Below are 114536 nucleotides of genomic sequence, written 5' to 3'. Positions count from 1 at the left end.
CAGGTGCACCAGGGTGCCGTCCGTGCGTACGAGGCCGAGGTCGCCGGTGCGGTACGCGCGTCGGCCGTCGCGGTACACGAAGCGTTCGGCGGTGGTGTCCGGCAGGTTGAGGTAGCCGAGGCTCACGCCCGGTCCCGAGACCATGAGTTCGCCGGGCACGCAGGGCGGGCAGTGGTGCCCGTCCTCGTCGACGACCGCGACCGAGAGGTCGGAGAGCGGGCGGCCGATCAGCGAGGCCCGCTCCATGAGGACGTCGGCAGGGGTGATGGCGTGGTGGGTGACGTGCACGGTGGTTTCGGTGATCCCGTACATGTTCACCAGGCGGGCCTGCTCGCCCATCGTCTCGTACCAGGGCCGCAGCGCGGCGTAGCGCACCGCTTCGCCGCCCAGGACGACGTACCGCACGGCGAGCGAGACGGCGTCGGCGGGACGCAGCACCTTGAGCAGCTGGCCGAAGGCGGACGGCGTCTGGTTGAGGACGGTGACCCGGTGGTCGGTGAGGAAGTCACGGAACTGCTCGGGCGAGCGGGCGACGTCGGCGGGCACCACGGCGAGCCGGCCGCCGTACAGCAGCGCCCCGAACATCTCCCACACCGCGAAGTCGAAGGCGTACGAGTGGAAGAGGCTCCATACGTCGTCGGGGCCGAAGTCGAAGTGCTCCTCGGTGGAGCGCAGCAGCCGGATGACGTTCTGGTGGGTGACGGTGACGCCCTTGGGGCGGCCGGTGGATCCCGAGGTGAAGATGGTGTACGCGCTGGTCTCCGGGTCCTTGACGGGTTCCGGCGCGGGGCCCGACGGGCGGGGGGCCAGCAGCCGCTCGGCGCTCAGGCGCGGGGCGGCCAGCTCGGGCCAGCGGGGTTCGTCGCAGACCAGGGGCAGTCCGTCGGGCACGGAGTCGAGGATCAGGCCGATCCTGGCCGCCGGGGAGCCGGGGTCCAGCGGGACGTACGCCTTGCCCGCCTTGAGCACGCCCAGGATCACCGCGATCAGGTCGGCGCCGCGCCGCATCGCGACGCCGACCCGGTCGCCGGGGACGGAGCACAGCAGTTCGAGGGCCACCCGGTCGGAGCGGTCGGCCAGTTCGGCGTAGGTGACCTGCTCCTCGGTGTCCTGGACGGCCACCCGGTCCGGGTGGGCCCGCGCCACTTCGTCGAACCAGCAGGTGAGGGAGGGCTGGGCGGCGTGGTCGACCGTCTCGGGCGTGCCGTTGACCAGCTGGGAGAGGGCCTTCTCGCGCTCCGGGGAGAGGCCGGGTATGTCCCGCAGCGGGATGTCCTCGTTGCGGGCGGAGACCGTCTCCAGGACGTGCTCCATGACCGCGCGCGGATCGGTCTGCCACTGCTCCTCGGAGCATTCGATGTTGACGTTGAACCGGTTGCCGAAGTCCTCGACGGTCATCATCAGCGGGTACTTGGCCAGCTTGCGGGGCAGCTCCAGCGATTCGACGTGGCAGCCGGGGATGCGGATCTCCAGCGGCATCTTGTAGTAGGTGAAGGCGCTGCTGAGGGAGAGCGAGCCGCCGACCGCACCGGGGCACACCTCGGCCAGGTGCGCGGTCAGGTCGAAGGACTGGTGGCGGAGCATGCTGTGGGTGGTCTCCTGCATGGCCAGACACAGGTCGCCGAAGGTCTCGTACTCGGTGAGGTCCACGGCCAGCGGGAGGGTGTTGACGAAGTAGCCGGACGCCCGGCGCTGCCGGATGCCTCGCCGGTTGGCCAGCGGCAGGGCGGTGACGACCTGGCGGCGGCCGGTGACGCGGGCGAGGCTGACCAGGTAGGCGCTGAGGAAGAAGGCGAACGCGCCGCAGTCCAGAGCCTCGATCCGGTCGGTGACCCTGGCGCCCTGCTCGTCGGTGAGGACGATGTGCAGCTGGTGGCCGGGCAGCGCTCCGGACGGGGTGCGCCGGCCGAGCAGCCGGTCGTCGGTGAAGGTGGTGAGGTGGCCGAGCCGGCCGCGGTAGAACTCCAGGGCCGCGGCCGAGGCGGGCGGCGGTCCCTGCACCAGGGCGCCGGGGTCGTCCAGCGCGGCGGGGGTGAGGTCGGCGTCGGGGTCGGCGTAGAGCCGCTCGAGTTCCGCGACGAACATGTAGAAGGTGTAGGCGTCGCAGACCAGGTGCGAGTAGGACAGCACGAGGAAGACGCCGTCGTCCGCGCGGAATATCTCGAACCCGTACTGGCGGTCCGCCTCCGGCGGGATCGGGCGGTCGGCCCGGGCGGCGAACGCGCGGGTGACCACGTCCTTGCCCTCGCCGTCGATCGTGGTCACCCGCACCAGGTCGGCCGGGTCGGTGACGGTGGGCGGCCGGTGCACCGCGTACACCGTGCCCCCCCGCCGCTCGAACGAGGTGTTGAGTGCCCGGATCCCCAGGCCCAGGCGGCCGATGGCCCGGCGCAGCCGGGGGATGTCGACGTCTCCCTCTATGTGGAAGGTGCCGCCGAGGTTGAACGAGGCGTCCCCGGGAAACACCCGCGCGTGCGTGTAGAGCTTCAGCTGCGCAGGCGTGGCCGGCACGCCCCTCTCCTGACTTCCCATGGTTCCCCCAGTGAATGGTGTGTCCGGCTGCACGTCCTGGGCCCGCCTCAGGGCCGGGCGTCGGCGCTGATGTCCCAGGCGCCCTGCCGGGTGAGTCCGCTCGGCAGGTGACGCAGTGCCCAGGCCGCCGCCTTGTAGCGGAGGCTGGGGACGCTGACGATCCGGCCGCGGCGAAGGTCGGCGAGTCCGGTGCGGACCACGTCGGCCGCGTTCAGCCAGAGGTACGGCGGCGGGAACGTGGTCGGGATCCCGGCCCGCTGGTGGAATTCGGTGCGGGTGTAGCCGGGCAGCAGTACGGTCATCCGCACGCCAGCGTCGCGGACCTGCCGGGAGTAGGCCAGCGACTCGGTGAACGAGATGACCCAGGCCTTGCTCGCCGGGTAGGTGGAGCTGAGCCACGAGGGGCCGAGTCCGGCGACGCTGGCCACGTTGAGGATCGAGCCGTGCCTCCGCGCTGTCATCGTCTCGAGCGCCGCGTCGGTGAGCCTCAGTACGGCCCGCACGTTGAGGTCGAGGAGACGCTCCTCGGCGGCGATCCCGTTGGCCAGGAAGGGGCGTTCGTGGCCGATCCCGGCGTTGTTGACCAGCAGGTCCACCGGTGGCGGGCCGGTGCGGTCCGTCGTGGGAGCGACGGCCAGCCGGGCGGCGACCGCCGCGCAGCCGTCGTCGGTGGACAGGTCCGCCGGGAGCTCCTCCACGGCGATGCCGTGGGCCTCGCGCAGGGTCCCGGCCAGATCCTTCAGATCGCGATCGGACCGGGCGACCAGGACGAGGCCGGTGCCTTCCGCGGCCAGGCTCTGAGCGAACGCCTTGCCGAGTCCGGCGGTCGCTCCGGTGATGAGTGCGGTGGGCATGTTTCCCTCACTGGATATCACTGGGTGGTACGAGGTGCGGGTGGTGCCGGCGCCGGAAGGCGCACCGCTCGTCGCGTCCCGGTCACGCGCCGCGGGTGAGGACCGGCCCGAGGACGTCCCTGGCGAGGGCGAACCCCGCCAGCGCGCGCTCCAGCTGTTCGTCGGTCTGCACGGCCGTGTAGCTGCTGCGCAGCCTCGGGGAGGCGGCCGGGGGCAGTACCGCGTTGACGTAGACGCCCGCGTCCATCAGCCGTCGCCAGCCGATCAGGGTGTGCAGTTCGTCCTGGGTGTCCAGGGACACCACGGGGGTGCCGGGCTCACCGGTCCGGTAGCCGAGGGCCAGCAGCTCGCTGCGCATGTGGTCGGCCTTCTTCAGCACCGCCTCGCAGCGCCAGGGCTCATCGCGCACGATGCGCAGGGAGGCGAGCGCGGCCGCGGTGTTGGCGGGGCTGGCGCTGGCGGAGAACAGCAGGCTGCGCGAGTGGTGCCGCAGGTACTCGATGACGTCCTCGTCGCCGAGTACCACGCCGCCGATGGAGCCGAACGCCTTGGAGAAGGTGAGGGTGATCAGCGGCACCCGGTCGGTGAGCCCGAAGTGCTCGGCGGTGCCGCGGCCGGCCGCCAGCACGCCGGCCCCGTGCGCGTCGTCCAGCAGCAGGGTCGCGTCGAACCGGTCGCAGACGTCGAGGAGTTCGGGCAGCGGGCAGAGGTCGCCCTCCATGCTGTAGACGCCGTCCACGGCCACCAGCCGGCCGCCGGGGCCGGTGTGCTGGGCCAGCTTCGCCGCGAGGTCCTCGGTGTCGTTGTGGTGGAACCACTGGAGCTTGGCGCGGCTGAGCCGGGCGGCGTCGATGAGGGAGGCGTGCGCCTCCTTGTCGACGTACACGGTGTCGGCGGGACCGCAGAGGCCGCCGATGGCGCCGAGGTTGGCCTGGTAGCCGGTGGTGAGCAGGAGGGCGGACTCCTTGCCGAAGAACTCGGCGAGTTCCCGCTCCAGCTGCTCGTGCAGGTCGAGGTTGCCGTTGAGCAGGCGGGAGCCGGTGCAGCCCGCGCCGTACTCCGCGGCGGCCTCCGCGGCCGCGGCGGTGACCCGGGGGTCGGTGCTCAGGCCGAGATAGTCGTTGGACCCGCACATGATGACTTCGGTGCCGTCGGCGAGGCGCGCGGCACCGTCACTCCGGCCGCCGAAATTCACGAAGTACGGGTAGTAGCCCGCCTCCTTGCCTTCCCTGGACCGGGTATAGGTCGAGCACTTCCTGACCACGCTCATAATTCATCCTTCAAGAAGTTCACTGGGACACGGAACGAGAGAAATCCAGGGCGCCAGAATGAGGCCGACCCGCAATGAGCACAAGAAGAGATAAGGAAGCTTGCTGCAAATGGAAGCAGACGAAAAGAGCGCGGGGAAATCCGTGGCCCCCGACCGGCCCAGCGTTTGCACTCACCGCCGACGAGGTGCAGATCCCGCCACGAGGCGCAGGCCATCGAGTGGTCAAACTGCACCAAACAGCACGAAAAGGCTCCCCCTTCACACCTAACTCGCGCCAGAACGATCCGACTCGTTCAATCTAGGACGGGCGGCTGCTGTGAGTCAAGCAATCCCCAAGGGACTTCCGAACCGAACCAAACCCCTACCTGAGAATCTCGCCGGCGCTCCGGCAGAGCGGCCGGACAAACGGAACTGATCAATCCGAGGGACCGGAACCAATCCGTCCGTTGCGGGCCGTTTGACACGCTCCCCCGGGCTCCGCTTTGCTGACCCTCGAATTGCCTACGCCCCGCCTTTTCCGCCACGCTCTTCGGTGCACCCCTTTCGCTTTCCCGTCAGCCGTGAGAAACGGCCCGTTCACCTCGTACGACGCACCGCCCGGCCACGGTCGCCACGACGGACCGGCTCGCAGCGTCTGCCTTCTGTTCAGCAACTCGGAGGTCTGATTCGCCATGTCTGGACGCACCACTCTCGTGAGCGGCGGAAACCGGGGCATCGGTCTCGCGGTGGCCACGGCGCTCGCCGACGCCGGCAATCCGGTCGCCGTGACCTGTCGCGGTTCCGCGCCGCCCGACGACCGGCTGCTGGCGGTGAAGTGCGACGTCACCTCGACCGAGGAGGTGGACCGCGCCGTCGGCGAGGTGGAGGAGGCTCTGGGCCCGGTCGAGATCCTCGTCGCCAACGCGGGGATCACCCGTGACGCCCTGCTGGTGCAGATGGCGGAGCCGGACTTCCTGGACGTCGTCGACACCAATCTGATCGGGGCGGTCCGGCTGGTACGCCGCACGCTGCGCGGCATGATCCGGCGGCGGCACGGACGCATCGTCCTCATCTCCTCCAGCTCGGCCCTGTCCGGCTCGCCCGGCCAGACCAACTACGCCTCGGCGAAGGCCGGAATGATCGGCTTCGCCCGCTCGCTGACCAGGGAACTCGGCAAGCGCGACATCACCGTGAACGTGGTCGCCCCCGGCTGGGTGGACACCGACATGATGGGCCTCCTCACCGAGGAGATGCGCACGGAAGCGCTGCGGGCGGTGCCGCTGGGCCGGTTCGGCACCCCCGAGGACATCGCCCACACGGTCCGGTTCCTGACCGGCCGGGACGCGGGCTACATCACGGGAGCCGTCATACCCGTCGACGGCGGTATAGGAATGGGGAACTGATGGGACTGCTCACCGGCAAGACCCTGCTGATCACCGGGGTCATCACCGACTCCTCGATCGCCTTCCACGCGGCCCGCCTGGCCCAGGAGCACGGCGCGCGGGTCATTCTCACCGGGTACGGAAGGCTCAGCCTGGTCCAGCGCATCGCCCGGCGGCTCCCCGAGACCCCGGTCGTCATCGAGCTCGACGTCACGAACGAGGAACAACTCGCCTCGCTGGCCGATCGGCTGGCCGAGCACACCGATCGCATCGACGGCGTGCTGCACTCGGTCGCCTTCGCCCCGCCCGGCGCGCTCGACGGCAACTTCCTCGCCACCAGCTGGCAGGAGGCCGCCACCACCTTCCAGGTCTCGGCGTACTCCCTGCAGGCCCTCACCGTCGCCGCTCTCCCGCTGATGGGCCGGGGCGGCTCGGTCGTCGGGCTCGACTTCGACGCCACCTCCGCCTGGTCCGGGTACGACTGGATGGGCGTCGCCAAGGCCGGCCTCGAATCCTGCACCCGCTACCTGGCCTCGCACCTGGGGGCGCGCGGCATCCGGGTCAACCTGGTGGCGGCCGGTCCGCTGCTGACGCTGGCCGCCCGGAACATCTCGCCCGACCTGGAGGCCGACGGCGGCGCGCCGTTCGGCGCGGAGTGGGCGGAGCGTGCGCCGCTGGGCTGGGACCCGGCCGACTTCGAGCCGGTGGCCCGCGCCTGTGTGACGCTGCTGTCCGACCTCCTGCCGGCGACCACCGGGGAGATCCTGCACGTCGACGGCGGCGCGCACGCCATCGGCGACCGGCCCGCGCGCACCGCCGCACCGACGCAGTCCGTGCCGGCGGGAGCCGCCCTGTGATCGCGACCGTGCGCGAGATCACCGCGGCCCAACTGGAGGGCCTCACCGGCCATGTGCTCGGCCACAGTTCCTGGCACACCGTCCACCAGGACCGCATCGACCTGTTCGCCGAGGCCACCGGCGACCACCAGTGGATCCACACCGACCCGGCCGCCGCGGCCGAGGGACCGTTCGGCACGACCGTGGCGCACGGATTCCTCACGCTGGCGCTGCTGCCGCTGCTGACCTCCGAGGTCTACGAGGTCACCGGGATGTCGACGGCGGTCAACCACCGCGTCGACAAGGTGCGGTTCCGCTCGCCGGTGCCCGTCGGGTCGCGCATCCGCGCCAACGTGCTGCTCGTCTCGTCACGTCTGCGGCCGCGCGGCTTCGTGGAGGTGACCGTGAAGGTCACCTTCGAGCTCGGTGACGGCGTGATCGCCTGCACCTGCGAGCAGACCACCCTGTACCAGACCTGAGCCACCGTATGCCGGATCCGGCGCCCGCCGGTCCGACGACACATCAGTCAACACGCACGCCAGAAAGGTTCATCACCATGGCTGTCACCCTGAACGACGCGCTCACCGGGATCGCCGAGATAGTCAACGAGGTCACCGGCACCCCGCTGGAGGACATCCAGCCGGAGAAGTCCTTCGTCGACGAACTGGACGTGGACTCGCTGTCCATGGTCGAGGTCATCGTCTCCGTCGAGGAGCGGTTCGACATCCGCATCCCCGAGGCCGAGGCCAAGACCTTCAAGTCGGTACAGGACGCCGCCGACTTCATCGTGCTGCACACGGCCTGAGCACCGCAGGGCCGCGGCAGCACGGCACCGCCGCGGCCCCCACCTCAGCCGACCAGTTCCCGGTAGGCCCTGCGCAGCACTTCGGTGAAGCCGTCCGGATCGGTCAGGGCCAGCAGGTGGGAGCCCGGCAGATGCTCGAGCCGGGCCCGCGGGTCGGCCGTTCGGGCGGCGGCCAGGAACGCGTCCTCGTCGGAGCGGAACAGCCAGTCGCCCCGCCCGTTGGAGATCAGCAGCGGCAGGGTCAGCTTCCGGGCCATGGCCAGGTAGTCGTGCCGGGGCACGTCCTGGGCCGCGTCGAAGAAGCCGGGCATCGACAACCCGCCGGAGATCGCCGCCTCGGCGCTCTCCGCCGGCAGCGCCCTGCGCAGCGCCGCGGCGCCGATCCGGTCCGACCACTCCTTCCCCGCCCACCGGCCCAGCCGCCCAGCCGCCCGGTACAGGACGACCGCGGTGCCGCGCGGTTGGGCGGTGCAGTTGTTCAGCAGCAACCCGCCGAGAGTCCGGGGGTGTTGGGCGGCGTACGCGAGTGAGGGGAAGCCACCGAGAGACATCCCCGCGAGAACGACGGGCCGACCGCCCGACGCCGCGTGCGCGACCGCGGCACCGATCTGGTCGACCGCGCCGGCCAGAGTGAAGCGCCGGTCGCTCAGGGATCCGTGCCCCGGCAGGTCGCAGGCGACGATCCGGTAGCCCGGCCCGATACGGCGGGCGTGCGGCAGCCACATGCTGGCGGAGAGCCGGATTCCGTGCACCAGGACCAAAGGTTTTCCGTCCTTTTCCCCGGAAGCCCAAATTCCGCGACCTTCGGCCGACCCGAGTTCACGCAATTCTCCGGAACCGGCTCGCGCGCCCCCTTCTTCCTTGCCCTTCAATCCATCTTCACGACGGTCTCCGCCGGGCTCTTCCATGGCCCCACCATCCCTCATTCTTTGATTCTTTGCGATTACCGGTACGGCACCGATGAATTTCTTGACAGTTACCACACCGCACTCTACTCTGAACGAGTCGCATCGTTCTACACCGTCCCTAGCTGCGACTTTACCGACAGTGAGACCCCGGGGGATGAGATGACCAAGATCATCACCCTGTTCCTCGGCGTCGTGAGCGACCTTGTCTGGATCAGCCGGTCGCTGTGGAACTCCTGGGACCGCCGGTAACACCGCCCCACCACCCTCCACGCATCTCCCAGCACCCCGTGCGACCGTTTTCGCCCACTCGAAAAGTTGGAATGCCGTGATGCCAAAAATCTTCACGTCACATTCAGAAGAAACCTACGAAGACGTCGAACTCCGGGCACTGGGCGTCGCGGCGGAACTCCGCCGGCGCGGCCTGGTCACCGGCGACCGGGTCACGTTCAAGGCGGCCAACTCGGCCGGCTACGTCACCGTGCTGCTCGCACTCATGCACGCCGGTGCCTCGATCGTGCTCCTCGACCACCAGCAGCAGGAGTCGGTGAGTCGGCGCATCGCCGGCCGGTGCCGCTCCCGTCTGGAGATCACCGACGCCGAGACCACGGGCTCCGCCGGCACGCAGGAACTCGGCAGCGTCGCCGTCGAGGAGCTGACCGCGGCGGCCGAGACCGCCGCGACCACCGAGAAGGCCCTGTCCTTCACCGCCTGGCGCGCACTGCCGGACGCCCTGATCACGTGGTCCTCCGGGTCGACCGGAGAGCCCAAGGGCATAGCGAAGTCCGGCGAGGCCATGCTGCGCAACCTGGACCGCTCCATCGAGCGCATGGGACACCGTCCCGAGGACGTGCTGCTCCCGCTTCTCCCCTTCTCGCACCAGTACGGGCTGTCGATGGTGCTCTCCGCCTGGCTCGCGCGGGCCTCGCTGCTCGTCGCGCCGTACTGGCGGCTCGACCTCGCGGTGCGGATGGCCGGCGAGTTCGGGGCCACCGTCCTCGACGCCACCCCGGCCGTCCACCTCAGCATCCTCAACCTCGTGGAACGCCGCCCCGACATGGTCTCCGACCTGCGCAAGGTCCGGATGTACTGCACGGGCGGCGCCCCCTGGACTCGTCCGCCGCCCAGCGCTTCACCCAGGTGCTCGGACTTCCGCTGCTCGACGGCTACGGCAGTACGGAACTGGGGAACGTGGCCTTCGCCACCCCCGACAACCCGGTGGGCTGCGGACCCGTACTCCCGGGCCTGGACCTGGAGTTCACCATCGACGAGGGCACGGGGTCCGGCGAGAGCGGGGGCGCGCCGGGCTCCGGAATCGGTGAGGTCCAGGTGCGCACGCCCGACCTCTTCTCCGGCTATCTCGCCGAGGACGGCACCGTCACGCCGGTGACCGACGAGTGGTACCGCACCGGCGACCTCGGCCGCCTCGACGAGCACGGCAACCTGTTCGTCCTCGGCCGCAAGCTCGCGGTGCACCGCATGGGCTACACGCTCTACCCGGAGGTCATCGAGCGGACGGCCGGCGCCTGCGGGGCGCCGGTGAAGATCGTCGCGCTGCCCGACGACCGGCTCGGCAGCCGGCTGGTCTTCGTCGTCGCGGACCCGGAGCTGCGGCCCCCGCTGTTCTGGCGGGAGCGCATCTGCGCCGAACTCTCGCCCTTCGAGTATCCCAACCGCGTACTCGTTTGCGCACACTTCCCGCTCAACCGCAACGGAAAGCCGGACGCCCGCCAGCTCAAGCAGCTCGCGCTGAACGGCAACGAAGCCCTCGAAGATCGGAGTTCACTCTAGTGCGCGCTCACACACCCCGGCCGTTGCGACGAGTGGTCGTCACCGGAACCGGAGTCATCACGCCGGTCGGCAACACCGTGGAGGAGTTCTGGGCCTCCCTGATGGCGGGCCGCAGCGGAATCTCCACCATCGACTCATGGGACGCCTCCGACCTGCCGGTCCGCATCGGCGCCGAGGTCAAGGGGTTCGTGGCGGCCGACTACATGCCGCACAAGGTCAGCCGCCGGATGGACCTCAGCGCCCAGTACGGCCTGGCCGCCGCCATGCAGGCGGTCCGCGAGGCCAAGCTGGAGATGGACGAGGAGACCGCGCCCAGGACCGGCGTCTACGTCGGCTCGTCCGCGGGCGCCGCCCAGCTGACCTACGACACCACCATCAAACTGCACGAGCGCGGCGCACGGGCGGTCAGCCCGTTCTTCTTCGCCACCAGCGGATCGGAGAGCACGGCCGGCGAGGTCGCGATGTGGCTGGGCGCCCGCGGTCCGTCCTCCAGCCTGAGCACCGCCTGCGCCTCCGGCGCCACCTGCATCGGGGAGGCCGCCAGGCTGATCCAGTTCGGGGTCGCCGACGTGATGGTGGCGGGCGGGACCGAAGCCCCGGTCACCCCGCTGAACATCGCCGCCGCCGCGGCCTGCCAGGCGCTCTCCACCAACAACGACGACCCGGACCACGCGTGCCGGCCCTTCGACCGGGCCCGGGACGGCTTCGTGATGGGCGCCGGCGCCGGCGTCGTCGTACTGGAGGAGTACGAGCACGCGCTGGCCCGCGGTGCGCAGATCCTGGGCGAGCTCGCGGGCTACGGGGCGACCACCGACGCGTACCACCTCACCGCTCCGCACCCCGACGCGCTCGGGACCAAGACGGCCATCCGCATCGCCCTGGAGTCGGCCGGCCTCCAGCCGGAGGACGTCGACTACATCAACGCGCACGGGACCAGCACCCAGCTCAACGACGTCACCGAAGTCGCCGCCATCCGCGGCGTGTTCGGCGACCATGCCACCCGTATCCCGGTCAGCTCCACCAAGTCGATGACCGGCCACCTGATCTCGGGCACCGGCGCGGTCGAACTCATCGCCTGCCTCCAGGCGATCCGCCACGGCATCGTGCCGCCCACGCTGAACTGCGACGACCCGGAGGACCCCGACATGAACTTCGTGCCGGGCGTCGCCCAGGAGTGGCAGACCGACGTGGCCATGAGCAACTCCTTCGGGTTCGGCGGCCACAACGCCGTGCTCATCGTTCGCAAACTCCAGGAAGAGGAAGCCGCAGATGTCGCGTAAGGAACTGATGGACGTCATCCTCACGGCCTCGGGCGAGAAGGGCTACGCCGCCGCCGAGGCCCTCCCCGCGGGAGCGATCATCGCCTCCTGGGAGGAGACCGCCGTCGTCTCCGAGGCCACCAAGTTCACCATCCAGGTGGGCCGGGACCGGCACGTCGACGCGGACGCGGTCCGCTACCTCAACCACTCGTGCGTGCCGAGCGTCTTCGTCGACGCGAGCACCGGCGACGTCGTGGCGCTGCGCCCGCTCGCCGCCGGTGAGGACCTGGTCTTCTTCTACCCGTCCACGGAGTGGGAGATGACCACCCCGTTCGACTGCGCGTGCGGCCACGACGGCTGCATAGGCAAGATCAGCGGAGCCTCCGTCGTCTCCGCCGACGTGCTGCGCAGGTATGCCGTCAACGAGCACATCCGGGCGCTGGCCGCCGAGCGCGACAGCCGTCTGGTGACGTCGGCGACCTGACGTGCCGGGGCGTCGGCGGCCTAGCCGGCCGGCGCCCCGCAGGTCCGGCGCCCCGAGGGCTCCTTGGCGCATCACCGCAGCGGCACACAGAAGAGGAACCACGCAATGCCATCCGTTGGAGAGCTCCTGGTCTCCGCCCTGCGCGCGCACGCCGTCGAGGTGGTGTTCGGCATCCCGGGAACGCACAACCTGGGGATCTACGCCCACCTGGACGACCACGGACTGCGGCACGTCACCCCCCGGCACGAGCAGGGCGCGGGCTACGCCGCCGACGGCTACGCACGGGTGTCGGGCCGCCCCGGCGTGGTGATCACCACGAGCGGCCCCGGTCTCCTCAACGCGGCGGCCGCCGCGGGCCAGGCCTACTCGGACTCCGTCCCGCTGCTGCTGATCTCTCCCGGCATGCCGCACGCGCACCGGCCGGGCGCGGGCCTGCTGCACGAGACCCGGGACCAGTCGGCGGCGCTCGCCGCGGTGTGCGCCGCCTCGCACCGGGTGACCGACCCGGCCGCGCTCCCGGCCCTGGTGGCGGAGATCTTCGCCTCCTTCGCCGCCGGGCGGCCGCGTCCCGTACACCTGGAGATCCCCTACGACCTGCTGGACCTGACGGTCGACGCCCCGCCGGTCGCCCCCCTGCGGACCGGACCGCGTCCGCCCGACCCCGACGCCGTCGGCCGGGCCGCCGTGGTGCTCGCCGCGGCGAGCCGTCCGGTGATCGTCGCGGGCGGCGGCGCCCGCCGCGCGAGCGCCGAGGTCGAAGCCCTCGCGACACGGCTCGGAGCGCCGGTGGTGACCACCGCCAACGGCAAGGGAGTGCTGGCCGAGAGCCATCCGCTCGCGCTGGGAGCCACCCTGCACGTGCCCGCCGTGCAGGAGCTGCTGGCCGCCGCCGACGCGGTGCTCGCGGTCGGCACCGAACTCTCCGAGACCGACACCTGGAACGGTCCGCTCCGGCTCAGCGGCGCACTGGTACGGGTGGACATCGACCCCGGTCAGCTGCACCGCAACTCACCCGCCGCGCATCCGCTCGCCGGCGACGGCGCGGAGGTCCTCTCCGCGCTCCTCATTCGTCTCCGCCCCTCTGACGGTTCCCCCGTGCCGCACAGGGGGGCGGAGATGCCCGTGGGCCCGTCCGCCGAGGCGACGGACGCGCGCGCTCCCGGCGGCCCGCGCGCCCTCCGGGCGGCCCGCGCGGGCGTCCGGAGCTACGGGCGGCGGTGGCACGGCATCGTACGGGCGCTGCGCGAGGCGCTGCCCGACGACGCCGTGCTCACCAACGACAGCGCGATGGCCTGCTACTTCGGGGCCATCGCCGGATTCCCCGTGGAACGCCCCGGCCGTTTCCTCTATCCCACCGGGTTCGGCACCCTCGGCTACGCGCTGCCCGCCGCGATCGGCGCGGCGGTGGCCAGGCCGGGTCGCCCGGTGGCGGCGCTCAGCGGCGACGGAGGGCTCCAGTTCAGCGTGAACGAGCTGGCGACCGCGGTCGAGCTGGGCGTGCCGCTGCCGGTGGTCGTGGTCTCCAACGGCGGGTACGGAATGATCCGCCGGGAGATGACCGAGCGCGGCCAGAAGCCCCTCGGTGTCGACCTGGCCCCGCCCGACTTCGTCGCCCTGAGCCGTGCCTACGGTGGGCACGGCGTCCACGTGGGGTCGCCGGACGAACTGCGGGACGCCGTACGGCAGGCCCTCACCGTGCCCGGGCCCACCCTCGTGGTCGTCCCCGAGCCACCCCTGCCGGACGGGGCGCCGGACGCCGCCGAGGGATGACCCCCGAGGCGTACCGCTCCATCCGCACCCCACCCGCCCGACAAGCCTCCTGGGAGCTCCCGTGGAACCCGAGCCGTTTCTTCAAGTGACCTGGAACGACGAGCAGACCGGTGCCACCGGCCATCTGGTGATCGACCGGCTGCTGCGCGGCGCGGCCAGTGGCGGGCTGCGGATGCGCCCCGGCTGCACGGTCGAGGAGGTCGCCGACCTCGCCCGCGCGATGACCCTCAAGGAGTCACTGGTCTACCGCCCGGAGGATCAGTACGCGCCGTTCGGCGGCGCCAAGGGCGGCATCGACTTCGACCCCGCGCACCCGGAGGCGCCGGCGGTGCTGGAGCGTTTCCTGCGGGCGGTGCGGCCGCTGCTGGAGACCTACTGGTCGGTGGGCGAGGACCTCGGCACCCGCCAGTCCGACATCGACCGCGCCTTCGAGAACATAGGCCTGCGCTCGTGCGTGCACGCCGCGCTGCCCTTCGTGGCGGACGGCGCGGAAGCCGGTCTGGAGCGGATCTCCCGGGCCTTCGCCGTCGAGGTGGACGGGCTCGGTCTCGGTGACACCGTGGGCGGCTACGGCGTCGCCCAGTCGGTGCTGGCCGTGCTGGCCGAGCACCACGAGTCCCCGTTCGAGCAGACCGCCGTGCTGCAGGGCTTCGGCTCGATGGGCGGCGCGACCGCCCGCCATCTGGCCCGCGCGGGCATCCGGATGGTCGCCGTCGCCGACCGGGAGGGAGTGCTGGCCAATCCGGCCGGGCTGGACATCGAGCGGCTGCTGGCCGGACGGAGCGACTCGGGGATCATGGACCGCCGGGCGCCGGCCGACGGCGATGTCCTGCTGCCCTCCGAGGAGTGGCTGTCCGTGGAGAGCGACATCCTGGTCACCGCGGCGGCCTCGTACGCGGTGCACGACGGCAATCACGAGCAGGTCCGCAGCCGGTACGTCGTGGAGGGCGCGAACGTGTCGGTGCTGCCCGAGGCCGAGTCCGCGCTGGCCGCTCGGGGCGTGGTCGTCGTACCCGATTTCGCGGCGAACTTCGCGGCGAACAGCTGGTGGTGGTGGACCCTCTTCGGCGACATCGGACCGGAGGCCGGCCAGGCGTTCGCGAAGATCGAGAAGACCATGCGCGACGTCACCGGCGAGATCTTCGACAAGGTGCGGTCCACCGGCGTCACGCCGCGGGTCGCCGGTACCGCGATCTCCCAGCAGAAGCTCGCCCTCGCGCTGAGCCACCAGGAGGAATCGTCCTCGTCCACGCCCCGCTGACTTCCGGGCGGACGGTCGACGGTCTTTCGTACCGGACTTCTGTACCGGTCTTCCGTAACGGTCCTTCGTGACGGGCGGGCCGAGTGCGGTCGGCCGGCTTCCGTCTGCGGGCGGCTGTACGTCCCGCTGTGCCGACGGTGCCGTCGGCGGCCGTGGTCACTCCTCCCGAGCGGGACGGCCCCCCGTGAGCCGCTTCCACCGCCGGGTCCCGTGAGCGGACCCTTCCGTCAGGAGGGGTCCGCCCGCCGCGCCTCGCCGTCCGTCACCGCGGCCGCCCTGCGCGGCGGCGAGACGATCGTGGCGTCGATCAGCCGCACCACTTCCTCCTCGGACACCGCCTCGGCGCCGAACAGACTCCGGAACAGCATCGTCCCGGCCCACATGTCCAGCACCAGCGAGAGGTCGGTGTCCTCGGGCAGCACCCCGCGGGCCACCGCCCGCTCCAGCACCACGGTGGACTGCCGCTTGCGGGTCTCCAGGATCTCCACCCGCATCACCTCGCGCAGCGTCTCGTCGTCGAACAGGTCCCCGACCAGCGACGGCAGCACGGCACGCAGCCGCCCCGAGCCGTAGAACCGGAGCATCGCCTTGTTCGCCAGCGTGAGCATCTCCTGCCGGCTGTCGTCGAGGTCGTCCGTGGGCACGTCGTGCAGTTGGCTGCGGATCACGTCCAGCACCAGCGCGGCCTTGTTGGACCAGGACCGGTAGAGCGTGGCCTTTCCCACCCCCGCGTCGGCGGCCACGCCGCCCACGGTGAGCTTCGAGTAGCCCAGTTCGGCCAGGTTCTTCCAAGCCGCTTCCAGAATGCGCTCACGAGCGTCCAGATCCCGCCGGTGCACCCCGGTGGAGTCCTCGACCACTCCGAGAGTTCGCTTCTGTCCCATGTCTTTCCTCCTCATACCGCACGTTTCAGGCCGGACGGCTCCGCTCATCGACGTGAGTTCGGAACGATACGACTCGTTTAATCTTGTCTCAAGTTGCGGCGTTCTCGCTGGCCCTGGCGCCTCCTTCCGCAGACGGCCCGTCCGCGGAAGGCACCGGCACTCCCTCGTCGGACACCGGCACCACGCCGTCCGTGCCGCGCAGCGCCTGCCAGACCACCGCGGCGATCACCGCGGCGAGCGCCGCACAGACTCCCACCGCGAGGTGGAAACCGTCCATGAAGGCCCCTCTGGCCGACGCCGCGAGTGCCCGTCCCCCTTCGCCGGGGAGCTGCGCCGCCACCTGCACCGCGACCGCCAACGATTCGCGGGCCGCCTGTGCGACGTCCCCGACCACGCCGGCCGGCAGGTCGAGGCTGTTGCGGTAGGCCCGGCCCAGCACACTGCCGAGGACCGCGATGCCCAGGGCTCCGCCCAGCTCGTACGCGGTCTCGGCGATCGCGGAGGCCGCTCCGGCCCGCTCCTTGGGCACCGACGCCATCACGCTGTCGGCGCTCACCGTGAAGCTCATCGACACACCCGCGCCGGTGATGACCAGGGCCGCCAGCACCGCCGGGTAGAAGACGTCGGTCGACAGCCACAGGTACTGGAGCATCCCGACGGCCACCAGCACGAGGCCGAGACCCACCGTGCGCGAGCGTCCCCATCCCGCGGCCAGCCTGGGCGCCAGCACCGCGCCGGCCACCGCGCCGAGCACCCCGGGGAGCTGCGCGAGCGCCGAGTGCAGCGCGGACCAGCCCAGCACCACCTGGAAGTACTGGGCCCCGACGAAACCCACTCCGGCCAGCGCGAACATCGCCATCATCGTGGCGCCGACCGACGCGCCGAACGCCCGGTGCTTGAAGAGCCGTACGTCGATCAGCGGCGTGGCCAGCCGGCGCTGCCGCCGGGCGAACAGGTACAGCGCCGCCACGGCCACCAGCGCGGCGACGCCCACGTCGGTCTGGAGCAGGCCGTCGTGCGCGGTTTCCTTGATGGTGTAGATCAGCGCCGCCAGACCGAGCACCGACAGCAGCACGCTCAAAAGGTCCAGCTTGCCCGGCTCGGGGTTCTTCGACTCGGGCAGGACCAGGAAGCCGAGCACGAAGATGAACACCATCACCGGAACGTTGATCAGGAAGACCGAGCCCCACCAGAAGTGTTCGAGCAGCACTCCGCCGACCAGCGGCCCGACCGCGAACCCGGCCGAACTGACACTGGACCAGATGCCGATCGCCTTGGCCCGCTCCACCGGGTCGGTGAAGGTGTTGCGGACGATCGACAGCGTCGAGGGCATGATCGTCGAACCGGCGACGCCGAGCAACGCCCGTGCGCCGACGAGCTGTTCGGGGGTCCCCGCGTAGGCGGTGAGTACGGACGCGGCGCCGAAGGCGATCGTTCCCACGAGCAGCAGCCTGCGGCGGCCGATGCGGTCGCCGATCGAGCCCATCGTGATGAGCAGCGAGCCGAGCGCGAAGCCGTACACGTCGGCGATCCACAGCAGTTCCGTGGAAGAGGGCCGCAGGTCGGCCGTCAGCTGGGGCACCGCGAGGCTGAGCACGGTGAGATCGACGGACAGCAACAGCATGGCGAGGCACGCTGTCACCAGCGTGGCCGTCTTCTGGCCCTTGCCGATCCGGCGGTGTTTCCTCATGTCGTCACGTTCTCCGATTCCGCTCACGCTTCACTGACGTACCGCTGACAGCGCCTCACCGAGCAGGCGAAAGGCGTCGTTCCGGCTCATCCCGGCGCCCTCCGCACGGGCCCGCCGGTAGGCGTCGGCACCGATGAGACCCAGGGCCTCGGCGCCGACCCGCGCCACGTCGCTGTCGGTGCCCACCGCGGTGCCGCGCAGCGTGGTGGCCGCGCCCAGCACGGTGGCGGCCAGCGCCGGACTCCCCGGCAGCAGCGCCCCGGCCAGCCCCTCCGCGGTGTCGGCCACGGTCGGCAGCTCCCAGCCGGTGAGCACCGCCTCCATCGCCTCCGTGTGCCGGGCACGCGCGCCGGCCGCGTCGCCCTCGGCCTCGGCGATGCGGCCGAGCGCGGTGAGCGCCCTGATCCGGACCTCCTCGCCGACCCAGGTGCCGGAGCACAGGTCGAGCGCCGACAGATGGAGCCGGCGGGCGGCCGGCAGGTCCCCGCGCAGCCGGGCGTTCTCGCCCGCGGTGTGCCGGGCGGCGGCGAGCGCGCCCGTCGCGCCGGCCCGCCGGGCGAGCCGTTCGCCGCGCGCGCAGTCCGCCTCCGCGCCCGGCAGGTCGCCGGAGCGTCTGCGCTCGTCGGCCCTGCGGCAGAGGAGATACGCCTCGTTGGTGGCCGAGGCCAGCGGGGCGGCCAGCGCGATGCCCTGGTCCATGAGGGCCAGCGCCCGGTCGTGGTCGCCGCGCCAGCGGGCCAGACGGGCCAGCTCGGGGAGCACCTGGATCGCGCCGAGCCGTTCGCCGGAAGCCCGGAAGCCCTCCAGGGCGAGGGTGAACTGCCGCTCGGCGCGGTCCGGTTCACCCCGCCCGGCGTACAGCATGCCGAGTACCTGACACGTGCCCAGGCGCAGCGAAGGATTCTCCTCGGAGAGCACGACGGGCGGCGTCGGCAGCGGTGCGTCGTGGTCCCCGGTGACCAGGGCGATGACCGGCCGGGCGAGCGCGATCAGCGGATGCGCGCCCTCCGTGTCGAGCCCCCGGGCGAGGGCCCCGGCCGCCGCCAGGTGGGCCCGCAGCTCCGCGTCCGGGGCCATGCCGAGCGCGGTGCCGACCACGCAGGTCACGTACTCGGCGGCCAGTTCGGGCGGCGGTACGGTGCCGAGCGCGCACAGCACCTCGTACATCCGCTCCGCACCCTCCCCCGCCGGGCTGCGCAGCCACCAGTACGGCCACAGCTGGGCCCCCAGCCGCAGGGCGAGACCGGGCGCGTGGCGGGTCGCCCAGCGCAGGGCCGCCGTCACATCGTCGTGGGCCTCGGTGAGCCGGGACAGCCAGGGCAGGTCGTCGGGGTCGCGCAGGTGCGGGGCGGCGGCCTCGACCAGCCCGGTGACGTACGCGGCGTGCGCGCGGTGCACCTGGCCGGCCTCCCCGGCCTCCGCCAACCGCCGTGCGCAGTAGGCGCGTACGGTCTCCAGCATCCGGAAGCGGGCGGGCCCGGGACCGGGGACGGGCGTGAGCAGCGACTTGTCGGCGAGCGAGGTGAGCAGGTCCAGGACGCGGACGTCGACACCGGCGGCGCGCGAGGGCAGGGCGGTGGCCGGCCCTTCGGCGGACGGGACGGACGCGGTGGGCAGGCCGCAGACCCGCTCCACCGCGCGGGGCTCCGCCGCTCCGGGGAAGACCGCGAACCGGCGGGCCAGCACCCGCTCCTCCTCGTCGAGCAGGTCCCAGCTCCACTCCACCACGGCGGTGAGCGTGCGGTGCCGGGCGGCGGCGGTGCGGCTGCCCCGGGAGAGCAGCGCGAACCGGTCGCCGAGCCGGGCCGCCAGTTCGCCGACCGGCAGCGAGCGCAGCCGGGCCGCGGCGAGTTCCAGGGCGAGCGGCAGCCCGTCCAGCGCCCGGCAGATCCGCAGCACGTGCTGGGTGGTCCCGGCGTCCAGGGCGAAGCCGGGGCTCACCGCCACGGCACGGTCCACGAAGAGCCGGACCGCCGGGTAGTGGACCGCGTCCCCGGCGGCGGGCGGGGGCCCCGGCGGCGGCAGCGCCAGCGGGGGCACGGGGAACAGCGACTCGCCCGTGATGCCCAGCGGCTCCCGGCTGGTGGCCAGGACCACCAGGTCGGGGCAGCTGCCGAGCAACCGGCCGGCCAGCTCGGCGACGTCGGCGACCAGGTGCTCGCAGTTGTCCAGGACCAGCAGCAGGCGGCGTCCGGAGAGCGTGTGGGCCAGCACCCCCATCGAGTCGTCGGGCAGCCTGCCGTGCCGTCCGGGCGGAGCCGGGGAACGCACCGCGAAGCCCTGCGGGCCGAGGGCGTCGAGCACGGTCCGCACGACGTCCGCCCCGCTGCTGTGCGGGGCCAGCTCGACCAGGCACACGTGCTGTTCCCGACGGGCGGCGGCCTCGATCGCCAGCCGGGTCTTCCCGGCGCCGCCGGGCCCGGTGAGCGTGACCAGCCGCACCCGGTCGAGCAGCACGTCCAGTTGGCCGAGCTCGTCCTGGCGCCCGACGAAGCTGGTGAGCTGGGCGGTCAGCCCGCGCCGGACCCCCGTCCGGCGGCCGGACTCCGCGTAGTCCTCGCCCGGGGCCTCCGCCGGAGTCTCCGGCGGAGCGGCGGGGGCGGCCCGCAGCACCGCCAGGTGCACGGCGCGCAGTTCGACGCCCGGCTCGGTGCCCAGCTCCTCCGCCAGCACCCGGCGGGTCGCGTCGTACAGGGCGAGCGCCTCGGCGGTGCGGCCGCAGGCGTGCAGGGCACGCATCAGCTGCCCGCGCGGGCGCTCCCGCAACGGGTGGGCGGACACCAGTGTCCTGAGCTCCGCCACCAGGGGGCCGGGCCGGCCCCGCAGCAGCTCGGTCTCGACGAGGTCCTCCGCGGTGGCGGCCCGCAGTTCCTCCAGCCGGGTCGCCCAGGCGGTGGTGGCCGGTGTCTGGGAAGTGCCGCACAGCGCGGCCCCCCGCCAGAGCTCGAGCGCCTCGCGCAGCACCGTCGCGGCCGTTTCGAGCGCCCCGGCCGCCAACTGCGCGCGCCCCTCGGCGGCGAGTGCGGCGAACCGGTGGGCGTCCACGGCGTCCGGCTCCACGGCCAGCCGGTAGCCGCCCTGCTGGAACTCCAGCAGGGCGCCGTGCTCGCCCAGCACCTGGCGGAGCCGGGAGACCTGCGACTGGAGGGCGCGGGCCGCGCCGTCCGGGGGGCGGCTTCCGTACACCCCGTCGATCAGCCGTTCCGCGGAGAGGACCCGGCCGGGGTCGGTCAGGAGCAGGGTGAGCAGACTGCGCACCCTGGGACCGCCCGCCGGACGCGGCGCACCGTCGGCGGACCGGATTTCCAATGGACCCAGCACAGAGAAAAGCATTTCAGAATCATTGCGCACACAGAGGTTCATCAATCGCTTCTTGCCGAGGAAGGCCGAATCCGACCCTCGCCACCTCCTCCTGGGTGCCGCAAAATATTCCGGCCACTATCTCGAACATGCAAGGAATATCGAGGAGCGTACTTTCCGGCGGGACGGCAGGGCTGTTCGACACGGCTTCCCCTCACTCCGTCCACCCACTGGGTGCGTCAAACGTGCAGCTCAGGGCCGCTTTGGCAAGATGGAACGATCCGTTTCGTTCTAAGTTAGCGCCAGGAGCCGCCCTCGTCAAGAGAAGGGCCGAAAACAACCCGCCGCAGGCCGGTCCGGCATTGTCGAGAGAATCACCCAGGGAATCATTGCCCTTTACTTCACCGACTGATTAGCATCTGCTGCCAGCCTCGTCCGGCTCCTCTCAATTACCGGGAGAATCCATGTCACGCCGTCTCTTCACTTCCGAATCCGTGACCGAAGGTCACCCCGACAAGATCGCCGATCAGATCAGCGACACGATCCTCGACGCCCTGCTGCGCCAGGACCCGACGTCCCGGGTCGCCGTGGAGACCCTGATCACGACGGGGCTCGTGCACATCGCGGGCGAGGTCACCACGAAGGCCTACGCGCCGATCGCGCAGCTCGTGCGCGAGAAGATCCTCGACATCGGTTACGACTCCTCGGCCAAGGGCTTCGACGGCGCCTCCTGCGGCGTCTCCCTCTCGATAGGCGCGCAGTCCGCGGACATCGCGCAGGGCGTGGACAACGCGTACGAGAAGCGCGTCGAGGGCTCCGCCGAAGGCGTCGGGGAGGACGACCTCGGCGCGCAGGGCGCGGGCGACCAGGGCCTGATGTTCGGCTACGCCTGCGACGAGACCCCGGAGCTGATGCCGCTCCCGATCCACCTCGCGCACCGTCTGTCGCGCCGGCTGTCCGAGGTGCGCAAGGACGGGACCGTCCCGTACCTGCGCCCCGACGGCAAGACCCAGGTCACCATCGAGTACGCGGGCAGCAGGCCGGCCCGGCTGGACACCGTCGTGGTGTCCTCGCAGCACGCGGCCGGCGTGGACCTGGACAACCTGCTGACCCCCGACATCCGCACCCACGTGGTCGAGCCCGTCCTGGCCTCCCTGCACGAGGACGGCATCAAGCTGGACACCGAGGGCTACCGCCTGCTGGTGAACCCGACCGGACGCTTCGAGATCGGCGGCCCGATGGGCGACGCCGGCCTGACCGGCCGCAAGATCATCATCGACACCTACGGCGGCATGGCCCGACACGGCGGCGGCGCGTTCTCGGGCAAGGACCCGTCCAAGGTCGACCGCTCCGCCGCGTACGCGATGCGCTGGGTCGCCAAGAACGTCGTGGCCGCCGGTCTCGCCGCGCGCTGCGAGGTCCAGGTCGCCTACGCGATCGGCAAGGCCGAGCCCGTCGGCCTCTTCGTCGAGACCTTCGGCACCGGACGGGTCGCCCAGCACCTGATCGAGGGAGCCGTCTCCCAGGTCTTCGACCTCCGCCCGGCCGCGATCATCCGCGACCTGGACCTGCTCCGCCCGATCTACGCGCAGACCGCCGCCTACGGCCACTTCGGCCGCGAACTCCCCGACTTCACCTGGGAGCGCACCGACCGGGTCGAGGCCCTGCGCGCGGCCGCCGGGCTCCGGTCGGACGACACCGCTCACCCGGCGGGCGCTGCGGGATGAGTGTCCGCGAGACGTCCGGCCGCCCGGCCCGGCCGCTGGTCGAGGCCGTGGCCGGTCCGCACCCCTCCTTCTCCTTCGAGTTCTTCCCGCCGAGGACACCGGCGGGCGACCTGGCGCTGTGGGACACCATTCGCCGCATCGAGGCGCTGAATCCCACGTTCGTCTCCGTGACGTACGGCGCGGGCGGCTCCTCCCGTGGCCGCACGATCGCGGTGACCCGGGCGATCGCCGCCGAGACGACGCTCCGCCCCGTGGCCCATCTGACCGCCGTCGGCCACTCGGTGGCGGAACTGCGGTCCATCGTCGGCCAGTACGCCGACGCGGGCATCCGGGACATCCTGGTCCTGCGCGGCGACATGCCCGGCAACCCCCGGGGCGCCTGGACGCCCCATCCGCAGGGCCTGCGGTACGCCTACGAACTGGTCGAACTGGTCTGCGGTCTGGGGGACTTCAGCGTCGGCGTCGCCGCGTTCCCCGAGGGCCGCGCGCACCCCGCCGGAGGGCCGGCCGACCACGACGAGGAGATCCGCCACTTCGTGGCCAAGTGCCGGGCGGGCGCGGACTACGCGATCACCCAGATGTTCTTCGACGCCGAGCACTACCTGCGCTTCCGGGACCGCGTGGCGGCGGCGGGCTGCGACACCCCCGTCATCCCGGAGATCATGCCCGCCACCGACATCCGGCAGATCCGCCGGTTCGCCGAACTGAGCGACGCCGCCTTCCCGGAGGACCTCGCCCAACGGCTGGAGGCGGCCCGCGCCGACACCGGCGCCGCACACCGGATCGGAGTCGAGCACGCCACCGAACTGGGGCTGCGGCTGCTCGACGAAGGTGCGCCGGGGCTGCACTACATCACTCTCAACCGTTCGTCGGCTGCCATCGACATCCACGGCAACATCCAGAGAGCGAGGAGCGCCCATGCGGCCGCACCACTCGTCCCGCAGCACTGACGGCTCCACTCCACGGGCGTCCGGTGCCGAAGCCGGTCCGCCCCGTCTGGTCGTCACGGGCTCCGTCGCCACGGACCACCTGACCACCTTCCCCGGCCTGTTCACCGAACAGCTCGTCCCCGACCGCCTGGACAAGGTGTCCCTGTCCTTCCTCGTGGACGAGATGGAGATCCGCCGGGGCGGGGTCGCCGCGAACATCGCGTACGGACTGGGCGGGCTCGGGCTGCGTCCGGTGCTGGTCGGGGCGGTGGGCGCGGACTTCGCCGAGTACGAGGTGTGGCTCAAGGAGCACGGCGTCGACACCGGCTCGGTGCACGTCTCCGCACGGCGGGAGACCGCCCGCTTCATGTGCATGACCGACCGTGCGCAGAACCAGATCGCCTCCTTCTACGCGGGGGCGATGGCCGAGGCCGCCGACATCGACCTGGCGGACGTCTTCGCCCGCACCGGCGCCCCGGACCTCGTCCTGGTCTCCCCGAACGACCCGCGGGCGATGCTGCGGCACACCTCCCAGTGCAGGGCGGCGAACGTCCCGTTCGCGGCGGACCCCTCCCAGCAACTGCCCCGGCTGGACCGCCAGGAGGCACGGCAGTTGGTCACCGGCGCGCGCTGGCTGTTCACCAACGACTACGAGGGCTCGCTGCTGCGCGAGCTCACCGGCTGGCGCACCGAGGACGTGCTCTCCCGGGTGGGCGGCTGGATCACCACGCTGGGCGGGGAAGGTGTACGGCTGGAACGCGCGGACCACGATCCCCTCCACGTACCCGCCGTGCCGACGGACCGGGTGGTCGACCCGACCGGCGGTGGGGACGCGTTCCGGGCGGGCTTCCTGGCCTCCGTGGGACGGGGGCTCGACGCCCTGACCGGGGCCCGGCTGGGCTGCGCGATGGCCGTCATCGCGCTGGAGCACGTGGGCCCGCAGGGCTACGAGGTCGATCCGGCGGCCCTGCTGGACCGGGTGACCGGGGGCTACGGGCAGGAACCGGCCGCGCTGCTGGCCCGGTGGTTCGCCGGACCGGCCCGGGGCGCCGAACCGGCGGGCCCGGGTCCATCCGGCGGGCCGGGCCGCACCGACTGATCGGGCACGCCCCGGCACCACTGACCGGGGACTCCGGCCCGCCCGGCGAGGGCGGGTCCCGGCGCTCGCTACCCGCGCCGGGACCCGCCCTCGCCGAATGCCGTGCCGCCCCTCGTCCGCCGCGGGTTCAGGCCCGCCCGGAGACCCGCCGGACGAAACGCCTCAGCCGGTCGGGGCCCCGGGAGGCGATGGCCGCCGCCCCGGTGGTGCGGCGCGGTCTGCGCACCAGTTCCCCGCGACAGTTGGGGCACCCGTCGGCGAAGCCCTCCCGGCAGGACGGGCACCAGGTGCACTCGTAACTGCAGATGTACGCCTCGGCGGCGGGGCCTGTCGGGGACGAGCACTTCATGCACCGGGGACGCATCCTCAGCATGGTCCGACCACCCTCACCCTTCGTCCCGCCGGCGCACCGGCGCACCGGCGGGCGTTGCGGTCCGTAGAAAAATCGTTCCGGTCAGGAACTGAACGCGGGGCGGGCACGAAAGGGCTACTTCGCACGAACGACACGCGGACGCCTCCCCCGCACCCTCGCGTCCCGGCCTCGTCATCGAAGGCCGGTCCGCTTCTTGATCAGGCTCTCCAGCCACGGGACGTCCCGGGGCCCTCTGGCGTACGTCTGGATGGACAGCGGCGCCCTGAACAGGCGGCGGGCCACAGCCTGCGGGGCGGCGAACTCCCGCAGCCCGTCGGCGCCGTGGATGCGCCCGAAGCCGGACTTCCCGCGCCCGCCGAACGGCAGCGCGCCCACGGCCGGGAAGGTGAGCACGTCGTTGACGCTGACCATCCCGCTGCGCAGCGTCCTGGCCAGCTCGGCCCCGCCCCGCCCGGCGAAGACCGCCCCGCCGAGTCCGTACTCGCTGCGATTGGCCCGCTCCACGCCCTCGGCCGCGTCCCTGACCCGGTTGACGACCAGGACCGGCCCGAAGGTCTCCTCGCGCACCGCGGCCGAGTCCTCCGGCACGTCGGCGAGCACCACCGGGCCCCGTACATAAGGGGGTCGCACGGACTCCGGCCCACCGACCACAGCCCGACCGCCGTCGGCGATCGCCGCTTCGATGTGCCGGAGGATCACGTCCAGCTGCCCCGGCATGGTCACGGGCCCGAAGTCCTCGCCCGCCCGTATCTCCTGGGCCCGCTCGACGAGCCGGGCCAGGAACCGGTCATGCACGGCGTCCGCGACGTAGACCCGTTCGATGCCGGCGCACGACTGACCGGCGTTGCTGCAGCCGGCCCAGAGCGCCGCCTCCACCGCGGCGTCCACGTCCGCGTCCGCGGCGACCACCAGGGCGTCCTTGCCGCCCAGCTCCATCAGTACCGGGGTGAGCGTGGGCGCACAGGCGGCGAGGATCCTGGCCCCCGTGGCGGGCGACCCGGTGAAGGCCACCTTGTCGACGCCCGCCCGGCACAGCGCGGCGCCGGTCTCGCCCCGGCCGACGGCGAGTTGCAGGACCGGCGGGCCGGAAACCGCCTCAATAAAGGTGTCGACCAGCCATTTTCCGCAGGCGGGGGTGTATTCGCTGGGCTTGAACACCACGGTGTTCCCCGCGGCCAGTGCGTAGGCGATGGAGCCGAGCGGGGTGTGCACCGGGTAGTTCCAGGGGCCGATCACCCCGACGACTCCGTACGGCCGGTACTCGACCGTGCAGGCCTGGTTGAACATGAGGAGCCCGGAGCGCACCCGCCGCCTGCCCAGCACCCGGGGTGCGTGCCTGGCCGCCCAGCCCACGTGTTCCAGCGCCGCCGCCAGCTCGACCACGGCGTCCGCCCGGACCTTGCCGTTCTCCCGCCGAAGCAGATCGATCACCTCGTCGAGGCGCCTCGCCATCACCCGCCGCCAGGCGAGCAGCCGTTCACGACGCCCGGAGTGCCCCAGCCCCTCCCACCAGACGGCGGACTCCCGGGCCCGCGCGACCTTCGCCCGCACCGCCTCCTCGTCATCCACCGGCAACGCGGCGACGACCTCTCCGCTCACCGGGTCGAAGGACAGCAACTCGCCGGTCGTCGGCGCAGGGGACGGCCCCTCGGGGACGGGCAGGGGGCCGACCGTGGGACCTGACATGGACTCCCCCTGATCTGCGACCGGACATGTCCGACGCCAGGCATTCAACGAGTTGACCAGTTCATCCCAACCCTACAGAGGAACGAAACGACTCGTCCCGCAGAAGTCCTGACGGGCCACCCCCGCCCCGGGCCGAACTGTTCGGCGTCCAGCCGGTCCGCACCGGCGCTCACGCCCGTGAACAGGCCGGATACAGCGAAAAGGTCGGCCCCGTGATCACGGGGCCGACCTTTTCTTTGGTCCTGCCGGGCACTTTCATGCCCTTGTTGTGCGCGAGGGGGGATTTGAACCCCCACGTCCCTAAGGACACTGGCACCTGAAGCCAGCGCGTCTGCCGTTCCGCCACTCGCGCATAAGTGGTGTTCCGGACCCTCTCACCGTGTGGTGCGAGCGCCTGGCGACATCCCGAAGATTAGCACGGTGAACAGGGTGGATTCACATCCGTTGTTTCGTCGCCTCCCGCAGGGGAAGCGGGAACCCCGAACCATCGCCCCCACTCCTCCAGAGTGCGTCCCGGGTGCGGGACACTGTGAGGAGGTCACCTCTACGATCCGTGTGAGGGGTGACACTCATCCACAGGCCAGACAAGGGGAACCAGCCGATTTCCCGACGCGTGGATACGATCAGTAAGCAGTACAGGGACGATGACAACGGAGGAGGTGCCCCATGGGGGTCATGAAGCGTTTCGAGCAGCGCCTCGAGGGGATGGTCAACGGCACCTTCGCCAAGGTCTTCAAGTCCGAGGTGCAGCCCGTCGAGATCGCCGGCGCCCTCCAGCGGGAGTGCGACAACAACGCGACGATCTGGAACCGCGAGCGGACCGTCGTCCCCAACGACTTCATCGTCGAGCTCAGCACACCCGACTACGAGCGGCTCAGCCCGTACTCCGGTCAACTGGGCGACGAGCTCTCCGGCCTGGTGCGCGACTACGCCAAGCAGCAGCGCTACACCTTCATGGGACCGATCAAGGTCCACCTGGAGAAGGCCGACGACCTCGACACCGGGCTCTACCGGGTCCGCAGCCGCACGCTGGCGTCGAGTTCGTCACAGCAGGACCCGCCGGCCCAGCCCCAGCAGCCCGCGGCCGGGCGGCCCGCCGCCCCGCAGGCTCCCGGCGGCTACGGCTACCCCCCGAGCGCCGCTCCGCCGATGCCCGCGGCCCCGCCGCCCGGCGCCGGACGGCCCTCGGCCCCCACGAACGACCGGCGCCCGCCGGCCGCGTCCGGCCCCCTGCCGGACGCCCGGACACGGCGCTGGATCGAGATCAACGGCACCCGCCATCAGATCTCCCGCCCGACGTTGGTGATGGGACGATCCACCGACGCCGACGTGCGGATCGACGACCCCGGCGTATCGCGCCGGCACTGTGAGATCCGGACCGGAACGCCCTCGACGATCCAGGATCTCGGGTCTACCAACGGCATCGTGGTAGACGGGCAGCACACCACCCGCGCTACGCTCCGCGACGGCTCGCGGATCGTCGTGGGCAGCACCACCATCGTTTACCGGCAAGCCGAAGGGTGAAGCGGGGGCAATGTCAGAGCTGACCCTTACGGTCATGCGGCTAGGTTTCCTGGCTGTTCTGTGGCTGTTCGTCATCGTGGCCGTACAGGTCATCCGCAGCGACCTGTTCGGAACGCGCGTCACGCAGCGCGGCTCACGCCGCACTGCCGCCGACGCGCGCCCCCAACAGGGCCGCCAACAACAACAAGCGGCGCCGCCCCAGCAGCGCCAGCAGCCCGGGCGGCAGCGCCGCGGGGCACCCACCAAACTGGTCGTGTCCGAAGGCACGCTCACGGGCACGACGGTCGCGCTCCAGGGGCAGACCATCACCCTGGGCCGGGCCCACGACTCAACGATCGTGCTGGACGACGACTACGCGTCCAGCAGGCATGCCAGGATCTACCCGGACCGTGACGGTCAGTGGATCGTCGAGGATCTCGGGTCCACCAACGGCACGTATCTGGAACGGACCCGGCTCACCACCCCGACACCAGTTCCGCTGGGCGCGCCGATCCGTATCGGCAAGACCGTCATCGAGCTGCGGAAGTAGTACGACAATGAGCGAGCGGAGCGAGCGAGCCGCGGCGGTCCCGACGGCGGACGCTGCCCGGTTCCCGACCGGAGGGTGGGCAGTGTGGCTCGAGACAGGCTGTACCCCGAGCCGACGGGCGAGGTGCGCATGAGTCTGTCGCTGCGCTTCGCCGCCGGGTCGCACAAGGGCATGATCCGGGAGGGCAACGAGGACTCCGGCTATGCCGGTCCCCGGCTCCTCGCCATCGCCGACGGCATGGGCGGTCAGGCGGCCGGTGAGGTCGCCAGCTCCGAGGTGATCTCCACGCTCGTCCCGCTCGACGACGACGTACCGGGATCCGATCTCCTGACCTCGCTCGGCACGGCCGTCCAGCAGGCCAACGACCAGCTGCGCGTCATGGTCGAGGAGGACCCCCAGCTGGAGGGCATGGGCACCACGCTCACCGCCCTGCTCTGGACCGGTCAGCGCCTCGGCCTGGTGCACGTCGGCGACTCCCGCGCGTATCTGCTGCGGGACGGCGTCCTGACGCAGATCACCCAGGACCACACCTGGGTGCAGCGCCTCGTCGACGAGGGCCGGATCACCGAGGAAGAGGCCACCACCCACCCGCAGCGCTCCCTGCTGATGCGGGCGCTGGGCAGCGGCGACCACGTCGAACCGGACCTCTCCATCCGCGAGGTCCGCGCCGGCGACCGCTATCTGATCTGCTCGGACGGCCTCTCCGGCGTCGTCTCCCACCAGACGATGGAAGAGACCCTCGCCAGCTATCAGGGCCCGCAGGAGACCATCCAGGAGCTGATCCAGCTCGCCCTGCGCGGCGGCGGCCCGGACAACATCACCTGCATCGTGGCCGACGTCCTGAACGTCGACAGCAACGACACCCTGGCCGGGCAGCTCAACGACACCCCGGTCGTCGTCGGCGCGGTCGCGGAGAACCAGGCCCAGCTCGGCGACGGCGGGGCCATGCAGACGCCCGCCGGCCGCGCCGCCGGCCTCGGCCGCCCCGTGCCCCCGCCCGCCGGCGGCTTCGGCCCGCCCGGCAGCGGCGACGTCGGCTACGGAGGCATGCCGGACGGCTCCTACGACGCCTACACGGACGAGGACTTCGTCAAGCCGGACGGTGGCCGCAGGTGGCTGAAGCGTTCCGTCTACATCGTGCTGGCCCTGGCCGTGATCGGCGGCGGTCTGTACGGCGGCTACCGCTGGACGCAGACGCAGTACTACGTCGGCGCGCAGAACGAGAACGTCGCACTGTTCCAAGGCATCAGTCAGGACCTCGCCTGGGTCTCGCTCTCGAAGGTCGAGAAGAACCACCCCGAGATCGAGCTCAAGTACCTGCCGCCGTACCAGCGCAAGCAGGTGGAGGCGACGATCGCCGAGGGCAACATCACCGACGCCCGCGAGAAGGTCGCCGAGCTCGCCGCCCAGGCCTCCGCCTGCAAGAAGGACGCGCAGCGCCGCGCGGCCGACGCCGAGAACCGGGCCCGTACGGACGAGGGCGAGGCCGGCGGCACCGCCGGAGCCCCCGCCACCAGGACTTCCGCCACGTCCTCCGCCAAGGGGACCAAGCCGACCACCGCTCCCACTCCCGGCCCCAGCCTCTCGGAGGAAGAGAAGAAGCTGGTCCCGCAGTGCGGTAAGCAGTAAGCCGTAGGGGGCCTTCAGCACCATGAGCGTTGTCACCAACACGACCACCATCGGCGCGATCGACGCACCGAGCCGCCGCAACACCGAGCTGGCACTCGTCGTCTTCGCCGTCGCCATCTCGGTGTTCGCCTACGCCAACGTGGGCCTCGCCCTCAACGGCGAACTGCCCACCGGCATGCTCAGCTACGGGGCGGGTCTCGCCCTGCTCGGCGGCGTGGGCCACCTCGCGGTCCGGAGGTTCGCGCGGTACGCGGACCCCTTGCTGCTGCCTCTGGCCACCCTGCTCAACGGGCTGGGCCTGGCGCTGATCTGGCGCCTGGACCAGTCCGAACGCTTCCAGGCCCTGGACACCTTCGTCCCCGCCGCCTCGAAGCAGCTGCTGTTCTCCGCCATCGGCGTGGGGATGCTGGTCGCGGTCCTGGCCATCCTGAAGGACCACCGCATCCTGCAGCGCTACACCTACATCTCCATGGTGGTGGCGCTGTTCCTGCTGATTCTGCCGATGTTCTTCCCCGCTGTGAACGGCGCCAAGATCTGGATCAAGATCCCGGGAGTCGGAACGATCCAGCCCGGCGAGTTCGCCAAGATCATCATCACCGTGTTCTTCGCGGGCTACCTGATGGTCAAGCGGGACGCACTGGCCCTCGCCAGCCGTCGGTTCATGGGCCTGTACCTCCCCCGCGGCCGTGACCTGGGACCGATCCTGATGGTCTGGGCGTTCTCGATCCTGATCCTGGTCTTCGAGACCGACCTCGGTTCCTCGCTGCTCTTCTTCGGCATGTTCGTCGTGATGCTGTACGTCGCCACCGAGCGCACCAGCTGGATCGTCTTCGGTCTGCTGATGTCCGCGGCCGGCGCGGTCGGCGTCGCCACGTTCGAGCGGCATGTCCAGGAGCGCATCACCGCCTGGCTCGACCCGTTCGCGGGCTGGGGCAAGCTGAACGCCAGTGAGCAGATGGCGAAGTCCCTGATGGCCTTCGGCTCCGGAGGCACCCTCGGGACCGGACTCGGCCAGGGCAACTCCGACCTGATCGGCTTCGCCGCCAACTCCGACTTCATCCTCGCCACGGTCGGCGAGGAGCTCGGGCTCGCCGGCATGATGGCCGTGCTCCTCGTCTACGGCCTGATCGTCGAGCGCGGAGTGCGCACCGCGCTGGCGGCCCGCGACCCGTTCGGCAAGCTGCTCGCGATCGGCCTCTCCGGCTCGTTCGCCATCCAGGTGTTCGTCGTCGCCGGCGGCGTGATGGGCCTCATCCCGCTCACCGGTATGACGATGCCCTTCCTGGCGGCAGGTGGTTCCTCCGTGCTCGCCAACTGGGCCCTGATCGCCATTCTGATCAGAATCAGCGATACCGCCCGACGCCCGGCACCGGCCCCCTCCCCATCGACGGACGCCGAGATGACACAGGTGGTCCGCCCGTGAACAAGCCCCTGCGCCGGATCGCGATCTTCTGCGGCATCCTCGTCCTCGCCCTGCTCATCCGGGACAACTGGCTCCAGTACGTCCGCGCCGACGAGCTGACCAGCCACAAGTACAACCGCCGCGTCGAGATCGAGCGGTACGCCCACGAGCGCGGCGACATCATCGTCGACGGCAAGGCGATCACCGGCTCCGCCGAGACCGAGGACGGCGACTTCAGGTACAAGCGGGTCTGGAAGGACGGCCCCCTGTGGGCCCCCGTGACGGGCTACTCCTCGCAGGCCTTCGACTCCTCGCAGCTGGAGAACCTGGAGGACGGCATCCTCACCGGCAACGACGACCAGCTGTTCTTCGACCGGACGCTGTCGATGTTCACCGGCGAGAAGAAGCGCGGCGGCAACGTCGTCACCACGCTGAACGGCGACGCCCAGCAGGCCGCCTTCAAGGGGCTCGGCGGGAAGAAGGGCGCTGTGGTCGCCCTCGACCCGAAGAGCGGCGCCATCCTCGCCCTCGCCAGCACCCCGTCCTACGACCCCTCGGTCTTCGCCGGTAACTCGCTCAAGGACTCGGACAACCGGCAGAAGCTCCTCAAGGACGAGGACAAGCCGATGCTCAACCGGGCCTTGCGCGAGACCTACCCCCCGGGCTCCACCTTCAAGGTCGTCACCGCCGCCGCCGCCCTGGAGAACGGGCTCTACGACGACATCGACGCCAAGACGGACTCCCCGCTCCCCTGGACGCTGCCGCAGTCCACCACGCAGCTCCGGAACGAGGGCGACATCCCCTGCGAGAACGCCACGCTGCGCGAGGCCCTCCGGGTGTCGTGCAACACCGTCTTCGGGAAGATGAGCGACGACCTCGGCAACAAGAAGATGATCGAGCAGACGGACAAGTTCGGCTTCAACAAGGAAGTCTTCACACCCGTCCGCGCCGACGCGAGCATCTACCCCGAGGACAACAGGCCGCAGAACGCCATGGCCGGCATCGGCCAGGCGTCCAACCGCACCACCCCGCTCCAGATGGCCATGGTGGCCTCCGCGATCGCCAACGACGGCAAGCTGATGCAGCCGTACATGGTCGCCGAGCGGCAGGCGCCCAACCTGGACCCGGTCTACACCCACGAGCCCGAGGAGCTCAGCCGCGCGCTCACCGGTGAGAACGCCCAGAAGGTCCAGCAGATGATGGAGACCGTCGTCAAGGACGGCACGGGAACCAACGCGCGGATCCCCGGCGTCACAGTGGGCGGCAAGACCGGTACGGCACAGCACGGTCTGAACAACAGCGAGAAGCCGTACGCCTGGTTCATCTCGTACGCGAAGACCGACAGCGGCTCACCGGTCGCCGTCGCCGTCGTGGTCGAGGACGGCAACGCCAACCGGGACGACATCTCCGGCGGCGGGCTGGCCGCCCCCATCGCGCGCGACGTGATGAAAGCGGTCATCGACAGCAGGAAGTGAGACCTGTCACGGCGGTCGCGCGTCATACCCGGACATCGGATACCGGTCGGATATCGGCTGCCGGGTGCGGGCTGATCACGTCACCCGTGCCCGGTAGCGTATGCGCGAACAGCGCACCGCCGCGGACCACACACGGGTGCGGTCGGGACTGACGGAGAGGGCTGGAACAGATGGAAGAGCCGCGTCGCCTCGGCGGCCGGTACGAGCTGGGCTCGGTGCTCGGCCGTGGTGGCATGGCCGAGGTCTACCTCGCGCACGACACCCGGCTCGGCCGCACCGTAGCTGTGAAGACGCTCCGGGCCGATCTGGCCCGCGACCCGTCCTTCCAGGCCCGGTTCCGCCGAGAGGCCCAGTCGGCCGCCTCGCTCAACCACCCCGCGATCGTCGCCGTGTACGACACCGGCGAGGACTACGTCGACGGGGTCTCCATCCCGTACATCGTGATGGAGTACGTCGACGGGTCGACGCTGAGGGAGCTCCTGCACTCCGGTCGCAGACTGCTCCCCGAGCGCACGCTGGAGATGACGGTCGGCATCCTCCAGGCCCTGGAGTACTCGCACCGCGCCCAGATCGTCCACCGTGACATCAAACCGGCGAACGTCATGCTCACGCGCACCGGCCAGGTCAAGGTCATGGACTTCGGCATCGCCCGCGCCATGGGCGACTCCGGGATGACGATGACGCAGACCGCCGCGGTCATCGGCACCGCCCAGTACCTCTCCCCGGAGCAGGCCAAGGGCGAGCAGGTCGACGCGCGCTCCGACCTGTACTCCACCGGCTGCCTGCTGTACGAGCTGCTCGCCGTGCGGCCCCCGTTCGTCGGGGACTCGCCCGTCGCGGTGGCCTACCAGCACGTCCGGGAGGAGCCGCAGCCGCCGAGCAACTTCGACCCCGAGATCACGCCCGAGATGGACGCGATCGTGCTGAAGGCGCTCACCAAGGACCCGGACTACCGCTACCAGTCCGCCGACGAGATGCGCGCCGACATCGAGGCCTGCCTCGACGGCCAGCCGGTCGCGGCCACGGCGGCGATGGGCGCCGCGGGGTACGGGGGCTACGACGGCTACAACCCCGACCAGCCCACCGCAGCCCTGCGCCCGGCCGACCCGAACAACGCGCAGACCTCGATGCTGCCCCCGATCAACCCGGACGACGGCGGCTACGGCTACGACGACCGCCAGGGCCGCCGGCGCCAGCAGAAGAAGAGCAACACCTCGACGATCCTGCTGGTCGTCGCGGGCGTCCTGGTGCTGATCGGCGCGATCCTGATCGGCCGGGTGATCTTCACCCCGACCAGCGACGACGGCCAGATCAACGCCCCGAACCTGGTGGGCTCCACGGTGCAGGAAGCGGAGAAACTCGCGACCAGAACCGACGTCACCGTGAAGGTCGGCGCCGAGGAGCCGTGCGAGGAGCAGGAGAAGGGCGAGATCTGCTCCCAGGACCCGGCGGCGGACGCGCTGATGGACAAGGACGGCACCGTCACGGTCGTCGTCTCCGCCGGAGCGCCGAAGATCGAGGTCCCCAACGTCCTGGAGAAGTCCGAGGACGGCGCCCGCGAGGTCCTGGAGGGCAAGGGCTTCACGGTCAACGTCACCACGGAGGAGTCCGAGAAGACCGAGGGCACCGTGATCGAGCAGGACCCCAAGGGCGGCGCGAAGGCTGCGGACGGGGCCGAGATCACCATCACCGTGGCGACCCAGGCGACTCTCGACCTGCCGGACATGCGGACCCGCACGTACGAGGCGGCGGAGCAGCAGCTGCGGGGCATCGGTTTCACCAACATCTCGCGCACCGACGTGGACTCGGAGAAGCCGGCCGGAGAGGTGATCGAGCAGACGCCCACGGGCCCGAGCAAGCAGGCCGAGGACGCGCAGATCGTTCTGAAGGTCTCCAAGGGCCCGGCGCAGCCGGAGCAGGTCGCGATCCCCGGTGACATCGGCAACAGGCCGTACCAGGACGTGAAGGCCCAGCTCGAAGGGCTCGGCTTCGTGGTCGCGCTCGCCCAGGGCTCGGTCGACAAGCCGGACGCCCGGGTGATCACCAGCAGCCCGGCGCCGACCACCCCGGCGGACAAGGGCAGCACCGTCACCCTCGTGACCATCGAGGGCGGCGGGAACGGTGGGAACGGCGGCAATGGCGGCAACGGAGGCAACGGCGGGGGCTTCATCGGAGGCCTGGGCGACGACTGACCCATCGCCCACCCCGCCCCTCACGGGAAGGGCCCCGGTCACCACGATGGTGACCGGGGCCCTTCCCGTGCCACCCGGGCGCGAGCGGCTGTTCCTCGGCGGCTCAGCGCAGCTCGACCGGCTTCGTGCGGTCCTTGTCGACCTTCTCCGTACGCTCCAGCTCGCCCCACACGATGTACCGGTACTTCGAGGTGTAGACCGGGGTGCAGGTCGTCAACGTGATGTAGCGGCCGGGTTCCTCGACGCCCGACTCCTCCGGGACCGGCTGGATCACGTCGACGTTGAACTTCGACGTCTCGGGGAGCGTCTTGTAGACCTTGTAGACGTACCAGGTGTCCTTGGTCTCGAAGACGACCGGATCGCCGTTCTTCATCTTGTGGATGTTGTGGAACTTCGCGCCGTGCCCGTCGCGGTGCGCGGCCAGCGTGAAGTTGCCCTCGTCGTCCCAGGGGAGGCCCGACTCGACCGGGTCCGTGTAGTAGCCCGCGATGCCGTTGTTCAGGGTCTCGGGGTCGGTGCCCTTCTTGACCAGGATCTCGCCGTTCTTCATGGCGGGCACGTGCAGGAAGCCGATGCCGTCCTTGGTGTCCAGGGCGCCGGGTCCGTCCGCCCATCTGCTGCGGACCGTGTCGCCCTGTCTGTCGGCCTCGCGGTCGGCGAGCACGTTGGTCCACCACAGGGAGTACGCGACGAACAGCGCGAGCACCAGGCCCGCGGTGATCAGCAGTTCGCCGAAGACGCTGACGGCCGTCGCGACGGGGTGACGGCCTCGGGGGCGCGGGGGCGGAACCGTGGGCGTGTCGGCCCGCTCGTCGTGCTCGGTCCTCGCTGCCACCGCACCGTCCCTGTCGTGAGGATGTTCAGCCGACGAGCGCGTCGGGCTTCCCCTGGCTGCGCGGCCGTTCGTCGACCATCTTGCCCCAGACGATCAGCCGGTAGGTACTCGTGAATTCCGGGGTGCAGGTCGTCATCGTGAGGTACCGGCCCGGGCCCTGGAACCCGGAACCCACCGGTACCGGCTCGATCACCGAGATGTTGGACGGCGCGGTCTGCGGGAGGATGCTGGCCATCTCGTACGTGTAGTAAGCGTCCTGCGTCTCGACCACGATCGGGTCGCCGGGTTCGAGCTTGTTGATGTAGCGGAACGGCTCGCCATGGGTGTTGCGATGGCCGGCCACGGAGAAGTTGCCCTGCTTGTCGGAGGGCATCGCGGTCTTGAGCCTGCCTTCGCCGTAATGGCCGAGCATCCCCCGGTCGAGCACCTTCTCCTTGTCGATGCCCTCGGCGATCGGGACGACGACGTCCAGCTTGGGGATGTGCATGATCGCGAAGCCCTGGCCGGGTGCGAACACCCCGGGCTTGCGGTCGCCCTTGGCCCACTCGTCCTGGATCCGGTTCGTCTCCTTGCCGGCGATCTGCTCGGCCCGGATGTTGGTCCACCAGAGCTGGTAGGTGACGAACAGCAGCATCAGGACGCCCAACGAGATGAACACCTCGCCGACCACCCGGCTGACGACGACCGCCGGGCTGTCCTTGGCCGCCTTCGCCGCGCGCCGGGCCTCGATCCGTGACATCGGGGCGGCCCTGACGGCCTGTTCGACGACCGGGTCCGGGCGACGACGACCGCGCCCCTTGGCAGCCCGCCGCCGCTCGGCCCGCCCACCGGAGGGAGGCGGGCCGGGGCGGGAGGCCGGCTCGGGCCCGGGATCGGGCTCGGCCGGAACGCGGCGGATGACTTCGGTGCGGGGCTCGGTGGGCCCTCCGACGACGGCGGCCATGACTTCGGTGCGCGGTTCGGCGGGGAGGTTCCGGTGCGGGGCCGGCTCCTCGGCCGGAGCCATGCGCGCGGACGGCTCCTGCGGCCCGTACCAGTCGCGTTCGTACCCGGCGGGGTCGTACCACTCGGTCGGGGCTCCCTGGGGCTGCTGAGGCCCTTGGTGAGGCGTGTAACCGGCCTCGTGCGACGCCGCCGCCGTCGGTAGGTGTCCGCGCACGGGATCCGGTACGTATCCGGGCACAGGATCCGGTACGTGCCCGGGCGCAGGCACCGACTCCGGCGTTCCGTGGCCCGGTGCGGACATCGAACCGGGGCCCGGCCCAGGGCCCGGCCCCGGGCCGCCCGTTCCCGGTCCGCCCGGGGTGTCGTCCGCCCGGAACCACGGCGAGCCGTGCCCGCCGGGCAGCGGATCGCCGAGCGGATCCGCGAGGCCGTCCACCGCCGCCACGAAAGCGCCGTCGGCCCCGTACGCCCCGTGCGCGTGAGGGCCCTCCGGTCCGGCCTCGTGCCCGGGGCGGCCTACGGTCACGCGGCGGCCTTGCCCACCACCGGCGCGAGCCCCGCCGACCGCGCGACGGCCCCCTGGTCCCCGCACTGCTCCAGCCAGTTGGCGAGCATCAGGTGGCCGTGTTCGGTGAGCACCGACTCGGGGTGGAACTGCACGCCCTCCACCGCCCGGTCGCGGTGGCGCAGCCCCATGATGATGCCGTCCGCCGTGCGGGCGGTGACCTCCAGCTCCGGGGGGAGCGCGCCGGGTTCGGCGGCGAGCGAGTGGTAGCGCGTCGCGGTGAAGGGGGACGGCAGTCCGGCGAAGACGCCCTTGCCCTCATGGGTCACGGGGGAGGTCTTGCCGTGCAGCAGCTCGGGGGCCCGGTCGACGACGCCGCCGTACGCGACCGCCATCGACTGCATCCCCAGGCAGACGCCGAAGACCGGGACGCCGGTGTCCGCGCAGTGGCGCACCATCTCGACGCAGACGCCGGCCTGCTCGGGCGTCCCCGGACCCGGGGAGAGCAGGACCCCGTCGAAGCCGTCCTGCGCGTGGGCGGGGGTCACCTCGTCGTTGCGCAGCACCTCGCACTCGGCGCCGAGCTGGTAGAGGTACTGGACGAGGTTGAAGACGAAGCTGTCGTAGTTGTCCACGACGAGGACGCGTGCGCTCACTGGTCTGCTCCTGCTCCACCGGCGCTCTCGCCGTCGACGGTCACATCACCGAACGGAAGCAACGGCTCCGCCCAGGGGAACACGTACTGGAACAGCGCGTAGACGACCGCCAGGACCAGCACGAGCGAGATGACACCCCGCACCCATGCGTTGCCCGGCAGATGCCGCCAGATCCAGCCGTACATGCTGACCCCTCCATTCGGTACCCGCACCAGACTAGAGGGCCGTGGCCGGGGAGGGGGTCAGCTGTGGAAAAGCGTGGACCAGCACGGTCAGCCGGAGAGCTCCGGCGGCCTTCCGCCGGTCACGGAGCTGGGCCCGGGTCCGGGGTCGAGTCCGGGTCCGGGGTCTTGGAGGGGCACGTCTCCGGGGAGGCGGGCGGCGGGGCCGGTGCCACGGGTTTCTGGGCCCACTGGCCTTGGAGGGTGTCGATCTCGCCCTCGGCCGCGTCGGCCGCCTTCACCCCTGTCCAGAACAGGAAGGAGACGACGAAGAGGGTGATCAGCGCGCCCACGGTGATGCGGAGTTCGCCAAAAGGTTCTGACGACGACGCGCACCGACACCGGACGGCCTCCCCGGGGATCGGCTCGGGCTCACTCCACAGGCTGTGCGTAGTGCAGATCCACTGTGCCCGAGTACCCGGGAAGAGTCACCGCGTCGTTCTCGTCGACTTTCCAGCCCAGCCCGTACGCCTTCACGTACAGCAGGTAGTTCTGGATCGCGGTGGAGTCGTTGAGCGCCTGCTTGAGCTTGCCCGGGTCGCCGACCGCGGTGACCTTGTACGGCGGGGAGTAGACGCGGCCCTGGAGGATGAGCGTGTTGCCCACGCAGCGGACGGCGCTGGTGGAGATCAGCCGCTGGTCCATCACCTGGATTCCCCGCGCCCCGCCCTCCCACAGCGCGTTCACCACGGCCTGCAGGTCCTGCTGGTGGATGACCAGGTCGTTGGGCTGGGGCTCGGGGTAGCCGGGATTGGCGGTGGCGTCGGGGGGCGCGTCGTCGAGCGTCACGCTGACCGAGTCGCCGCTGATCCTCGTGGTGCCGGCCGCCTTCTCCAGGGCCTTCAGCCGGGCGTCCTCGGCCTTGGTGGAGCCGTCGTCGCGCTGGGCGAGGGCGTCGACGTCCGCGCGGGCGCCGGCGACCGCGTCGTTCAGCTTCCCGTTGTTCTCGCTGCGCTCCCTGATCAGGTCGGAGAGCTTGAGCAGCGAGGAGTCGCTGCGCAGATTGGTGCCCTTGGCGGTGTTGGCGCTGGTGACGAAGATGAGTCCGGCCAGGGCGAAAACCGCAGCGGTGAGGCCCCGGACCGCCCACGCGGAGGTGCGCCGGGCCGGGCCTTCTGGGGAGTCGGCGGAATTGCTCAACGTACCCTTATCTCATCAGGCGCCAGAGAAGCACTACGCTAACGGACGCTCGGGGGAGGCAGCATTCCCCCTGGCACCCGCCCCCGGCGCCCGCCACAGATCCCTGCGCGGTCACGCAGCGCATCGACAGGAGAGTCCCTCGTGCCGAAGTCACGTATCCGCAAGAAGGCCGACTTCACGCCGCCCGCGGCGAAGCAGGCAACGACCATCAAGCTGACCAACCGCAGTTGGGTCGCTCCGGTGATGCTGGCCCTGTTCCTCATCGGGCTGGCCTGGATCGTGGTGTTCTACGTGACCGAAGGCGATCTTCCGGTCGACGCCCTGGGCAACTGGAACATCGTGGTCGGCTTCGGCTTCATCGCCGGCGGTTTCGCCGTGTCGACGCAGTGGAAGTGACGGACCGCCTCCGCGCGCAAGCCCTGCCCTGAGTTACCCACAGAGTTATCCACAGTCGGGGGAAAAGGTCAGACGATCTGTGGATAACTTCCGCTCATGTTGACGCCGGTGTGACCGCAGCCTCCCTCGTCGAGGGGGGCTGCACCCCGTTGTACAGAAGGAAAGACCCAGCTCAGCGACGAGGGGAACACATGTTCCTCTTGCCATGCACAAAATTCTGCGCACACTGTGGACAACTTGGGTCCGCCTGGGGGCGGAGTGCCCCTGTTCCGCTCGGAATCCGGCCCTTCCGGCTCATCCGGCCGATCCGGCTCAGGTGAGGGACATCGTGCGGGCGACGACGATCCCGACGGACGCCAGCAGGACGAGCGCACACACACCGGCCTGCACCGCCGTGCGCCGCTCGCGCGGGGCGTGGACCATGCCGATGGCGATGACGACGCCCGCGATGAGACCGCCGACGTGCGCCTCCCAGGCGATGCCGCCCCAGGTGAAGGTGAACACCATGTTGATCGCCAGCAGCACCAGCACCGGCCGCATGTCGTAGTTCATCCGGCGCATCAGGACGGCGGTGGCGCCGAACAGACCGTAGACCGCGCCGGACGCCCCGAGCGAACCCTGATTGGGCGCGGCGATCAGGTAGGTGAGGGCGCTGCCCGCGAGGCCGGACAGCAGGTAGAGGGCGAGATAGCGGGAGCGGCCGAGCGCGGCCTCCAACTGTCCGCCGAGCCACCACAGCCCCAGCATGTTGAACCCGATGTGCACCACTTCCTGGTGCAGGAACATCGACGTCACCAGGCGGTACCACTGGCCCTCGGCGACGCCCTCGACGGATCCCGGCGGCGGGCTCGGGTCCCACGCCAGCCCGAGCAGCGTCAGCTCGCCCACCAGCGCGGGCCGGAGGGAGACCAGGAGGAAGACGGCCAGATTGACGCCGAGCAGGATCTTGGTGACCAGGCGCGGGTCGGCGGCCACCGAGCCGCCCGCCAGCGTCCGCGGCCGACCGGCCGCCGGGTGGTGCCCGGTGCCCGAGCCCTCGCGTACGCAGTCGGGGCACTGGAAGCCGACCGAGGCGCTGACCATGCACTCGGGGCAGATGGGCCGCTCGCAGCGCGTACAGCTGATGCCGGTCCCGCGGTCGGGGTGGCGGTAGCAGGTCGGCGCCCCGCTTTCCGCGGCGGCACGATCCCCCGGCGGCTGCTGGTCCATCGGTCCTGGCCTGCCTCTCGGTCCTCGACGCTCGGCGGCGCGAACAGGGCCGCCCCGCTGGTCCGCTATGTATCAGTACGGACGGGCGGGGCGGTTGGTTCCCGCGAGGGGTGTCCGTCGTTCCCGCGAGGCGTGTCCGGCGGGAAGCGGACGTCAGCGGGTCTCGACGACCACGGACTCGATCACCACGTCCTCCAGCGGACGGTCGGTACGCGGATTGGTCGGGGTGGCCGCGATGGCGTCGACGACCTTGCGACCGGCCTCGCCGGACACCTCGCCGAAGATGGTGTGCTTGCCGGTCAGCCACGCGGTGGGGGACACGGTCAGGAAGAACTGCGAGCCGTTCGTCCCCGGGCCCGCGTTCGCCATGGCCAGCAGGTAGGGCTGGGTGAAGCCCAGCTCCGGGTGGAACTCGTCGGCGAACTTGTAGCCGGGGCCGCCGGTGCCGTTGCCCAGCGGGTCGCCGCCCTGGATCATGAAACCGCTGATGACGCGGTGGAAGACGGTGCCGTCGTACAGCCGGTCCGTGGATTTCTCCCCGGTCTCCGGGTTGACCCACTCGCGCTGCCCGGTGGCCAGCTCGACGAAGTTCCGGACCGTCTTGGGGGCGTGGTTCGGCAGGAGCCGAATCTCGATGTCGCCCCGATTGGTCCTCAAGGTGGCGTAAAGCTGCTCGGCCACGGTCTGCCTTCCTTCGTCCTTCACCTGACGTCACATCCATCGCTGACGTCCGGCGATCCTCCCACGGACCGGGAAACGTGCGGCCGGATGCCGGGTGAAACGGCGCGTTCGGCCGCGAACCGTGGCATTGTCGTCGGCACACTTCACATGAACCGTTTTGACCTCAAAGGGCGACCATGACCCGGATGCCCGTCCCGCATGCCGGGCATGGACCAAACAGGCATGATTTTGAATTGGGCGGACAGGCGGAGTACCTACCCGCCACCAAGGAGGAGGATCTCGTGACCCGCATCGACAGCGTGCGCGCCGCAACCGACTCGGCTAAGGACAGCGCGCAGCACGCCGCGGAAGTGGTGGCGCCTTACGCCGACACAGCCAAGAAGCAGGCGGTCCACTACGCGCACGAGGCTCGTACGCAACTCGCGCCGAAGGTGACGAAGGCCGCCAAGCAGGCTCGTGTCCAGTACGCGTCCCACCTCGCACCTCGCCTCGAACAGGCCCGTACGCACGTGCCGCCCAGGGTCGACGAGGCCGCGCACCGCGCCGCGGCCTCCACCCGCCGGGCCGCACGGAGCGCCGCAGACTACACCGCCCCCCGCGTCGAGCACGCCCGGTCGGTGGCCCTGCCCGTCGCCGAGCAGGCTTCCGCCCGCAGCGCGGCCGCCCTCGCGGCGCTGCGCTCCCAGGTGACGGCCAAGGAGATCCAGAAGCTGGCCAGGAAGCACCAGCGGCGGGCCAAGGCGGGCCGGGCCGCGAAGGGGTTCCTGGTGCTGGGCGCCCTGGCCGGGGGCGCCTACGCCGCCTGGCGCTGGTGGGACAAGCAGGCCAACCCGGACTGGCTGGTCGAGCCGCCCGTCGCCACCGAGGTGGGCGACGAGCGTTCGCCGCTCAGCTCGGTCGACGGCAGCGACCGAGCCGACCTCGACCCGGAGGTCAAGGCCAAGCAGGCCGAAGCCGAGTCGGGCGAGGGGGACACCCCCGGCCTCGACGACAGGCCCTGACCCGGGGCGCCCCCGGGCCCGCCCCCTGAGAGAACGGACGCGGCTGCGGCCGACCGCCCTGGCGGTCGGCCGCAGCCGCTCTTCCGTTCGCGCCCCCGCCCCGCTCCGCCGCACGACGGCGGCGGGGCCCCGCTACCGGCGACTACCGGCTCACGGCGAAGCGCATCAGGGCCTGCTCGTCGCCCTGCTTGATCTTCCCGGTCTCGTTGATCACCTGGAGCTTCCAGCCGGCGCCCTCGCGGATCGCCTTGGCCACGGCGACGCCGTTGTCCTGGGTGAGCATGCTCGGCCAGATGTCGGCGACCTGCTGCGTGCTACCGCCCGTCGCGTCGTACACCTTGAAGCTGATGTTGCGCGCGTTGCTGAACGCGCTGCGCTTCTTGTACGCGGCGGCGATGAAGACGATCGCCGTGATGTTCGAAGGAATCTTGGCGAACTCGACGGTCACCGTCTCGTCGTCACCGTCACCGTGCCCGCTCTGGTTGTCCCCGCTGTGCACCAGCGAGCCGTTGCCCAGCGGGTCCAGCGAGTCCAGACCCGCCAGCCGCACCGGGTCCCCGCCCTGCAGAGCGATGGCGATCAGGTCGAGGTCCGTGCCGGCCTTCTGCCGGAGCTTCCCCATCAGGCCGCCGCTGCTCCCGACGGTGGGGTCCCAGGACGCCCCGATGGACAGATGGGTCACCCCACCCAGGTCGGCCGGGCCGTCTTCCTTCGTCAACGTGATCATGCCTGAGTCCTTTTGTGGCTCGACTGTTTACGTATGAAGTGTGCCTGGTACCTCCGGCACTCGGCCCCCGCAGGAAGCGCGCCGGTTCCGGATCGTACGAGATCGGCGTCCGGGCAGGAGCCTGGGCGCTCGGCGGTGCGCCGACGCGGGAGCAGGACCAGGGAGACGGACGAGGGAGACGAGAAAGACCCCTCTGAACCGCGTTACCGCAGTTCAGAGGGGTCAGGGATGTGGAGCCTAGGAGATTCGAACTCCTGACATCTGCCTTGCAAAGGCAGCGCTCTACCAACTGAGCTAAGGCCCCGGGCCACAACGAACGAGGGCAACGCCCAGCACGTCCGTGCCAGGGCTACCGTCGCAGAGCCAGAGTACCGGGTGACCCCCGTAATCCTGCAAAAGGATAGGGACTCCCCGTGGACGACCACGCTCCGTAAGATGCTCGCAAGGTTCGCAGCAGCGAAGCCGCAGCGATGGGGAGACGCCATGGACGCAGCGCAACAAGAGGCGACGGCAAGAGCCAGAGAGCTTCAACGCAGTTGGTACGGGGAGCCGTTGGGGGCGCTCTTCCGTCGGCTGATCGATGACCTCGGCCTGAACCAGGCCCGGCTGGCCGCTGTTCTCGGGCTCTCCGCCCCGATGCTCTCCCAACTGATGAGCGGCCAGCGGGCCAAGATCGGGAATCCCGCGGTGGTCCAGCGCGTCCAGGCCCTCCAGGAGCTGGCGAGCCAGGTGGCCGACGGCAGCGTCAGCGCGGGCGAGGCCACCGACCGCATGGGGGAGATCAAGAAGTCACAGGGTGGGTCGGTCCTGACCGCCACCGGCCAGACCACCTCCACCGGCGGCGCTCCCACCGTCCGCCGTGTGGTGCGCGAGATCCAGTCCCTGCTGCGGTCGGTCGCGGCGGCCGGCGACATCATCGATGCCGCGGACGCCCTCGCCCCGACCCACCCGGAGCTGGCAGAGTTCCTCAAGGTGTACGGAGCGGGACGCACCGCGGACGCGGTCGCCCACTACGAGGGGCACCAGAGCTAGCGGCTCCGGACCACGACGGACGGCGGAGCCAGGGCACGCGCACACCGTGCGGCGCCCTGGTGCCGACAGGGCACGGAGCCGGACACGGGCCGCGGCAGACGCCGCGGCACCACGGGAACGGGGAGCGGGCGCAGCACAATGGGTGAGGTCTTCGCTGGTCGGTACGAGCTGATCGATCCGATCGGACGGGGCGGGGTCGGCGCCGTCTGGCGCGCCTGGGACCACCGCCGCCGCAGGTACGTCGCGGCCAAGGTGCTCCAGCAGAGCGACGCGCACACGCTGCTGCGCTTCGTCCGCGAACAGGCCCTGCGCATCGAGCACCCACACGTGCTGGCCCCGGCCAGCTGGGCCGCCGACGACGACAAGGTCCTGTTCACCATGGACCTGGTGAGCGGCGGCTCGCTCGCCCATGTCATCGGCGACTACGGCCCGTTGCCCCCGCGCTTCGTCTGCCTGCTGCTGGACCAGCTGCTCTCCGGACTCTCCACGGTGCACGCCGAAGGGGTGGTGCACCGCGACATCAAGCCCGCCAACATCCTGATGGAGGCGACCGGAACGGGCCGCCCGCATCTGCGCCTCTCCGACTTCGGCATCTCGATGCGCAAGGGCGAGCCCCGGCTGACCGAGACCAACTACGTGGTCGGCACGCCCGGTTACTTCGCCCCCGAGCAGATGATGGGCGCCGAGCCCGACTTCCCCGCGGACCTCTTCGCGGTCGGCCTGGTCGCGCTCTACCTCCTCCGGGGCCAGAAGCCCGACTCTAAGGCGCTGGTGGAGCACATCGCCGCGCACGGCACCCCGAGCGCCCCGAGCGGCATTCCCGAACCGCTGTGGCAGGTTCTCGCCGGGCTGCTCCAGCCGGACCCGCACGCCCGGTTCCGGACGGCGACGGGCGCCCGAAAGGCCCTGACCGCCGCGGTCGAGATGCTTCCCGAACCCGGCTCGGACGACGAGCCGGTGGAGGTGTTCGACCAGATCGGTCCGCTGCCGGCGGGCTTCGGCCCGGACGGGCCCGTGACCGCCCCTCAACAGCCCGAGAAGCCCGCGCCCGCCCCTGCGGCCTCTTCGGTGCGGCCGGCCGTTCCGAAGCCCGGACCGGGGGCCTACGCACCGCCCCCCGCGTCGATGTCCGAGACGGGCAGCTTCCACCTCGCACCCCCGCCCGAAGCCGCACTCCCGCCCGCAGCCTCGCCCGCAGCCTCGCCCGCACAGCAACAGCCTTACGCCCAGTCGGGGTTCCAGCAACCGCCGCCCGCACCGTTCACGCCGGACGCGCCACCCCCGTACGCCGTCGGCGCGCCGGACCTCTCCCAGGCGCCGACCTCCGGCGTACCGCACGATCCCGTCGCCACCCGCGCCTACACCGGCCGGCAGCGGCAACCACCGGTGCCGGCCCCGCCCGTGCAGCACGCCGCGCCCCACGCGCCCGTACGGGGAACGCTTCCGGGGCCGCCCCCGAAGGTCGCGGCCGGGGTGCTGGTGGCAGCGCTGATCTGCTTCGCGGTCGGCATCTGGGCCCTGACCCAGATCTGACGGCCCCGCCACCGGGCCGGCTACCAGCCCTGCGGCGGCTGGTGCCACCCGGCGACCGGCGTACCCGCCGCCGGGGCCCCCGCGGCGCGGCGGCGGGCCAGCAGCGTCCAGCCGCCCAGCCCGAGCAGCAGCACGGACCCCGTGCCGATCCCGGCCGCGGCGACCACCGTCATCGGGCCGCTCCGCGCGGCCTCCCGGGCGTTCTTCCCCTTACGGGCCACATCCCGGTCCTGGTCGGTGACGCCGAAGACCCCGGTGTCCCCCTCGTACGGGGACGTCTCGGCCCTGTTCTTCACCTGGACCGCCAGCTCGAACGGGATCGGCTCGGCGCCGTAGGACTCCTTGAGCTTCGGGCTGAGGGAGACCGACAGGTAGTACCAGCCCGCGAAGCGCATGGCGCTGACCTGGGCCGAGGGGGCGAACCGGTTGCGGTAGGCCACCGGTGGCAGCGGCCTCAGGGACGCGGAGGCGGGCCCTCCGGAGTACGAGAGCGTGGCCTCGGAGACATGGCCCTGGGCGGGGTTGTCCAGCGACAGGGTGAGCGCGTTGCCCACGAACTCCTTGGTGGCGCCCGTGCTGTTGGAGAGCCCCGCGGTGGCGTGGAGCTGCTGGCCCCAGTCGACCGGCACCCGGTAGAAGCGGGTCTGCCCCGGGGCGACCGTGTCCTGCCAGCGGCCGTTCTCCAGACCGGTGGCCTCGGAGTACCCGGCCCCGCCGGACCGCTTCTGCTGCTTCCCGGTCAGCGGCTTCGCCGAGGCCGAGGGCCAGCTTTCGGGCCCGTCGGTCGGCATGGCCGTCCCGTTCCTCAAGCGCGGCTCCTGGAGGAAGCGCAACTCCAGGTCCCAGGCGTCGGAGTTGGCCGTATCCTTGCTCTCGCGCTCGACGAGGACGTCGTACTGGCCGCTCTCCTGGCAGCTGGAGCTGCCCTCCTTGATGGTCCGGGAGACGTACGCGGCGATGGGGCGCGCGTACGCGCCCGCGCCGAAGTTCGCCCGCTCCGAACCGCACCGGGTGTCGTCGGTCTCCCGGAGACTGACGTTGATGCCGTCGCCGTAGGCGACCGCGCCGCTGTCGCCGGGCACCGCGACCGCCGAGACGTAGGCGGCGGAGGCGTCGTCCAGCGTGACCCGGTAGTAGAGCTTCTCGCCCGGCTTGATCGTGCTGCGGTACGGGACGCCCTCGTCCAGCGTGGACGCCTCGACGTTGGTCGCCGCGCCCTGCACGTTCTTCGCGTCGGGGTCGAACGCGTAGACCCCGGGGCCGGCCGCGTGCGCCTGCCCCGGCAGGGCCGCCGCCGCGCACATCGCCGCGAGTGTCGCGGCCACGACCCGGCCCCTGTTGCGCTGCCTCTTCACGCGCTTCCCCTCGTCGTCCTCACGCGCCGGTGCCGTCGACCGCCCGGCCGCGATGCCGGTCCATCCTGCCCCGCCCGGACCGCCGGTGTCTCCGGTCACAGCCGTATTGCCCCTCTTGTCCGCGTTCCGGCCTTCGCCGACACCCAACCGGGGTTCACCAGAGCAATTTATGTATGTGCTCCAGTGAACTCAAGAGGCCGGAAGACCAAGGGGAGCGTTCGTCACGCGCGCACGACAAAGGGCCCGCACGCCGACGAGCGGGCCCCGAGCAGCACGAAGCCCCGGCCGCTCAGCGACCGGGGCCCGTAACAGACTGTGCCGTCTCACACACCCGAACCTGCGGGCACGGAGTCGGTCGCCTCCGTCCACAGATCCTGCTCGGCGCGATCCGCCTGGATCTGGCGGTACACGAGGAGCCCGCCGATGGCGGCCAGTGCGACCAGGAGAAGCTTCTTCACCGCGCGACCTCGTCTTTCCTTGGCGTATGGGCCTTCTGTCGCCGACTATACACACCGGCCGATACCGATCGGTTACCTGCCCGCGGGCCCCGGAGCCCCCCTCCACGGCGTCCGGAAAGACCTCCCGGCACCCTCTTCCGACCGTCCGCGAGGGCCCGTCCACTCCGGTTGCACCATACGAGTGGTGTTCATCGGAAGATCGGCGCAGAGCGGGCGTCGCTCCTCGAAACCACGGCCCGGATCCACATGATCGGAGAAGTCAGCAACCGGACCGTACGAAAGCGAGGGGCCATGAGCACCTTCCAGCCCAAGAACCTCTGGACCGCCTTCATCACCGCGTTCTTCGCCCTCCTGGCTTCGCTGGGCCTCGCCACCGCCACGGCGGGCACCGCGAACGCCACGAACGCCGCGGCGCAGCCGAGCACCACGACCCAGGAGCACACGGCGGCCACCGCGGCAACCCCGATCGCCCCCTCGGTCCGATGGACCCTTCCGCGTGACCGGGCCCTGCCGCCCACGATGAAACAGCGCATCCGAGCCGAGGCCCACGGCTCCTCCCCGGCCACCCGGCACCTGTCGCTCGACCCCGCGGAGGCCGCCCGCACGACCGGCCCGGCCGGCTCCCACCACGCAGCCCCGGAAGGCGACTCCCCGGCGCCACCCCCCTGATCCCGGCACCCACCGCACTCCGGGGCCCCTGGTCCGGTTCACACCGGCCGGGGGCCCTTTCCGTGTGTCCCGAGCCGGTCCTGCGCCCCGGCGACCTCCCACGGGCACCGGGCCGCGCCCCCCAGTCCGGGGGCCTTCCCCGGGCCAGGCCCCCAAGGACCCGCCCGTCCGCCCGGCCCAACTCGCCCACGCGAACCGGCCCCGGCCCCGGCCCCGGCCCCGGCCAGACACGACGTGGGCCAGCCTGGACCGACCCAGCCCCGTCAACGCGAAGACCCCCAGCCACTGGTGACTGGGGGTCTTCGTTCTGTGGGGCTAACAGGATTTGAACCTGTGGCCTCATCCTTATCAGGGATGCGCTCTAACCAACTGAGCTATAGCCCCGCCGCGCTGTCGCGCTGACTTCTGAAGATTAGCGCACGTCGGGGCCAGTCCCAAAATCGATACCCGGCGCGCTACTCGTCCTCGGCCAGCGTGAGCTCGACGCCGCCCACGAAGCCCGCCGACAGGTTGTAGATGAAGGCGCCCAGCGTCGCCAGAGCGGTGGCCAGCACCACGTCGATCACGGCGATGACCGAGGTGAAGATGAGCACGCGCGGCAGCGACAGGAACGACTGCAGATCGAAGCCGTTGCTCTCGTTCGAGCCGGTGGCCTCGCTGATCGTGCCGCCGACCGTCTCGAAGACGCCCATCGCGTCCATGACCATCCACAGCACCGCCGACGCCACCACCGTGCAGATGCCCAGCGCGATCGACAGCAGGAAGCTGACCTTCATCACCGACCACGGGTCGGCCTTGGCCACCCGCAGACGGGCCTTGCGGGTACGCGGAGTGGTCCGCGCCCCTGTGCGTGGCTTACGCGTCGCCTGAGCGCCGCCCACGCCCTGCTTGCCGCCCAGCGTGCCGCCGGCCGACTGGTCGGGCCCCTGGTACGCCTGGGGCGGGTGGTAAGGCCCCGACGGCCCCGGTGCGGGCTCACGCTCGCCGGGCAGGGGCCCGGTCGCGTAACCCTCGTACTGGGGCTGAGGCCCTCGTGTGTCCGTCACAGTGCCCCCTTGGGAGTCCGTGGCAGGGCCACGGGCACCGTTCGCTCCAGCTCCGGAAGCGGCCGAACCGGCGCCCGTGGCTCCACTCACGCTCTACTCCTCGTGCTCCCCGGTCGAAGGCTCCGTGCCCTCGACAGTGCCCTCGCTCACGCCCTCGGCGTGAACCCCGGCCGGCTCGCCATCGACGTCATCGGCCCCATCGACCTCTTCCGCCTCACGGCCGGCCTCGGCGTTGCGCGCGATGCCGACGACGGCGTCGCGCTTGCCCAGATTGATCAGTTGAACGCCCATGGTGTCACGGCCCGTCTCCCTGACTTCATTGACTCGCGTACGAATCACACCACCGCCGAGCGTGATGGCGAGAATCTCGTCGGTCTCCTCGACCACCAGCGCACCGACGAGCGATCCGCGGTCCTCCACGATCTTGGCGGCCTTGATGCCGAGGCCGCCGCGGCCCTGGACGCGGTACTCGTCGACGGGGGTCCGCTTCGCGTACCCGCCGTCGGTAGCGGTGAAGACGAACGTACCGGGCCGGACGACATTCATCGAGAGCAGTTCGTCGCCCTCGCGGAAACTCATCCCCTTGACGCCCGAGGTGGCACGGCCCATCGGGCGCAGCGCGTCGTCCGTCGCGGTGAACCTGATCGACTGGGCCTTCTTGCTGATGAGCAGCAGATCGTCCTCGGCCGACACCAGCTCGGCGCCGATCAGCTCGTCGTCGCCGCCGGCCGGCATCTCGCGCAGGTTGATCGCGATGACACCGCCCGAGCGCGGCGAGTCGTAGTCCTTGAGCGCGGTCTTCTTCACCAGACCGCCCTTCGTCGCCAGGATCAGGTACGGCACGGCCTCGTAGTCGCGGATCGCCAGGATCTGGGCGATCTTCTCGTCCGGCTGGAAGGCCAGCAGGTTGGCGACGTGCTGGCCGCGCGCGTCCCGGCCGGCGTCCGGGAGCTCGTACGCCTTGGCCCGGTAGACCCGGCCCTTGTTCGTGAAGAACAGCAGCCAGTGGTGGGTCGTCGAGACGAAGAAGTGGTCGACGATGTCGTCTTCCCGCAGCTTCGTCCCGCGCACGCCCTTGCCGCCGCGCTTCTGCGAGCGGTAGTCGTCCGTCTTCGTGCGCTTCACATAGCCGCTGCGGGAGATCGTGACGACGATGTCCTCCTCGGCGATCAGGTCCTCGATGGACATGTCACCGTCGAAGGGCACCAGAGCGGAGCGCCGGTCGTCGCCGAACTTGTCGACGATCGCCGCCAGCTCCTCGCTGACGATGGTGCGCTGCTTGGCGGGCGAGGCCAGGATCTCGTTGTATTCGTTGATCTTCGCCTGGAGCTCGTCGTGCTCGGCGGTGATCTTCTGGTGCTCCAGCGCGGCCAGTCGGCGCAGCTGCATCTCCAGGATCGCGTTCGCCTGGAGCTCGTCGATCTCCAGCAGGCCCATCAGTCCCTCGCGCGCGATGTCCACCGTGTTGGAACGCCGGATGAGGGCGATGACCTCGTCGATGGCGTTCAGCGCCTTGAGGAGGCCGCGCAGGATGTGCGCCCGCTCCTCGGCCTTGCGCAGCCGGAACTTCGTCCGCCGGACGATGACCTCGATCTGGTGCGTCACCCAGTGGCGGATGAACGCGTCGATCGACAGCGTGCGCGGCACCCCGTCGACGAGCGCCAGCATGTTCGCGCCGAAGTTCGTCTGGAGGTCGGTGTGCTTGTACAGGTTGTTCAGGACGACCTTGGCGACCGCGTCCCGCTTGAGGACGACGACCAGGCGCTGACCCGTACGCGAGGAGGTCTCGTCGCGGACGTCCGCGATCCCGCCGACCTTGCCGTCCTTGACCAGGTCGGCGATCTTCTGCGCGAGGTTGTCGGGGTTGGTCTGGTACGGAAGCTCCGTGACGACCAGGCACTGACGGCCCTGGATCTCCTCGACCGCGACGACCGCGCGCATCGTGATGGAGCCACGGCCGGTGCGGTACGCCTCCTCGATGCCCTTGCGGCCCACGACCAGCGCGCCGGTGGGGAAGTCGGGGCCCTTGATGCGCTCGATCAGCGCGTCCAGCAGCTCCTCGTGCGAGGCCTCGGGGTGCTCCAGGTACCACTGGGCGCCGGAGGCGACCTCGCGGAGGTTGTGCGGCGGGATGTTGGTCGCCATGCCGACCGCGATGCCCGCAGAGCCGTTGACCAGCAGGTTCGGGAAGCGCGCCGGCAGGACCGTCGGCTCCTGGTTGCGGCCGTCGTAGTTGTCCTGGAAGTCGACGGTCTCCTCGTCGATGTCCCGGACCATCTCCATGGACAGCGGCATCATCTTGCACTCGGTGTACCGCATGGCGGCGGCCGGGTCGTTGCCCGGGGAACCGAAGTTGCCGTTGGAGTCCACCAGCGGCATGCGCATCGACCAGTGCTGCGCGAGGCGCACCAGGGCGTCGTAGATGGAGGAGTCGCCGTGCGGATGGTAGGTGCCCATCACGTCGCCGACGACGCGGGCGCACTTGTAGAAGCCCTTCTCGGGGCGGTAGCCGCCGTCGTACATCGCGTACAGCACCCGGCGGTGGACGGGCTTGAGGCCGTCCCGTACGTCGGGCAGCGCACGCGAGACGATGACGGACATCGCGTAGTCGAGGTAGGAGCGCTGCATCTCCGTCTCGAGCCCGACGGGCTCGACGCGCATGCCCACACCGGGGACGATGACTTCCTCGGGCGTCGCGGGTTCAGGTGTCACAGGGGTGTTCTCGTCGGCCATTGCTGGTCAAAGTCCTTTCGAGCTGCGGCGTCGCTGGTACGGCCGACTCAGATGTCGAGGAAGCGGACGTCCTTGGCATTGCGCTGGATGAACGAGCGCCGCGCCTCGACGTCCTCGCCCATGAGCACCGAGAACAGGTCGTCGGCCTGCGCCGCGTCGTCCAGCGTCACCTGGCCGAGCACCCGGTGGTCGACGTCCATGGTCGTGATGCGCAGCTCTTCGGCGTTCATCTCGCCGAGGCCCTTGAAGCGCTGGATCGAGTCTTCCCTGATCCGCTTGCCGTTCTGCTTGCCGAGCGCCACCAGGGCGTCGCGCTCCCGGTCCGAGTACGCGTACTCGAAGTCGTCCCGGCCCCACTTGATCTTGTAGAGCGGCGGGCGCGAGAGGTAGACGTTGCCCTGCTCCACCAGGGGCCGCATGAAGCGGAAGAGGAACGTCAGCAGCAGGGTGTTGATGTGCTGACCGTCGACGTCGGCGTCCGCCATCAGGATGATCTTGTGATAGCGGAGCTTCTCGATGTCGAAGTCCTCGTGGACCCCGGTGCCGAACGCCGAGATCAGCGCCTGGACCTCGGTGTTCTGGAGGATCTTGTCGATCCGGGCCTTCTCGACGTTCAGGATCTTGCCGCGGATGGGCAGGATCGCCTGGTACATCGGGTTGCGGCCGGACTTCGCCGAACCGCCGGCGGAGTCACCCTCGACGATGAAGATCTCGCACTTGGTGGGATCGTTCGACTGGCAGTCGCTGAGCTTGCCCGGCAGCGAGGCGCTCTCCAGCAGCCCCTTGCGCCGCGTCAGGTCACGCGCCTTGCGGGCCGCCACACGGGCGGTCGAGGCGGCGATGCCCTTACGGATGATGTCGGCGGCCTCGTTGGGGTTCCGGTCGAACCAGTCCGTCAGCTGCTCGTGGACGACCTTCTGCACGAAGGTCTTGGCCTCCGTGTTGCCCAGCTTGGTCTTCGTCTGACCCTCGAACTGCGGCTCGCCCAGCTTCACCGAGATGATCGCGGTGAGGCCCTCGCGGACGTCCTCGCCGGTGAGGTTGTCGTCCTTCTCGCGGAGCAGCTTCTTGTCGCGCGCGTACCGGTTGACCAGCGAGGTCAGTGCCGCACGGAAACCCTCCTCGTGCGTGCCGCCCTCGTGCGTGTGGATCGCGTTGGCGAAGGAGTAGACACCCTCGGTGTACTGCGTGTTCCACTGCATGGCGATCTCGGCCGAGAGGAGACGGTCCTTGTCCTCGGCCTCGATGTCGATCACCGACTGGTGAATGACGTCGCCCTTGCGGGAGTTGAGGTACTTCACGAAATCGACGATGCCGTTTTCGTAGTGGTACGTGACCGAGCGTGCGGTCTCCTCCTCGGCGGGCTCGACCGCGTCCGCGCTGTCCGCGCCCGCCGTCGCCTTCGCCGACTCCCGCTCGTCGGTCAGCTTGAGGGTGAGGCCCTTGTTGAGGAACGCCATCTCCTGGAAGCGGCGCGAGAGGGTCTCGAAGCTGTACTCGGTGGTCTCGAAGATGTCCCCGTCGGCCCAGAAGGTGACCGTCGTACCGGTCTCCTCGGTGGCCTCGTGCTGGGCCAGCGGGGCGGTCGGGACACCGAGCTTGTAGTCCTGGGTCCAGCGGTGGCCGTCGGTCTTGACCTCGACGGCGACCCGGGTGGACAGGGCGTTGACGACGGAGACGCCGACGCCGTGCAGGCCGCCGGAGACGGCGTAGCCGCCGCCGCCGAACTTGCCGCCCGCGTGCAGCACGGTCAGCACGACCTCGACGGCCGGCTTCCCTTCGGACGGCACGATGCCGACCGGGATGCCCCGGCCGTTGTCGATCACACGAACCCCGCCGTCGGGGAGGATCGTGACGTCGATGGTGTCCGCGTGGCCCGCCATCGCCTCGTCGACCGAGTTGTCGACGACTTCCTGCACGAGGTGGTGCAGGCCGCGCTCACCGGTCGAGCCGATGTACATGCCAGGCCGCTTGCGGACCGCGTCCAGCCCTTCCAGCACGGTGATCGCGCTGGCGTCGTACGAGGCGGCGACCTCGCCGTGCTCGCCCGCTGTGGACGGAATGTTCTCGTTGGGGTTGCCGGAATCGGCCACGAAGCGCCCTTTCTGGCACAGCACAGGCCGTTCTCCGGACAGGCGGGAGCGGCTGCGTCGTTCGGCTTGTATCGACGACTCCCGCCTCAGCGGCGGGATTACTCACCAGTCTACCGGTAGCACTGACATGAATGGGGGTTTGCCGGTACCTGAGTACGCATGTGCCGCCCTGAATGAGCGGCTGACGACTCCCCATATTCGGGAAGGGGCTCCAAGAGGCCCTGAAGGGCTTTGAGCGCTTCGGCCTGTCAACCTCCCGCTACGGTGAGGGACGCTCCAGCCGTACCGCCCGGTTTCCTCGCGCGCGAACCCTGACGAAACCACCCATACGCCCGCCCGGTACACGACAAGTTTACGCCAAAAGTGCAGCTCAGCGCGGTGACCGGAGATCCTTACGGCAGGGGGTGCGGAGCAGGGAGCCCGACCGCGGGCCCGCCGCGGCCCGCCCCCTCCCGCCGACGGCCCGAACCCTCACCCGTAGGTGTCGCCAGGACCCTTGCTGCCGGGCGCCCGCAACGGCCCGAACCGGCGCTCCGGGCCCCCCGGCCCCACCACCTTGATCATCCGTACGGTGCCCTGCCCCAGATCCGCGTTCAACCGGGCCACCAGCTGCGGAGCCAGCAGCCGCAGCTGCGTCGCCCACGCCGTCGAATCACAGCTCACGGTCAGCACCCGGGCGTCCGGATCGTCGTCGTACCGCAGGGGTACGCAGTGGTTCGCCAGATCGGCGCCGACGATCTGCGGCCACCGCCCCATCACTCCGCCGACCGCGGCGGGCGTCTCCCAGCCCCGCTCGGTGATCAGCCGGTTGATCGCGGAGCCCAACGGCTGCGGATCCCGGCCGTCCGACCGTGCGCCCGAGCGCAGCCCGCCGCCCCGCCGGGCCTGCTTCTTCTGCTGCGCCGCCGCACCCCGCGCCCTGGCCTGCTCCTTCGCCGCCCGCAGCGCGACCCGGGCGAGATCGACCCCGGTCACCTCGGGCGGCTTCGGCATCCCCGAAGGCGCCCGGAACCGGCCCCGGACGGAGCCCCGGAGGCCGTCCCGGCCGTCGTCCCGGAAGCGGCCGGATCCGGCAACGCCTCTGCCGGCCCACCTGCCCGGCCCGCACCCGCGCCCTTCGCGCGCGCCGCTCCCGTACCGCTCGCGCGGGAGGCCGATCCCCGGCGGCCCGCCCCGCTCTCTCCCCGGGCGGTCATACGCGCTCCACCTCGCCCGAGGACACCGCGTACCGCGCCCCCGCCAGCACGCCCGGAACGTCCTCCGCCACCGCGGCCGTCACGAGCACCTGCTCGCCCGGAGCCACCAGCTCCGCCAGCCGCTCACGGCGACGGGCGTCCAGCTCGGCGAAGACGTCGTCCAGCACCAGCACCGGCTCGTTGCCCTCGGAGCGCAACAGTTCGTAACTGGCCAGCCGCAGCGCCAGCGCGTAGCTCCAGGACTCGCCGTGGCTCGCGTACCCCTTCGCCGGCATCCCCCGCAGTCCGAGCACCAGATCGTCGCGGTGCGGGCCGACGAGGGTCACGCCCCGCTCGATCTCCTGCTTGCGGACGCCCACGAGCGCCGCGATCAGCTGCTCGTACAACTCCTCGCGGGTGCGCGCGGGACCCACGTCCTCGCCGACCGAGCTGCGGTACTCCAGCGCCACGGGACCGCCGCCCGGAGCCACGTCCCCGTACGCCTTGTCGGCCAGCGGCTGGAGCGTGGCGATCAGATCGAGGCGCTGCGCGAGCAGCTCCGCGCCCACCCGGCCCAGGTGCTGGTCCCAGACGTCGAGGGTGGACATGTCCATCGAGCGGCCGCCGTGCCGCCGGGCCATCGCCGCGGACTTCAGCAGGGTGTTGCGCTGCTTGAGCACCCGCTCGTAGTCGGAGCGGACCCCGGCCATCCGGGGCGACCGCGCCGTGATCAGCTCGTCCAGGAACCGCCGCCGCTCACCGGGGTCGCCCTTGACCAGGGCCAGATCCTCCGGCGCGAACAGCACGGTCCGTACGATCCCGAGCACGTCACGCGGTCTGACCTGCGAGGACCTGTTGATACGGGCCCGATTGGCGCGGCCGGGGTTCAGTTCCAGCTCGATCAGCTGCGAGCGCTCGCCCTGGGTGACCGCCGCACGGATCACCGCCCGCTCCGCGCCCATCCGCACCAGCGGGGCGTCCGAGGAGACCCGGTGGCTGCCGAGGGTGGCGAGATAGCCGACCGCCTCGACGAGGTTGGTCTTGCCCTGCCCGTTGGGCCCCACGAACGCGGTGACGCCCGGGTCGAGAGGGACCTCGACCCGGGCGTACGAGCGGAAGTCGGCCAGCGAGAGATGGGTGACGTGCATGGTGGCCGACCTCTCCCGATGGTGCTTCGCAGGTTGTTGCGCTGCCGACGCGTGGCCGGCGGTCCGATCAGTTCTCGGACTTGGACTCGACCGCGTGCCCGCCGAACTGGTTGCGCAGCGCGGCGATCATCTTCATCTGCGGCGAGTCGTCCTGGCGCGAGGCGAATCGCGCGAACAGCGACGCCGTGATCGCGGGCAGCGGCACCGCGTTGTCGATCGCGGCCTCCACCGTCCAGCGGCCCTCGCCCGAGTCGGCGGCGAAGCCCCGGAGCTTCTCCAGGTGCTCGTCGTCGTCGAGCGCGTTGACCGCGAGGTCGAGCAGCCAGGAACGGATGACCGTGCCCTCCTGCCAGGAGCGGAAGACCTCGCGCACGTCGGTGACGGAGTCGACCTTCTCCAGCAGCTCCCAGCCCTCGGCGTAGGCCTGCATCATGGCGTACTCGATGCCGTTGTGGACCATCTTCGCGAAGTGGCCGGCGCCGACCTTGCCCGCGTGGACGGAGCCGAAGTCGCCCTCGGGCTTCAGCGCGTCGAGGATCGGCTGGACCTTCGCCACGTTCTCCTCGGTGCCGCCGTACATCAGGGCGTAACCGTTCTTCAGGCCCCAGACGCCACCGGAGACGCCGCAGTCCACGAAGCCGATGTCCTTGAGGCCCAGCTCGGCGGCGTGCTTCTCGTCGTCGGTCCAGCGGGAGTTCCCACCGTCGACGACGACGTCGCCGGGCGAGAGCAGCTCGGCCAGCTCGTCGATCGTGGACTGGGTCGCGGCACCGGCCGGGACCATGACCCAGACGACCCGCGGGCCCTTCAGCTTGCCCACAAGCTCTTCGAGACTGTGGACATCGGCGACATCCGGGTTGCGGTCGTAACCGATGACGGTGTGGCCTGCGCGGCGGATGCGCTCGCGCATGTTGCCACCCATCTTGCCGAGGCCGACGAGACCGAGCTCCATCAGAGATTCCTTAAGCGTCGTGGCGATAAGCGTCGGGGCGTTTGCGCCCAGGACCGAGCCTACGCCCGGCGGGGGACAGCACGGCGGGCCCGCTCCGCGCCGAGCGGGCCCGCCGGAAACTGCCGCGGATACGTCCCCCGAACAGCCGGGGGATGCCGGGATCAGCCGGAGAGGCGCACCGGCATGATCAGGTACTTGTACGCGTCGTCCGCCTCGGCGTCCACGGCCGGGCGGCCGCTGAGCAGGGCGGGCTTGGTCGACGTGGTGAACGAGAGCTGGGCGACCGGGGAGTCGATCGCGCTCAGACCGTCCAGCAGGAACGTCGGGTTGAAGGCGATCGAGATGTCGTCGCCCTCCAGCACCGCGTCGACGCGCTCCACAGCCTGTGCGTCGTCGCTGGAGCCGGCTTCCAGGATGAGGACACCCTGCTCGAAGCTGAGCCGTACGGGGGTGTTGCGCTCGGCGACCAGGGCCACGCGCTTGACGGCCTCGACGAAGGGAGCCGTCTCGATCACGGCGACGGAGTTGAACTCGGTCGGGAAGAGCGTGCGGTACTTCGGAAGATCGCCTTCGAGGAGACGCGTGGTCGTCCGGCGTCCGGCGCCCTCGAAGCCGATCAGGCCCTCGCCCGCACCGGAGCCGGAGAGCGCCAGGGTGACCGTGTCGCCGCTCGTGAGCGCCTTCGCGGTGTCCAGGAGGGTCTTGGCGGGCACCAGGGCGACCGCCGAGGCGTCGGCGTTCTCCGGCTTCCAGAGGAACTCGCGGACCGCGAAGCGGTAGCGGTCGGTGGAGGCGAGGGTGACGGTGTCGCCCTCGATCTCGATCCGCACACCGGTCAGCACGGGCAGCGTGTCGTCGCGGCCGGCGGCGATGGCGACCTGGGCGGCGGCCGAGGCGAAGACCTCACCGGGGACGGTGCCCGTGGCGGTCGGCATCTGCGGCAGCGCGGGGTACTCCTCCACAGGCAGTGTGTGGAGGGTGAAGCGGGAGGAGCCGCAGACGACCGTGGCCCGCACACCGTCGGTGGAGATCTCCACCGGGCGGTTGGGCAGGGCGCGGCAGATGTCGGCGAGCAGCCGGCCGGAGACGAGCACCGTGCCGTCCTCGTCGATCTCCGCGTCCACGGAGACCCTGGCGGAGACCTCGTAGTCGAAGCTGGAGAAGCTGAGAGATCCGTCCTCGGCCTTCAGCAGAAGGCCCGCGAGAACGGGCGCCGGCGGACGGGCCGGGAGGCTGCGGGCCACCCAGGCCACCGCCTCCGCGAGTACATCGCGCTCCACCCGGATCTTCACCGGAACCGCCTCCTGCTGTTGCTCGCTCGCCCTGCTGGCCTTCGTCGTCTGGACCGGAGCTCCCTGCCGAGGGCTGGGGAGGCTCCGGGGTCCAGTCTGACGTACGGCACCGACAGTCGTTGCTGCTCGGGGTCAAGTCGGGCCAGGAGCTTCGCGGCGGTCGAGGGGCGAGTTGTCCACAGCACCCACTTCGAAGCTGATTCCTGGCTAACTCTGGGTGGTAGTAGTAGTAGGCCTTGTGGATACCGTGGATAACGTCGTTTGCGCAGGTCAGCGACTGTTTTTTGTCCACCGGTCCTGTGGGTGGCGCCCGTGGAAAACCAGGGCTTTCTGTGGACGGGCGAAAGTTCTGCACACCCGATGCACAGGAGGGGGCCACTTCTCCCCAGGCCTGTCCCCAGCTTTACCCACGTTCCCCACAGCCCAACCGACCCTCTTGGTGTGATGCCTTTCACTCCGAGCGGTGAGAGCGGGTGTTGCGTTGCCGAACAGTGGACAAGGGTGTGGAGAAGCAGGGAGAAGCTGGGGACAACATGGCTCAACCTGTGGGTCGCCGGTGGACAACGACGAGCGCCTCCTGTGGACGAAAAAACTGTCCACAGGCTGTGGATGACGGTTGACCACAAATCCCCAGCCGGGTGACCTGGCCTGATGGAGTATCGGCAGCCGACCCTGTGGACGCAATATGGACAACTTCCCAGTCCCCAGGCTGTGGACGGAAGATTTCTCCCCCATCTGTGGAGAAGGGCCTCTGAGCAGCCCGTATTCGAACAACGCGGGGCCGCCAAGGCGCTCGAAGCGGGCTTCGAACAGCCCGGAGGGGGCTCCGGACGGCCCGGTGGAGGCTCCGGACAGCCCGCTACGGGGCCCCGAGAACGCGAAAAGCGCCTGGCGCGGACCGTGGAGGTCCGCGCCAGGCGCCCTTGAGAAACGCTTCAGGAGAAGTCCCGGAAGCCGGCGTCAGCCGTTCTTGATGCGGTTGGTCAGCTCGGTGACCTGGTTGTAGATGGAGCGGCGCTCCGCCATCAGCGCCCGGATCTTCCGGTCCGCGTGCATCACCGTCGTATGGTCGCGGCCGCCGAACTGCGCACCGATCTTCGGCAGCGAGAGGTCGGTCAGCTCGCGGCAGAGATACATGGCGATCTGGCGCGCCGTCACCAGGACCCGGCTGCGCGAGGATCCGCAGAGGTCGTCCACGGTGAGGCCGAAGTAGTCCGCGGTCGCCGCCATGATGGCCGGCGCGGTGATCTCCGGCGCCGATTCCTCGCCGCCCGGGATCAGGTCCTTCAGGACGATCTCGGTCAGCCCGAGGTCCACCGGCTGCCGGTTCAGCGAGGCGAAGGCGGTCACCCGGATCAGCGCGCCCTCCAGCTCGCGGATGTTGCGCGAGATCCGCGAGGCGATGAACTCCAGGACCTCCGGCGGGGCGTTGAGCTGCTCCTGCACCGCCTTCTTGCGGAGGATCGCGATCCGGGTCTCCAGTTCGGGCGGCTGGACGTCGGTCGTCAGACCCCACTCGAAGCGGTTGCGCAGCCGGTCCTCCAGGGTCACCAGCTGCTTGGGCGGCCGGTCCGAGGAGAGCACGATCTGCTTGTTCGCGTTGTGCAGCGTATTGAAGGTGTGGAAGAACTCCTCCTGCGTCGACTCCTTGCTCGCCAGGAACTGGATGTCGTCGACCAGCAGGATGTCCACGTCGCGGTAGCGCTTGCGGAAGGTGTCGCCCTTGCCGTCGCGGATCGAGTTGATGAACTCGTTGGTGAACTCCTCCGAGCTCACGTACCGCACCCGGGTCCCCGGGTAGAGGCTCCGCGCGTAGTGCCCGATGGCGTGCAGCAGGTGGGTCTTGCCGAGCCCGGACTCCCCATAGATGAAGAGGGGGTTGTACGCCTTCGCCGGAGCCTCGGCGACGGCGACGGCCGCGGCGTGCGCGAACCGGTTGGACGCCCCGATGACGAAGGTGTCGAAGAGGTACTTCGGGTTCAGCCGGGCGTGCGGTTCGCCGGGGCCGGGTGCGGGGGCGGGCTGGGCGCCCATCGGACCGGGTACCGAACCGCCGGCCCGCCCGGGGCCGTGGCCGCCCTGGCGGGGCCCCGGCTGCTGCTGGTCCTGGCGGTCGGGGCGCTGCAGCTCGTACCCCTGGTGCTCGGGAGGCTGCGACCGGTAGTCGTGCTGCTGGGGGCGCCCGGTGCCGTACGGCTCGCGCCACTGCTCCGGAGGCTGCTCCCGGTACGGCTCGTTCTCGCGCTCCCGGTACGACTCGCTCTCGCGGTACGGCTCTCCGGAGGGCTGCTCGCGGTCCTGGTACCCGCCGTGCCGCGGCTGCTGCCAGGAGAGGTCCTCCTGGGTACGCGGCCAGGCGCCGGGCTCCGGACGCTGCTGCTGGTAGTCGGGGTAGGCCGGCCGGGCCGTCGGCATGCCGTCGTCGGAGGGCCGGTGGCCGTAACCGTCGTACGTGTCGCCCCGCGGCCCGTCGTCGCGCGGCTGCGCCGGGTAGCGGTGGCCCTGCTGGCTCTGGTGCGACTGGTGCATCGGGGCGCCGGCGGGGAGGGCGGTTCGCCCGCGGAGTCGTCGACGGTGATCGCGATCCGGATGGGGCGGCCGCACTCGCGGGTCAGCGTCTCGCTGATGAGCGGCGCGAGCCGGCCCTCCAGGACGCGCTTGCCCCACTCATTGGGGACGGCCAGCAGTGCGGTGTCGGCGACGAGTGCCAGGGGCTGGCAGCGCTCGATCCACTGCTTGTCCTTCGGCTCGATGCCCTGCTGACCCTCCCCGAGGAGTTGTTCCAGCACTCGCGGCCACACTGCGGCAAGATCGGCAGGTACGTCAGCCACAAGGCACGCTCTCTCGCATGTCCCACGAATGTGTGGTTCTCGGGACGGGATGGGTCGGGTCGGGTGAGGCCCGGCAGTCGGGAAGGAAAAGAACCGGAGTTCAGCCACGGTAGTCAGGCGGAGCCGCGCGGTTCAAGTTGTTGTCCACAGGCTGTGCACAATGAGGGGTCACGTGAAGCCGGTTTGACCGGATGGCGTAGCCGCGCGTACCGTGACCAGGTCGAGTTGTCGATGGCTGCTGCCGCCTGCCTCCGATGGGCAAAGATCACGATCTGTGATTGTGAAGCGGTGCACTAAGGCGTTTACGCGAGTTCCTCGTGGGCGCACGGTGACAGCCAGGCGATGTCCCGCCAACACACGAATCATTTCTGGAGCCCCCGAGTGAGCAAGCGCACCTTCCAGCCGAACAACCGTCGTCGCGCCAAGACCCATGGCTTCCGGCTGCGCATGCGTACCCGTGCCGGCCGTGCGATTCTCGCGAACCGCCGTGGCAAGGGCCGCAGCAGCCTGTCCGCCTGATCGCCAACAGGTCCATGACGTGCTGCCTACCGAGAATCGGCTGAGGCGGCGCGAGGACTTCGCGACCGCGGTACGACGAGGACGTCGAGCCGGACGTCCACTGCTCGTCGTCCATCTACGCAGCGGTGACACGGACCCGCACGTGACGGGGGAGACTGTTCCCCCGCCGCGTGCGGGTTTCGTTGTCAGCAAGGCCGTGGGGGGCGCAGTCGTCCGTACCGCGGTGAAGCGGAGGCTTCGCCACCTGGTCCGCGACCGGCTGGCTCAGCTGCCCCCCGGTAGCCTTGTTGTCGTACGGGCGCTGCCCGGTGCGGGCGACGCCGATCATGCCCAGCTGGCCCGAGACCTGGACGCCGCCCTTCAGCGGCTGCTGGGAGGGGGCGCGCGATGAAGTACCCGCTGCTTGCTCTCATCAAGCTGTACCAGTGGACGATCAGTCCACTCCTCGGGCCTGTCTGCCGTTATTACCCGTCGTGTTCCCACTATGGATATACGTCGATCGACAGGCACGGTGCCATCAAGGGAACAGCGCTGACAGCCTGGCGCATCCTGCGGTGCAATCCGTGGTCACCCGGCGGTGTGGACCATGTCCCGCCACGTAGGCGTCCGCGGTGGCACGAGCTGCTGCGCAATGCCCTGCGCGGCGAAAAGGGCGGGGAGTCCGCCGCTGATGTGCCGTCCGGGGGGTCGGTCTCCGAACCTCCGAGCCCGGCCGCAGAGACCTCGCCCAATGCTCAAGGAGCCTGATTAGTGGACACGATTGCCAGTCTGTTCAGCTTTATCACCACACCCGTCTCATGGGTGATCGTTCAGTTCCACAAGGTCTACGGGGCGCTCTTCGGCGACGACTCCGGCTGGGCCTGGGGTCTGTCGATCGTGTCCCTGGTGGTGCTGATCCGGATCTGCCTGATCCCGCTCTTCGTGAAGCAGATCAAGTCGACCCGCAACATGCAGGTGCTCCAGCCGAAGATGAAGGCGATCCAGGAGCGCTACAAGAACGACAAGCAGCGTCAGTCCGAAGAGATGATGAAGCTGTACAAGGAGACGGGCACCAACCCGCTCTCCTCGTGCCTCCCCATCCTGGCGCAGTCCCCGTTCTTCTTCGCCCTGTATCACGTGCTGTCCTCCATCGCCTCGGGCAAGAAGATCGGGGCGATCAACCAGGACCTGCTGGACAGCGCGCGTCAGGCGCACATCTTCGGTGCCCCGCTCGCCGCGAAGTTCACGGACAGCGTCGAGAAGGTCACCTCGCTCGACGCTTCTCTGATGGACGTCCGGATCGTCACCGCGATCATGATCGTGCTGATGTCGGCCTCGCAGTTCTTCACGCAGCGCCAGCTGATGACGAAGAACGTCGACCTGACGGTGAAGACCCCGTACATGCAGCAGCAGAAGATGCTGATGTACATCTTCCCGGTCATCTTCGCCGTGATGGGCATCAACTTCCCCGTCGGTGTCCTCGTCTACTGGCTGACCACGAACGTCTGGACCATGGGTCAGCAGATGTACGTGATCAACCAGAACCCGACGCCGGGCAGCAAGGCGCAGGACGCCTATCTCCAGCGGGTCCTCAAGAGCGTGTCCGCCCACGAGCAGGTGCGCGGCCGGACCCGGCGCAACACCGTCAAGGCCATCGTCGCCAAGGGCCCCGACCGCAACGACATCGAGCGCAAGTTCATCACCGGCCTCGGCAAGCTGGGTCTCGCGGCCCAGGACGACGGCACGGTGCAGAAGAGCGAGACCGCCGTCGCCGACGCGGAGGGCCAGGCGCACAAGCGCCAGCAGCCCAAGCGCCAGACCAAGGCGAAGCGCCAGACGGCCGGTGCCACGACCGGTGGAGCCAAGGACACGGAGACCGCGGACGCCGGCTCCACGACCTCGCTCGAGAAGCAGGACGCACCGCAGGACGACAAGCCGAAGTCGGCGGGCAAGCCCGCCTCCGGCTCCTCACGCCAAGCCAAATCCGGACAGCGCAAGGGCCCCCAGCGGCCCAAGCACCCGTCCAAGAAGTAAGAAGGAGTCCATCCGTGACGGAAGGCACCACCTCCACGGCCGCCGCCGAGGCCGGCAGCGACACCCTGACCCGCCTGGAGCAGGAGGGCGAGATCGCGGCCGACTATCTTGAGGGTCTGCTCGACATCGCCGACCTCGACGGCGACATCGACATGGATGTCGAGGCGGACCGGGCCGCGGTGTCGATCATCAGCGAATCGGCGCGCGACCTCCAGAAGCTCGTGGGCCGCGACGGTGAGGTCCTGGAGGCGCTCCAGGAGCTGACGCGGCTGGCCGTCCACCGGGAGACGGGCGACCGCAGCCGGCTGATGCTGGACATCGGTGGCTTCCGGGCCGAGAAGCGCGAGATCCTCGCGGCGCTGGGTGCCAAGGCCGCGGACGAGGTCAAGAGCTCGGGCGAGCCGGTGAAGCTGGACCCGATGACGCCGTTCGAGCGCAAGGTCGTGCACGACGCGATCGCCGCGGCAGGTCTCCGGAGCGAGTCGGAGGGCGAAGAGCCGCAGCGCTTCGTCGTCGTTCTCCCGGCCTGACCGGATCCTTGTACTGTCGGCCCCGTCTGTTCGCAGGCGGGGCCGATCTTTGTCAGCCTGATAGTCAGCCACCCACAGTGCGCTAGTGCGGTATGGAAGGACGGTCCCCGTGACGGAGGCAGCAGAGCTCCCCCAGGCACCTGCGGAGGCGCAGGCGGTGTTCGGAGAGTTCTTTCCGGAGGCCCTCCGGTACGCGGAGCTCCTGGCGGATGCCGGGGTCAAGCGAGGTCTGATCGGGCCGCGTGAGGTCCCCCGGCTGTGGGAGCGGCACCTGCTGAACTGCGCGGTGCTCTCCGAGGTCGTGCCCAAAGGCGTCACCGTCTGCGATGTGGGCTCCGGCGCGGGGCTGCCCGGCATCCCGCTGGCTCTGGTGCGCCCCGATCTCAAGATCACCTTGCTGGAGCCGCTGCTGCGGCGGACGAACTTCCTCCAGGAAGTCGTCGAACTGCTCGGCCTGGACCATGTGACGGTCGTGCGCGGCCGGGCCGAGGAGGTCCTCGGGACGCTTCAGCCCGTTCACGTGGTGACCGCCCGTGCGGTGGCGCCGCTGGACCGGCTGGCGGGTTGGGGCGTGCCGCTGCTGAAGCCTTATGGGGAGATGCTCGCGCTCAAGGGCGACACCGCCGAGGAGGAGCTCAACGGGGCCAGGGCCGCGCTCAGCAAGCTCGGTGTCCTGGAGACCGAGGTGCTCCAGGTCGGTGAGGGTTTGGTCGATCCTCTCTCCACCGTGGTCCGTGTCGTGGTGGGAGAGAGCCCGGGGGGTGTGAGGTTCGCCGCAAAGAGGGCCAAGGCCGCTCGGACGGAGCGGACGCGTAGGCGTCGCTGAGGGGCGCCGTCTGGACGGTGGCACCGTCCGACCGGGAGCTCTGTCGGGTCGGGCGGTATGCGGCTTCTGTTGGTTCTCGCGGCGCTTAGCAGTGGTTCAGCCGAAAAGTAGCGATACTTACCCGTGCGGAGTGTCGTGGCCTGGTAGTTGCTTCGCGGGGGCATCGTGTTTCACGTGAAACGTCGCTCTCTGCTGCAGGGAATCATCGGCCGCGGTCGTGCGGCTGCCACGCCGCGCGACCGCAAGCCCGGACGGGTTGCCGAGTTGTCCACACGCACGGATTCATCCACAGAACAGCGGGCCTCGCTGGTTCACGACCCCGAAAGCATGGCAGGCTCTGTTCATTGCGAGCCTGAAGTCGAGGAGAGTGAATCCTTGCGGTCCGACGCCAACATCGCGGGACCGATGACCGACCCGGTCCCCGGTCCCCGAACCGAGTCCGTGGGTGAGGGTGTTTCACGTGAAACACCGCCGCCGATGGACGACACACCCATCGGCCGAGCCGCTCAGCTGGCGGTCGAGGCCCTCGGCCGCGCCGGCGAAGGGCTGCCCCGCCCTGACCGCACCCGCGTCATGGTGGTGGCCAACCAGAAGGGCGGGGTCGGGAAGACGACCACGACGGTCAACCTTGCCGCTTCCCTGGCGCTGCACGGTGCACGCGTTCTGGTGGTCGACCTCGACCCGCAGGGCAACGCTTCCACGGCGCTGGGCATCGATCACCACGCCGATGTTCCCTCGATCTACGACGTCCTGGTGGAGAGCCGCCCCCTCTCCGAGGTGGTCCAGCCCGTCCCGGACGTAGAGGGTCTCTTCTGTGCGCCCGCGACCATCGATCTCGCCGGTGCGGAGATCGAGCTGGTCTCGCTGGTGGCACGGGAGAGCCGGCTCCAGCGGGCCATCCAGGCGTATGAGCAGCCGCTGGACTACATCCTCATCGACTGCCCGCCCTCACTGGGTCTGTTGACGGTGAATGCGATGGTGGCCGGGGCCGAGGTGCTGATCCCCATCCAGTGCGAGTACTACGCGCTGGAAGGCCTGGGGCAGCTCCTGCGGAACGTCGACCTGGTGCGGGGCCATCTCAATCCGGACCTGCATGTCTCGACGATCCTGTTGACGATGTACGACGGCCGGACGAGGCTCGCCTCGCAGGTCGCCGAGGAGGTTCGTACCCACTTCGGCAAGGAAGTGCTGCGCACGAGCATTCCGCGGTCGGTGCGCATCTCGGAGGCGCCGAGCTACGGGCAGACCGTGCTGACCTACGACCCGGGCTCCAGCGGTTCGCTCTCGTATCTTGAAGCGGCCCGGGAGATCGCCCTGCGGGGCGTCGGGGTGAACTACGAGGCTCAGCACGCCCACACGAGCAGTCAGAACAGCCAGCAGAACGTTTCGGAGGGCATGCAGTGAGTGAGCGTCGTAGAGGACTGGGGCGTGGGCTCGGTGCGCTGATCCCCGCCGCTCCCCAGGAGAAGCAGGTGTCAGCGCCCGGGGGTGGTGCGGCGTCGTCCGGCGCGGGTCCGGTGCTGACGGCGGAGCGCGGGGTGGCCGCTGCGAAGGTGACCGCGCTGCCCTCCGTCCCGGTGGTGCCGGAGCCTGCGTCCACTCCGGAGGGCCGATCCGAGCAGGAAGCCGGGACGTCCGGTGCGTACTTCGCCGAGCTGCCGATCGGGACGATCACGCCGAACCCCCGCCAGCCTCGTGAGGTCTTCGACGAGGACGCGCTGGCCGAGCTGGTCGTCTCCATCAAGGAAGTCGGCCTTCTCCAGCCGGTCGTGGTCCGGAAGGCGGGCCCGGACAGCTACGAGCTCATCATGGGTGAGCGTCGGTGGAGGGCCTGCCGTGAAGCGGGCCTGGAGCGGATTCCCACCATCGTCCGCGCCACGGACGACGAGAAGCTGCTGCTGGACGCGCTCCTGGAGAACCTCCACCGGGCTCAGCTGAACCCGCTGGAGGAGGCCGCCGCGTACGACCAGCTGCTCAAGGACTTCAACTGCACCCATGACCAGCTGGCCGACCGGATCGGCCGGTCGCGTCCGCAGGTGACGAACACGCTGCGGCTTCTGCGGCTTTCGCCGCCGGTGCAGCGCCGGGTCGCCGCAGGCGTGCTTTCGGCCGGCCATGCCCGCGCGCTGCTGTCCGTGGACGACTCCGAGGAGCAGGACCGGCTGGCCCACCGCATCGTGGCCGAGGGGCTTTCGGTGCGTGCGGTCGAGGAGATCGTGACGCTCATGGGCTCGGGCCCCACGAGTGCTGCGAAGCCCAAGGGCCCGAGAGCAGGCGGCCGTCTGTCCCCCGCTCTGACCGACCTGGCGACCCGCCTGTCCGACCGCTTCGAGACCCGGGTGAAGGTCGACCTGGGGCAGAAGAAGGGCAAGATCGTCGTCGAGTTCGCCTCGATGGAGGACCTGGACCGGATCCTCGGCAGTCTCGCCCCGGGCGAGGGCCGGGTGCTGGAGCGTCGGCTCGCCGAGACGTCCGAGGAGGACGACGAGGGCTGAGCAGCGGGACCCGATCCGAGGAAGGGCGGGGCGTGAGCCGGGTACGTACCGGAACACGGCCCGCCCTTTGCGCTCTCCCGGTATCCGCATTACCTCTGGGTGGATACGATGCGTTCTGGGACGGCGCATCCACGGCGATCGACCTCAGAGGAGGGCGGAGGCCTTGCGAAGAGTGAGCCGCAGTCGGCTCGTCACGGTCGGGCTGGGGTTGGGCGCCGTCGGGGGGTTCGTCGGCAGTCTGTTCCATGAACGGAGCACTCTGGCAGCCGCACGTGGTGCGGCGGGCGAAGGAAGGGAGACATCGCTGTCATGGGGCGTCGGCTCGTACCGCTCACCCTGGACAACCTTCCGGATCTCCCCGAGCGTTGCCGCTCGTGCGTCTTCTGGGAGCTTGACCCGGTCAGTGGGGAAGCCGCGGTAAAGGCGGGCAAGCCGGAGCTGGAGAAGGAAGCCTGGATCTCCGCGGTCCTCCTCGAGTGGGGGTCCTGCGGCCGGGTGGTCTATGTGGACGACGTGCCGGCGGGCTTCGTGCTCTACGCCCCGCCCGCGTACGTCCCCCGTTCGACGGCGTTCCCGACCAGCCCGGTCTCTCCCGATGCCGTCCAGCTCATCACTGGGCTGATCATTCCCGAGTACCAGGGTCAGGGGCTGGGCCGTGTCATGGTGCAGACGGTGGCGAAGGACGTTCTGCGCAGGGGCTTCAAGGCGATCGAGGCGTTCGGCGACGCGCGGTCCGAGCAATCCACCTGCGTACTCCCCGCAGACCATCTGCTCGCCGTCGGCTTCAAGACCGTGCGGCCGCATCCCGTGTACCCACGGCTGAGGCTGGATCTGCGGACGACGCTCTCCTGGAAGGAAGACGTGGAGATGGCCCTCGACCGGCTTCTGGGGGCGGTTCAGAAGGAACCGGCGCTGCGGCCGTTGTGAGGCCGGGCCGTCGCCGCCTGACACCATGTGAAACGGGCCCACCCCTTGAAGGGTGGGCCCGTTTCACGTGAAACATTGCGACGGCGCGCGCCGCTGCGCGATTACGCGGTAATGAAGCCTTCGAGGTCGCGGAGGATCGCGGCCTTCGGCTTGGCGCCGACGATGGTCTTGGCGACCTCGCCGCCCTGGTACACGTTCAGGGTCGGGATGGACATCACGCCGTACTTGGCGGCGGTGGCCGGGTTCTCGTCGATGTTGAGCTTGACGATCTCGATCTGGTCGCCGTGCTCCGCTGCGATCGCCTCCAGCGAGGGGGCGATCTGGCGGCACGGGCCGCACCAGGCGGCCCAGAAGTCCACCAGAACGGGCTTGTCGCTCTTGAGGACGACCTCGTCGAAGGTGTCATCCGTAACGTGCTTCAGGTCGCCGGCCACGGCGGCCTCCTTAGTCTCTCGGGGGTGGGGTGCGGTGCGGACGTTCAGACGGCCGGGGTCTTCTCCGGCTCGGCGGGCTCCGCGTCGGCCAGGGCCGCGAGGAAGCGCTCGGCGTCCAGGGCGGCGGAGCAGCCGGTTCCCGCTGCCGTGATGGCCTGACGGTAGGTGTGGTCGACCACGTCTCCGGCGCCGAAGACGCCGGTGAGGTTGGTGCGGGTGGAGGGCGCCTCGACCTTCAGGTAACCCTCGTCGTCGAGCTCCAGCTGGCCCTTGAAGAGCTCGGTGCGCGGGTCGTGGCCGACGGCGATGAACAGCCCGGTCACGGGGAGCTCGGACGTCCCACCGGTCTTGGTGTTGCGCAGGGTCAGACCGGAGAGCTTCTGGTCGCCCTTGACCTCGGCGACCTCACTGTCCCAGGCGAACTTGATCTTCGGGTCGGCGAAGGCCCGGTCCTGCATGGCCTTGGAGGCGCGCAGGGTGTCACGGCGGTGGACGATCGTGACGGACTTGGCGAAGCGGGAGAGGAAGGTCGCCTCCTCCATCGCGGTGTCGCCGCCGCCGATCACGGCGATGTCGTGGTCCTTGAAGAAGAAGCCGTCGCAGGTGGCGCACCAGGAGACGCCGCGTCCGGAGAGGGCGTCCTCGTTGGGCAGTCCGAGCTTGCGGTGCTGGGAGCCGGTCGTGACGATGACGGACTTGGCGCGGTGGACGGTGCCCGCGGTGTCGGTGACCGTCTTGACGTCACCGGTGAGGTCGACCGCGATCACGTCGTCGGGGATCAGCTCGGCGCCGAAGCGCTCGGCCTGGGCGCGCATGTTGTCCATGAGCTCGGGGCCCATGATGCCGTCCTGGAAGCCGGGGAAGTTCTCCACGTCGGTGGTGTTCATCAGCGCACCGCCGGCCGTGACGGCGCCCTCGAAGACCAACGGGTTCAGCGAGGCGCGGGCGGTGTACAGCGCGGCGGTGTACCCGGCCGGTCCGGAGCCGATGATGATCACATTACGGACGTCGCTCACGGGTTTCTTCCTCGTTTCTGCAGACTGCCTAACTGCCTACGGGGTCGGTTCAACGACTCACACCCCACCCAACGGATCCTACGGCTGATGCATTCCCGAACGTGCCGCGGCGGTCGCGGACGGTTTTCAGGGGCGGTCGTAGGCGCGGGTGAGCAGCAGCTGCCCCGGGGACTCCGGGGCGGTGTCCACGCAGGAGGAGGCCACGAGATAGGCCTGCACGCGTGAGGGGTCGCTCGGGTGCGGAAGGACGACGAGATAGGTGTCCGTTCCCTGGTACGTCCCCGTATCGAGGGCGAGGGCCGGCGTGGTGCGGCCGGTGGCTTGCTGGACGCAGGGGGGAACAGCGACGGCGGGGGCCTTCAAGGGGCTGTTGGAGGCCTCGGCGTCTGGGGTGAGGGCTTCGCTCGTCGACTTGGTGTCCGCGCCCGGCGGCACCTTCTTGGCGCCGGGGCTCTCCTGGGCGGTCCCACTGCCGAGGAGAGCCTGCACCTGGGATTCCAGAGTGCCGTCGGCGTAGGCGTGCGCGCGGCTCTCCTGGGCGCTGACTCCGCTGTCGGCCGCGGTCTTGGACGAGTCGCCGGATGGAGCGATGGACTGGAGGAAGAACACGCTCATCCCGATGACCGCCGCGCCGAACGCGGTGCCGAGGACCACAGCGCGCCGCCGCCGGCGGGAGGGACGACGGCCCGGTCCGGTGGCGGCGGAGGACCGGCCCGCAGGACGATCCTGCACGGAGGCGCCGACGCTCCTGGGAGCGGGCTCGCGCGTCGCACGGTCGGTCGTCGTGTCTTCGGCGGTCGTTGTTTCACGTGAAACAACGACCGCCGAAGACACGGTGGGAGCGGCGGGGCGGGCCTCCGCCGCGAGAGCCGCGTCGATACGTGCGGCGATGTCCTCGGGCATCGGCTCCGGGTCGGGCATCGTTCCGAGGAGCCCACGGATCTCGTCCAGGGAGTCCTGTACCTCCGAGCAGAGGTCGCAGCCCGTGACGTGCTGCTGGACTTCCCTCGCCCGGGAAGGGGAGAGCAGTCCCTCGATGAGATCGGAGATCTCGGAGACCTCCGGGTGCTGAGCCGTGTCGGCCGTGGATGTCACGGGCGCCCACCTCCTCCCTTCGTAGCGGCAGGATCGCTTGCTCCTGCGTCTCTGGGACCTGACGCAGGTGGGACGGATGCTCCGGGCGTCCGGTTCCTTCCGGCCGCGCCGTTCTCCCCGTCGGGTGCCTGCCCCCCGGTCCCCACGCGCAGATGCCGGACCAGGGGGGCCAGTCTCGCCCGGCCCCGGGCACATCGGCTTTTCACGGTGCCGGGCGGCACATCGAGGATGCCGGCTGCCTCCGCGACGGGGTAGCCCTGCATGTCGACGAGGACGAGGGCCGCCCGCTGCTCGGCGGGCAGTGTCGCCAGAGCCTCCTGGACCTGGCGATGGAGGTCCTGCCGGACCGCAGGGGCCTCGGCCGATTCATGGGGTTCCAGGAGCTGATCGAGCCGTTCGGCGTCGTCCACCGGGGACGTCTTGCGTGAGGCGGCCTTGCGGACCCGGTCGAGGCAGGCGTTGACGGTGATCCGGTGCAGCCAGGTGGTGACCGCGGACTGGCCGCGGAAGGTGTGGGCGGCGCGGAAGGCGTTGACGAGGGCATCCTGGACGGCGTCTGCCGCCTCTTCCCTGTCCCCCAGGGTGCGCAGCGCCACGGCCCAGAGCCGGTCGCGGTGGCGGCGTACGAGTTCACCGAAGGCGTCGGGGTCGCCCGCCACGTGCTGGGCGAGCAGGTCCGAGTCGCTCGGTGCCTCTGGTGGAACGGAATCCACCGTGCTCCCCCTCCGAACCGGATCCGATGTCACATGCGGGCCGCACCCGGTGAAGCGGTGCGACGGGGAGAAGCCTGCCGTCACGGGTGTGACGACCGCAACCCTTGTCGTCGCAGGGGCTCGGTGGTGCGGGCGGTCCGCCCCACAGTAACGGGCGTGTGGGGTCGGTGATCACGGGCCGGCACGGGTGGCCCGGACCGGCCCGTTCGTCAGCCGAGGACGGAGATGTCGGTGATGCCGCCGCGGTAGCCGCCGGTGCCGTCCGAGGGGAGCTCCGTGACGTGGATCAGGACGTAGCGGGTGCGGACGGGCTTGTCGAGCTTCTCCTCCAGTTTCGATCCCGCGACGCTCCGCTTGGCGATCGACTGGTCGAAGTCGGCCGCCGTGGACGGGGACGAGGCGTCCGGGGAGGCTGCGAGGACCGTGGTCGTCTGCCCGCTCCGGTACATGGACACCTCGACGCCGGAGACGTCCCGTACCTTGCCGAGGTCGACGATGATTCCGCTGCCCTGCTTGCGCTGGGGGAGGTTCCCGAAGTTGGCGAACCCCTGGTACCGAGGGGTGACCCAGTGGGTTCCGGAATCGCCGTCGATGGTGTTCTGCACCTCCCGCTCCTTGATGCCGGAGCCGTCGGGCATGAACTCGGTGGCCCCCGCGATGTCCAGCGGTTCGCCGGAAGGCGCGGGCGGGTCGTCCTTGTTCTTGTCGTCCTCGTTCGGTGCGGTGACGCCGGTGTCGTCGGACCCCTTGGTGCGGTCGAGCAACGCCTCCGCGAGCTGCCAGCTGCCGAGGCCCAGGGCGGCGATGAGGAGCGCCGAGACGGTCCACTTGAGCGCGCGGCCGGCACGGCTCTGCAGGGGGGCCGGAGGGACGGGCATCACGGGCTGGGTGACGGCGGACGGGTGGGAGGACGGCCGCCCGTACGTGCCCTGCTGATAGGTCGTGCGCTGGTAGGCCGGCGGCGCGGTGAACGTGGGTTCCGGAGGAAGGATGCGCGGCATGGCAGCGACGGCCTTGGCCAGCTCGTCCGGGGTCGTGCAGGGCGGCTCCTGCCGGGAGGCGGTGGCACCGTCGTTGGCGAGCGCCCGCATGGCGAGCTCGGAAAGACCGCGGTGGATGCCGGCCCGGACCTGGTCCGGGGCGATGAGTCCCATGCCCTTGGGCAGCCCGGCGAGGCCGTGGGCGTCGTCCCCGTACGGCCAGCGGTGGGTCAGTGCGGCGTACAGCAGGGCGCCGATGGCCTCCGTGTCCGTCCGGAGGGGGCGCTCCGCCGTGATGCCGCGCAGGGCGGCGTTCACGGCGAGGCCTCGGATGCGGTACTGCCCGGTGGAGCTGCGCAGGACCGCGCCGGGCGTGAGGCGCAGATGGGACAGGCCTTCCCGGTGGGCGGCGGCCATCGCCTGGGAGAGCTGGCTGACGAGCTGGTAGGCGTCGTGGGCCTCCATCGGCCCGGTGGCCAGCAGAGCGGTGAGCTCGATGGCGTCCGGCAGCCATTCGTGGACCACGTAGACGAGGTCGTTCTCCTCGACGGCGTCCAGGACCTGGACGAAGCGGGGGTCGCCGAGCAGAGCTGAGGAGCGGGCTGCGGCCAGCACCGAGCGGGCCCGCGGGTGGTCCGCGGGCAGCAGGTGTACGCCCACCGCGCGGCGGAGCTTCTCGTCGACAGCACGCCAGCTGCTGAAGCCGTCCAGACGGGTGACGCACTCCTCCAGGCGGTAGCGCCCGGCGAGTTTGTGACCGCTGTGCAGATCGGGTGAGGCCGGAACGGCCTCGGAACGCGGCCGCCCGCCGTCCGTCTTCTCGGTGTTCTTGGGGCTCGCGCCCTCGGTTTCCTCGGCTTGCGCCGTCCCGTCGGTCGTGGCCTCGTCCGCCTTGGCGGTCAGCGGCTCGTCGCCGCTGTTGTCAGCCACGTCGACGGCAGCCGTGCTACGTTCCGCCACCGTCGTTCCTGCCTCCCCATCCGTTGCGCGATGCCAGCCAGCTCTGCACAGTCACGCCAATTGTGCCCACACTCCGGCGCTATGCACGACAAGCGGAGTGCGGCGATGGTTGTGCGGGCGAGCGCTCATTCAGCGTCCGAGCCGTCCACGGACCATGCCGACCAGCCCGTTGACCTCTTCGATGCGCATCTTCTTCGCCGCGACGAAGAAGATGCCCACGAGGATGGCACCGCCGCAGATCAGCGCGGCCAGTGAGCCGAGTGCGCCGGTGCCGACGAGTTCCAGGATCCCGAATCCGACGGCGCCTCCGACCAGGGCGGCGGGCACGGCGGCCATGCAGAGGCGCGCGTAGGTCCGCACGATGTGCGCGCCGTCCAGGTCGCCGCCCAGCCGGTTGCGCAGTCGGCGCCAGGCGACACCGACGCCGACCGCGTAGGCCAGACCGTAGGAGAAGGCCATGCCGACGACGGCCCACCGGGCGGGCAGGACGACGTAACAGAGTGCGGAGGCGGCGGCGTTGACGGCGGCCACGATGACCGTGTTGTAGAAGGGGGTGCGGGTGTCCTCGTAGGCGTAGAACCCTCGCAGGACGACGTACTGCACGGAGTACGGGATCAGGCCGAGCGCGAAGGCCATAAGGATGAAGCCCATGGAGCGGGCGGCCTCGATGCCGCTGGAGGCGTACAGCAGGGTGGCCATCGGCAGGCCGAGCGCGAGGAAGGCGAAGGCCACCGGCACGATGGCGACGGCCGAGTTGCGCAGTCCCTGCGAGATGTCGTCGCGGACCGCTCCCGGGTCGTTGTCATGCGCGGCCCGGGAGATGCGGGGCAGCAGCGCGGCCATGACCGAGACGGTGATGATGGCCTGCGGCATGCCCCAGATCAGCTGGGCGTTGGAGTAGGCCAGGAACCCGGTGCCGTCGTGGCCCGAAGCCGTGCCGGCCGCCGTGGCGAGCTGGGTGACCACCAGGACGCCCGCCTGGTTGGCCAGGACGAACAGCACGGTCCACTTGGCGAGCTTGACGGTCTTGCCGAGCCCGTGGCCCTTCCAGTCGAACCGGGGGCGGAAACGGAAGCCCGTCTCGCGCAGGTACGGGATCATCGCCAGGGACTGGACGACGAGGCCGAGCAGGGTGCCGATGCCCAGCAGCCGGACGCCTTCCGGCGGGATGGTGTCGACGCCCATCTGCGATTCGGCGGAGGTTCCGTAGACCCAGATGAACAGCCCGAACGTGATGATCATGACGATGTTGTTGAGGACCGGGGTCCACATCATCGCGCCGAACTTGCCGCGGGCGTTCAGGATCTGACCCATCACCACGTGCACGCCCATGAAGAAGATGGTGGGCAGGCAGTAGCGGGCGAAGGTGACGGCGACGCTGTTGGCGGCCACGTCGTCGGCGATCGTGCTGGACATCAGCTTGATCAGCACCGGTGCGACGAGGACCGCTGCGGCGACGATCAGGCCGAGCGCGACCATCACCAGGGTCAGGAGCCGGTTGGCGAAGGCCTCGCCGCCGTCCTCATCGTTCTTCATCGCGCGGACGAGCTGCGGGACGAAGACCGAGTTGAGGCCACCGCCGACGGTGAGGATGTAGATCATCGTCGGCAGGGTGTACGCGATGGTGAAGCTGTCGCCGAGCAGCGCGGCGCCGAGTGCGGCGGTGATCACCAGCGACCGTACGAAGCCGGTGAGCCGGGAGACGAGCGTGCCGGCGGCCATGACCGCGCTGGACTTGAGGAGTCCGGAGACCTTGCCGCCGCCGCCCTTGGCGGGCGCGGGCGCGGGAGCCGGTTCGGGCTGGGGCGGAACCGGGGGCTTCCCCGATCCCTCCTGGTCCCGGAAGAGGTGGGCGAACGCGTCCGGCTCCTGCCGGTCGTCCGACGCCTGGGTGACGAGCGCGTCGACGCCGACGAACTGCGTGGTCGCAGGGCGGTCCCCGTACGGCAGGTGCCGGGAGGGGCCCGCCGGCTCGGGGGGCGGGGTCTGGGCCCAGATGCGCGGGTCGGGGGCGTAGGGGGCGGCGGGCGGCTGCTGGTAGAGCGGCCCCGGCTCCTGGTAGGTACCGGGAGGCGGCGGCGGGTGCGCGGCGCGGTCGTAGAGCGCCTCGCCCACCGGGTCCTGGGCGGCCAGGTCCTGCGCCCGGTAGGGGTCGTCCTCGTAGGCGTGCTGGAGGTACGGGTCCGGCGGCGCGGAGCCGTCCTGGCCCGCGCCCGGGGGAACCGGAGGCCCGCCCGGAGACGCTGCTCCGCCCGCGCCCTGCCCGCGGTCACCGTCGTACGGCGCGTTCATCGAAACCCCTACCTCATCGTCCCCGGCCGACCGGCCACGACAGACATCGCTCAACGGTCCACTTTCTCACCCGTTCCCGACGGGGCCCCGCTTTCCGGACCGGTGTCCGGAGTCGGGTCACTCGGCTGCTCGGGTCCGTCGCCGTTTCCGTCCGCCGTGTCGCTTGCCACGGCGCGCTTGCGGTGGCTGTACATCCTGATGCCCGCCAGCACCAGGAGCAGCAGGCCGCCGGCGATGACGAGCAGCACGGTGGGCGTCACCTCGGAGACCTTCACGGTGAAGGTCATCTCCTCGCCGTACTGGGTGCCGTCCTCCGTGTACAGCCGGGCGGTCACCTGGGCGCGGCCATTGGCGCTGGTCGCCGTGTCGAACTTCACCGACTGGCTGTGGCCGCCCGCGATGCTGACCGGCAGCTCGGCCATGCTCCCGTCGTCGTTGAACTTGAGCCGGATGTTGTCCGACGTCAGCTGGAGAACCAGCCGGTCCACGCCCTGCACCAGTTTGTTCTGCACGGTGACCGGGATCGTCGCGCTGCGCCCGGAGAGGGTGACGTCGGACTTCTCGATGAGCTGCACCTCGGAGGTGAGGCTCTGCAGGTAGTCGCGGACCGCGTCCCGGTACTGCTGTGCCTCCAGCGACCGGCCGCGCCAGGACGTCGACATCGAGCGGTTGACGGCGTTGCCGAAGGGCGTCACCACGCGCTCGGGCTGCGTCAGGATCGTCTCGAAGCTGTCGAGCGAGCCCTGGGTGGTGCGGATGTCCTGGAACGCCTGCGTGGGCAGTTCCTGGGCCCGGAGCTTCTTGGGGTACGCCGAGGCCCGGGGGACCTTGGTGGTGGCCCTCGGGTCGGGCTTCGCCTCGGCGGCGTCGACGAGGTCCAGGGGCTGCGTCCAGCGGTTGCCCGCCAGGCCCTCCAGCGCGCGGGCCATCGTCTGGGCCTGTGCGACGGTGGGCATCCGTGGGGGGGCCACGACGATGCTGCGCTCGTTGTCCGGCGCCTGCTCGGTCAGTGCGAGGGTCTGGGCGAGGAACTTCTGGACCGTGCGGGTGGAGGAGCCCGCCCTCGACATGTCGCCGTCGAACAGGGTCGACAGCCGGGCGTCCGCGACGACCGCCGTGGTGCCTCCGCCGATCGGCCGCGCCGCGGTCGGTGTGTAGGGCAGTTTCGTGGTCTCCCGGAAGCTGTCGCTGCGGGCGATCACGTTGTGGGCCCCTGCCGAGGTCGCCACATCGACGATGGACGAGTCCACGGCGCCGTTCACGGGCCAGGCGAAGTCGGTGGACGGTTTCACATGGAGGATGGTCTCCACGGTGGTCGCGGCCACGGCAGAGGCGTTCTGCAGATGGCTGAGCGTTCCGGAGACGTTCTTGCCGCGGTGCGCGATGGAGGCCAGATCGGGGTCGGCGAACGGCAGCGCGATCACCTTGCCGTCCTCGACCACCTTCTCCAGCGCGCTGAGCCACTGCTTGGCGACGGCCTGGTTCTTGCCCGGGACGGTCGTGTCACCCGACTCGACCTCGTACTTCCCGGCCATCGCCGCGACGCTCGCCAGGAGGTCCGGGTCGACGACCCAGGTCACGGGGAGCCGGCTGCCCAGGGACACCAACTGCTCCAGCCGGCCACCGGGTGCCAGCTCCTCGGCCAGGCCGTCGTCGGTGAACACGGGGGTCTGCTGCTCGTCCGAGCGGGTCTCCGCCGTGACGTGGGGGGACGCGATCAGCGGCCAGAGGATGGTGAGCTTGGTCCTGCTGTCGCTCGCCTCGGGCTGCCAGGGCAGGAACGAGCGCTCGATGCCCAGCACCTGCTCGTTGGGGGTGGTCGTCGTACGGCCGGAGACCGAGACGCCGAGCTGGTAGACGCCCGGGTCGTCCAGGCCGAGTTTGTCGACGGGCACGGTGAGCGTGAAGTCCTGGCTGATGCCCTTGGCGAGCTTGGGGAACTTCACCGTGTACTTGTCCCCGACGGTGGCCGGGTCGTCGCCGGGAACGTACGCGGAGCGCTTCGTGGCGTCGTCTACCTCTCCGCGGCCGGCGAGCCGGGGTCCGACCCGCAGATCGACCTCGGCGCTGCTGATCGTCTCCTTGCCCTTGTTGGTGAGCGTTCCGGAGACGGTCAGGGTGTCGTCCTCCGCCGGAACGCTCGGGGAGAGCGTGTTCAGGGACACATCGACCGTACGGGAGCCGGTGGGGGCCTTGGCGGGCTCGGCGGCCGGGGCGGCACTGGCCGTGGGAACGGCCAGGAGACCGGCCAGCAGCGGCGCTCCGAGCGCCGCCGAGGCCGTGCGCCGGAGCCACCGGCGGGCAGGAGAGGGACGAGTCCCCTGGAAGTCTGCCGCCTCGGCCACGCGCCTACCCGTCCCTCGTCGTCATCAGATGCTGTCGATCGTTCGGTCCTGCGTCCCCGCATGGTAACGAGGTGCGGCGGGCCGAAGTGCTGGGGTCCATCGCACATGATCGCGGGTGGCTCGCAGGGCCCCCGTAAACGATGACGCCGCGGCCGGTCCGTGCACGTACCCTTTTCTGTTGTGCCGAACGCCAACGAAGAGAACGCCAGTGCACTGAGCCAGGTGCAGCACCGCGCGGTGAGTGAGCTGCTGCGGGTGTCCCCGGTCGCCGACGACCTCGCCCGTCGATTCCAGGAGGCCGGATTCGGCCTCGCGCTGGTCGGCGGCTCGGTCCGCGATGCCCTGCTGGGCAGGCTCGGGAACGACTTGGACTTCACCACCGATGCCCGCCCCGAGGACGTGCTCAAGATCGTCCGCCCCTGGGCCGACTCGGTGTGGGAGGTCGGGATCGCCTTCGGCACCGTCGGTTCCCAGAAGGACGGCTATCAGATCGAGGTCACGACCTACCGGTCCGAGGCCTACGACCGGACCTCGCGCAAGCCGGAGGTCTCCTACGGCGATTCCATCGAGGACGACCTCGTGCGCCGTGACTTCACGGTCAACGCGATGGCCGTGGCTCTGCCGCAGAAGGAGTTCGTCGATCCGTACGGAGGTCTGAAGAACCTCGCCGAGCGGGTACTGCGCACCCCGGGAACACCCGAGGCGTCCTTCTCCGACGACCCGCTGCGCATGCTCCGCGCCGCCCGCTTCGCCGCGCAGCTCGACTTCGAGGTCGCACCCGACGTCGTGACCGCCATGACGGAGATGGCCGCGCGGATCGGCATCGTCTCCGCCGAGCGGGTCCGCGACGAACTCAACAAGCTGCTGCTCTCCCAGCACCCGCGCAAGGGTCTGGGGCTCCTGGTCGACACGGGACTCGCCGAGCAGGTGCTGCCCGAGCTTCCCGCGCTGCGCCTGGAGAGTGACGAGCATCACCGCCACAAGGACGTCTACGAGCACTCGCTGACCGTCCTGGAACAGGCCATCGGCCTGGAGGAGGACGGACCCGACCTCGTGCTGCGGCTGGCCGCGCTGCTCCATGACATCGGCAAGCCGAGGACCCGCCGCTTCGAGAAGGACGGCCGGGTCTCCTTCCACCACCACGAGGTGGTGGGCGCGAAGATGACGAAGAAGCGCATGACCGAGCTCAAGTACTCCAACGAGCTGGTCAAGGACGTGTCGAAACTGGTGGAGCTGCACCTGCGCTTCCACGGGTACGGGGACGGCGAGTGGACCGACTCCGCGGTGCGCCGATATGTGCGCGACGCGGGGCCGCTGCTCGAACGTCTCCACAAGCTGACCCGATCGGACTGCACGACCCGGAACAAGCGCAAGGCGAACGCGCTCTCCCGCACCTATGACGGCCTGGAGGAGCGCATTGCCCAGCTGCAGGAGCAGGAGGAGCTCGACTCGATCCGCCCCGACCTGGACGGCAACGAGATCATGCGGATCCTCGACGTCGGGCCCGGTCCGGTGATCGGCAAGGCCTACGGGTTCCTGCTGGAGCTGCGCCTGGAGCACGGGCCCATGGAACGGGACGCCGCTGTGGCCGCGCTCAAGGAGTGGTGGGCGCGGCAGAACTGAGGTCGGGGGCTGATGTTTCACGTGAAACATCAGCCCCCGGATGTTGGCGAGGGGCGTTGTTTCACGTGAAACAACGCCCCTCGCCACATCCATGACCGGTTACCGGTAACCGTCGATCCGTCGTCGGCGAAACATGGTCACCGCGACCAACGCGTACAGCACCGACACGACCACCACGACGGCGACGGATCTGCCGTCCGGCGGGAGCATGAGAGCCGCCACCCCTGCGGCGCTCACGAACGCGACGTTGAAGAGCACGTCGTAGAGCGAGAAGACCCGGCCGCAGAAGGAGTCGTCGACCGAGGTCTGCACCACCGTGTCGGTCGCGATCTTCGACCCCTGGGTGACGACACCGAGCACGAACGCGGCGATCAGCATCGGGAGAAGGGCGAAGGAGAGGCCCAGGGCCGGTACCAGGAGCGCCGCCGCACCGGCGCAGCCCACGATCCACCCGTACCGGCCGAGCCGGCCCACCGCCCAGGGGGTGAGGACGGCGGCGACGAAGAATCCCGCACCGGACACCCCGACCGCCAGGCCGAGCAGGGCCAGACCGTCGGACTCGGTGTCCGACCAGGCGTAGCGGCACAGCATGAGCACCATCACGGTGAGGGCGCCGTAACAGAAGCGGATCACGGTCATCGCGGCCAGCGCCCCGGCCGCGTGTCTCCGCTGCGTCAGATGGTGCAGCCCGGCGACGAGCCCGCGCGCGGTGACGGCCAAGGCGGCTCGCAGTCGCAGGGGGCTCCCGTCGGTATCCGGTCCCAGCAGAGCGCGGGGCAGGCTCAGGGACGCCAGCGCGGAGAGCAGGTAGAGCATCGCCCCCAACAGCACGACCGCCGCGTCGGACTCGTCGGCCACCAGCCGTACGACGAAAGCGAGACCGCCTCCCGCGGTGGCCGCCAGAGTGCCGGCGGTGGGAGACAGGGAGTTGGCGACGACGAGGCGATCGGTGTCGACCACCCGGGGCAGGGCGGCGGAGAGACCGGCCAGCACGAAGCGGTTGACGGCGGTGACGCAGAGCGCCGAGGCGTAGAAGAGCCAGTCGGGCACCGAGGCGAGAATCAGCAGCGCCGTGGAGCAGGCCAGAGCGGCCCGCAGGAGGTTCCCGTAGAGGAAGACCTGGCGTCGGGGCCAGCGGTCCAGCAGAACCCCCGCGAAGGGGCCGATCAGGGAGTAGGGCAGGAGGAGCACGGCCATCGCGGAGGCGATGGCGGCGGCCGACGCCTGCTTCTCGGGGGAGAAGACGACGTACGCGGCGAGGGCGACCTGGTAGACGCCGTCGGCGGACTGAGACAGCAGCCGCACGGTGAGCAGGCGGCGAAAGTTCCGCAGGCGTAGGAGGGTGCGCAGATCACGCGCGACAGACATGGGAGCAAGCGTCACACACGTCGGGGGTCCGCGGGCGGATTGCCCGGGGACCCCCGACGTGCGGCAGGAAGAGGTGAGCGTCTCCGCTCAGCGCTCCGGTGAGGCTTCTCGGCCGAGAGGGCCGGTTCAGCTCTCGGTGTCGCCGTTGATGAACCGCTCGACGTTCTCGCGGGCCTCGTCGTCGAAGTACTGCACGGGAGGGCTCTTCATGAAGTAGCTCGAAGCCGACAGGATCGGGCCGCCGATGCCGCGGTCCTTGGCGATCTTCGCCGCACGGACGGCGTCGATGATGACACCGGCCGAGTTCGGGGAGTCCCACACCTCGAGCTTGTACTCCAGGTTCAGCGGAACGTCGCCGAACGCGCGGCCCTCGAGGCGCACGTACGCCCACTTGCGGTCGTCCAGCCAGGCCACGTAGTCCGAGGGGCCGATGTGGACGTTGTCCGCACCGAGCTCACGGTCGCGGATCTGCGAGGTGACGGCCTGCGTCTTGGAGATCTTCTTGGACTCCAGGCGCTCACGCTCGAGCATGTTCTTGAAGTCCATGTTGCCGCCGACGTTCAGCTGCATCGTGCGGTCCAGGATGACACCCCGGTCCTCGAAGAGCTTCGCCATCACGCGGTGCGTGATGGTGGCGCCCACCTGGGACTTGATGTCGTCGCCGACGATCGGGACACCGGCCTCGGTGAACTTGTCCGCCCACTCCTTGGTGCCGGCAATGAACACCGGGAGAGCGTTGACGAACGCGACCTTGGCGTCGATGGCGCACTGCGCGTAGAACTTCGCAGCGACCTCGGAACCGACGGGCAGGTAGCAGACGAGAACGTCGACCTGCTTGTCCTTGAGGATCTGGACGATGTCGACCGGGGCGTCCGCGGACTCCTCGATCGTCTCGCGGTAGTACTTGCCCAGGCCGTCGTGGGTGTGGCCGCGCTGGACGGTCACGCCCGTGTTCGGCACGTCCGCGATCTTGATGGTGTTGTTCTCGCTGGCGCCGATGGCGTCCGCGAGGTCGAGGCCGACCTTCTTCGCGTCGACGTCGAAGGCGGCGACGAACTCGACGTCACTGACGTGGTACTCGCCGAACTGGACGTGCATCAGACCGGGCACCTTGCCGGCCGGATCGGCGTCCTTGTAGTACTCGACGCCCTGCACCAGCGAGGCGGCGCAGTTGCCCACGCCTACGATGGCTACGCGAACCGAACCCATTCCGGTTGCTCCCTGTGTAATCGGTGATTCCGATGAAGTCGCCGCGGAGTGCGATGACTTCACTTGGCGGTGTCGTCGGACGGATCCGGCCGGGTGTTGTCCCGGTGCCGGGGCAGGCCGCCCGTCTCTCCAGGTGTGTCCTGCTGAGCGGAGCCCTCGGGCGAGGATCGTCGCTGATCCCGTCCCGACCGCTCGCTCTCAATGAGCTCGTTCAGCCAGCGCACTTCGCGCTCCACGGACTCCATGCCGTGTCGCTGCAGCTCAAGTGTGTAGTCGTCGAGTCGTTCACGGGTGCGGGCGAGAGAGGCGCGCATCTTCTCCAGTCGCTCCTCCAGCCGGCTGCGCCGGCCTTCGAGCACCCGCATCCGCACCTCGCGCTCGGTCTGCCCGAAGAAGGCGAAGCGCGCTGCGAAGTGCTCGTCCTCCCAGGCGTCCGGACCGGTGTGCGACAGCAGCTCCTCGAAGTGCTCCTTACCTTCTGCCGTCAACCGGTAGACGATCTTCGCCCGGCGTCCCGTCAGCGAGGGGGACGCGGCGGTCGGGCGTCCGCCGGCCGGCGCGGTGTCCGCCGGATCGCCGGCGGGCTCCTCGATCAACCAGCCGCTGGCCACCAGCGTCTTGAGGCAGGGATAGAGGGTTCCGTAGCTGAACGCACGGAAGATCCCCAGCGAGGTGTTGAGGCGTTTGCGCAGCTCATAGCCGTGCATCGGCGATTCGCGGAGCAGGCCGAGAACAGCGAACTCGAGGATGCCGGAGCGTCTGCTCACCGGTGCCTCCTCCTTCTCCCGCTGCTTCCGTCGGCACGGTCCACCGGAACCACCGGGGCACTTATGCCGTGCTGATGTATCGACTCGATACATCAGCACGATAGATCGCTCCGACCTGTTCGACAAGGGTGACCTTCGTGAACGGCGTCACATCAGCGATTCCCAGGGTTCGACTTGCGTTGTTTGGGGTGAAGTTCGGCCCTAGGCGGGTTTTGACCGTGCGTAGTCTGTGCGGCATGCAGACCACCGGGAACCGCGAGGCGCTTTCGCGCGTCAGTCATCGCGGACTGCCGGATGTACTGCGGATGAGCCTTCCGCAGTGGCTTGTCCGTAATTCGGGGGGACCGGATCTCAACTGCCGCTTCCAGGCGCTCTCGCCTGCCCGAGGAGTAGTCGTTCCATGAGCGAGCACCGTCGCAAAACGCCTCAGCCACAGGGTGGCGGGCGTGCAGCGGCCAGACGAGCCGCCCAGCAGTCGACCGGACGCCGAGCAGTCCCGTCACGCAGGGCCACGTCGGCATCACCTTCCGAATCACCGTCCGAGTCGCACGGCGAGGAGCGCCAGTACGGCAGCCGCGCCGAGGCCCGCCGCGCGGCCCAGAAGGGCGGTCGGCGCCGGGGTGCCGACGCCGGGGGCCACGGCGCGGGCGGCGGTGGCCGACGCCGCGGTGGCGGTGACGGTGGCTCCGACCGTCCGGGGGGACGGGGGCACGACCACGACCCCGGCGAGAAGCGCGTCATCGACTACCCGCGCCACGGCAGGTACGGGTTCCGCCGCTGGGTGCCCTCGTGGAAGCTGGTCTCGGGGCTCAGTCTGGGCTTCCTCGGCGTGCTGATGGGCGTCGGGGGTATCTCGTACGCCTGGGTGGCCAAGCCGAACATCAACGAAGCGGCCGAGGCGCAGAACAACGTCTACTACTGGGCCGACGGCACGCAGATGGTGGCGACCGGTGGCGCGGTCAACCGCCAGATCCTCAAGTACGAGCAGATCCCGGAAGAGATGCGCAACGCCGTCATCTCGGCCGAGAACAAGAGCTTCGAGACGGACAAGGGCATCGACCCGGTGGGCATCGGCCGTGCGCTGTTGAACATGGCCACGGGCGGTGAGACCCAGGGCGGCTCGACCATCACCCAGCAGTACGTGAAGAACTCCATGCTCACCCAGGACCAGACGCTCAAGCGGAAGTTCCAGGAGCTCTTCATCACGCTCAAGGTCGCCGGTGAGGACAGCAAGGAAAAGGTGATGGCGGGCTACCTCAACGTCTCCTACTACGGACGTGGGGCATCGGGGCTGCAGGCGGCGGCCCGCACCTACTACAACAAGGACGCCGACGAACTGAACGCGAGCGAGTGCGCCTTCCTGGCCACCCTGCTCAAGGGCGCGAGCTACTACGACCCCGCCGGCGCACCCGACATCGACGAGGACAACGCGACCGCGGCGAAGAACACCGAGCGGGCCAAAGACCGTTGGAAGTGGATCCTTGACGAGCAGGTCAAGGACGGGCGCATGACGGCGGAGGAGCGCGCCAAGTACACCGAGTTCCCCATGCCGCTGCCGAAGAAGAAGGACGCCAAGCTGGGCGGCCAGACCGGCTACCTCGTAGAGCTCTCCAAGAAGTACTTCCTGGCCAACAACGAGCAGAACATCGACGCCAAGAAGCTCGAACTGGGCGGCTACGAGATCCACACCACCTTCCAGAAGAAGAGGGTGAAGGAGCTCGAGGCAGCGGTGAAGAAGGTCTACGAGGCCAAGATCCGGCCCGAGGAGCGCCCCGAGACGGACACGCACGTCGAGTTCGGCGGTGCGTCCGTCGACGCGAAGACCGGCGCCATCATCGCCACGTACGGCGGGCAGAACGCCACCACGCACTTCACGAACAACGCCGACGCCACCGGTGCCCAGGTCGGTTCGACGTGGAAGCCGTTCGTCCTGGCCGCGGCCATGCAGTACGGCGTGCGTAATCCGTCCGGCGGGCCGGAGCAGAGTGAGTCCGAGCGCACCCAGGTCTCGCCGGAGAGCGTCTACAACGGCGACGACGGCCTGCGGATCAGGGACTACACCGGCAAGATCTGGCTGAACGAGGACGACAAGGAGTGGCGCCAGACCAACGACGGCAACGTTGACCACGGCAAGATCGACCTGCGGACGGCCATGGAGAAGTCCGCCAACTCCCCGTTCGTGCAGCTCGGCATGGACATCGGTACCGACAAGGTCAAGGACGTCGCCGTCGCCTCCGGTCTGAAGGACGACACCTTCATGGCGGACTCCAGCGTCCCCTCGTTCTCCATCGGCACCTCGTCGCCCAGCGCCATCCGGATGGCGGGCTCCTACGCCACCTTCGCCACGAGCGGTCAGCAGAACGACACGTACTCGGTGACCGAGGTGAAGAAGGGGGGCGAGGTCGTCTTCCAGCACAAGAAGAATTCCAAGCGCGCCTTCAGCTCGGGCATCGCCGACAACGTGACCGACGTGCTGAAGAACGTCGTGGAGAACGGAACGGGCAAGCCCGCCCGCCTTGAGGGCCGTGAAGCCGCGGGCAAGACCGGTACGACGGACGGCAACCGGTCTGCCTGGTTCGTCGGGTACACGCCGCAGATCTCGACCGCCATCAGCATGTTCCGGCTCGACGACGACGAGACGAACGAAGAGCGCGAGTTCCTGAAGATGTTCGGCACCGGTGGCGAGGCGAAGATCCACGGAAACTCGTTCCCGGCCTCCATCTGGCACGACTACATGACCGGCGCGATGAAGGGCAAGAAGGTCATCTCCTTCCCGGAACCGAAGGACCTGGGCAAGATGGTGTGGGGCGGTGGCGCGGAGAGCCCCAGCCCGACGCCCAGCCCCACGCCTTCGCCGACGCCCTCCGAGGAGGAGGAAGAAGAAGAAGAGCCGCCGCCGAGTCCGAAGCCGACTCAGACCACCCCGAGTCCGCCGACGCCGTCGCCGAGCAAAACCTGCGGCATCTGGGACCCGAACTGCCAGGAGGCCAACGGCGGGGCGAACGCCGGAGCGGACGGCGGGGGCGACAACACCGGAGCGACCGACGGGGGCGACAACACCGGAGCGGACGGCGGGGGCGACAACACCGGAGCGACCGACGGCGCCGACAACGGGGGAGCTCAGGGAGCCAACGGCAACCCGGGCGGAACCGGCTCCATCTGGGGCAACAACGGTTAGCCGGACGCCCCGGCCGAGCCCTCGGGGCCGGCCCGGCACAGCGGCGAGGGCCGCCGTACCCACCCGGTACGGCGGCCCTCGCCGCGTTCCAAGGCGGCGGCACGCGGCATCCCGGATCTGTGCCCGTGTCCCCCGGGCGGTCCTTGCCCCGGGCACAGCCCCGTACGGCAGGATGTGCGGCATGCCAAGCCCCAGCGCAGAAGACACGAGCGTGCACCAGGAGCGGCCCGTCGTGCGGCCCACCGATCAGGACGAGGTCGCGGCGGCCGGCAGCGAGCTGTTCGGTGGCCGGGTGGGACGCTGGGCGCGGCTCGGCGGCGGCCCGCTCACGCCCGTGCGCGTCGTCGCGCTGGTCATGATCGGGATGTTCGCCCTCGGCATGGTGCAGAAGATCCCCTGTTATGAATGGGCCTGGTTCCGCGGGGCCACCTCGCAGTACACCCATGCCTGCTACTCCGACATTCCGCACCTCTTCATGGGGCGCGGGTTCGCCGACGGTCTCGTGCCGTACTTCGACCGGCTGAGCGGCGATATGCAGTACCTGGAGTACCCGGTGCTGACCGGGGTGTTCATGCAGGTGGCGTCCTGGCTGACGCTGACGCCGGACAGCGACCCCATCCAGCAGCGCGAGCAGATGTACTGGATGGTCAACGCGGGCATGCTGATGATCTGCGCGGTCGTCGTCGCCGTGTGCACCGTCCGCACGCACCGCCGTCGCCCCTGGGACGGGCTCCTGGTCGCGCTGGCCCCCGCGTTCGTCCTCACCGCGACCATCAACTGGGACCTGCTGGCCGTCGCCCTGACGGCCGCGGCGATGCTCATGTGGTCCCGGGGCCGGGTGCTCGCGTTCGGCATCCTCATCGGCCTGGCGACCGCGGCCAAGCTCTACCCCGTCCTGCTGCTCGGCCCGCTCCTGGTGCTCTGCTGGCGGGTGGGCAGGTGGCGCGAGTTCGGGACGGCGCTGCTGGGCGCGGGAGCGGCCTGGCTGGTGGTGAATCTGCCGGTGATGCTCTTCGCCCCCGAGGGGTGGCGGAAGTTCTACACGTTCAGCCAGGAGCGGCCCATCGACTTCGGTTCGTTCTGGCTGATCATCACCCAGCGCACCGGCAAGCCCATCGAGGTGGAGACGGTCAACACCGCGTCGGTCGTCCTGATGGTCGTGTTCTGCGCGGGCATCGCGGGCCTGGCGCTGTCCGCGGCCCGCCGGCCGCGCTTCGCCCAACTGGCGTTCCTGGTGGTGGCCGCGTTCATCCTGACGAACAAGGTCTACTCGCCGCAGTACGTGCTCTGGTTGATCCCGCTGGCCGTCCTGGCCCGACCGCGCTGGCGCGACTTCCTCATCTGGCAGGCCTGCGAGGTCATGTACTTCCTCGGGATCTGGTTCTACCTCGCCTACACCAGCGGCGGGGACAAGCACCAGGGGCTGCCGCAGGAGGGTTACCAGGTCGCGATCGCCCTGCATCTGCTGGGCACCCTGTACCTGTGCGCGCTGATCGTCCGGGACATCCTGCAGCCGGACAAGGACCCGGTGCGCGAGGACGGGTCGGACGACCCGTCGGGCGGTGTCCTCGACGGGGCTCCGGACGCGTTCGTGCTGGCGCCCGAGGCCCGTCCGTCCGGGCACAGGGCCCCGACGGTCACGGGACCACAGGTGGAGTGGGGCGTCGCAGCCGGCCGGGACGGCTGACCCGGGGCCCGGGGGGCGGCCGTTCGGGCCGCGCCCGGGCGGGCTCAGCGGTCGACGAGCCGGTCGTACTGCGTGGTGGTGTGGCGCAGATGGGCGACCAGCTCGTCACCGACCCGCGGCTCCTGGGCGTCCGAGGGCACGAACAGGATCGATACCTGCATGTGCGGCGGCTCGGCGAACCACCGCTGCTTGCCCGCCCAGACGAACGGCGACAGGTTGCGGTTGACCGTGGCCAGCCCCGCGCGTGCGACGCCCTTGGCCCGCGGCATCACGCCGTGCAGCGCCTTGGGCGCCTCCAGGCCGACCCCGTGCGACGTACCGCCGGCCACGACGACCAGCCAGCCGTCGGAGGCGGCCTTCTGCTGGCGGTAGCCGAACCGGTCGCCCTTGACGACGGGGGTGACGTCCAGGACGGCCCCCCGGTACTCGGTGGCCTCGTGGTCGCCGAGCCAGAGCCGGGTGCCGATACGGGCGCGGAACCGGGTCTGGGGGAACTGCTGCTGGAGCCGGGCCAGCTCCTCGGCGCGCAGATGGCTGACGAACATGGTGTGCAGCGGCAGCCGGGCCGCGCGCAGCCGGTCCATCCAGCCGATGACCTCCTCGACGGCGTCGGAGCCGTCGGTGCGGTCCAGCGGCAGATGCAGGGCGAAGCCTTCGAGCCGTACGTCCTCGATCGCCGCGTGCAGCTGCCCGAGCTCCTCCTCCTTGACGCCGTGGCGCTTCATCGAGCTCATGCACTCGATGACGACCCGGGCGCCCACCAGGGCGTGCACCCCGTCGACGGAGGAGACGGACCGGATGACGCGGTCCGGCAGGGGCACGGGCTCCTCACCGCGCCGGAACGGGGTCAGGACGAGCAGGTCGCCGCTGAACCAGTCCTTGATCCGGGCCGCTTCGTAGGTCGTCCCGACGGCGAGGGTGTCGGATCCGAAGCGGATGGTCTCGTCGGCGAGGCGCTCGTGACCAAAACCGTAGCCGTTGCCCTTGCAGACGGGTACGAGACCGGGGAACTGGTCGATCACGGACTTCTGGTGCGCCCGCCAGCGCGCGGTGTCGACGTAGAGGGAGAGCGCCATGGCCGGCCCGGAACCTTTCTGGTGGCTGCGGTGAATCAGGAACGAACGGTGTGTGCCCAGATGCGCGATGGAGCGGTAAAGCGTGAAGCGGATCAGCGGCGCGACATGTAGATGTCGAGCGCCTTGTGGAGCAGCTTGTTGAGCGGGAAGTCCCACTCGCCGACGTACTCGACGGCCTCGCCGCCGGTGCCGACCTTGAACTGGATCAGGCCGAAGAGATGGTCGGTCTCGTCCAGCGAGTCACTGATCCCGCGCAGGTCGTAGACGGTCGCGCCCATCGCGTAACTGTCGCGCAGCATGCGCCACTGCATCGCGTTCGACGGCCGGACCTCGCGCCCGATGTTGTCGGAGGCACCGTAGGAGTACCAGACGTGTCCACCGACGACGAGCATCGTGGCCGCGGAGAGGTTCACGCCGTTGTGCCGGGCGAAGTAGAGGCGCATCCGGTTGGGGTCCTCGGAGTTGAGGACGGTCCACATGCGCTGGAAGTACGAGAGCGGGCGCGGCCGGAAGCGGTCGCGCACGGCGGTGATCTCGTAGAGCCGCTGCCACTCGGCCAGGTCCTCGTAGCCGCCCTGGACGACCTCGACGCCGGCCTTGTCGGCCTTCTTGATGTTGCGGCGCCACAGCTGGTTGAAGCCCTTGAGGACATCCTCGAGCGAACGGTTGGCCAGCGGCACCTGGAAGACGTAGCGGGGCTGTACGTCACCGAATCCGGCGCCGCCGTCCTCGCCCTGCTGCCAGCCCATCTTCCGCAGCCGGTCGGAGACCTCGAAGGCGCGCGGCTCGATGTGCGTGGCCTCGACGTCGCGCAGGCGCTTCACGTCGGGGTCCTGGATGCCGGACTTGATGGCCGTCGAGTCCCAGCGGCGGATGACCACCGGCGGGCCCATCTTCACGGAGAAGGCGCCCTGCTGCTTGAGGTGCGCGAGCATCGGCTGGAGCCAGTCGTCCAGGTTCGGTGCGTACCAGTTGATGACCGGGCCCTCGGGGAGGTATGCCAGGTAGCGCTTGATCTTGGGCAGTTGGCGGTACAGGACGAGGCCGGCGCCGACGATCTCGCCGTTCTTGTCGAACCAGCCCAGGCTCTCCGAGCGCCATTCGGTCTTCACGTCAGCCCACGCCGGGACCTGGCAGTGACTGGCCGAGGGCAGGCTCTGGATGTACGCCAGATGCTGCTCTCGGCTGATGGTCCTCAGGGTCAGGCTCATGCGGGGCGCTCCTCGGCAGGTGTGTCCCCATCGGTCAGGGGCTCCGGCTCTCGCGCCGAAGCCTACTGTGACCGAGGGGCGCCCGGCCTGGCCCCGGGGGCCAGGAACGTACGGCGGACCGGCGCGGGCGCCCAGGCGCCCGCGCCGGTCCTTGCTCCGGCCGGTGCTCCGGTCAGGTGATCACGCCGCCGAAGAGACCGCCGTGGGCCATGCCGAGGTAGAAGCCGACCGCTGAGGCTCCGATGCCCATGATCAGGCCGAACCGCTCCCAGGTCGTCTTCGAGATGTACTGGCCGTAGACGCCGGTCAGAATCCCGACGAGCCCCGCCCAGGAGCTGATCAGGTGGAGATGGTGGAACATCGCCGTGACGAACGCGAGGATGCCGAGCACCCCGGTCACCACCATCAGGACGTCCTGGACGGGATGCGGTCTGCCGTCCGTGGCGAAGAGTGAACCGGTGGCGCGGCGGCCGGTCTGGGACCGGGAGCCGGCGGGTCGGATGGTCTGTGCCATGGAGTACCTCCTGGCCGGACGGATGGGCGGTGGATCCAGCGTCCCGCGCACCGCGGCGGGTGGAGCGCCTCTCAACCGCATCTGTCTCGATTGTGCCCTCTGAGCTCCTGATTTCAACCGGAAGCCGGTCTACGGGTAGTCTGTACGGTCTGCACCGGTGTCTGCCCAGGCCAGCACGGCGAGCCTCCCCCGAAACCCGTCACCGGGATCGTTCGGGAGCGGATTGTCAGTGCTGGGTGTTCTCCTCGGGAACGCCGTTGCAACACGCATCACGACCCTCCTGCCACGGAACGACCGTGGCCGCTGAGTCCAAAGGAGGTGGGTTCCACATGCGTCACTACGAGGTGATGGTCATCCTCGACCCCGATCTCGAGGAGCGAGCAGTCTCCCCGCTGATCGAGAACTTCCTCTCCGTCGTCCGTGAGGGCGATGGAAAGGTGGAGAAGGTCGACACCTGGGGCCGTCGTCGGCTCGCCTACGAGATCAAGAAGAAGCCCGAGGGCATCTACTCGGTCATCGACCTGCAGGCCGAGCCTGCGGTCGTCAAGGAGCTCGACCGCCAGATGAACCTGAACGAGTCGGTCCTCCGGACCAAGGTCCTCCGTCCCGAGATCCACTGAGCTTCTAGCTCAGCGGTTTTCGGGTCCGAGTAGCAGCAAGCAGCCAGAAGCAATCCCCGCCGAGAGGTTCACCCATGGCAGGCGAGACCGTCATCACGGTCGTCGGCAATCTCGTCGACGACCCCGAGCTGCGCTTCACCCCGTCCGGTGCGGCGGTCGCGAAGTTCCGTGTCGCGTCCACTCCCCGCATCTTCGACCGGCAGACCAATGAGTGGAAGGACGGCGAAGGCCTGTTCCTCACCTGCTCGGTCTGGCGTCAGGCGGCGGAGAACGTCGCGGAGTCGCTTCAGCGAGGCATGCGCGTCGTCGTGCAGGGCCGGCTGAAGCAGCGGTCCTACGAGGACCGTGAGGGCGTCAAGCGCACGGTCTACGAGCTGGACGTCGAGGAAGTCGGCCCCAGCCTCAAGAACGCCACGGCCAAGGTCACCAAGACCACCGGTCGCGGTGGTCAGGGCGGCCAGGGTGGATACGGCGGCGGCCAGCAGGGCGGCGGCAACTGGGGCGGCGGTCCCGGTGGCGGTGGCCAGCAGGGCGGCGGCGGTGCACCCGCCGACGACCCGTGGGCGACCGGCGCGCCGGCAGGCGGCCAGGGCGGCGGGGGACAGCAGGGCGGCGGAGGCGGCTGGGGCGGAAGCTCCGGCGGTTCCGGCGGCTCAGGCGGTTCCTCTGGCGGCGGCTACTCGGACGAGCCTCCCTTCTAGGGCTGCTCGTACCCCCACTTCTTGATCACACAGGAGAAACACCATGGCGAAGCCGCCTGTGCGCAAGCCTAAGAAGAAGGTCTGCGCGTTCTGCAAGGACAAGACCCAGTACGTGGACTACAAGGACACGAACATGCTGCGGAAGTTCATTTCCGACCGTGGCAAGATCCGTGCCCGCCGCGTCACCGGCAACTGCACGCAGCACCAGCGTGACGTCGCCACGGCTGTGAAGAACAGCCGTGAGATGGCGCTGCTGCCCTACACGTCCACCGCGCGATAAGGGAAGGGTGACAAGAGCATGAAGATCATCCTCACCCACGAGGTCTCCGGCCTCGGCACCGCCGGCGACGTCGTCGACGTCAAGGACGGGTACGCCCGTAACTACCTGGTTCCGCGTGGCTTCGCCATTCGCTGGACCAAGGGCGGCGAGAAGGACGTGGCGCAGATCCGCCGCGCCCGCAAGATCCACGAGATCGCGACGATCGAGCAGGCCAACGAGATCAAGGCCAAGCTCGAGGGCGTGAAGGTCCGTCTGGCTGTTCGCTCCGGCGACGCCGGCCGTCTCTTCGGCTCGGTCACCCCGGCCGATGTCGCTGCGGCGATCAAGGCCGCCGGTGGTCCCGACGTCGACAAGCGTCGCGTCGAGCTCGGCTCGCCGATCAAGACGCTCGGCGGACACCAGGTGTCCGTCCGTCTGCACCCCGAGGTCGCAGCGAAGCTCGGCGTCGAGGTCGTTGCTGCCTAAGGGCAGAGCTCAGCTGAGTCAGTGAAGGGCCGCACCCCATGGGGTGCGGCCCTATCTGTCTTCTGTGATGCGCGGTGTTTCACGTGAAACACCGGCGGCCTGTTTCACGTGAAACAGGCCGCGAAGCGTACGGATCAGCGCGTGGCTCCGGTGACGATCCACCGGCCCGACCGGGTACGCAGCCAGAGCGTGACGAGGCGGACCGCCATCATCAGCGTCATCGCCCACCAGAGCGCGGTGAGCCCGCCGCCGAGGGAGGGCACCAGGAGCGCGACGGGCGCGAAGACGGCGAGCGTCACCAGCATCGCCCAGGCGAGATAGCGTCCGTCGCCGGCTCCCATCAGGACGCCGTCCAGGACGAAGACCACGCCCGCGATGGGCTGGGAGACCGCCACGACCAGGAGCGCGGGGAGCAGGGTGTCCTGCACCGAGGGGTCGCTGGTGAAGATCGGGATGAACAGAGGCCGGGCCAGCACGATCAGGACGCCGAGCACGATGCCGCAACCGATACCCCACTCGACCATGCGGCGGCAGGCCTCGCGGGCGCCCTTCTCGTCGTTCGCCCCCAGATAGCGGCCGATGATCGCCTGCCCGGCGATGGCGATGGCGTCGAGCGCGAAGGCGGTCAGGCTCCAGAGGGAGAGGATGATCTGATGCGCGGCGATGTCGATGTCCCCGAGCCGGGCGGCGACGGCGGTAGCGATCATCAGGACGGCGCGCAGCGACAGGGTCCGAATCAGCAGAGGCACGCCGGCCCGTGCGCTGGCCCTGATGCCCGCAGCGTCAGGGCGCAGGGAGGCGTTGTGCCTTCGGGCACCGCGGACCACCACGACGAGATAGGCGGCGGCCATACCGACCTGGGCGATCACCGTTCCCCAGGCGGAACCGGCGATCCCGAGCCCGGCACCGTAGACGAGGGTCACATTCAGGGCGGCGTTCACCGTGAAACCGCCGATGGCGACGTACAGGGGGGTGCGGGTGTCCTGGAGGCCGCGCAGTACACCGGTGGCGGCGAGCACGACGAGCATGGCGGGAATGCCGAGGATGGAGATCCTCAGGTAGGTGATCGCGTACGGAGCCGCGGTATCGGACGCGCCGAAGATGTCGACGAGCCACGGGGCCGTCGGGACCGCGAGGGCGACGACGGCTGCTCCGAGCAGCAGGGCGAGCCAGATGCCGTCCATGCCCTGGCGGATGGCGGCGGGAAGATCGCCCGCCCCCACGCGGCGGGCGACGGCCGCCGTGGTCGCGTAGGCGAGGAAGACGAAGATGCTCACGGCCGTCATCAGGAGGGCTGCCGCGATGCCGAGGCCGGCCAGTTGCGGGGTGCCGAGGTGGCCGACGACGGCGCTGTCGACCATCACGAACAGGGGCTCGGCGACGAGTGCGCCGAATGCCGGGACGGCAAGGGCGATGATCTCGCGGTCGTGCCGTCTGCGGCCGTTCTTCGGTGTCGCGGGGGCCTTGGTCATGGGGGTCAATCTAATCTTCCACAGGTAAGAGATGCAATCGACCTACGGCCCTTACTTATGGACCGGCGGGGCCTTCCTTCCCGCGCCGTTTGCGGTGATCTTGAAATGAGGGCGAAAGTTTTTCTCCCCCACAGTCAGTGGACGGAGAATGTGCAGGTCAGGATGGTCACGCCGCCATCGCTATGAGTTTGTCCACAGTGCTGTCCCCCGGTCCGTGCACAGGTTCGGCAGGGTTCTCCACAGCATCTGGTCCGTCCTCCACATGCCCTGTGGATAACCAGATTGGCTGACGGTGCGGAGGGGCCTACCGTGGTGCGGCGCCCGCACTCCGATCCGGCACCGGAATCCACCGAACCAGATGCGCCGGAAGTGGAGTCGGGCGACCTGTTTGTCGGTGCCGTGCCGTAAGAAAGAGTGGCACGGCTAGGTCCGCGATGCGGACGGGAGGAGGCGGCCCGGTGAGCATTCCCGAGCCTTTGGACGACCCCTGGACCGAGACCGGTCCCGGGGACCGTCTGCCCGTCTCCCGCCAGCGTCGGGGAGACCGCAAGGGACGTGAGGACCGCCACGACCGCGGCTCGGACGAGGCCTGGGAAGGCGGCTCCCCCGGGTTCGAGCGGGTGCCGCCCCAGGATCTCGACGCCGAGCAGTCCGTCCTCGGCGGCATGCTGCTGTCCAAGGACGCCATCGCGGACGTCGTGGAGATCATCAAGGGGCACGACTTCTACCGCCCCGCCCACGAGACCGTCTACACGGCGATCCTCGACCTCTACGCCAAGGGCGAGCCGGCCGACCCGATCACGGTCGCCGCCGAGCTGGTCAAGCGCGGAGAGATCACCAAGGTAGGCGGAGCACCGTATCTGCACACCCTGGTGCAGTCCGTGCCCACCGCGGCCAACGCCTCGTACTACGCGGAGATCGTCCACGAGCGGGCGGTGCTCCGGCGGTTGGTCGAGGCCGGGACGAAGATCACGCAGATGGGATACGCGGCCGACGGGGACGTCGACGAGATCGTCAACTCCGCGCAGGCCGAGATCTACGCGGTCACCGAGCAGCGCACCAGTGAGGACTATCTCCCCCTCGGCGACATCATGGAGGGCGCGCTCGACGAGATCGAGGCCATCGGGTCGCGCAGCGGCGAGATGACCGGTGTGCCGACGGGCTTCACGGACCTCGACGCCCTGACGAACGGCATGCACCCCGGCCAGATGATCGTCATCGCGGCCCGCCCCGCCATGGGTAAGTCCACGCTGGCGCTGGACTTCGCGCGTGCCGCGTCGATCAAGAACAACCTGCCCAGCGTCATCTTCTCCCTCGAGATGGGGCGCAACGAGATCGCGATGCGTCTGCTGTCCGCCGAGGCACGGGTGGCCCTGCACCACATGCGGTCCGGCACGATGACGGACGAGGACTGGACGCGGCTCGCCCGCCGGATGCCCGAGGTCTCGGCCGCTCCGCTGTACATCGACGACTCCCCCAACCTGTCGATGATGGAGATCCGCGCGAAGTGCCGCCGGCTCAAGCAGCGCAACGACATCAAGCTCGTGATCATCGACTATCTGCAGCTGATGCAGGCCGGTGGATCGAAGCGCTCCGAGAGCCGTCAGCAGGAGGTCTCGGACATGTCCCGAAACCTCAAGCTGCTGGCCAAGGAGCTGGAAGTCCCGGTGATCGCGCTCTCGCAGCTGAACCGTGGTCCCGAGCAGCGCACCGACAAGAAGCCGATGGTGTCCGACCTGCGTGAGTCCGGCTCCATCGAGCAGGACGCCGACATGGTCATCCTGCTCCACCGCGAGGACGCGTACGAGAAGGAGTCACCGCGCGCGGGCGAGGCGGACATCATCGTCGGCAAGCACCGTAACGGCCCGACGGCCACCATCACCGTGGCGTTCCAGGGCCACTACTCCCGTTTCGTGGACATGGCGCAGACCTGACGGATCGTTTTGTAGGTTCTCAAATTCCGTGTCATTTCCTCAGTCGCAATGTCATCCGATTGGCCGAACTGACATGGGATTGAGAATCGCTGGCCACCGCCTTCCTTCGTTCGGCTGACCTTGCCTTAGGTCCGGCGTGGGAGCCTCGCATGGATGCGAACGTAGCGCTCGCGGAGGAGGCGGCCGACGAGCCGGGGGTGACGCATGGCGGCAGGGCTGAGAGCGGCATCGATCACCGTGAGCCTGCGGGGTCCGGATGGCAGCCAGGTTGAGAACCGAGAGTGGAGCGCGTCCTCGATCGACCTGCTTGTCGCGGCGTCACCCTGGCGAACCTGCCGCTGGTATAGGGGCCAGCGGCACTACTCGGGCACCTACTGGTCCGCCACGATGCGCGACCACGTGACCTACGAGTCGCGCCTCGAACTGGCGAGGCTCCTCTTCGCTGATTTCGATCTGTCCGCACGGCATGTCGTGGCCCAGCCATTTCTGCTCAAGGCCTAGGTGGACGGGGCTGTGCGCAAGCACATCCCGGACAACCTCGTCGTCACCGACGAGGGGCCCGTGGTCTTGGGTGTGAAGCCACTGCACCGGTTGTCGAAGCCGGAGGTGGCCTTCACTTTCGGCTGGACCCGTGAGGCGGTGGAGGCCCGCGGGTGGAAGTACGAGGTCTGGAGCGAGCCACCCACGGCTGAGCTGGAGAACGTCCACTTCTTGTCGGGCTACCGCAGAGACTGGCTGTTCGACCGTGGGCTCGTCGACGAGCTCCGTGCGGCTGATCTCCACGGAGGCTCTCTGCGGTGTGCGGCGGCCAGCTTGCCCGGTCGCCCGGAGGAGCAAGTCCGATCTGAGGTCTATCACTTGCTGTGCACGCACGAGTTGACGGTGGACCTCGACCGGTCGTTCAGCCCGGCGCACTTGCTCAGGAGAACGGCGTGACCAGGGCCGGAGCGCGGGCCGGCGTCGGTATACACTTCCGCTACGACGGGGAGACCGTCAAGGTGGTCGAGATGGCCGCCACCACGGCCGGCAACGAGGTCGTCCTCAAGGACCGCCACGGCAGGCTCCTGCGTCTGTCATTGCGGGAACTGCTCTTTCCCGACCGGGTCACTCTTATCCCGAGGGGCCTGGACCGTCCTCGGACGACGCCGAGGAGATTGCCTCGGTGGTACTGGGGCAGTTGGACGAGAAGGACAGACAGCAGATCCTGGAGCGGGCCGAGCACATTCGGGAACTCCTCACGGGATATCGGTCCGGCAGCACCGAACTTGTGCGTTAAGGCGAACCGCGAGCTCCGTACGCGCCGACGCTGTCGCTGGACGCCCGCTATGCGGCGAAGGCTGCGGAACTCGGAGTCACTGGCCCCGACCCGGCACACGTCGACCTACCCCGCCTGCACCTGCTTGTTCGCGAACGCCAGCACCCTGTTCAGCACGCCGCCCAGGTTCTGGGCACGACCGTCGAGGCCATCCGACATGTTCTCGACGAACATCCAGCCCCTGCACCCCCGCTGACGAAGAGCACCGCCAGGGCCGTCGGCCGCATCCGGCAGCAGGCCCGGCAAGCTATTCCGGCAGAGCGCTTCACCCGGCTCTACCTTGACGAACACCGGTCTCTCCAGCAGATCGCCACCCTCACCGGCTTGTCCCGCAGAGTGCTCACCGACCTTGCCAAGGAATACGGCATCCCGTTCCGCGAGGGCCCCAAGGACTACAAGCGCCGCGGCACCGTCGAACGGGCCTGGCTCATCGAGCAGTACGTCCACCGCCGCCGGACCCTGCCGGACCTCGCCCGAGAAGCTGGTATGGGCACCGCGAACATGGCCCGCTGGGCCAAGACCCACAACGTTCCGCTGCGACCACGCGGAGGATCCAGTCACAGCCAGATACTTCGGGCAATCGACCAGGCCAGCCGAGCACCAAGCATCCTTCGGCCGGCACTCGGGCGGCCAGGGGGCCAGCGAACGGTTGAGCCGATTCGCGGCTGCATCTGCCTACCCCGGCCTCGGTGCCGCAGCGAGCCGCCTCGGCCTCAACACGTTCACCCTCGTCGAACAGATCAACCGGATCGAACGAGAACTCAGTGGACCACTCCTGGTCCGGGCGGAACGCGGTAGGCCCATGACGCTCACTCCCCTGGGGAAGAAGGTGCTCAGAGCCGTTCGAAAGATGCAGGACAACACGATGCCCTGAGACGCGGCGTGATCATTCCGGGTCGGCAATGCGTCGAAACACCCGCTCGAACTCGCCGGATGCCACGAGCCCGGCAATGACGCGCACCATGCTGCCGATGCCGGGATTCCGCACGATCAGCCCGTCCGCGCAGAAGAAGCACTGCCCGGAGACCGACTCTCCGCTCGCCTCCCAGCTCCGCATGAGCCGATCCACCTCGGCCAGAGTGAAGATCGTGGAGCTCCAGCGCGACCCGTCGGCAAGATGAACCTCGGCATCGACGTTGCAGACCTCTTCGATCGCCTCGTCCGGTTCCACGAGGAAGAGCACCTGGAAGCCGTCGGCCCGAACCCGGTAGTAGGGAGCCTCCCAGTCGGCATGAGAAGCCCGACCCTCGGGCGCCGGGCCCGCTTGTTGCGGCATCGACGCCGTCACTGAAGCTTCTCACTCGGCGGTATGAAGGCGTCGGCGCTGTCGGCGTCCTCCACATGCCCCTGAGCATCGAATGTGATGGCAGTCGCCCGGCCCTGCGAAGTGATCAACCAGGCCAGCACCTGCTCCGTGAGAGGTGATCCACCCGGCCCTTCATCCGTCCAGTGTGCTCGCCATCCCCCACCGGGTACCCCCGGCGACCACCTGATCGGCCCGCTCCAAGTGGGAGAAGTCCACGTAGTTCGTGAGCTGGCGCAGTGCCCCTCGTTGCGGGTCGACCACCAAGGCTGTCCCGGTTGCGGGATCCCATCCCTCCACGTGCACCATGCGACCAATCTCGGTCTTAGTGCCATTGAAGATGGCGGTCCATCCGGTCTGATTGAAGTATCGGAATTGCAAGGCGTCCTGATCCCGGAGGTCCGGCGACTTGCTCGACCTCCGTGTCGTGGAAGCCGTGATTATCAAGAAACCGGCAGGCCGGTGATGCTGATGTCAAAGACCCGACGGACTGTGGAAGCGGACCCAGACATTCCTGTAGGGCTCACGGAGCTTGTGTCCGACCGGCGGGCAGCCGGGCCAGCGTTGCTGCCACAGATCCGTCAGAAGCATCCGCACATCTCCAGTCAGTGGAGCCGCGACTGGCTCCCCAAGCAGGGGAGGCCGCCGAGCAGGCGGGAGAGAGGGCGGTCAGTGGATTGCTGCTTTTCTATGCTGGTGCACACATTCACTCGTTGGGGGACTCCGTTGCCAGCGGGATACCGCACCGCCAGCAGTCGTTTGCGTGGTCGTCCTGGCAGACGTAGCCGATGGCACCATCCACGCACCATTCGGCGGCCTCCTCGGAAAGCAGGTCGGGCCCGGCAAGGAGCAGCCGACGAAATTCCGTGGTGTCCGCAATGTCGGCCGGCCGGTTGGTGAACCACTCGTCGAACCAAGGCTTGTCCCGGTATATGCGCCAGTGCGCATTCTCCCCGTCGTCGACAGCCGTAAGAAACCGATCGACGACGCGCCCCCAACTCGGTGCTCCGAACCAGCCGTTGTCGGACGCACAGAAGGATTGGATCAGGGTTCGCAGGCCGAACTCCTTCTCGTGACGGCAGTACCTTCGCCCCCATGAGATCGCGACCTGCGCCATCTCCGCGAGCTCTTCTCGCGGATCAACCTCGTGCGCCGGGTCGTCAGGGTTGTGGCAGGCCAGCCCGAGCTCAAGTACGGACTGCCCTGTCGGTAGAACCCGGGACGGGTTGACGATCGCGAGACCGAGACCGATCCAGTCGACATGGTCGAACGACAGCATCGAGCGCACGAGTCGGGTGGTTGCCGTGTTGATCCGCATCATTGTGCCGTCGTGGAGCGGACTCTTCCCGGCATGCCAGTTCTCGACGGGTGTGTTGCGCCACACGGCGAGCGTGATGCGGGTGGCAGCGAGCCACAACAGGGCGTCGTCGTCGAGGTGCCCGAACCGCTTGGCACACTCCTGGGCGCCGTAGGTGATCAACTCTTTCGGTTTCGGCCACCTGTGGCTGTCGGGCCCTTCAGGCCCTTCAGGCGCGTACTCATAGTCGTTGGCGTACTCGTCGAGGATCGCACTCAACTCGGTTGCGCTGTGAGCCTCGCTGTACTCGGAGCTGTCCGGGTCCTCGACGGTGTACATGTCGTGGTCCCAGGAGACGTACACGTCGCCCCAGAGCACGACGTCGTCGCACTCGCTGGCGTTGTCCGTCACAACCGGCCTGATGGTGATCGGGGCAGTACGCCCGTCGGTTCGCTCGCCGTCCTTCTCGGCGGCCCATGCGGTGATGATCTCGAGTGGCTTCGGAAGGAGAGGGCCGACCTCGGTGATGCTGAAGGGTTTGTCGTCGTCATCGGTGTCGAACCGGCTGTTGACGAACGCGACCGCCTCGGAGGGCGTGCTGACGATGGACTGGGTACCGCTCTCGTTGTCAACCACTCGCCACAACGGTCTGTTCTTCACGGTGCTCTCCGATCGCGGTGAGTGCACCCGTGGTGGGTGCGATGCGCCGGGTCGCTCGGCACTGACACCAACTTATGGGCTGATCAACCCATCCGTAGTCACGAAGGTGCTTGTCGGCGATAACGTTCGGTACGTTCGCGTGCAACCTGCTTTTCGCGACCGCGGCGACACAGCACAGTCCAACAGCGGAGGAGGCGAAGATGGCGCTGAACAAGAAGGGTTCCCGGCGCATAACCGTTGACGGGATCGAGTATCGCTGGCGGATCCGCAGGAAGCCCTCCTACATGCAGGGACTCTGCTGGTCACCGATGACCTATGCGGTTGAGGCGGCCAGCGGCAGCGAGCCGGGCACGACGTTGATCGTCACCAGCGGTCAGGCCCATCCCAGCAACTGGGTGGGCGTCGAGACGGAGCCCATTCGTCCGGCTCACGTTGCTGCCAGCATTCGAGAGGCACGGGATCAAGGCTGGGATCCAACCCGGGTCGGCTCTCCTTTCCAGCTCGACCGATCCGCAGGATTCGTCGCCCAAGCATGAGACAGAACGGAGTAGGGCGGCGCATCTGGCCCGGCATCATGGCCCGGTGACCACATGGATGCGCTGTTACTGGGACGAGGAAGACACCTGGTTCTACTTCGAGGTCGACGCCGAAGGCTGGGTGATCCGGCAGGTCGAACTCGAAGGGCCTGAGTTGGTCCCGATCGCAGCTGCTTCCCTCGCCGAGTGGCAGCGGGCCCGCGACGCAAGCCGCCTCGGGGATTACGACAGCAGATTCGGGATCACCTCCGAGCTGCCCGTCTCGGAATGGGAAGGCCACGACCCCGAACAACTCACCTTCGAGGAGTTCACGGATGTCTGGGGCCCTGCCCGTCAGCAGATTGCATCCCGGCTCAGCTGACCTCTCGGCGCCGCACTGGCTTCTTGGCATCATCGCGACATGGTCCCGCCCCTTCCCCGCACCGTCCGAGCCGTCGACACCGCTCAGCTCCTGGACCTGGTCCAAGAGGCCGCCATGCTTGGCCTCAGCCAGCGGCTCCCGGTCGACTGGCTACGAGAGCACCTCGCCGCAGAAGCGACGCACTACCTGTTCCCGACACTCGTGCAGCGGCTCACGCACCGTCCCGAGGTGCCGCTGCAGTGGAGGTGCCAGCAACTGCTGACCGTCAGCACCGGCGAGCGGATCTGGGGTCTCCTCGACGTCCTTCCTGACACCTTCGACAAGATCCCGGAGACCTTGGAGACGGCATCCAAGAAGGACATCGGTAACCGCATCGAGCAAGCAGTGAAGGTGCGGGAGTGGATGGAACGGACGGCTGCCGATGCAGGCTCGTGAGGTCCGGCACGGCCGGCTGGGCAGTCTGAGGAAATGACATCGATCTGAGACAGCAGCTTGCCGACACGTCCTGAGACTGGAGGGGAACGTCCAGGCCATAGCGTCGGCGCATGACACCGAAAGTGAAAACCTACACGCCTGTTGGTCTCCAATTCGTGTCGGAATCTCACGAGCAATGTCGTATGAAAGTCGGATCCGACACTGGACTGAGATGTGCAGGTCGCCGCTGCCCCTCCTCCGAGTGAAGGTGTTGCTGCTGTGCTCCCGTCGGCGTGTTGGCGGGAGCATCGGGCTGCCGGGGGTGCCTCCAACTCGGGAGTCGGGGTGGAAGCGACGGCTGCCCAGAAGATCCCGGCGGGAGGCGGACGCAAGGCCACGAGATGATCGCTTGATGACTGAGATCGTTTTGATGTCCGACCCGAAGGTTGCATCCGTGCCTGTTCACGAGTGCGGTGAACGGCTCATGGATGTGCGCCGAGACGGCTCCCTGCTGGTCGACGAACGGAAGGGGACGGACTCCGCTGGTGCCTTCGCCCACCTGCGGGAAGGAGTGCTCGATCGACTCCTCAATGCACAGACGCAGTTGCCTCAAGGGATGCGGCTGCTGTTCGTCGAGGGATACCGCCCGCCATCTCTTCAGCGTCGCTACTTCGACGAATACGCAGCTCAACTGCGTGTCGAACACCCGGAATGGGGTGCTGAGCAGATCCGCTCGGCAGCCAGCCGCTACGTGTCCCCGCCCGAGATCGCACCGCACAGCGCCGGGGCGGCTGTTGACCTGACGCTCGCTGACGACGGCGGGCGCGAGCTTGACATGGGCACTCGTATGAACGCCTCCCCGGAGGAGAGCGCGGGCGCTTGTTATACGCAGGCTGACAACATCAGCGACGAGGCGCGTTCCCATCGGGACATCCTGAGTACCGCGCTAACCGCTGCCGGCCTGGTCAACTACCCCACAGAGTGGTGGCACTGGTCATACGGAGACCGCTACTGGGCCTTGCATACAGGAGGGGCAGTCGCCCACTACGGGCCCAAGGAACTCGGCTGACCGCAGACCTCGCAAAGGCTCCGAGCTTTACGTAGTCGACCTGGGTGCAGGCCAGAGACATCGGCCTGCATTTGAGGAAGCGACATGTCTTCTGAGACGAACTCGCCATGACACGACGTGAGACAGCTTCAAGAGTCGGTTCAGCCCGGCCCCGGGGGGCGGAGCCGGGGCCGGGAGCAGGCGCGGCCTGCGGCGACCCGGGCGTGACGAGTGGCGGTGCCGGGGGCCTCCGGGCCTCAGGCGTCCGTCAGGGTGCGGGCGAGCAGGGGAAGCAGGCGGTCCCAGTGGCGCTGCAGTCCGGCCGGGTCGAAGGCGTCGGTGTCGGACATGGTGAAGCCGTGGACGGTGCCGGGGTAGATCTCGGAGGTGTAGCCGACGCCCGCGGTGTCCAGGAAACCGTTGAGCTCGCCGAGCGCCTCGGGCGTGATGTCCGTCGCCGCGTGGCCGAAGTGGACCTCGGCGGTGAGACGGCGCAGGCTGTCGGGCCCGTCGGCGGAGACGGGGGCGTGGAACGCGGCGACGGCGGCCACCTGTCCGGGGCGGGCCGCGGCGGTACGGGTCGCCAGGAGACCGCCGATGCAGTAGCCCGTCACCGCGACCGGCCCGGCGTCTACCTCGGGCTGGGCCGAGAGGAACGCGAGGTAGGCGTCGGCGTCGCGCGCGACGCGTTCGGCGGTGTGGGCCTCGATCAAGGGCATCAGTCGGCCGATGAGCGCGGGTCGGTCCTCTTCTCCGATGTGATCGGGAAGATCGACGACCGGTGTCGGCCCGTTCCGGTAGAAGAAGTTGGGGACGAGCACGTAGTAGCCGTGCCCGGCCAGTTCGCGGGCCATCTCCCGCAGTGCGGGACGGATGCCGAAGGCGTCCGCGTACATCAGGACCCCTGGATGCCGGTCGCCGTGTTCGGGATGGACGGCGAAGGCGTCGGCCAGACCGTCCGCGGTGGAGATCTGCACGGTCTTGCTGGGAATGGCGGCTCTTCCTTCCTGGGAGTTCGCCGTTGACGGTCAAGGCGCTACCGTTCATGGCGCTAACGTTGGTGGCACTAACGTTTTGGTGCGAGCGAACGTACAGCGCCGGTCGGCCCGACGCAAGGAGAGTGGACGTCATGGACGGATCCGACGGAGCCGAAACCGTGGACTGTCCCGACGACGGCTCTCCCAGAACACCCGAACGGCTACGCCGTCGGCCGAGCCGCTTGCTGTCGCAGCTGACCGGGCGGTCGGACCGGCTGATCAACGACGGGCTGGTACGGGTCGACGCGCGCAAGTGGCACTACGCCGTGCTCGCCTCGCTGCAGGAGTACGGGCCCGGGAGCCAGGCCGAGCTGAGTAAGCGCTCCGGCATCCACCGGAGCGACATGGTCGGTGTGCTCAACGAACTCGCGGAGCGCGGGCTCGTCGGGCGGGCGCCCGATCCCGCCGACCGGCGCCGCAACGTCATCACGATCTCCGCACCGGGCCGCCGGCGCCTGTGCCTCCTGGACGAGACCCTGGACGCCCTGGAAGGCGAACTGCTCGCACCGCTGAACCCGTCCGAACGCGACCAGCTCGTCCGGTTGCTCGGCCGCCTGCTGGACCACCACGCCGGGCCGTCCTGACCTCGTGTCAGAACGGCCTCGGGCCGGCGAGCGTGGTCCGGCGCGCCCAGGGCCGGGTGGACGCGCTGATCGTCGAGGAAGCATCTCGTCCGAGCTCGACGGGGCGTCCTCTCGGGCGGTGCGGGAGTTCCCCGGGCACGCCACGTTGAATGATCATGCGTTGGGATGCATACTCTTACTATGTCTAAGGTCCTTACCTCCCTGCCCATCGGCGAGCGCGTCGGCATCGCCTTCTCCGGCGGTCTCGACACCTCGGTCGCCGTCGCGTGGATGCGCGACAAGGGTGCCGTCCCGTGCACCTACACCGCCGACATCGGCCAGTACGACGAGCCCGACATCGCCTCGGTGCCCGGGCGCGCGACGACGTACGGTGCCGAGATCGCCCGCCTGGTCGACTGCCGTGCGGCGCTGGTCGAGGAAGGGCTGGCCGCGCTCACCTGTGGCGCGTTCCATATCCGGTCGGGTGGCCGCGCCTACTTCAACACCACGCCGCTCGGCCGTGCCGTCACGGGCACCCTGCTGGTCCGGGCGATGCTGGAGGATGACGTACAGATCTGGGGCGACGGGTCGACGTTCAAGGGCAACGACATCGAGCGGTTCTACCGCTACGGGCTGCTCGCCAACCCTCACCTGCGGATCTACAAGCCCTGGCTGGACGCGGACTTCGTTTCCGAGCTCGGCGGCCGCAAGGAGATGTCGGAGTGGCTGATCGCCCACGAGCTGCCCTACCGCGACAGCAGCGAGAAGGCGTACTCGACCGATGCCAACATCTGGGGCGCCACCCATGAGGCCAAGACTCTGGAGCACCTCGACGCCGGCATCGAGACCGTGGAGCCGATCATGGGCGTGCGGTTCTGGGACCCCACGGTGGAGATCGCTGCCGAGACCGTGACGATCGGCTTCGACCAGGGCCGCCCGGTGACGATCAACGGCAAAGAGTTCGCCAGCCCGGTCGACCTGGTGATGGAGGCGAACGCGATCGGTGGACGGCACGGTATGGGCATGTCCGACCAGATCGAGAACCGGGTGATCGAGGCCAAGAGCCGCGGCATCTACGAGGCACCCGGGATGGCGCTGCTGCACGTGGTGTACGAGCGGCTGGTCAACGCGATCCACAACGAGGACACCCTGGACAACTACTACAACGAGGGGCGGCGGCTCGGCCGGCTGATGTACGAGGGCCGCTGGCTCGACCCGCAGGCGCTGATGATCCGCGAGTCGCTGCAGCGCTGGGTGGGCACGGCGGTCACCGGGGAGGTGACGCTGCGGCTGCGGCGTGGTGACGACTACTCGATCCTGGACACCGACGGACCGGCGTTCAGCTACCACCCGGACAAGCTGTCGATGGAGCGGACCGAGGACTCCGCCTTCGGTCCGGTGGACCGGATCGGTCAGCTCACGATGCGCAACCTCGACATCGCCGACTCGCGTGCCAAGCTTGAGCAGTACGCCGGCCTCGGCATGGTCGGATCGACCCATCCCGCCCTCATCGGCGCCGCTCAGGCGGCCTCCACCGGGCTGATCGGCGCGATGCCGCAGGGCGGCGCCGAGGTCATCGCCTCACGCGGCGGGGTGTCCGGTGGCGAAGAGATGCTCGACCACGCCGCGATGGAGTTCGGCACCGACTGACCGGAGACGTCGTCGGTGCTGGTCCGGGCCGCGACTCCGTGGAAAAGGATTCGTCAGGGGGCTGCCCGTCGGGTAGGGGTTGGACCATGACTTCCATCGGCGAAGACCTGCTTCCCAGTACCCGACGCGCCCTGCTGCACCGCATCGCCGTCGCCCAGCGGGACGGCCGCGCGCCGTCCCTCGTGGCCGCGGTGCGGCGGCAGGGGCGTACGGCCTGGAGCGGGGCGCGTACGTGCGTCGAAGGGCATGCTCCCGACGCCGATACGCAGTACCGGATCGGTTCGATCACCAAGACGTTCACCGCCGTTCTGGTCCTGCGGCTGCGGGACGAGGGCTTGATCGACCTGGACGATCCTTTGGAGAAGCACCTCCCCGGCACGGGAGCGGGCGGGGTGAGCGTCTTTCAGCTGCTGGGCCACAGCGCGGGGCTGGGCGCCGAAGCACCCGCCCCCTGGTGGGAGCGGACGCCCGGCGGCCTGCGGCCCGAGCTCGCCGACGTGCTGGGCGACCGGCCGCAGAGGCATCCGGCCGGTCATCGCCATCACTACTCCAACCCTGGTTACACCCTGCTCGGTTCACTGGTGGAAGCGGTGCGTGGCGTCTCCTGGGAGGAGGCGCTGCGCCGCGAGATCCTGGAGCCGCTCGGTATGCACCGCACGACGAGCGGGCCCGTGGCTCCGCACGCGGGCGGCTGGGCCGTCCACCCGTGGGCCGATGTCATGCTGAGCGAACCCGCCGAGGACCTCGGGATCATGGCGCCCGCCGGCCAGCTCTGGTCCACCGCCGCGGACCTGCTGCGGTTCGCCGGTTTCCTGACCGAGGGCGACGACCGGGTCTTGTCGGCCTCCTCCGTACAGGAGATGCGGACGCCCGCCGCACCGGCCGAGACAGGCGGCAGCGGTTACGGTCTCGGGCTCCAGATCGTCGGGGGCGAAGAGCGCGTGCTCTTCGGGCATTCGGGATCGCTTCCCGGGTTCGTCGCCGGCCTCTGGGTCAGCGAGGAGGACGACGTGGCCGCGGTCGTTCTCGCCAACGTCACCTCGGGGCTGCCCGCCGCGATGGTGGCCGCCGAACTCCTGGGGATCGTGGCGGAGGCGGAGCCGCGGATCCCGGAGCCCTGGCGCCCGCTGCCCGAGGTGGACGACGAGCTGCTCGCGCTGACCGGGATCTGGCACTGGGGCACCCACCCGGTCACGCTGAGGCTCACGGGGGACCGGGGCCTACAGCTCACGCCGCTGGGCGGCAAGGGGCGAGGCGCGGCCTTCACGTACCGCCCGGACGGCACCTGGATGGGCCAGAACGACTACTACGCGGGGGAGACCCTGCGTGTCGTACGCAAGGACGACGGCTCGGTGGACCACCTCGACCTCGGCTCGTTCGTCTTCACCCGGGAGCCGTACGAGGCGGGTGCGGCCGTGCCCGGCGGCGTGGACGCGGAGGGTTGGCGCGGGCTCGCCGACTGAGCTTCCGGCCGGGTAGCGGGTGGGTGTTTCACGTGAAACACCCACCCGCGTTTCATGTGAGACGCCCACCCGTCTGTGAGACGCCCACCCGTCCGCGCTCGTCAGAGCGCCAGCTTGAAGCCCACATGGCTGGCGGTGAACCCCAGCCGTTCGTAGAAGCGGTGCGCGTCCTCGCGGGTGACGTCCGAGGTCAGCTGCACCAACTGGCAGTTCTGACGGCGGGATTCGTCCACCGCCCACTGGATGAGCTGGGTGCCGAGGCCGCTGCCGCGCTCGTCGGCGTGGATGCGGACCCCCTCGATGATGGAGCGGGTCGCGCCGCGGCGGGACAGCCCCGGGACGACGGTCAGTTGCAGTGTGCCGACGACCCGGTCCTCGCGAACGGCGACGACCACGTGCTGGTTGGGGTCGTCGGCCAGCCGCTGGAGCGCCTTCTGGTAGGGGGCGAGGTCGTCCGGTGACTCGCGCTGCGCGCCCAGAGGGTCGTCGGCGAGCATCGCGACCACCGCGGGCAGGTCGTCCGGGACGGCGGGTCGTATGGCGAGATCACTCATGATCGGCATCCTAGGACGGCCCCGGGGGGTGCCGCGCCGGTCAGGCTCGGTCAGACCGGGACCTTGAGCTCTTCGACGGCCCTGACGAGAGGGGCGAGCTCAGGGTTCTCGGCCGCCTCGTCCAGTGCCGCCCGCAGTGCGTTGTCGTTCGTCGGCCGGGCGGCCTCCAGCAGCGTGAGGCCGGCCTCGGTGACGTCGGTGTAGATGCCGCGGCGGTCGGTGTCGCACAGGTAGCGGGTCAGCAGCCCCCGGTCCTCAAGCCGGGTGACGAGCCGGGTGGTGGCGCTCTGACTGAGGACCACGGCGTCGGCGACCTGCTTCATCTGGAGATGTCCGCCGATGCCGTTGTGCTGCCTGCTCAACACGTCGAGCAGGGAGTACTCGCGGGCGCTGAGCCCGTGGCCGGCCTGGAGGGCCCGCTCGATCCGGGCCTCGATCTTCCCGTGGAGCAGGGAGAGCGCGCACCAGCTCTGCGCGATGGCGGTCAGGGCGGGGCCGGTCGCTGTCATGTCTCTCCTCCGGGCGGGAGCTGCGTGACTCCAGGATAGGGGACGCCTGCAATAGCCCGCGCTTGCAATTAATCAGCGTCTGCAATTATTGTGGACGCTCATAAGGCGCAGACGCAATCTTCAGGGAAGGTGCAACCCATGCCGCTCGCGCTCCTCGCCCTCGCCATCGGGGCATTCGGGATCGGAACGACCGAGTTCGTGATCATGGGGCTGCTCCCCGAGGTCGCCGGTGACTTCCAGGTCTCGATCCCGACCGCGGGCTTCCTGGTGACCGGCTACGCGCTCGGTGTGGTCCTCGGCGCCCCGCTGATGACGCTGCTCGGCACGCGGGTCACCCGCAAGCGCATGCTGATGCTTCTCATGGGGCTCTTCATCGTGGGCAACGTGGTGTCTGCGCTCGCCCCCGTCTTCGGAGTCATGCTCGCCGGACGGGTGATCGCCTCCCTCGCGCACGGTGCCTTCTTCGGCATCGGCTCGGTGGTCGCGGCCGATCTGGTCGCCCCGCGGAAGAAGGCCGGGGCCATCGCCATGATGTTCACCGGGCTCACCGTCGCCAACGTCGTCGGCGTTCCGCTGGGCACCTTCATCGGACAGACCGCGGGCTGGCGGACCACGTTCCTCCTCGTCGCCGTTCTGGGCGTCGTGGGACTGCTCGGCGTCGCGAAGCTCGTACCGGGCCAGCCCCGGCCGGAAGGCGTGCGCATCCGCCACGAGCTGGCCGCGTTCCGCAATGTCCAGGTCCTGCTGGCCATGGCCATGACTGTCCTGGGCTTCGGCGGAGTCTTCGCCGCGATCACGTACATCACCCCGATGATGACCGGGATCGCCGGCTACTCGGCCTCTTCCGTCACCTGGCTGCTCGTTCTCTTCGGCCTCGGCATGGTGGGAGGCAACCTGGTCGGCGGCCGGTTCGCCGACCGCCACCTGATGCCCATGCTGTACGTCTCGCTCGGCTCGCTCGCCGTGGTGCTCGGCCTGTTCACCGTGACCGCCCACAACAAGATCGCCGCGGCCGTCACCATCGTTCTGATCGGCGCCCTGGGCTTCGCGACCGTGCCTCCGCTGCAGAAGCGGGTCCTCGACCAGGCGGCGGGTGCGCCGACGCTGGCCTCCGCGGTCAACATCGGGGCGTTCAACCTGGGCAACGCCCTCGCCGCCTGGCTCGGTGGCCTCGTGATCGCGGCAGGCCTCGGCTACACCGCTCCCAACTGGGTCGGCGCCGCGCTCGCCGCGTCGGCCTTGGTCCTGGCCGTGTTCTCCGGCCTGCTGGAGCGCCGGGAGAGCGGCCAGAGCCGGATCGTCGACGGGAGCGTTCCCGAGCCGGCCGTCGCGGCAGCGGCCCGGCACTGAGCCGCCCCCCGGGGACACATCGCGAAGCAGCCGCACCGTCCTCGTGGCGGTGCGGCTGCCTCGCGTCAGCCCGTCGCGAGGGTGAGCGGGGCGAACCTGCGGGCGGCATCGCCGGGCAGGTCCGTGATGTTGTAGGTCATCACGGTGGTCCGGGTGAGGGGATCCAGCCCCCGCTCCACCAGCCAGCCCAGCAATTCCTGGTGCGCGGCGTGGACGTCGGTGCGCAGCGGCCGGTCCGTCGTGGCGGCCAGGGCCGCGACCAAAGCCTGCGCGGTGGCCGTGTCCCGGGCGATCAGCGGCCCGACCACCTCGGCCTGCCCGCTCGGCCAGAGCGCCGCGTAGCCGATCAGCTCGCCGTGCTCCTCGGCGACCTGGAGCCGGTCGGAGAAGGCGGGCAGCCGGGCGAGCAGATGCGTCCGGTCGGCGCCGAACACGGGGAGGTCGAGCCGGACCAACGCCCGCAGGTCGTCCGCCGCTGCCGGGCGGGTGGTCACGGACGGGCGAGAGGCCGAGGGGGCGGGAGAGCTGTCGGGGCCGCCCGCTCCGAAACGGCCGCCGACGCGTTCGGCCCGGCCCACGGGGGAGAAGCCGAGGTCCTCGTAGAGCGGCTGTCCCTGTTCGGTGGCGTACAGGACGAGCGGGGTGTCCCCCACGGCTTCCATCACGTGGCGCATGAGCCGGCGGGCGAGCCCCCGACGTCCGTAGCGGTCGGCGACGAGCAGCATGCCGACCGCGGTGAGGCCGGGCCCGTAGGGCATGGTCAGGCAGGTCCCCGCCAGGCCCTTGCCGTCCGGGGCGTCGATCCCGTATCCGGTGCCGGCCGAGAGGAGCAGCCCCCATCGGTGTTCGTCGCGTGGCCAGCCGCGGTCCTCGCAGAGATCGGCGCACGGGACCAGGTCTCCCCGGTTCAGGCGCCGGACGGGCAGCTCGACGAGGGAGAGGGGTGATGGGCTGTGCATGGGGTCAGGCTGTCTGACGGGGTGATCGCGCGTCCACCGATTTCGCGGAACTGGCCGAGATCCGCAGCCGCCTGCCGCGCCGGGTGAGTCCCCGGCCACACCCAGAGTTGCCGGGCCAGGCCCCACGGAGTGCCCCGCGACAGCACCAGGCCGCTCACCAGGGCGAGCAAGGCCACCGGGGCCACCAGCCAGTCCCCGTAGATCTTCATGGACCGGGTGGCGGCCCCGCGGTGGCCGGATCTCCGGTGGCGAACGCGGCGATGCCGAGCGTCAGCAGGCCGACGGAGAGGCCGAGCCAGCTGACGGAGCCGGCGACAGGGGCGACGAGGATTCCTCGGCGTACGGGGCGCTTGCGCGGTTTCACGTGAAACACGATGCCGAGAGAGGGGCTTCCCGGAGCGTGTGGCAGCGGGAGTATCCATGGGTACCCGCTGGGGAGTAGTACGCGCAGGGTGTCAGCCCAGGTCGGGGGCGTGCATCGCCCGTACGCCTTCGATGTTGCCGTCGAGGTAGTGCCGCAGGGACAGCGGAACGAGGTGCACGGCCGCGATCCCGACCCGGCTGAACGGCACCCGGACGATCTCGTACTCCCCGGTGGGCTCGTCGATCTCCGGGCCGTGCCGCAGGGAGACGTCCATCGACGCCAGTCGGCAGACGAAGAAGTGCTGGACCTTCACTCCCGTCACGCCGCCGTCCGCGATGTGTTCCACGGTGTCGACGAAGCACGGGACCACGTCGACGATCTTGGCGCCCAGCTCCTCGTCGACCTCGCGGTGCAGTGCTTCGACGACGGTGGCGTCCTCCGGCTCGACCCCGCCGCCGGGCGTGAGCCAGTACGGATCGACCCCCGGCTTTGTGCGCTTGATCAGGATGAGGTCGTCGCCGTCGAGCAGGACGGCGCGTGCGGTGCGCTTGACCACAGGACGTTCGGTCATGGCAAGAGAGTGGCCCGTGCAGGACCGTCTGAAACTCCCCCGGCCTACCGGACCGCCGTGTTCAGCGCCTGTTCGACGTCGGCAAGCAGGTCCTCGGGGTCCTCGGCGCCGACCGAGAAGCGGATGAAGCCCTCCGCGACGGCGTCGCCGCCCCAGCGGCCCCGGCGCTCCGCGGTGGACCGGACGCCGCCGAAGCTCGTCGCGTCGTCGACCAGGCGCAGCGCGGACAGGAAGCGCTCCGCGGTCTCCCGGTCGGCCAGCTCGAAGGACACCACGGATCCGAAACGCCGCATCTGGCGCCCCGCGACGACGTGTGACGGGTCGGTGGGCAGTCCCGGATACCGCAGCCCGGTGACCTCCGCACGCTTCGTCAGCGCCTCGGCGAGAGCGAGGGCGGTGGTGCACTGCCGGTCGATGCGCAGGTGGAGGGTGGCCAGCGAACGATGCGCCAGCCAGGCCTCCATCGGCCCCGGAATCGCCCCGACGACCTTGCGCCAGCGCCGTACGTCCGCCGTCAGCCGGGGATCGCGGCAGGTCACATGGCCGAGCAGGATGTCGCCGTGCCCGGTCATGCCCTTGGTGTCGCTCGCGACCGAGAAATCGGCGCCCAGCTCCAGCGGACGCTGGCCGATCGGGGTGGCCAGGGTGTTGTCGACGGCGACCAGCGCACCCGCCGCGTGCGCGGCCTCGACCAGTCGCCGGATGTCGCAGACGTCCAGGCCCGGGTTGGACGGGCTCTCGATCCAGAGCAGCTTCGCCCCGGCCAGCAGCGCCAGCTGGGCGTCGCCGCCGGTCGGCGCGGTCCGGACCTCGACCCCGTACGCCTCCAGTTGCTCCCGTACGAGCGGCAGTGCCTGGTAGCCGTCGTCGGGCAGGACCACGGCGTCGCCCGAACGGACCTGGGAGAGCAGCACCGCGGTGATCGCCGCCATGCCGGAGGCGAACACGGTGGTGCCCACATCCTCACCGGGAGCCTCCAGCTCACCGATGGCCCGCTCCAGGTGGGTCCAGGTCGGGTTCGTCTCTCGGCCGTAGGTGTAAGGACCCACCGGTTCGCCGGAGAGGTGGAAGTGCGCGGCGAAGACGGGGCCGGGGAGGGTGGGGCCGAACTGCTCCGGTTCGGGAAGCCCGG

The 114536-nt window shown here is 69.8% G+C and carries 103 protein-coding genes, 3 tRNA genes and 2 pseudogenes (2 of these 108 running past the window's edge); 52 read left to right on the top strand and 56 right to left on the bottom strand.

Going from position 1 to position 114536, the window contains the following annotated elements; all coding sequences use genetic code 11:
* The 3 genes from AC3CH1_RS14325 to AC3CH1_RS14315 form a co-directional block, all read right to left on the bottom strand.
* Positions 1-2511 carry the 5' portion of a non-ribosomal peptide synthetase gene (locus tag AC3CH1_RS14325; RefSeq protein ID WP_488463237.1) on the bottom strand. Its footprint begins 621 nt before the window's first position, so 2511 of the gene's 3132 nt are visible here — the first part of the coding sequence; it begins with the start codon at positions 2509-2511; its stop codon lies beyond the left edge, outside the window.
* Positions 2512-2579: 68 nt separating this feature from the next.
* Complete coding sequence (locus AC3CH1_RS14320) at positions 2580-3386, bottom strand: SDR family NAD(P)-dependent oxidoreductase (RefSeq protein WP_488463236.1); 807 nt, start codon at positions 3384-3386, stop codon at positions 2580-2582.
* 82 nt (positions 3387-3468) lie between these two features.
* Entirely contained in the window at positions 3469-4656 is a 1188-nt protein-coding gene (locus AC3CH1_RS14315) for an aminotransferase class I/II-fold pyridoxal phosphate-dependent enzyme (protein WP_488463235.1), read from the bottom strand.
* Positions 4657-5327: 671 nt separating this feature from the next.
* On the opposite strand from AC3CH1_RS14315, the gene fabG reads away from it, so the two are divergent.
* The 4 genes from fabG to AC3CH1_RS14295 all read left to right on the top strand — a co-directional run bounded on the left by fabG (position 5328) and on the right by AC3CH1_RS14295 (position 7658).
* Positions 5328-6038, top strand: coding sequence for a 3-oxoacyl-ACP reductase FabG (fabG, locus tag AC3CH1_RS14310; protein WP_488463234.1), 711 nt, complete (start codon positions 5328-5330; stop codon positions 6036-6038).
* Positions 6035-6874 (top strand): enoyl-ACP reductase FabI, encoded by an 840-nt coding sequence (fabI, locus tag AC3CH1_RS14305; protein ID WP_488463506.1) that lies wholly within the window; start codon positions 6035-6037, stop codon positions 6872-6874. Before fabG ends, fabI begins: the two co-directional genes overlap by 4 nt.
* Positions 6874-7332 (top strand): MaoC family dehydratase, encoded by a 459-nt coding sequence (locus tag AC3CH1_RS14300; protein WP_488463505.1) that lies wholly within the window; start codon positions 6874-6876, stop codon positions 7330-7332. The genes fabI and AC3CH1_RS14300 overlap by 1 nt, the downstream gene beginning before the upstream one ends.
* Before the next feature lie 77 nt (positions 7333-7409).
* On the top strand, positions 7410-7658 hold the full coding sequence (locus tag AC3CH1_RS14295) for an acyl carrier protein (protein WP_488463233.1): 249 nt from the start codon (positions 7410-7412) through the stop codon (positions 7656-7658).
* A 44-nt stretch (positions 7659-7702) separates the two neighbouring features.
* Here AC3CH1_RS14295 and AC3CH1_RS14290 read toward each other — a convergent pair whose 3' ends face one another.
* Positions 7703-8419 carry an alpha/beta fold hydrolase gene (locus tag AC3CH1_RS14290; protein ID WP_488463232.1) on the bottom strand — a complete coding sequence of 239 codons (717 nt, stop codon included), beginning with the start codon at positions 8417-8419 and terminating at the stop codon, positions 7703-7705.
* 475 nt (positions 8420-8894) lie between these two features.
* Between AC3CH1_RS14290 and AC3CH1_RS14285 the strand changes: the two are divergent.
* The 6 genes and pseudogenes from AC3CH1_RS14285 to AC3CH1_RS14260 form a co-directional block, all read left to right on the top strand.
* A pseudogene (locus AC3CH1_RS14285) lies at positions 8895-9865 on the top strand (class I adenylate-forming enzyme family protein); the annotation flags it as partial.
* 27 nt (positions 9866-9892) lie between these two features.
* Positions 9893-10354 (top strand): hypothetical protein, encoded by a 462-nt coding sequence (locus AC3CH1_RS14280; protein ID WP_488463521.1) that lies wholly within the window; start codon positions 9893-9895, stop codon positions 10352-10354.
* 32 nt (positions 10355-10386) lie between these two features.
* Positions 10387-11634 carry a beta-ketoacyl-ACP synthase II gene (gene fabF / locus AC3CH1_RS14275; protein WP_488463504.1) on the top strand — a complete coding sequence of 416 codons (1248 nt, stop codon included), beginning with the start codon at positions 10387-10389 and terminating at the stop codon, positions 11632-11634.
* The gene (locus AC3CH1_RS14270; protein ID WP_488463231.1) at positions 11624-12097 is read left to right on the top strand and encodes an SET domain-containing protein-lysine N-methyltransferase; all 474 of its coding nucleotides are present in this window, start codon (positions 11624-11626) and stop codon (positions 12095-12097) included. The genes fabF and AC3CH1_RS14270 overlap by 11 nt, the downstream gene beginning before the upstream one ends.
* 105 nt (positions 12098-12202) lie before the next feature.
* A complete protein-coding gene (locus AC3CH1_RS14265; protein ID WP_488463230.1) occupies positions 12203-13867 on the top strand; it encodes a 5-guanidino-2-oxopentanoate decarboxylase in 1665 nt (554 codons plus the stop codon).
* 85 nt (positions 13868-13952) lie between these two features.
* Positions 13953-15128 carry a Glu/Leu/Phe/Val dehydrogenase dimerization domain-containing protein gene (locus tag AC3CH1_RS14260; protein WP_488463229.1) on the top strand — a complete coding sequence of 392 codons (1176 nt, stop codon included), beginning with the start codon at positions 13953-13955 and terminating at the stop codon, positions 15126-15128.
* A 227-nt stretch (positions 15129-15355) separates the two neighbouring features.
* On the opposite strand, the gene AC3CH1_RS14255 is transcribed toward AC3CH1_RS14260, so the two are convergent.
* The 3 genes from AC3CH1_RS14255 to AC3CH1_RS14245 all read right to left on the bottom strand — a co-directional run bounded on the left by AC3CH1_RS14255 (position 15356) and on the right by AC3CH1_RS14245 (position 20960).
* Positions 15356-16012, bottom strand: coding sequence for a TetR/AcrR family transcriptional regulator (locus AC3CH1_RS14255; protein ID WP_488463228.1), 657 nt, complete (start codon positions 16010-16012; stop codon positions 15356-15358).
* An 88-nt stretch (positions 16013-16100) separates the two neighbouring features.
* Positions 16101-17702: an MFS transporter gene (locus tag AC3CH1_RS14250; protein ID WP_488463227.1), complete on the bottom strand. Its 1602-nt coding sequence runs from the start codon at positions 17700-17702 to the stop codon at positions 16101-16103.
* Positions 17703-17732: 30 nt separating this feature from the next.
* Positions 17733-20960, bottom strand: coding sequence for an AfsR/SARP family transcriptional regulator (locus AC3CH1_RS14245; RefSeq protein ID WP_488463226.1), 3228 nt, complete (start codon positions 20958-20960; stop codon positions 17733-17735).
* A gap of 506 nt (positions 20961-21466) precedes the next feature.
* On the opposite strand from AC3CH1_RS14245, the gene metK reads away from it, so the two are divergent.
* Genes metK through AC3CH1_RS14230 form a run of 3 tightly spaced genes read left to right on the top strand, consistent with a single transcriptional unit; the run spans position 21467 to position 24757 of the window.
* Positions 21467-22729, top strand: coding sequence for a methionine adenosyltransferase (gene metK / locus AC3CH1_RS14240; protein ID WP_488463225.1), 1263 nt, complete (start codon positions 21467-21469; stop codon positions 22727-22729).
* A complete protein-coding gene (metF, locus tag AC3CH1_RS14235) occupies positions 22726-23679 on the top strand; it encodes a methylenetetrahydrofolate reductase [NAD(P)H] (RefSeq protein WP_488463224.1) in 954 nt (317 codons plus the stop codon). The genes metK and metF overlap by 4 nt, the downstream gene beginning before the upstream one ends.
* Positions 23648-24757 (top strand): carbohydrate kinase family protein, encoded by a 1110-nt coding sequence (locus AC3CH1_RS14230; RefSeq protein ID WP_488463223.1) that lies wholly within the window; start codon positions 23648-23650, stop codon positions 24755-24757. Before metF ends, AC3CH1_RS14230 begins: the two co-directional genes overlap by 32 nt.
* Positions 24758-24884: 127 nt before the next feature.
* On the opposite strand, the gene AC3CH1_RS14225 is transcribed toward AC3CH1_RS14230, so the two are convergent.
* The 3 genes from AC3CH1_RS14225 to AC3CH1_RS14215 all read right to left on the bottom strand — a co-directional run bounded on the left by AC3CH1_RS14225 (position 24885) and on the right by AC3CH1_RS14215 (position 27168).
* On the bottom strand, positions 24885-25121 hold the full coding sequence (locus AC3CH1_RS14225) for a DUF1272 domain-containing protein (protein WP_488463503.1): 237 nt from the start codon (positions 25119-25121) through the stop codon (positions 24885-24887).
* 180 nt (positions 25122-25301) lie between these two features.
* Complete coding sequence (locus AC3CH1_RS14220) at positions 25302-26816, bottom strand: aldehyde dehydrogenase family protein (RefSeq protein ID WP_488463222.1); 1515 nt, start codon at positions 26814-26816, stop codon at positions 25302-25304.
* A gap of 269 nt (positions 26817-27085) precedes the next feature.
* A tRNA-Leu gene (locus tag AC3CH1_RS14215) sits at positions 27086-27168 on the bottom strand.
* A 314-nt stretch (positions 27169-27482) separates the two neighbouring features.
* On the opposite strand from AC3CH1_RS14215, the gene AC3CH1_RS14210 reads away from it, so the two are divergent.
* From AC3CH1_RS14210 to pknB, 6 genes are all read left to right on the top strand, one after another.
* Positions 27483-28340 carry an FHA domain-containing protein gene (locus AC3CH1_RS14210; RefSeq protein ID WP_488463221.1) on the top strand — a complete coding sequence of 286 codons (858 nt, stop codon included), beginning with the start codon at positions 27483-27485 and terminating at the stop codon, positions 28338-28340.
* Between the two features lie 10 nt (positions 28341-28350).
* On the top strand, positions 28351-28869 hold the full coding sequence (locus AC3CH1_RS14205) for an FHA domain-containing protein FhaB/FipA (protein WP_003967913.1): 519 nt from the start codon (positions 28351-28353) through the stop codon (positions 28867-28869).
* Between the two features lie 129 nt (positions 28870-28998).
* Positions 28999-30498 (top strand): PP2C family protein-serine/threonine phosphatase, encoded by a 1500-nt coding sequence (locus AC3CH1_RS14200; RefSeq protein WP_488463502.1) that lies wholly within the window; start codon positions 28999-29001, stop codon positions 30496-30498.
* A 22-nt stretch (positions 30499-30520) separates the two neighbouring features.
* Complete coding sequence (locus tag AC3CH1_RS14195) at positions 30521-31921, top strand: FtsW/RodA/SpoVE family cell cycle protein (RefSeq protein ID WP_488463220.1); 1401 nt, start codon at positions 30521-30523, stop codon at positions 31919-31921.
* The gene (locus AC3CH1_RS14190) at positions 31918-33375 is read left to right on the top strand and encodes a peptidoglycan D,D-transpeptidase FtsI family protein (RefSeq protein ID WP_488463219.1); all 1458 of its coding nucleotides are present in this window, start codon (positions 31918-31920) and stop codon (positions 33373-33375) included. Before AC3CH1_RS14195 ends, AC3CH1_RS14190 begins: the two co-directional genes overlap by 4 nt.
* A gap of 170 nt (positions 33376-33545) precedes the next feature.
* Positions 33546-35567 (top strand): Stk1 family PASTA domain-containing Ser/Thr kinase, encoded by a 2022-nt coding sequence (gene pknB / locus AC3CH1_RS14185; RefSeq protein ID WP_488463218.1) that lies wholly within the window; start codon positions 33546-33548, stop codon positions 35565-35567.
* A 103-nt stretch (positions 35568-35670) separates the two neighbouring features.
* On the opposite strand, the gene AC3CH1_RS14180 is transcribed toward pknB, so the two are convergent.
* From AC3CH1_RS14180 to AC3CH1_RS14155, 6 genes are all read right to left on the bottom strand, one after another.
* Complete coding sequence (locus AC3CH1_RS14180) at positions 35671-36402, bottom strand: class E sortase (RefSeq protein ID WP_488463217.1); 732 nt, start codon at positions 36400-36402, stop codon at positions 35671-35673.
* Between the two features lie 25 nt (positions 36403-36427).
* Complete coding sequence (locus AC3CH1_RS14175; protein WP_488463216.1) at positions 36428-37873, bottom strand: class E sortase; 1446 nt, start codon at positions 37871-37873, stop codon at positions 36428-36430.
* Positions 37870-38508, bottom strand: coding sequence for an aminodeoxychorismate/anthranilate synthase component II (locus AC3CH1_RS14170; protein ID WP_018957297.1), 639 nt, complete (start codon positions 38506-38508; stop codon positions 37870-37872). The genes AC3CH1_RS14175 and AC3CH1_RS14170 overlap by 4 nt, the downstream gene beginning before the upstream one ends.
* Positions 38505-38693, bottom strand: a complete 189-nt coding sequence (locus tag AC3CH1_RS14165) for a hypothetical protein (RefSeq protein WP_003967905.1) — start codon at positions 38691-38693, stop codon at positions 38505-38507. Before AC3CH1_RS14165 ends, AC3CH1_RS14170 begins: the two co-directional genes overlap by 4 nt.
* Positions 38694-38812: 119 nt before the next feature.
* Positions 38813-39022 carry a hypothetical protein gene (locus AC3CH1_RS14160; protein ID WP_488463215.1) on the bottom strand — a complete coding sequence of 70 codons (210 nt, stop codon included), beginning with the start codon at positions 39020-39022 and terminating at the stop codon, positions 38813-38815.
* A gap of 79 nt (positions 39023-39101) precedes the next feature.
* Entirely contained in the window at positions 39102-39869 is a 768-nt protein-coding gene (locus AC3CH1_RS14155; RefSeq protein ID WP_488463214.1) for a DUF881 domain-containing protein, read from the bottom strand.
* Between the two features lie 141 nt (positions 39870-40010).
* Between AC3CH1_RS14155 and crgA the strand changes: the two genes are divergently transcribed.
* The gene (gene crgA, locus AC3CH1_RS14150; protein WP_488463213.1) at positions 40011-40265 is read left to right on the top strand and encodes a cell division protein CrgA; all 255 of its coding nucleotides are present in this window, start codon (positions 40011-40013) and stop codon (positions 40263-40265) included.
* Between the two features lie 312 nt (positions 40266-40577).
* Here crgA and AC3CH1_RS14145 read toward each other — a convergent pair whose 3' ends face one another.
* Positions 40578-41474 carry a rhomboid family intramembrane serine protease gene (locus AC3CH1_RS14145; protein WP_488463212.1) on the bottom strand — a complete coding sequence of 299 codons (897 nt, stop codon included), beginning with the start codon at positions 41472-41474 and terminating at the stop codon, positions 40578-40580.
* 153 nt (positions 41475-41627) lie between these two features.
* Positions 41628-42155 carry a peptidylprolyl isomerase gene (locus AC3CH1_RS14140; RefSeq protein WP_488463211.1) on the bottom strand — a complete coding sequence of 176 codons (528 nt, stop codon included), beginning with the start codon at positions 42153-42155 and terminating at the stop codon, positions 41628-41630.
* A gap of 281 nt (positions 42156-42436) precedes the next feature.
* Between AC3CH1_RS14140 and AC3CH1_RS14135 the strand changes: the two genes are divergently transcribed.
* Positions 42437-43156, top strand: a complete 720-nt coding sequence (locus AC3CH1_RS14135; protein ID WP_488463210.1) for a DUF5324 family protein — start codon at positions 42437-42439, stop codon at positions 43154-43156.
* 142 nt (positions 43157-43298) lie between these two features.
* Here AC3CH1_RS14135 and AC3CH1_RS14130 read toward each other — a convergent pair whose 3' ends face one another.
* Both AC3CH1_RS14130 and AC3CH1_RS14125 read right to left on the bottom strand, forming a co-directional pair.
* Positions 43299-43883 (bottom strand): TerD family protein, encoded by a 585-nt coding sequence (locus AC3CH1_RS14130; RefSeq protein WP_018957304.1) that lies wholly within the window; start codon positions 43881-43883, stop codon positions 43299-43301.
* A gap of 231 nt (positions 43884-44114) precedes the next feature.
* Positions 44115-44187: transfer RNA gene (locus AC3CH1_RS14125), tRNA-Ala, on the bottom strand.
* A 179-nt stretch (positions 44188-44366) separates the two neighbouring features.
* Here AC3CH1_RS14125 and AC3CH1_RS14120 point away from each other — a divergent pair.
* Together AC3CH1_RS14120 and AC3CH1_RS14115 are read left to right on the top strand one after the other, a co-directional pair.
* The gene (locus AC3CH1_RS14120; protein WP_488463209.1) at positions 44367-44915 is read left to right on the top strand and encodes a helix-turn-helix domain-containing protein; all 549 of its coding nucleotides are present in this window, start codon (positions 44367-44369) and stop codon (positions 44913-44915) included.
* A gap of 138 nt (positions 44916-45053) precedes the next feature.
* The gene (locus tag AC3CH1_RS14115) at positions 45054-46448 is read left to right on the top strand and encodes a serine/threonine-protein kinase (protein WP_488463208.1); all 1395 of its coding nucleotides are present in this window, start codon (positions 45054-45056) and stop codon (positions 46446-46448) included.
* A 20-nt stretch (positions 46449-46468) separates the two neighbouring features.
* Here AC3CH1_RS14115 and AC3CH1_RS14110 read toward each other — a convergent pair whose 3' ends face one another.
* Complete coding sequence (locus AC3CH1_RS14110) at positions 46469-47803, bottom strand: hypothetical protein (protein ID WP_488463207.1); 1335 nt, start codon at positions 47801-47803, stop codon at positions 46469-46471.
* A gap of 323 nt (positions 47804-48126) precedes the next feature.
* Positions 48127-48261, bottom strand: a complete 135-nt coding sequence (locus AC3CH1_RS14105; protein WP_003958712.1) for a DLW-39 family protein — start codon at positions 48259-48261, stop codon at positions 48127-48129.
* 291 nt (positions 48262-48552) lie between these two features.
* Between AC3CH1_RS14105 and AC3CH1_RS14100 the strand changes: the two genes are divergently transcribed.
* Positions 48553-48930, top strand: coding sequence for a DUF6344 domain-containing protein (locus AC3CH1_RS14100; protein WP_488463206.1), 378 nt, complete (start codon positions 48553-48555; stop codon positions 48928-48930).
* 310 nt (positions 48931-49240) lie between these two features.
* On the opposite strand, the gene AC3CH1_RS14095 is transcribed toward AC3CH1_RS14100, so the two are convergent.
* From AC3CH1_RS14095 to dnaA, 9 genes and pseudogenes are all read right to left on the bottom strand, one after another.
* Positions 49241-49314: transfer RNA gene (locus tag AC3CH1_RS14095), tRNA-Ile, on the bottom strand.
* A 71-nt stretch (positions 49315-49385) separates the two neighbouring features.
* Positions 49386-49976, bottom strand: coding sequence for a DUF3566 domain-containing protein (locus AC3CH1_RS14090; protein WP_488463205.1), 591 nt, complete (start codon positions 49974-49976; stop codon positions 49386-49388).
* Between the two features lie 93 nt (positions 49977-50069).
* Complete coding sequence (gyrA, locus tag AC3CH1_RS14085) at positions 50070-52709, bottom strand: DNA gyrase subunit A (protein ID WP_488463204.1); 2640 nt, start codon at positions 52707-52709, stop codon at positions 50070-50072.
* Positions 52710-52756: 47 nt separating this feature from the next.
* Positions 52757-54826, bottom strand: a complete 2070-nt coding sequence (gene gyrB / locus AC3CH1_RS14080; protein WP_488463203.1) for a DNA topoisomerase (ATP-hydrolyzing) subunit B — start codon at positions 54824-54826, stop codon at positions 52757-52759.
* 447 nt (positions 54827-55273) lie between these two features.
* Positions 55274-55795 carry a DciA family protein gene (locus tag AC3CH1_RS14075; RefSeq protein WP_488463202.1) on the bottom strand — a complete coding sequence of 174 codons (522 nt, stop codon included), beginning with the start codon at positions 55793-55795 and terminating at the stop codon, positions 55274-55276.
* Positions 55796-55994: 199 nt separating this feature from the next.
* Complete coding sequence (gene recF, locus AC3CH1_RS14070) at positions 55995-57125, bottom strand: DNA replication/repair protein RecF (RefSeq protein ID WP_488463201.1); 1131 nt, start codon at positions 57123-57125, stop codon at positions 55995-55997.
* A 67-nt stretch (positions 57126-57192) separates the two neighbouring features.
* The gene (gnd, locus tag AC3CH1_RS14065) at positions 57193-58077 is read right to left on the bottom strand and encodes a phosphogluconate dehydrogenase (NAD(+)-dependent, decarboxylating) (RefSeq protein WP_018957318.1); all 885 of its coding nucleotides are present in this window, start codon (positions 58075-58077) and stop codon (positions 57193-57195) included.
* Positions 58078-58238: 161 nt separating this feature from the next.
* Complete coding sequence (dnaN, locus tag AC3CH1_RS14060; RefSeq protein WP_488463200.1) at positions 58239-59369, bottom strand: DNA polymerase III subunit beta; 1131 nt, start codon at positions 59367-59369, stop codon at positions 58239-58241.
* 960 nt (positions 59370-60329) lie between these two features.
* Positions 60330-62200, bottom strand: a pseudogene (dnaA, locus tag AC3CH1_RS14055) (chromosomal replication initiator protein DnaA).
* Positions 62201-62581: 381 nt separating this feature from the next.
* On the opposite strand from dnaA, the gene rpmH reads away from it, so the two are divergent.
* The 9 genes from rpmH (at position 62582) to AC3CH1_RS14010 (ending at position 69510) form a co-directional block, all read left to right on the top strand.
* Entirely contained in the window at positions 62582-62719 is a 138-nt protein-coding gene (gene rpmH, locus AC3CH1_RS14050; RefSeq protein WP_003967884.1) for a 50S ribosomal protein L34, read from the top strand.
* Positions 62720-62738: 19 nt separating this feature from the next.
* Entirely contained in the window at positions 62739-63110 is a 372-nt protein-coding gene (gene rnpA / locus AC3CH1_RS14045; protein ID WP_003967883.1) for a ribonuclease P protein component, read from the top strand.
* Positions 63107-63466, top strand: coding sequence for a membrane protein insertion efficiency factor YidD (gene yidD / locus AC3CH1_RS14040; RefSeq protein WP_078625761.1), 360 nt, complete (start codon positions 63107-63109; stop codon positions 63464-63466). Before rnpA ends, yidD begins: the two co-directional genes overlap by 4 nt.
* 3 nt (positions 63467-63469) lie before the next feature.
* Positions 63470-64732 (top strand): membrane protein insertase YidC, encoded by a 1263-nt coding sequence (gene yidC / locus AC3CH1_RS14035; protein ID WP_488463199.1) that lies wholly within the window; start codon positions 63470-63472, stop codon positions 64730-64732.
* A gap of 14 nt (positions 64733-64746) precedes the next feature.
* Entirely contained in the window at positions 64747-65262 is a 516-nt protein-coding gene (locus AC3CH1_RS14030) for a Jag family protein (protein ID WP_488463198.1), read from the top strand.
* A 109-nt stretch (positions 65263-65371) separates the two neighbouring features.
* Positions 65372-66088 carry a 16S rRNA (guanine(527)-N(7))-methyltransferase RsmG gene (rsmG, locus tag AC3CH1_RS14025; protein ID WP_488463197.1) on the top strand — a complete coding sequence of 239 codons (717 nt, stop codon included), beginning with the start codon at positions 65372-65374 and terminating at the stop codon, positions 66086-66088.
* 327 nt (positions 66089-66415) lie between these two features.
* A complete protein-coding gene (locus AC3CH1_RS14020) occupies positions 66416-67492 on the top strand; it encodes a ParA family protein (protein ID WP_488463501.1) in 1077 nt (358 codons plus the stop codon).
* Complete coding sequence (locus AC3CH1_RS14015) at positions 67489-68583, top strand: ParB/RepB/Spo0J family partition protein (RefSeq protein WP_488463196.1); 1095 nt, start codon at positions 67489-67491, stop codon at positions 68581-68583. The genes AC3CH1_RS14020 and AC3CH1_RS14015 overlap by 4 nt, the downstream gene beginning before the upstream one ends.
* A gap of 309 nt (positions 68584-68892) precedes the next feature.
* Positions 68893-69510: a GNAT family N-acetyltransferase gene (locus tag AC3CH1_RS14010; protein WP_488463195.1), complete on the top strand. Its 618-nt coding sequence runs from the start codon at positions 68893-68895 to the stop codon at positions 69508-69510.
* Between the two features lie 101 nt (positions 69511-69611).
* On the opposite strand, the gene trxA is transcribed toward AC3CH1_RS14010, so the two are convergent.
* The 7 genes from trxA to AC3CH1_RS13975 all read right to left on the bottom strand — a co-directional run bounded on the left by trxA (position 69612) and on the right by AC3CH1_RS13975 (position 79345).
* Positions 69612-69944 (bottom strand): thioredoxin, encoded by a 333-nt coding sequence (trxA, locus tag AC3CH1_RS14005; RefSeq protein WP_007447388.1) that lies wholly within the window; start codon positions 69942-69944, stop codon positions 69612-69614.
* A gap of 44 nt (positions 69945-69988) precedes the next feature.
* A complete protein-coding gene (trxB, locus tag AC3CH1_RS14000) occupies positions 69989-70960 on the bottom strand; it encodes a thioredoxin-disulfide reductase (RefSeq protein WP_488463194.1) in 972 nt (323 codons plus the stop codon).
* Between the two features lie 126 nt (positions 70961-71086).
* Positions 71087-72055 carry an anti-sigma factor family protein gene (locus tag AC3CH1_RS13995; protein ID WP_488463193.1) on the bottom strand — a complete coding sequence of 323 codons (969 nt, stop codon included), beginning with the start codon at positions 72053-72055 and terminating at the stop codon, positions 71087-71089.
* Positions 72052-72768, bottom strand: coding sequence for an RNA polymerase sigma factor SigM (sigM, locus tag AC3CH1_RS13990; protein WP_488463192.1), 717 nt, complete (start codon positions 72766-72768; stop codon positions 72052-72054). The genes AC3CH1_RS13995 and sigM overlap by 4 nt, the downstream gene beginning before the upstream one ends.
* Positions 72769-72977: 209 nt before the next feature.
* Positions 72978-74708 carry a protein kinase family protein gene (locus AC3CH1_RS13985; protein ID WP_488463191.1) on the bottom strand — a complete coding sequence of 577 codons (1731 nt, stop codon included), beginning with the start codon at positions 74706-74708 and terminating at the stop codon, positions 72978-72980.
* A gap of 129 nt (positions 74709-74837) precedes the next feature.
* Entirely contained in the window at positions 74838-77000 is a 2163-nt protein-coding gene (gene murJ, locus AC3CH1_RS13980) for a murein biosynthesis integral membrane protein MurJ (protein WP_488463190.1), read from the bottom strand.
* Positions 77001-77050: 50 nt separating this feature from the next.
* Positions 77051-79345 carry a DUF6049 family protein gene (locus tag AC3CH1_RS13975; RefSeq protein WP_488463189.1) on the bottom strand — a complete coding sequence of 765 codons (2295 nt, stop codon included), beginning with the start codon at positions 79343-79345 and terminating at the stop codon, positions 77051-77053.
* Positions 79346-79525: 180 nt separating this feature from the next.
* On the opposite strand from AC3CH1_RS13975, the gene AC3CH1_RS13970 reads away from it, so the two are divergent.
* On the top strand, positions 79526-80968 hold the full coding sequence (locus tag AC3CH1_RS13970) for a CCA tRNA nucleotidyltransferase (RefSeq protein WP_488463188.1): 1443 nt from the start codon (positions 79526-79528) through the stop codon (positions 80966-80968).
* A gap of 99 nt (positions 80969-81067) precedes the next feature.
* On the opposite strand, the gene AC3CH1_RS13965 is transcribed toward AC3CH1_RS13970, so the two are convergent.
* The 4 genes from AC3CH1_RS13965 to AC3CH1_RS13950 all read right to left on the bottom strand — a co-directional run bounded on the left by AC3CH1_RS13965 (position 81068) and on the right by AC3CH1_RS13950 (position 85069).
* Positions 81068-82336: an MFS transporter gene (locus tag AC3CH1_RS13965; RefSeq protein WP_488463187.1), complete on the bottom strand. Its 1269-nt coding sequence runs from the start codon at positions 82334-82336 to the stop codon at positions 81068-81070.
* 126 nt (positions 82337-82462) lie between these two features.
* Complete coding sequence (locus AC3CH1_RS13960) at positions 82463-83545, bottom strand: inositol-3-phosphate synthase (protein ID WP_361872739.1); 1083 nt, start codon at positions 83543-83545, stop codon at positions 82463-82465.
* Positions 83546-83604: 59 nt separating this feature from the next.
* Complete coding sequence (locus tag AC3CH1_RS13955; RefSeq protein ID WP_488463186.1) at positions 83605-84312, bottom strand: PadR family transcriptional regulator; 708 nt, start codon at positions 84310-84312, stop codon at positions 83605-83607.
* A 532-nt stretch (positions 84313-84844) separates the two neighbouring features.
* Complete coding sequence (locus AC3CH1_RS13950) at positions 84845-85069, bottom strand: hypothetical protein (RefSeq protein WP_488463185.1); 225 nt, start codon at positions 85067-85069, stop codon at positions 84845-84847.
* Between the two features lie 24 nt (positions 85070-85093).
* On the opposite strand from AC3CH1_RS13950, the gene AC3CH1_RS13945 reads away from it, so the two are divergent.
* Together AC3CH1_RS13945 and AC3CH1_RS13940 are read left to right on the top strand one after the other, a co-directional pair.
* A complete protein-coding gene (locus tag AC3CH1_RS13945) occupies positions 85094-87490 on the top strand; it encodes a transglycosylase domain-containing protein (RefSeq protein WP_488463184.1) in 2397 nt (798 codons plus the stop codon).
* Positions 87491-87662: 172 nt separating this feature from the next.
* Entirely contained in the window at positions 87663-89177 is a 1515-nt protein-coding gene (locus AC3CH1_RS13940) for a glycosyltransferase family 87 protein (protein WP_488463183.1), read from the top strand.
* A gap of 44 nt (positions 89178-89221) precedes the next feature.
* Here AC3CH1_RS13940 and AC3CH1_RS13935 read toward each other — a convergent pair whose 3' ends face one another.
* The 3 genes from AC3CH1_RS13935 to AC3CH1_RS13925 form a co-directional block, all read right to left on the bottom strand.
* A complete protein-coding gene (locus AC3CH1_RS13935) occupies positions 89222-90253 on the bottom strand; it encodes an alanine racemase (RefSeq protein WP_003967862.1) in 1032 nt (343 codons plus the stop codon).
* Between the two features lie 92 nt (positions 90254-90345).
* Entirely contained in the window at positions 90346-91464 is a 1119-nt protein-coding gene (locus AC3CH1_RS13930) for a lipid II:glycine glycyltransferase FemX (protein ID WP_488463182.1), read from the bottom strand.
* Between the two features lie 172 nt (positions 91465-91636).
* Entirely contained in the window at positions 91637-91978 is a 342-nt protein-coding gene (locus AC3CH1_RS13925; protein ID WP_488463181.1) for a hypothetical protein, read from the bottom strand.
* A gap of 329 nt (positions 91979-92307) precedes the next feature.
* On the opposite strand from AC3CH1_RS13925, the gene rpsF reads away from it, so the two are divergent.
* The 4 genes from rpsF (at position 92308) to rplI (ending at position 94044) form a co-directional block, all read left to right on the top strand.
* Positions 92308-92598, top strand: a complete 291-nt coding sequence (gene rpsF / locus AC3CH1_RS13920; RefSeq protein WP_018957345.1) for a 30S ribosomal protein S6 — start codon at positions 92308-92310, stop codon at positions 92596-92598.
* 74 nt (positions 92599-92672) lie between these two features.
* Positions 92673-93299, top strand: a complete 627-nt coding sequence (locus AC3CH1_RS13915; protein ID WP_073867202.1) for a single-stranded DNA-binding protein — start codon at positions 92673-92675, stop codon at positions 93297-93299.
* Between the two features lie 43 nt (positions 93300-93342).
* On the top strand, positions 93343-93579 hold the full coding sequence (gene rpsR / locus AC3CH1_RS13910; protein WP_003967857.1) for a 30S ribosomal protein S18: 237 nt from the start codon (positions 93343-93345) through the stop codon (positions 93577-93579).
* A gap of 18 nt (positions 93580-93597) precedes the next feature.
* A complete protein-coding gene (gene rplI / locus AC3CH1_RS13905) occupies positions 93598-94044 on the top strand; it encodes a 50S ribosomal protein L9 (protein ID WP_003967856.1) in 447 nt (148 codons plus the stop codon).
* 134 nt (positions 94045-94178) lie between these two features.
* On the opposite strand, the gene AC3CH1_RS13900 is transcribed toward rplI, so the two are convergent.
* Positions 94179-95516: an MATE family efflux transporter gene (locus AC3CH1_RS13900; protein ID WP_488463180.1), complete on the bottom strand. Its 1338-nt coding sequence runs from the start codon at positions 95514-95516 to the stop codon at positions 94179-94181.
* A gap of 458 nt (positions 95517-95974) precedes the next feature.
* On the opposite strand from AC3CH1_RS13900, the gene dnaB reads away from it, so the two are divergent.
* From dnaB to AC3CH1_RS13885, 3 genes are all read left to right on the top strand, one after another.
* A complete protein-coding gene (gene dnaB, locus AC3CH1_RS13895) occupies positions 95975-97450 on the top strand; it encodes a replicative DNA helicase (RefSeq protein WP_026290418.1) in 1476 nt (491 codons plus the stop codon).
* A gap of 204 nt (positions 97451-97654) precedes the next feature.
* On the top strand, positions 97655-97951 hold the full coding sequence (locus tag AC3CH1_RS13890; protein ID WP_488463179.1) for a hypothetical protein: 297 nt from the start codon (positions 97655-97657) through the stop codon (positions 97949-97951).
* 12 nt (positions 97952-97963) lie between these two features.
* Complete coding sequence (locus AC3CH1_RS13885; protein ID WP_488463178.1) at positions 97964-98386, top strand: TnsA-like heteromeric transposase endonuclease subunit; 423 nt, start codon at positions 97964-97966, stop codon at positions 98384-98386.
* A gap of 445 nt (positions 98387-98831) precedes the next feature.
* Here the strand turns inward: AC3CH1_RS13885 and AC3CH1_RS13880 are convergent, their stop codons facing one another.
* A complete protein-coding gene (locus AC3CH1_RS13880; RefSeq protein ID WP_488463520.1) occupies positions 98832-99212 on the bottom strand; it encodes a hypothetical protein in 381 nt (126 codons plus the stop codon).
* On the opposite strand from AC3CH1_RS13880, the gene AC3CH1_RS13875 reads away from it, so the two are divergent.
* The gene (locus AC3CH1_RS13875; protein ID WP_488463177.1) at positions 99115-99639 is read left to right on the top strand and encodes a LysR family transcriptional regulator; all 525 of its coding nucleotides are present in this window, start codon (positions 99115-99117) and stop codon (positions 99637-99639) included. The two genes, AC3CH1_RS13880 and AC3CH1_RS13875, sit on opposite strands and share 98 nt — an antisense overlap.
* 12 nt (positions 99640-99651) lie before the next feature.
* Here the strand turns inward: AC3CH1_RS13875 and AC3CH1_RS13870 are convergent, their stop codons facing one another.
* The gene (locus AC3CH1_RS13870; RefSeq protein WP_488463176.1) at positions 99652-100053 is read right to left on the bottom strand and encodes a hypothetical protein; all 402 of its coding nucleotides are present in this window, start codon (positions 100051-100053) and stop codon (positions 99652-99654) included.
* A 721-nt stretch (positions 100054-100774) separates the two neighbouring features.
* Positions 100775-102001 (bottom strand): hypothetical protein, encoded by a 1227-nt coding sequence (locus AC3CH1_RS13865; protein ID WP_488463175.1) that lies wholly within the window; start codon positions 101999-102001, stop codon positions 100775-100777.
* 224 nt (positions 102002-102225) lie between these two features.
* Between AC3CH1_RS13865 and AC3CH1_RS13860 the strand changes: the two genes are divergently transcribed.
* From AC3CH1_RS13860 to AC3CH1_RS13845, 4 genes are all read left to right on the top strand, one after another.
* Positions 102226-102561 carry a hypothetical protein gene (locus tag AC3CH1_RS13860; protein ID WP_488463174.1) on the top strand — a complete coding sequence of 112 codons (336 nt, stop codon included), beginning with the start codon at positions 102226-102228 and terminating at the stop codon, positions 102559-102561.
* Between the two features lie 58 nt (positions 102562-102619).
* A complete protein-coding gene (locus AC3CH1_RS13855; RefSeq protein ID WP_488463500.1) occupies positions 102620-102922 on the top strand; it encodes a hypothetical protein in 303 nt (100 codons plus the stop codon).
* Between the two features lie 39 nt (positions 102923-102961).
* Positions 102962-103357 (top strand): hypothetical protein, encoded by a 396-nt coding sequence (locus AC3CH1_RS13850; RefSeq protein WP_488463173.1) that lies wholly within the window; start codon positions 102962-102964, stop codon positions 103355-103357.
* Positions 103358-103748: 391 nt separating this feature from the next.
* Positions 103749-104405 (top strand): M15 family metallopeptidase, encoded by a 657-nt coding sequence (locus AC3CH1_RS13845; protein ID WP_488463172.1) that lies wholly within the window; start codon positions 103749-103751, stop codon positions 104403-104405.
* Between the two features lie 236 nt (positions 104406-104641).
* On the opposite strand, the gene AC3CH1_RS13840 is transcribed toward AC3CH1_RS13845, so the two are convergent.
* A complete protein-coding gene (locus AC3CH1_RS13840) occupies positions 104642-105361 on the bottom strand; it encodes a dienelactone hydrolase family protein (RefSeq protein ID WP_488463171.1) in 720 nt (239 codons plus the stop codon).
* 152 nt (positions 105362-105513) lie between these two features.
* On the opposite strand from AC3CH1_RS13840, the gene AC3CH1_RS13835 reads away from it, so the two are divergent.
* From AC3CH1_RS13835 to AC3CH1_RS13825, 3 genes are all read left to right on the top strand, one after another.
* Positions 105514-106005 carry a MarR family winged helix-turn-helix transcriptional regulator gene (locus AC3CH1_RS13835; RefSeq protein ID WP_488463170.1) on the top strand — a complete coding sequence of 164 codons (492 nt, stop codon included), beginning with the start codon at positions 105514-105516 and terminating at the stop codon, positions 106003-106005.
* A 180-nt stretch (positions 106006-106185) separates the two neighbouring features.
* Positions 106186-107634, top strand: coding sequence for an argininosuccinate synthase (gene argG, locus AC3CH1_RS13830; protein ID WP_488463169.1), 1449 nt, complete (start codon positions 106186-106188; stop codon positions 107632-107634).
* An 86-nt stretch (positions 107635-107720) separates the two neighbouring features.
* Positions 107721-109097: a serine hydrolase domain-containing protein gene (locus AC3CH1_RS13825; protein WP_488463168.1), complete on the top strand. Its 1377-nt coding sequence runs from the start codon at positions 107721-107723 to the stop codon at positions 109095-109097.
* Positions 109098-109198: 101 nt separating this feature from the next.
* Here the strand turns inward: AC3CH1_RS13825 and AC3CH1_RS13820 are convergent, their stop codons facing one another.
* Both AC3CH1_RS13820 and AC3CH1_RS13815 read right to left on the bottom strand, forming a co-directional pair.
* A complete protein-coding gene (locus AC3CH1_RS13820; protein WP_488463167.1) occupies positions 109199-109651 on the bottom strand; it encodes a GNAT family N-acetyltransferase in 453 nt (150 codons plus the stop codon).
* Positions 109652-109701: 50 nt separating this feature from the next.
* Entirely contained in the window at positions 109702-110160 is a 459-nt protein-coding gene (locus tag AC3CH1_RS13815; RefSeq protein WP_488463166.1) for a MarR family winged helix-turn-helix transcriptional regulator, read from the bottom strand.
* Positions 110161-110298: 138 nt separating this feature from the next.
* On the opposite strand from AC3CH1_RS13815, the gene AC3CH1_RS13810 reads away from it, so the two are divergent.
* Positions 110299-111510, top strand: a complete 1212-nt coding sequence (locus AC3CH1_RS13810) for an MFS transporter (RefSeq protein ID WP_488463165.1) — start codon at positions 110299-110301, stop codon at positions 111508-111510.
* A gap of 65 nt (positions 111511-111575) precedes the next feature.
* Here the strand turns inward: AC3CH1_RS13810 and AC3CH1_RS13805 are convergent, their stop codons facing one another.
* The 4 genes from AC3CH1_RS13805 to AC3CH1_RS13790 form a co-directional block, all read right to left on the bottom strand.
* Positions 111576-112469: a GNAT family N-acetyltransferase gene (locus AC3CH1_RS13805; protein WP_488463164.1), complete on the bottom strand. Its 894-nt coding sequence runs from the start codon at positions 112467-112469 to the stop codon at positions 111576-111578.
* Between the two features lie 205 nt (positions 112470-112674).
* Positions 112675-112833, bottom strand: a complete 159-nt coding sequence (locus AC3CH1_RS13800; protein WP_488463163.1) for a hypothetical protein — start codon at positions 112831-112833, stop codon at positions 112675-112677.
* A gap of 91 nt (positions 112834-112924) precedes the next feature.
* Positions 112925-113404, bottom strand: coding sequence for an NUDIX domain-containing protein (locus tag AC3CH1_RS13795; protein ID WP_003967847.1), 480 nt, complete (start codon positions 113402-113404; stop codon positions 112925-112927).
* Positions 113405-113448: 44 nt separating this feature from the next.
* Positions 113449-114536, bottom strand: the 3' portion of a protein-coding gene (locus tag AC3CH1_RS13790; RefSeq protein ID WP_488463162.1) for a cystathionine gamma-lyase. It continues 37 nt past the right edge of the window; 1088 of the gene's 1125 nt are visible here — the last part of the coding sequence; the start codon falls outside the window, past its right edge — the gene reads right to left on this strand; it ends in the stop codon at positions 113449-113451.

This window comes from Streptomyces sp. MGP-P1, from assembly GCF_057766565.1.
This window is presented reverse-complemented; position numbering and strand designations above follow the sequence as displayed.

What these genes read in the sequence shown, in the direction of transcription:
- AC3CH1_RS14320 (WP_488463236.1), bottom strand. Translation starts at nt 3,386, where the DNA reads ATGCCCACCGCACTCATCACCGGAGCGACCGCCGGACTCGGCAAGGCG.
- AC3CH1_RS14315 (WP_488463235.1), bottom strand. Translation starts at nt 4,656, where the DNA reads ATGAGCGTGGTCAGGAAGTGCTCGACCTATACCCGGTCCAGGGAAGGC.
- fabG (WP_488463234.1), top strand. Translation starts at nt 5,328, where the DNA reads ATGTCTGGACGCACCACTCTCGTGAGCGGCGGAAACCGGGGCATCGGT.
- AC3CH1_RS14295 (WP_488463233.1), top strand. Translation starts at nt 7,410, where the DNA reads ATGGCTGTCACCCTGAACGACGCGCTCACCGGGATCGCCGAGATAGTC.
- AC3CH1_RS14270 (WP_488463231.1), top strand. Translation starts at nt 11,624, where the DNA reads ATGTCGCGTAAGGAACTGATGGACGTCATCCTCACGGCCTCGGGCGAG.
- AC3CH1_RS14265 (WP_488463230.1), top strand. Translation starts at nt 12,203, where the DNA reads ATGCCATCCGTTGGAGAGCTCCTGGTCTCCGCCCTGCGCGCGCACGCC.
- AC3CH1_RS14255 (WP_488463228.1), bottom strand. Translation starts at nt 16,012, where the DNA reads ATGGGACAGAAGCGAACTCTCGGAGTGGTCGAGGACTCCACCGGGGTG.
- AC3CH1_RS14250 (WP_488463227.1), bottom strand. Translation starts at nt 17,702, where the DNA reads ATGAGGAAACACCGCCGGATCGGCAAGGGCCAGAAGACGGCCACGCTG.
- metK (WP_488463225.1), top strand. Translation starts at nt 21,467, where the DNA reads ATGTCACGCCGTCTCTTCACTTCCGAATCCGTGACCGAAGGTCACCCC.
- metF (WP_488463224.1), top strand. Translation starts at nt 22,726, where the DNA reads ATGAGTGTCCGCGAGACGTCCGGCCGCCCGGCCCGGCCGCTGGTCGAG.
- AC3CH1_RS14230 (WP_488463223.1), top strand. Translation starts at nt 23,648, where the DNA reads ATGCGGCCGCACCACTCGTCCCGCAGCACTGACGGCTCCACTCCACGG.
- AC3CH1_RS14225 (WP_488463503.1), bottom strand. Translation starts at nt 25,121, where the DNA reads ATGCGTCCCCGGTGCATGAAGTGCTCGTCCCCGACAGGCCCCGCCGCC.
- AC3CH1_RS14220 (WP_488463222.1), bottom strand. Translation starts at nt 26,816, where the DNA reads ATGTCAGGTCCCACGGTCGGCCCCCTGCCCGTCCCCGAGGGGCCGTCC.
- AC3CH1_RS14210 (WP_488463221.1), top strand. Translation starts at nt 27,483, where the DNA reads ATGGGGGTCATGAAGCGTTTCGAGCAGCGCCTCGAGGGGATGGTCAAC.
- AC3CH1_RS14205 (WP_003967913.1), top strand. Translation starts at nt 28,351, where the DNA reads ATGTCAGAGCTGACCCTTACGGTCATGCGGCTAGGTTTCCTGGCTGTT.
- AC3CH1_RS14200 (WP_488463502.1), top strand. Translation starts at nt 28,999, where the DNA reads ATGAGTCTGTCGCTGCGCTTCGCCGCCGGGTCGCACAAGGGCATGATC.
- AC3CH1_RS14195 (WP_488463220.1), top strand. Translation starts at nt 30,521, where the DNA reads ATGAGCGTTGTCACCAACACGACCACCATCGGCGCGATCGACGCACCG.
- pknB (WP_488463218.1), top strand. Translation starts at nt 33,546, where the DNA reads ATGGAAGAGCCGCGTCGCCTCGGCGGCCGGTACGAGCTGGGCTCGGTG.
- AC3CH1_RS14165 (WP_003967905.1), bottom strand. Translation starts at nt 38,693, where the DNA reads ATGTACGGCTGGATCTGGCGGCATCTGCCGGGCAACGCATGGGTGCGG.
- AC3CH1_RS14145 (WP_488463212.1), bottom strand. Translation starts at nt 41,474, where the DNA reads ATGGACCAGCAGCCGCCGGGGGATCGTGCCGCCGCGGAAAGCGGGGCG.
- AC3CH1_RS14130 (WP_018957304.1), bottom strand. Translation starts at nt 43,883, where the DNA reads ATGATCACGTTGACGAAGGAAGACGGCCCGGCCGACCTGGGTGGGGTG.
- AC3CH1_RS14120 (WP_488463209.1), top strand. Translation starts at nt 44,367, where the DNA reads ATGGACGCAGCGCAACAAGAGGCGACGGCAAGAGCCAGAGAGCTTCAA.
- AC3CH1_RS14115 (WP_488463208.1), top strand. Translation starts at nt 45,054, where the DNA reads ATGGGTGAGGTCTTCGCTGGTCGGTACGAGCTGATCGATCCGATCGGA.
- AC3CH1_RS14100 (WP_488463206.1), top strand. Translation starts at nt 48,553, where the DNA reads ATGAGCACCTTCCAGCCCAAGAACCTCTGGACCGCCTTCATCACCGCG.
- gyrA (WP_488463204.1), bottom strand. Translation starts at nt 52,709, where the DNA reads ATGGCCGACGAGAACACCCCTGTGACACCTGAACCCGCGACGCCCGAG.
- AC3CH1_RS14075 (WP_488463202.1), bottom strand. Translation starts at nt 55,795, where the DNA reads ATGCCGAAGCCGCCCGAGGTGACCGGGGTCGATCTCGCCCGGGTCGCG.
- recF (WP_488463201.1), bottom strand. Translation starts at nt 57,125, where the DNA reads ATGCACGTCACCCATCTCTCGCTGGCCGACTTCCGCTCGTACGCCCGG.
- gnd (WP_018957318.1), bottom strand. Translation starts at nt 58,077, where the DNA reads ATGGAGCTCGGTCTCGTCGGCCTCGGCAAGATGGGTGGCAACATGCGC.
- yidD (WP_078625761.1), top strand. Translation starts at nt 63,107, where the DNA reads ATGAAGTACCCGCTGCTTGCTCTCATCAAGCTGTACCAGTGGACGATC.
- AC3CH1_RS14020 (WP_488463501.1), top strand. Translation starts at nt 66,416, where the DNA reads ATGGCAGGCTCTGTTCATTGCGAGCCTGAAGTCGAGGAGAGTGAATCC.
- AC3CH1_RS14010 (WP_488463195.1), top strand. Translation starts at nt 68,893, where the DNA reads ATGGGGCGTCGGCTCGTACCGCTCACCCTGGACAACCTTCCGGATCTC.
- murJ (WP_488463190.1), bottom strand. Translation starts at nt 77,000, where the DNA reads ATGAACGCGCCGTACGACGGTGACCGCGGGCAGGGCGCGGGCGGAGCA.
- AC3CH1_RS13965 (WP_488463187.1), bottom strand. Translation starts at nt 82,336, where the DNA reads ATGTCTGTCGCGCGTGATCTGCGCACCCTCCTACGCCTGCGGAACTTT.
- AC3CH1_RS13960 (WP_361872739.1), bottom strand. Translation starts at nt 83,545, where the DNA reads ATGGGTTCGGTTCGCGTAGCCATCGTAGGCGTGGGCAACTGCGCCGCC.
- AC3CH1_RS13940 (WP_488463183.1), top strand. Translation starts at nt 87,663, where the DNA reads ATGTGCGGCATGCCAAGCCCCAGCGCAGAAGACACGAGCGTGCACCAG.
- AC3CH1_RS13935 (WP_003967862.1), bottom strand. Translation starts at nt 90,253, where the DNA reads ATGGCGCTCTCCCTCTACGTCGACACCGCGCGCTGGCGGGCGCACCAG.
- AC3CH1_RS13930 (WP_488463182.1), bottom strand. Translation starts at nt 91,464, where the DNA reads ATGAGCCTGACCCTGAGGACCATCAGCCGAGAGCAGCATCTGGCGTAC.
- AC3CH1_RS13925 (WP_488463181.1), bottom strand. Translation starts at nt 91,978, where the DNA reads ATGGCACAGACCATCCGACCCGCCGGCTCCCGGTCCCAGACCGGCCGC.
- rpsF (WP_018957345.1), top strand. Translation starts at nt 92,308, where the DNA reads ATGCGTCACTACGAGGTGATGGTCATCCTCGACCCCGATCTCGAGGAG.
- AC3CH1_RS13915 (WP_073867202.1), top strand. Translation starts at nt 92,673, where the DNA reads ATGGCAGGCGAGACCGTCATCACGGTCGTCGGCAATCTCGTCGACGAC.
- rpsR (WP_003967857.1), top strand. Translation starts at nt 93,343, where the DNA reads ATGGCGAAGCCGCCTGTGCGCAAGCCTAAGAAGAAGGTCTGCGCGTTC.
- rplI (WP_003967856.1), top strand. Translation starts at nt 93,598, where the DNA reads ATGAAGATCATCCTCACCCACGAGGTCTCCGGCCTCGGCACCGCCGGC.
- AC3CH1_RS13900 (WP_488463180.1), bottom strand. Translation starts at nt 95,516, where the DNA reads ATGACCAAGGCCCCCGCGACACCGAAGAACGGCCGCAGACGGCACGAC.
- AC3CH1_RS13890 (WP_488463179.1), top strand. Translation starts at nt 97,655, where the DNA reads ATGGCGGCAGGGCTGAGAGCGGCATCGATCACCGTGAGCCTGCGGGGT.
- AC3CH1_RS13860 (WP_488463174.1), top strand. Translation starts at nt 102,226, where the DNA reads ATGGCGCTGAACAAGAAGGGTTCCCGGCGCATAACCGTTGACGGGATC.
- AC3CH1_RS13855 (WP_488463500.1), top strand. Translation starts at nt 102,620, where the DNA reads ATGCGCTGTTACTGGGACGAGGAAGACACCTGGTTCTACTTCGAGGTC.
- AC3CH1_RS13850 (WP_488463173.1), top strand. Translation starts at nt 102,962, where the DNA reads ATGGTCCCGCCCCTTCCCCGCACCGTCCGAGCCGTCGACACCGCTCAG.
- AC3CH1_RS13845 (WP_488463172.1), top strand. Translation starts at nt 103,749, where the DNA reads ATGACTGAGATCGTTTTGATGTCCGACCCGAAGGTTGCATCCGTGCCT.
- AC3CH1_RS13835 (WP_488463170.1), top strand. Translation starts at nt 105,514, where the DNA reads ATGGACGGATCCGACGGAGCCGAAACCGTGGACTGTCCCGACGACGGC.
- argG (WP_488463169.1), top strand. Translation starts at nt 106,186, where the DNA reads ATGTCTAAGGTCCTTACCTCCCTGCCCATCGGCGAGCGCGTCGGCATC.
- AC3CH1_RS13825 (WP_488463168.1), top strand. Translation starts at nt 107,721, where the DNA reads ATGACTTCCATCGGCGAAGACCTGCTTCCCAGTACCCGACGCGCCCTG.
- AC3CH1_RS13820 (WP_488463167.1), bottom strand. Translation starts at nt 109,651, where the DNA reads ATGAGTGATCTCGCCATACGACCCGCCGTCCCGGACGACCTGCCCGCG.
- AC3CH1_RS13815 (WP_488463166.1), bottom strand. Translation starts at nt 110,160, where the DNA reads ATGACAGCGACCGGCCCCGCCCTGACCGCCATCGCGCAGAGCTGGTGC.
- AC3CH1_RS13810 (WP_488463165.1), top strand. Translation starts at nt 110,299, where the DNA reads ATGCCGCTCGCGCTCCTCGCCCTCGCCATCGGGGCATTCGGGATCGGA.
- AC3CH1_RS13805 (WP_488463164.1), bottom strand. Translation starts at nt 112,469, where the DNA reads ATGCACAGCCCATCACCCCTCTCCCTCGTCGAGCTGCCCGTCCGGCGC.
- AC3CH1_RS13795 (WP_003967847.1), bottom strand. Translation starts at nt 113,404, where the DNA reads ATGACCGAACGTCCTGTGGTCAAGCGCACCGCACGCGCCGTCCTGCTC.